Here is a 103,369-nt window from a genome sequence, read left to right as displayed (position 1 = left end):
GGGGGGGGGGGGGGGGGGGGGGGGGGGGCCCGGGGGGGGGGGGGGGGCCCGGGGGGGGGGGGGGGGGGGCGGGGGGGGGGGGGGGGGGGGGGGGCGGGGCCGCCCCCCGGCCCCCCCCGGCTGCTCTGTCGTCAGGCGGCCGGCTCCCCGGCCACCGGCGCCCTGTCCTCCGATGCCTTCGCCGGGGCGAGGAGACCGCCGAGCATCCAGACGAAGAACGGCGCGGCGACGCCCGCCACGGCCGTCCAGACCCGCCAGCCGCCGTCCGCCGGAAGCAGCAGAGCGCCCGCGGCGGCCACCGAAAGGAGCAGGCCGAGCAGGACGGACACCGGAACCGTACGGGGCCAGAGGCCGCCGAGCTCCAGGAGCCGGACCTGCCGGCCGGCGTCGATCGCCACCGGCCCGCGCGGCTGAGCGGCGACCCGCGCGGCCTCGGCGCCCGGGACGCGGCCGGGCAACTGCCAGCCCTCGTCCGCGACGAAGTCCGCGGCGACCTTCTTCCCGGTCGCCGCCGGGTTCCACACCAGCCAGCCCGCACGGCCGACAAGCAGCGGGGTCGCACGCTCGTGCGACGCCGCCAGGCTGAGCGGCACATCGCCCGCCTCGGTGTTCAGGGTCAGGCACTTGTAGCGCGAGGTGCTCTTCCCGTCCTTCTTCGCGTCACTGCCGGAGGGCGGCTCGACGTGCTCGGCCGCGCCGGTGACGGTGGCGCGGAGGGCGACCCAGTCCCCCTGGACGCGCCGGGCCCGGCGCGGCGGGGAGGCGACGCCCAGCATCGCGAGCGCGACGACGGCCCATCCCACCGCGGCGAAGAGGGAGCTGCCGTGCGACAGCGTGCGGCCTTCGAGCTGCGTCTCGATCTCGGCCGATGTGAGGGCGCCGACGGCCCCCAGGCCGGGCTGCGCGGGCGCGAAGGCGACGGGGAAGGTGTCACCCACGCCCCTGGGGCCCCTCCTGGTCTCCGCACGGAACGTCGCTGAGACGTCCTTGCCGTCGCCGGCCGAAGGCAGTCGCACGGTGTAGTCGGCGGTCGCCGCGGAACGGCTGCTGCTTCCGGCGCGCACCACATTGCCGACGGCGGCCACCGGCAATTCCTTGATCACGTAGTCGGCGCCCGCGATCCGGGTGGCGGTGGGGCTGCGGTCCGGATCGGCCGTGCCCAGGCAGACGGACAGCACCAGCGCGGTGGGTACCGCGACCGCGACAGCCGTGATCCTGGCCCAGGTCCAGCGGGAGCTGTGGAGCGCCGCCGGTACCGGCGCACCCGGGCGGCCCGCGGGGTCGCGCGCCGCGTCGAGCGCGCTGGCGTACGCCTGTTCCGGGGATGCCCGCCCCCCGGTGAGGACGTGTCCGATGAGCGCCAGCACGCACGCGGCCACCACCGCCAGCGCTGCCCACACCACACCCGTACGGACGGGGCCGGCGCCCAGGAACAGCCAGCCGCCCGTCAGAACGATGAGTGCGGACGGGCCCGCCACCGTGACGCAACGGCCGAGCCGCACCGCCCCGGCGCTCACCCGAAGGCCCCGAACTTGCTCGTGTCAGGCTTGTCCTTCACTCGCTCCGCACCCTTCTCGTTCCCCTTGGTCGCGTCTTCCTGCGCGTCCTTGATGTCGTTGCCGGCCTCGCCCGCGCCCATGCCGACCGATCCGTTGATGCCGACGTCGATACCCAGTTCGCGGGTGCCATTGAGATTCTGCCCATCGATGGCGTGGTGGGTGGCCGCGCCCCCCGCGGCGCCGCCGAGGCCGCCGAAGACCGCGCCGATGGCGATCTGGGTGCCGTCGTTGTCCTCGCCCTTGATGGCGTTGTTGGTGAGGTCGCCGACGACGCTGGCCCCGGATCCACCGAGGGCGCCGGAGACGGCGCTCTCCGCGATGCCGCCGCCCAGCCGGCCGCCGATGAGGGCTCCCGCCCCCGCTCCGCCGAGGGCGCCGTAGCCCGCGTTGATGGCGTTGTCGCGCCATTCGGGGCCCTTGCCGCTGATCACGCTGGTGCCGACGCCGGAGGCGAAGCCGCCCGCGTACTGCGTCCCCATCTCCACCAGGAAGCGCTGCCACTTGCCGGCCCGGGCGAAGGTCTGGATGGCGCGGAACGCCTTGGCGACCTTGCTGAGGATGGCGCCGAGGCGAGTGGCGGCGCGGGCCGCCTGGGCGGCGAGGCGGGCGGCGTTGGCGGCACCCGCCGCGGCACCGAAGCCGAGGGTCACGAAGGACAGGGCGACGCCGACCCCGACCGAGACGCCGATCTCCAGGTAGATCTGGTGGATCTCGTCGTTGATCGTTTCGATGGAGTCCGCTGCCTCGTCGAGGCCCTTGGCGGCCTTCTCGAAGACCGGGACGGTCTCGTCGACGGCTTTCTTGAGCTCGTCCCAGTGGGCCTTGAAGGCGTCCGCGGACTCACCGCGCCAGTGCTCCCCAAGAGTGTTCTGGACCTGTGTGTCCAGGGTGGAGAACATGGTGTCGAGGTGATCGCCCATGGTGCGCCAGCCACGGGCCGCGTCCCGCAGGACGTCGGGGCGGCCACCGGGGTTGACGATCTCGATGCCCGCTTCGTAGACCTTCTCGGCAACGCTCTCCTCGCTCACTTGCCGTCCCCCTTGAACATGTCGGCCATGGCATCGTCCGCGGACTCGGTGTTCTTGGCGTTCTCCCGCATGCCGCCGCCGATGCCGTCGAGGTGACGGTGGAGGTTGCCGAGCGACTTGGCCATGTGCTCGGCCAACTCGATGTAGGCGGAGGTGATTTCTTCGGATTCGGTGAGAATTCCGAAGCCGTCGTGGATCTGCTCGTCGCCCGTTTTCGAGGTAAATTCCTTCAGATACTGTTCCAAATCGTATGCATGCGTCTCAAAGCTCTTGCCGAGCTTGTTGAGCTGCGTCTCGTCGATGTACATGTCGTCAGCCATGACGCCCCCATTCCGTCGACTCGCCGCTTCGCGGAGTCATTTGGGGCGTCACTTTACCAATTCAAGTCCATCGCTTTACCTGACTCGTCCTCTTTTCACCCGGCCTTCACCGCGCGACGAAATGCCGTCATATCGCTGGTCAAATCGCCGTTCCCGGGGCAGAGTCACCGCATGGCGCGCGACATTCAGAACCGCATCAAGAGGCTGATCATCGACGAGCGGCTGCCGTCCGGCGCCGCGCTGCCCACCGAGCCGGAGCTGATGGAGCTGCTCGGGGTGAGCCGCAACTCCGTGCGGGAGGCGCTCAAGGGGCTGCAGGCGATGGGCATCGTGGAGATCCGGCACGGGTTCGGTACCTACGTCGGGCCGATGACCATGGCGCCGATGAGTGAGGGCCTGGCGTTCCGTACGGTCGCCGGGCATCTGCGTGGTGAGGACAGCCTGCGCCAACTGCTGGAGCTGCGCGAGGCGGTGGAGGCCGGGCTGATCGTCCGCCTCGCGGGTCAGGTGCCGCCGGAGGATCTGGACGAACTGGACGGGCTGGTGGCCCGGATGGAAGGGGAGGCCGCGGCCGGGGCGGTGGCGGCGGAGACCGACCGGGCGTTCCACGCCGCGCTGTACCGGGGGCTGGCCAACCCGCTCCTCAGTGAAGTGCTGGACGCCTTCTGGGAAGCCTTTCACCGGGTGCGTACGGATCTGGCGGACGCGACGGCGGACCCGCGGGCCACCTGGCGCGAGCACGGGGAGATCGTGGCGGCCGTACGCTCCGCGGACGCGGGGCGCGCGGAACGGGCCGTGCGGAAGCACTTCGACAATATTCGCCAAAGGCTGCGTAGTTCCTGAGCCCTTGACCGATGGTGTGTGCGGAAAGGCGGTCGGGTGCTCAGGTCATTCAGCCGGCCACCGGGCTCGCCGGCGTGAATCCCGTCAGGTAGGCGGAGACGACCACGTTCGTGGAGCGGTCGCCGGATGCCGGGTCGACGGTGCCGCCGGTGGCGATCAGCCGGAGTTCCGACCGGCCCCGCTCATGCGCTCCGTAGGCCCTGCGGGCGTCGAGGTGCGCACGGTCGTAGAGCTTGACGTCCTCGACGGTGAACTGGGCGGTGCTGCCGTCCGAGCGCTGCACCTCCACCCGGTTTCCGGGCTTGATGCTGCTCAGGCCGTAGAAGACAGCTCTGTCGGACGGGGTGGCGACCCGTCCGACGAGCAGCGCGGCACCCTTCCCGCCCGGTGGCGGTCCCTCGGCGTACCAGCCCACCACTCCCGGCGCCGTCCGGGGCGGCGGCGTCACCGCGCCGTTCGTGGCACGGCCGCGGGCGACGACGTCGGCCCGTACGCCGAGGGCGCCGATGGTGAGGAGGGTGGGCCGGACGGTGGTCGAGGCGGCCAGCGGGGCGTGGGCGTGCGCGGGCGCCCCCGGCGGACGGCCGACGGCGGCGACATCGCCGGTGGTGGGCAGCTGGGCCGCGACCCCGTCCGTCAGGTCACGGCCCCACACCCAAAGTCCCAGCAGCAACACCGCCCAGGCCACGCCGGTCAGCAGTTGACCATGGCCGGTGCCGAGCGGTTTCGCCCGGCTGCCGTCAGCTCTCATCTGTGCCGCCCTCAGCTCTCATCCGTACCGCCTTGCCGTTCGCGCCGGAGCCGCAACCGCAACCGCAACAACTGCCCCGCGATGACCAGGACCACGCCCCCCGCGAGCACCAGACCGACCGCGAAGGTGCTGCTCAGTTCCCCCGCGGGCGCGGCCTCGCTGTCCGGGGCGGGCCGTCCCGGTGGGGTCTCCCCGGTGGCCGGCCGGGCGCCGCCCCGTCCGGCCGCGCTCGGCGCGATCGGCGCGCTGACCTGCATCGTTCCGGTGAGCTGGGTCGTCCGCCCGTGCGTGCCGGGACACGCGACGGTGACGGGGTGCGCGCCGGGCTGCGCGTCGGAGCTGATCCGGGCGTGGCCGGTCAGGCCGCCGGCGGCCCGGGCGAGCGGAACGGTGCCGGCGAACGCCCCCGACAGGGCGGTGGCCTCGGCGGCAGGACAGCCGGTGACCCGCAGGGTGACGTCCCCACCGGGTACGGCCGAGACGGGGGTGACGGAGACCGTCTCGGTCCCTGCGCCGGGCTTCTCCCCGGCATGGGCGGGCGCCGCCGTCACCGCGCAGGCCGCCACAGCGGCACAGAACGTGAGTTGCGGTGAGCGCATGGTGAACCTCCGATACTTCCGAAGGTCCGCCCGCGCGGGGCCGGCCGCATCCGGTGCGGCCCGCCAGTGCGCCGTTGAGGTGAAGGTCAGGGCCCCGGCGGTCCGCCGGGGCCCGAACGCGGCGTCAGACCAGGTCGACGATGTCCGCGATGGAGTCGACGACGCGGGACGGCCGGAAGGGGTGCCGCTCGACCTCTTCGGGGCGGGTCAGTCCGGTGAGCACCAGGAAGGTCTCCATGCCCGCCTCCAGACCGGCCAGCACATCGGTGTCCATCCGGTCGCCGATCATCGCGGAGGTCTCCGAGTGCGCGCCGATGACGTTGAGTCCGTGGCGCATCATCAGCGGGTTGGGCTTGCCGACGAAGTACGGCTCGACGCCCGTCGCCTTGGTGATCAGGGCGGCGACCGATCCGGTGGCGGGCAGCGCGCCCTGGGCCGAGGGGCCGGTCTCGTCGGGGTTGGTGGCGATGAAACGGGCGCCGTCGTTGATCAGCCGGATGGCCTTGGTGAGCGCCTCGAAGCTGTAGGTGCGGGTCTCGCCGAGCACGACGTAGTCCGGCTCGTGGTCGGTCAGGACGTAGCCGATGTCGTGCAGGGCGGTGGTCAGACCCGCCTCGCCGATGACGTACGCGGTGCCGCCGGGGCGCTGGTCGTCCAGGAACTGGGCGGTGGCCAGCGCGGATGTCCAGATCGACTCCCACGGCACGTCCAGCCCGATCCGCGACAGCCGGGCGTGCAGATCGCGCGGGGTGTAGATGGAGTTGTTGGTCAGTACGAGAAAGGGCCGGCCCGATTCGCGCAGCCGCTTGATGAAGGCGTCCGCCCCGGGGACGGGGATGCCCTCGTGCATCAGGACGCCGTCCATGTCGGTGAGCCATGACTCGATCGGCTTGCGCTCTGCCACTGCCGGACTCCTGCCGTACGTGTTGACCAGGGCCGCCGTCCGTCCCGTATCCGACGCGGGTCGCTCGGGGTGACCCGCTCCTCGTACGTACGGCCGACGCCCCCACCCTAAGTCAGCCGGTCATGGCACTACCCCGCCCCGCGGTGGTCGGCGCCGCGGGGTCAACGCCGCAGGCGGCGGGCCCACGCCAGCAGCACGCCGCCGCTCAGGAGCATGCCGGCGCCCAGCGCACCGAAGCCGAAGACGGGGGCGTGGCCGGTCGTTGCCAATTCCGAGGGTGGGGTGGGTTCGTGCGGTGCGGGAGTGGCGTCAGGGGATGCGGGGGCCCGGGGCGGAACGGGGAGTCCGGGGGACATGGGAGATACCGGGGACACAGGGGATACAGGGGCCATCGGGGGCACAGGGGATACGGGCGGCACGGGGGCACCGGGCGGCACGGGTAGTCCGGGGGCCGCGGAGGCGGAAGGCGCTGTGGGGGTGCCGGGGCTCCGGGGGCGCGAGGTGTCGCGGGGGCGGACGGCGAAGCGGTAGTCGTCGGACTGCCCGACCCATTCACCGTCGCTGCCGCGGCGCTGCATGGTGGTGACCTTGGCGGTGAGGTCGCTCTGCGGGGTTTCCGGGGCGAAGCGCATCCGGACGGGCAGGGTCGTGGTGCCCTTCGCCGGGACGGTCACCCCGCGGCCCGCGGCCCGCTCCGCCGGGCTGCCCCCCGCCCCGTCGTCGGCCCCCTTGCCGAATACGCCGATCTGTTCGTCGCGCTCGGTGGACTCGAACGGGACCGGCCGCCAGCCGCCGCCCGCCGGGTCGCGGAACTCCAGGTGGATCGATCCGGAGCGCAGGCCGCGGTGGGCCGCGACGAGGACGACCACGGGGTGGACGTCCTCGCAGGCGGCGTCGGTGTTGTTGCGCAGCTCCAGCTTCCAGTTCTGCCAGTCGCCACCGGCCGGGTAGGCACGCGGGCCGCCGGCGACCCGTGCGTCGATGGGGAAGCGGGCGCTGTCGGGCCGCCCGCAGGAGACAGAGGGAACCGGGCCGTGTGCGGCGGCTTCCCGGGCGGCGGGCGTCGAGGTGTGGGCGGCGGCCGGCGCCGCGCCGAGCGTGGCCGCCGCGCCGACCAGCAGGGCGGCCGAGAGCCCGGCGGTGAGCACACCGCGGGCGGGCCCGGCACCCCGGATGCCGCGGCGGCCCCCTGAGCGTGCGGGGTACGCGGCGCCTCTGCGGCGAACGGTGGCTACGGTGCGCGTGAGTGCGCCGGACGGATGCATCGCGGTCCTCCGCTGCTCGGTCGGCGGGGCATGGGACTCGGCCGGTACGCAGGCAGCGGGCCCGCGAGCCCGGCCTGGCTGCTGGGCTGGACAACCCTCAGGACCCTGCCACGCACGCCTCGCCCTGCCGGAAGGTCCGGCCCGTGTGCACCCGACCAGCCGCCGATTCCCCCCTTATCAGCTGACTTTCCGCTCATCGTGATTAGCCGCCGTACGGCGGTGCGTTCAGGAGGTCTCGCGGCGGGCCGCGAGGGCGGAACCGGACGCCCCGAACAGCGGCGCGAGCACCAGTTGCGCCGCCCCGTCCGCCACCACCCGGGCGCCGCCCCGGGCCGGCGCCACCTGTACCGGCGGCCCGGTCCTGCCCCGCGTACCGGCCTCGGCGGCGAGCACCCGTGCCACGCCACCGAGGAAGTCCTTCGGGCTCGCCAGTACCGTGCGCCCGCCCAGCAGCACCCGGTCGATGTCCAGCAGTTCCACCAGGTTGGCCGCGCCGACGCCGAGCACCCGGGCCGCCTCCGCCAGGTCACCGCGTGCCACCGCCGCCAGGCAGAGCGCCTCGATGCAGCCGCGCCGGCCGCAGTCGCAGGGCGGCCCGTCCAACTGCACGACCTGGTGCCCGAATTCGCCCGCGCCGGTGCGCGGGCCGCGGTGCAGGGCGCCGTCGAGCACCAGCCCGGCGCCGAGCCCGGTGCCCAGGTGCAGATACGCGAACGAGCCCCGGCGGGTGCTCCGGGCCAGGCCGAGGGCGGCCGCGTTGGTGTCCTTGTCGAGCACCACGGGGAGGCCGAGCCGGTCGGCGAGCGCTTCCCGGAGGGGGAATCCCTCCCAGGCGGGCGCGCCGGTGACCCGGTGCAGCACGCCGCGATTGTGGTCGAGCGGCCCGGGGCAGGCCACGCCGGCTCCCAGCACCGGGGGCCCGCCGGCGGCCGCGCGCAGCGCCGTGACCTCGCGTTCCGCGGTGGCCAGGACCTCCGTGGCGCCGGCCTCGAAGGCGAGTGGGGCGCGGCGGACTGCGACCGCTTCGCCGGCGAGGTCGGCGAGCACCGCGGTGAGCTCGTCGCGGTCCAGGTGCAGCCCGATGGCGTGTCGGGCGCCGGGGACCAGTCGCAGGACGGTGCGGGGCTTGCCGCCCGTCGAGGCGCGGCGGCCGGCCTCGGCGGCGAGCCCGTCGGCGCGCAGCCGGGCGGTGATCTTGCTGACGGCCTGCGGGGTCAGCCCGGTGTGCTCGGCGAGCTCCAGCCTGCTGACCCCGTCCTCGCCGGCCGCCCGCAGCAGGCCGAGCACCAGCGCGGCGTTGTGGCCGCGCAGCGCGGGGAGGTTGGCGCCGGGGTGGCCGGCCGGAAGGTCCAAACGGTTCGGCCCCTCTACCGGAGGGGCGGCGCGGTGAGCTGGATCGTTGCTGGTCACCCACCCATTGTCCGCATCGCTTGCACTTTGGCAACAGCGTTGCTTAAGTGGATGCATGAGCGACTCCACCGGTACCTTCGATCCCCAGGCCCCGCTCCGCGTGGGCCTCATCGGTTACGGCCTGGCAGGCTCGGTCTTCCACGCCCCGATGATCGCCGCCACCGACGGCCTGGTCCTCGACACCGTCTCGACCGCCCACCCCGAGCGGCAGGCGCAGGCCCGCGCCGAACACCCGCAGGTCACCACGGTCGACACCCCGGAGGCCGTCCTCGACCGCGCCGCGGACCTCGACCTGATCGTGCTGGCCACGCCCAACAAGACGCATGTGCCGCTCGCCACCGCCGCGCTGGAGGCCGGCGTGCCGGTGGTCGTCGACAAGCCGCTCGCCGCCACCGCGGCCGAGGCCGAGAAGCTCGCCGCCCTCGCCGACGACCGCGGGCTGCTGCTCTCCGTCTTCCAGAACCGCCGCTGGGACAACGACTTCCGCACCGTCCGCAAGCTGATCGAGGACGGCGCGCTGGGCGACGTACAGCGTTTCGAGTCGCGCTTCGAGCGCTGGCGGCCGCAGCCCAAGGGCGGCTGGCGCGAGTCCGGCGACCCGGCGGAGATCGGCGGGTTGCTCTACGACCTCGGCAGCCACCTCGCCGACCAGGCGCTGACCCTCTTCGGCCCGGTCGTCTCCGTCTACGCCGAGTCCGATGTCCGTCGTCCGGGCGCCGCCGCCGACGACGACACCTTCCTCGCCCTCACCCACGCGAGCGGGGTCCGCTCCCACCTGTGGATGAGCGCCACCACCGCGCAACTCGGGCCGCGCTTCCGGGTGCTGGGCAGCTCGGCCGGCTATGTGAAGTACGGCCTCGACCCGCAGGAAGCCGCCCTGCGCGCGGGCCTGCGGCCAGGCACGGACGACGCGGACGGCGCGGACTGGGGCGTGGAGCCGGAGTCCGACTGGGGCAGGCTCGGCGCCGGCGAGTCACCGCAGACCGGCGGGGGCGACCCGGTGCCCACCCTCGCGGGCGACTACCCCGCCTACTACGCCGCCGTCGAGCGGGCGTTGCGCGAGGGCGGGCAGCCGCCGGTGACGGCCACCGAGGCCGCGGCGGCGCTGCGTGTGCTGGAGGCCGCCAAGCTCTCGGCCGCCGAGGGCCGTACGGTCCGGATCGAGGCCGCGGCGTGAGCGCCGGCGGCGGGGCGGGCGAGGAACTCGCCGAACTGGCCGCCCAGGAGGAGCGGCTGGTCTTCGACGCGTTCGGCAACGACGACGCCTGGCGGCTGGGGTCACTGCTGGTGGAACTGGCGCGCGAGCGCGGCGCCGCGGTGACCGTCGAGATCCGGCGCGGCGCCCAGCAGCTCTTCCACTTCGCGCTGGAGGGCACGTCCGCGGACAACGACGCCTGGCTCGCCCGCAAGTGCGCCGTCGTCGAGCGCTACGCGGAGTCCTCCTTCCGCGTCGGTGCCCGTTTCCGTGCCAAGGGCCGCACCTTCGAGGAGTCCTCGCGGCTGGACCAGGACCGCTACGCCGCGCACGGCGGCGCCTTCCCGATCCGGCTGCGCGGCACGGGCGTCGTCGGAGCGGTCGCGGTGTCCGGACTGCCCCAGGCCGAGGACCACGCCCTCGTGGTCGAGGCCCTGGAGCGCTTTCTGGCCGGCTGACCCGTCGGCACCACGCGTACGGCCGACGGCCCTTCGGGGTCCGTCGGCCGTACCGCCCGGCAGGTCAGGCGTCCTTGAGCTCCTGGCGCTGACGGCCGAGCCCGTCGATCTCCAGCTCCACGACATCGCCGGCCCGGAGGTAGGGCTTCGGCTCCGGCTGCCCCATGGCCACACCGGCCGGGGTGCCGGTGTTGATGACATCGCCCGGGTACAGCGTCATGAACTGGCTGACGTAGCGGACGACTTCGGCGACCGGGAAGATCTGCTCGGCGGTCGTGCCGTCCTGCTTGAGTTCACCGTTGACCCACAGCCGTACGCCGAGAGTCTGCGGGTCGGGCACCTCGTCGGCGGTCACCAGCCACGGGCCCAGCGGGTTGAACGTCTCGCAGTTCTTGCCCTTGTCCCACTGGCCGCCGCGCTCGATCTGGAAGGCGCGCTCGGAGACGTCGTGGGCGACCGTGTAGCCGGCGACGGCCGCCAGGGCCTGCTCGTCGCTGTCCAGGTAGCGGGCCGTGCGGCCGATGACGACGGCCAGCTCCACCTCCCAGTCGGTCTTCACGCTGCCGCGGGGCACCAGCACGGTGTCGTCGGGGCCGACGACCGTGTCCGGGGCCTTCATGAAGATGATCGGCTCCTCGGGGGGCGTGGCCCCCGTCTCCCGGGCGTGGTCGTGGTAGTTCAGCCCGATGCACACGACCTTGCCGATCCGGGCCACCGGCGGGCCCACCCGCAGCCCCGCGGCGTCGAGTGCGGGCAGTTCGCCGGAGGAGGCGGCGGCGCGGATCGACGCCAGCGCCTCGTCGTTGGCGAGCAGGGCTCCGTCGATGTCCTGCGCATGGCCCGACAGGTCCCGCAGGACGCCCGTCTCGTCGAGCAGCGCCGGGCGTTCCGCCCCCACCGTTCCGACTCGCAGCAGCTTCATCGGTACAACTCCCGTGGTCGAAGGGTCGGCCCTGGAAGGGTTCTTCCGGGCCGGCCGATGGGGGCGGCCATCGAGCGATTTGGCTGATCGTCCAAGAACGGGGTCCACTCCGCAAGACCCCGTTCACGGACTGGACCGTTACTGAGCGGTAGTAACGACCTCCTCATCCGGCCCGTTGCCGCGGGCAGGAGCGGGGCGCGAGGCCGCAGGGCCGGTCCCGGCCTGCGCCGTACGCGCCCTCGCCCTGGCCGCACGCTGCCGCGCCGCCCGGGTCTTCGGCGCACGCTGCCGTACGGGGCGCGGCTGCGCCTTCTCCTGGCCCGGCTCCGCCCCGGCGGACGGTGCCGGCTTGCCGGCCGGTGCCGTCCCGGCCTCCGGTTCCGACCTGTTGCGCCCGCGGTCGCGGTGCAGCAGGGCCCGCTCGCAGGCCGTCCAGGTCGTCGTCGTGACCATGTAAAGCCCGGCCGCCAGGGGGACCACCGCCACGGTGATCAGCGTGCCGAAGGACAGCAGCGGCATCATCTTCGCCATCCCGGCCATGCCGGGCACCGCGGCGCCGCCGGCGGCCGGCTGCGGTGCCGCGGCCAGGGAGGCCCGCGCCCGCCGGTAGTTCCAGGTGGCGACCGCCGCGATCAGGGCGAAGAGCGCGAGATAGACCAGGCCGTGCGGGCCGAACACTCCGCCGTCGGCGAGCGCCTGGCTCCAGTGGCCGCCGAGCGGGGCACCCAGCAGAGTGTGGTCGAGCAGCCCCCCGCCGCCGCTGGAGAACAGGTGGTACATGACAAAGAAGACCGGCAGCTGGAGCAGCGTCGGCAGGCACCCGGCCAAGGGCGAGGCGCCGGTCTCGGCGTACAGATCGGCCGTCGCCTCCTTCAGCCGCTCGGGGTGGTCCTTGTGCTTGCGCTGCAGCTCGGCGAGTTGCGGGGCGAGCGCCGTGCGCGCCTTCTCACCGCGGGCCGCGGCGCGGGCCAGCGGATGCAGCGCGGCGCGGACGATGAGGGTGAACAGGACGACGGCGACGGCCGTGGCCGCGGCGCCGAACAGCGGGTCGATCGCTGCGGCGCCACGCGCCAGCGCATCGCCGAGAATGCCGAAAACGGACATGGGTGAGCCCTCCACGGGTCTCGTCGTGCCGGAATGCGGATCCCTGGTCCGGCCAGGGGAATTCGGCGTGACGAGCCGCGCGGGCGCAGCGGGACAGCGGGGTTCGCCGGAGGGCGAGATGCAGCGGTGCCGGGAGCGCCTACGCGGCCGTCGGGAGGGGACGGCCCGGTGCTCGCGGACGCGGCCGGCCGGCCGCGTCCGGATCCCGTTGCGGGAGGAACGCGGTGCGCCGTTCGCGGTCGCGGATGGCGGTGCGGATCCGGCCCGGTGGCACCGGGCGGGCGTAGGCCGCGATGAGGAAGGCGCGGCACACCAGCACGACCGCCGCGGTGGTCGCGGCGGCGGTGAGCGAGGCCGTCAGGCCGCTCTGGGCGAGCAGCAGCCCGGCGAGCAGACCGGCGAGCAGGACGAAGAGCGCGGAGGTGTGGCGGACGCCGGTGGACGCTCTTCGGACGCGGCCCGGGAAGGAAGCGGCGATGCGATGCATCCGGCGTCCTCCTCCCGTCGACGGTCCCGCGCGGACATGCGGTGGCGCGTCCGTCGCGATCATCTCGCACCGGTCCGCGCCCAAGACTTGTCGTCTTCCGCTCAAGAGTAGCCGCACGCCTGGGCAGCGAGCAGACCTGCCGGTAACTTGCCCTCCCTGCCGCCGGGGCGGCGGCGGATCAGGGGGAACACCTAGGAGGTGCTGTGCGCGACATCAGCGTCCCGGCCCTGGCGGCTCCGCTGCGCAGCGGAGGTCTCGCCGATTCCGTCTTCGACACCGCCGAGAGGCACCCGGACCTCGCCCAGCTCGCACGCCGGGACATGGCCGCTCCCGGTACCTGGCAGGAGGTGTCCGCGGCGGACTTCCGCGACGAGGTCATGGCCCTTGCCAGGGGGCTGCTGGCCGAGGGCGTCCGGCCCGGGACCCGGGTCGCGGTGATGTCCAGGACCCGCTACGAGTGGACGCTGTTCAGCTATGCGGTGTGGGCGATCGGCGCGCAGCTCGTACCGGTCTACCCGACCGCCTCGCCCGAGCAGCTGCGCTCCATTCTCTCCGGGGCCCGGGTGGCCGCGATCGTCGTGGAGAACGAGGCGCACGCCATGACCGTGGCGGCGGCCTGCGACGAGGCGTCGGGGCTGCGGCGCATCTGGCAGCTGGACCGGGACTGCGTACGGCGGCTGAGCGAGGAGGGCACCCGGCTGACCGACGCCGACGTCCACCGGCTGCGCCGCACGGTCACCCCGCAGTCGGTGGCCGCGATCGTGCACACCTCGGGCACCACCGGTCACCCCCGCGGCTGCATGATCACGCATGCCAATCTCGCCGCCGAGTGCGACACCATCTGCACCGGCTGGGGCGATCTGCTCGCCCGGCCCGGGGAGCGCCCTTCGCTGCTGGCCTTCCTGCCCCTCGCGCACGTCTACGGCCTGATGGTGCAGGTGGCCTGTCTGCGGGGCGGGGTGCTGCTCGGACACCAGCCGGACCTGTCGGCGGACCAGCTGCTGCCGGCCCTGGCGTCCTTCCGGCCGACCTTCCTCTTCGGGGTGCCGTACCTCTTCGAGAAGATCTGCGACCAGGCCCGCCGGGCGGCCGAAGAGACGGGCAGGCGGCGGCTGTTCGACACCGCGATGGCGGTGGCGGTGCGCCACGCGGAGGCCGTCGCGGACCGGACCCACCGCTCCGGACGCGGCCCCGACCCCTTTCTGCGGGCCCAGCACGCCGTCTACGACCGGCTGGTGTACTCCCGTATCCGGGAGCTGCTCGGCGGCCGGGTGCGCACCGCGATCTGCGGCGGCTCGCCGCTGCGCCGGGAACTGGGGCTGCTCTACGCGGGCGCCGGCATCACCGTCTACGACGGTTACGGCCTGACGGAGACCACCGGCGCCATCACGGCGCAGCCGCCGGGCAGAGTGCGGTTCGGGACGGTGGGGCGGCCGCTGCCGGGCAGCGCGGTGCATCTGGCGCTGGACGGCGAGGTGTGGGTGCGGGGTGCGGTGGTGTTCGCCGGCTATCTCGACGAGCGGGGCTCCCCGGGCAGCGGGCTGTACGACGGCTGGCTGCCGACCGGGGACCTCGGGCACCTCGACGAGGACGGCTACCTCGTCATCACCGGCCGCAAGAAGGACATCATCATCACCAGCAGCGGCAAGAGCGTGGCCCCGCAGGCGCTGGAGCAGCGGCTGCAGGCCCATCCGCTGATCTCGCAAGCTGTGGTGGTCGGCGACAACCGGCCGTACGTCACGGCGCTGGTCACGCTGGACCCGGAGGCGCTGGAGCACTGGCACCGGCTGCGCGACGGGCAGGGGCCCGAGCATCCGGACCTGACCCCGCAGGAGCAGGTGCGGGCCGAGGTGTGGCGGGCGGTGGACCGCGCCAACTCCTCGGTGTCGCGGGCCGAGTCGATCCGCGCGTTCCACATCCTGCCGGGCGAATTCAGCCAGGAGGCCGGGCTGCTGACACCGTCGCTGAAGCTGCGGCGAGCTGCGATCGTGCGCGCCTACACGGCGGAGATCGATGCTCTGTACGCGCAGGAGCGGCGCGAGGTCCGCCCGTCGCGCGGGCACCGTCGCCGGCCGGCGGGCCACGCCACTCGCTGAGCGCACGCGGGCCCCGGCATGTCGGGGCCGCCCGTGCACCGTCCGGGCCCGCTCGCGGCACCGTAGCAGTGCCGCGGCGGGCCCGGCCGTTATTTGTCCAGGGGTGAGGACCCGGGGCCGCCGGCGCTTCGCGGCCCTTAGCGTCCGGTGACATTCCCGTGGGCGGCGTCGGCCGGCCCACCGGGAGGACCCAGTGGGACGAAAACCGGGAGGCCGTGTGCGGTCGTTCGTCATCAACTCCGCAATGTCCGGGCGCACCATCGCCACCGGGCTGGTGGTCTGCGCGCTCGTGGCCACGCTCGCGGCTGTGCTGCTGCCGGTACAGCTGTTCGGGGAGAACGCGTCGGCCGCGAGTGCACCGGCCTACGAGGACGACGGCGGCGGCACCGTGTCCACCCGGTACGGCCCACTGACCGCGATGGACCGCGACTTCGTGCGCAAGGTCCGACTGGCCGGCCTGTGGGAACTGCCGGCCGGCCGGCAGGCCCAGGAGCGCGGCAGGAGCAAGGCGGTGAAGACCGCCGGCAACCATCTCATCGCGGGTCACACCGAGTTGGACCGGCGGTCGATCGAGGCCGGCCGGGCGCTGGGCATCCAGCTCTCCAACCAGCCCAGCGAGCAGCAGCAGGGCTGGCTGGACCAGCTCGACGCCGCGCAGGGCGCCGCCTTCGACCCGCTGTTCGCGCAGCTGCTGCGCAGGGCGCACGGCAAGGTCTTCAGCTTGGTGGCGCTCGTACGGGCGAACAGCGGCAACACGATGGTGCGGAGTCTGGCGTCCCGGACCAACTCCGTCGTCCTGGACCACATCACGGTCCTGGAGAAGACCGGGTACGTCGATTTCGGCAATCTCGCCGCCCCCGCGCCCGGCAGGCGCGGCGGATCGACGACATCTCACATCGGACGAAGCGAAGTGATCTCATGAGGCAGAAACAGCAGGCTCATAAACGCTCGCGGTTGACGAACAGAATGCTGGTCGCCGCGACCGCCCTCCTGCTGGGCGGCGGCGGTCTCGCGGTGGTCGCCACGACCGCGCTGGCCGGCAACTCCGGTCCCGACGCGGCGACTGACCAGCAGCGCACGGCGGCGGCGTCCACCGTGAAATGTCCCGATGTGGGCGACCGGCTGCGGGAGGTGCCGCGCAAGGCCCAGCTGCAGGTCTCCAAGGGGCTCGCCGCATTGGACGCCCAGGTGGCCGACGCCTACCAGCAGATGACCGACGGCGGCGGCAGCGACGTCCTGAGCGACTTGAAGCAGAAGCGGCAGCGGACGCTCGGGACGATGACCGACGCGATCGACCGATCGGCGAAGCGGCCGGAGTACCTGATGCGCCTGAGCGGCTGCACCATGCAGCCCACGGGCGAGGAGGGGGCCGCCGGTCAGGACTCCGCGAAGTCCACTCAGAACGGCCAGTACCCGTACCCGAATCAGGACCTGAACCAGGACCAGCAGCAGGACCAGCAGCAGGACCCGGGCCAGGAGCAGGGCCAGGACGGGGGCCAGAACGACGGCGGGCAGGCCCAGGTGGGCGGGCCCTCCCCGGAGGACTTCGTCGACATCACCTCCGTCCAGCCCAACGCCGGCCGACCGTCGTTCACCGCCCCGCAGGGCGACGGCGCCTCCACGGGCACCTTCGTCACCGAGTGCGGACGCAACGAGGAGGGCCACTTCAACTCCGACAACGTCATCGTCACGCCGGGCGTGAGCAACGGTGCGCACCACGTCCACGACTACGTGGGCAACACCGCGACGGACGCCTTCTCCGACGACCGCAAGCTCGCCGAGGCCGACACCACCTGCAACAACGGCGACCAGTCCACCCACTACTGGCCGGTGCTGCGCAAGCTGGACGGCACATCGGTGCACGAGCCGGGTGCCGGGCACGACGGCAACATCGGCTCGGTGCTCCAACCGGCCTCGGTGACACTGCAGTTCCGCGGCAACCAGCAGGGCGACGTCCAGGCGATGCCGCGCTTCCTGCGGATCATCACCGGTGACGCGAAGGCGTTCACCAACGGTACGGACAACGCCAACGCCTCCTGGAGCTGCGAGGGCTTCGAGGACCGGCAGCTGACGGACAAGTACCCGATCTGCCCGGACGGCGCCGACGTCGTACGGACGTTCGCCTTCCAGAACTGCTGGGACGGCCGCAGCGTCGACAGCGCCAACCACCGTACGCATGTGACGTTCTCGGACGAGAACGGCGCCTGCCCCAACGGGTTCACCGCGATACCGCAGCTGGTGCAGCGGATCACCTACGACGTTCCGCAGGGCAACAGCTTCGCGGTGGACAGCTTCCCCGAGCAGCTGCACAAACCGGTGACCGACCACGGTGACTTCATCAATGTCATGCCGGACGACCTGATGGGCAAGGCGGTCGACTGCATCAACAGCGGCCGCAACTGCACCTGACGGCACACGGCACACCGACGCGGCGGCCCCGAACCGGGATTCGGGGCCGCCGCTCCGTGCTGTACGGGCTGTTCCGGCTGTTCCGGCTGGGCCGGTCGAGCTGAGCCGGACGGGCAGCTGCCGTACGGGGGCCGGCGGAAGGCAGTGCTTCCGCCGGCTCTCTCAGAGTCCGTTGACGCGCGCCTCCCGGGCCATGCCGAGTGGACGGATGGCGGAGGTGACGCCCCTCGCCCGGCGGCCGGCCCGTGCACGGTAGCTGCGCACATGCGCCATCAGGCGGCGGCTGCGCAGCGCCATTTCCAGCTCGAAGCGGGTACGCGGGTCACGCAGCGCCGGGCCGAAGAGCTTCTCGATCTGGCGCAGGCGATAGCGCACCGTCTGCGGGTGCACATGCAGCAGCTTCGCCGCCTCCGGCGCACCACCGCCCTCCAGCCAGGCCAGCAACGTCACTTCGAGGCGCTCGCACTGGCGGGGCGTCAACTCGTCCAGCGGGCCGAGCCAGCGGGAGGTGAGCGCGTCGGCGAGGGACTCGTCCTGGAGGAGGAGAAGCGCCGAGAGGTGGTCGTCGACGAACGCCGGCCGCACCTCCGGGCCGACCCGGCTGGGTGCCAGAGTCAGCAGATAGCGCCCCCAACGCAGCGACGAGGCGGCCTCGGTGGCGGACACGACGTGTCCCACCGCCGCCGCACGGCCCTTGAGTGCCGCCTCCAGCCGGGCCCTGGTCTGGGTGGCCGGGTCGGGGACGAACAGACAGGTGTCGCCGTCGATGGTTCCGATGAGCGCATGGCCCAGTGCGGCGGCGAGTTGGGGCGCCTCGGCGGGGGTACCGAGGACGACGGCCTGGAGGGTGTCGGGGATCGGCCAGCCGGCCGCACGGGCCAGTTCGGCCAGTCCACCCTCGGGGACGTCACGTCGTCCGGCGAGCGCGTCGAAAAGGTCCTGACGGGCCCTTGCGACGGGCATCGGCGTGACCACGGACGATACGGCCGGCCGTTTACTTTCCGATGTTGTTTGATAACCAAGGCATGTCAGCAGGGCCTGTTCAAGGGCCCATTGTGCCTCTTCCACGGGTGTATCCCCGAGAAGTGCGGACAATGCGGGAAATCCGCGTTGCAACTCCGCGACCACCTTCTCTGCGAGGCCCGGAAGTTCCTTTCTTACTATCCGGTTCCACTCGCCTCGGGGACGCGACCCGATGCGGTTCAGGAGATCACACATCGCTACCTCGATCCTGGCGGGGATGCGGCTGGGACAGGGCTTGGATACCGCCCTGGCGCTGAGTCGGCATCATCCGGAGTCTCCCTGCGCGACCGCGACGCCGGTGCAGGAATTTGTCACAGCGCGATAAACCTTACGAAATCTCGAACGTGTTCGTAGATGCTTTTGCACATCCGGATTACGGCCGTGTGTATCCACTTGGTGACAGAATGTTGACTGTTACCGGGGGTCACCCGAACAAATGCCCCGGCGCAAATACCACCGCCGGGAGATTTCATCGAAATTCGGTACCCGCACCCGTGCCCTCCACCCCCGGGAGGATCGATGTCCGCACCCAGATTGCAGAGCCGCCACGCACACCGCGCCCGGCCCTCGCCTCCACCACCCCGCCCTCGGCGACCACCCAACGAACCCGGCACGCCACCGAACCGGCCGGGCGGCGGCAGTGTCACACCAACGGCCTTACTGCGACCGGCACTTCCCGCCGCGCTGCTGCTGTTTCTCGCCGTCACCCTGCACTCCGGCGCGATGAACACCGCTGTGCAGTTCCTGGACTTCGGCGCCGGCGTGCTGGCCCTGGTCTCCCTTTCGGTCACCGTCCTCTGGGGACTTGCCGCCACCGATCGCATGGTCCTGCACTCCGGACACCGGCTGCTCGCCCAGGCGGTGCACCGGGGCACCGGCATGGCCGGACTCGGCTTCCTCGGCCTGCACATCTGGGTCAAGGTCGCCCAGGGCCACACCGGCGCCCTCTCCATCGCGGTGCCCTTCACCGACGGCGCGCGACCGGTCCTCATCGGCCTCGGCACCCTCGCCGCGTACGTCTTCGTGGCCGTCGCGGTGACCGGCGCGGTGCGCGGCGCATTCACCGGCCACACCGCCTCGCGCTGGTGGCGCGCCCTGCACATGAGCGCCTATGCCGCCTGGGCACTGGCCCTGATCCACGGCCTGAAGTCCGGCCGGGAGGCCGCGGGTTGGGCGACCGCCGGTTACGCGATCTGCCTTGTGGGGGTGGCCATACGGCTCGCCCTGCGACTTCGCGGCCCGCGCCGCATTCCGGGAGGGCGCCCGTGACCGCCCCGGCCCCCACCCGCCCGCTGCCGGCCGTCCCCGGAGGCGAGCCCGTACCGACCCTGGCCTCGCTGGGGCCGCCGCGGCTGCTGGCCGGCCTCGACGAGATGCCACGGCTGGACCGGGTGGCTCATCTCGCCCGGCACGGCACCCCGCCCCAGCTCAACCAGCAGGAGCTGGTCGCGCTGGCCGAGGACACCGATCTGCGCGGCCGCGGCGGCGCGGGCTTCCCCTTCGCCCGCAAGCTGAACGCCGTCCTGGACGGCATCCGCCGCTCGGACGGCAAGGCGGCCGTGGTCGTCAACGGCAGCGAGGGAGAACCCAGTTGCCTCAAGGACACCGCGCTGCTGCTGCACGTACCGCACCTGGTGCTCGACGGCGCCCTCCTGGCGGCCGACGCGATCGGCGCGCAGGAGGTCGCGATCGGCGTGACCCGCAAGGACGTGGAGGACTCGGTGCGCCGCGCCATCGGCGAACGCGGGCCGGTACGCCCGGCCCTGCGGGTGACGCTGCTGACCGAACGCTTCGTCACCGGCGAGGGCACCGCGCTGACCAACGGCCTCAACGGCGGCCCCGGCCTGCCCTCCGGCCGCAAGGTCCGCTCCAGCGAACGCGGCCTGAACGGCGTGCCGACGCTGCTCTCCAACACCGAGACATACGCCCAACTCGCCCTGGCCGCACGGCTCGGTGCCCTCGGCTACCGCACCACCGGCCTCCCCGCGGAGCCCGGCACGCTGCTGCTGACCGTCTCGGGCCACCAGGTCGTGGAGGTCCCCTACGGCATCCCCCTCGCCCGGGTCCTCGCGCTCTGCGGATCGGGACCGGGCCAGGGCGTCATGCTCGGCGGCTACCACGGCACCTGGCTGTCCCCCGAGGACGCCCGCACCGCGACCCTGTCCCGTGACGCGCTCTCCGACCACGGCGCCGTTCTCGGGGCCGGGGCGGTGCTCCCGCTGCCCGACGACACCTGCCCCGCGGGCGAGACGGTACGCGTCGCGCGCTGGATGGCCGGCGAGTCCGCGGGCCAGTGCGGGCCGTGCGTGCTGGGCCTGCCGGCCCTCGCCGACGCCCTCGCGCACGCCGTCCGGGGCGGCGGTGACCACGCCCTGGACGTGGTCCGCGCCCGGATGGGCGCGGTACGCGGCCGGGGCGCCTGCAGCCACCCGGACGGCACCGCGCGCTTCGTGGCCTCGGCCCTCGCCGCCTTCCCCGAGGAGTTCGAGCGCCACGCGCGGGGGTTCGGGTGCGGCCGCCCGGTGACCGGGGCCCTGCCGGTCACCGGGCACCAGCCACCGCCACCCGTCAAACCACCGGCGCCGCCACAGGAGCGGCTGCTGGTCGACTGGACGCTCTGCCGGGGCCATGGGCTCTGCGCGGACGTGGTGCCCGGCATCGTGCGGCTCGGACCGGACGGCTACCCCCAGGAGGCCAGCATGCCGATGCCGGCCCGGATGCGGCGCCGCGCCCAGCTCGCGGTACGCCGCTGCCCGGCCCTGGCCCTGCGCATCCAGGGGTCCAACTGACGTAACCGGCCGGGTTTTTGGCCGCCGGGGAAAATCTGCGCGCGGATTGAACGGGGGCACCCCGTACCGCGTAATCCCCGGCAACGACACCCGGCCGGCACCCGGACGCAAGCCCGGCCCGCCACCGAGCACCACCGGCCGGCAACCGGACAGCGGACCGGACCCACCACCGGACAGGCAACCGACACAAGGAGACATCATGAGCACTCGACGTCGTGTGGGACTCGCGGCCGCGGCCGTCGCCGCCCTGGCGCTGACCGCCGGCTGCGGCAGCAGCAACAACCAGGGGGCCACCCCCACCACCGACACCGTGCAGCCCGCGGGCCAGGGCACCAGCGACTACGGCTCCTCCGGCTCGGCGGGCGACGGCGGCGGGTACGGCCAGGCCGGCGGCGACGAGGGCAAGGAGGCGGCGGCCGGACCCAGCGCGGGGAAGCTCGGGCTGCGCCAGGCCGCCGCGCTGGGCCCGCTCGTCACCGACGCCAAGGGCATGACGCTCTATCGCTTCGACAAGGACATCCCCGAACCGCCCAAGTCCAACTGCTCGGGCGCCTGCGCCACCACCTGGCCGCCGGTCCCCGCCGACGGCGCCGAGGCCCCCGCGGGCATCGACAAGAGCGCACTGGGTTCGGTGGCCCGCGCCGACGGCACCAAGCAGCTCACCATCGGCGGCTGGCCCGCCTACCGCTACGCCAAGGACACCAAGGCCGGCGACACCAAGGGCCAGGGCGTCGGCGGCACCTGGAACGCGCTGGCTGCCGACGGCAAGAAGGCGAACGCCCAGAAGCCCGCCGAGGTGTCCGTCTTCCCCCACCCCGACCTCGGCGAGATCCTCGTCGACGGCAAGAGCCGGACCCTCTACCGCTTCAACAAGGACAGCGCCTGGCCGATGAAGTTCGGCTGCAACGACGCCTGCCTGGACACCTGGAAGCCCGCCAAGCCCGCCGACCGCTCCCAGCTCACCGGGATCCCCGAGAAGCTGATCACCACCGTCACCCGCCCGGACGGCATCCGGCAGCTGGCCGTCGACTGCTGGCCGGTCTACTGGTTCACCGGCGACGAGCAGCCCGGCGACATCAACGGCCAGGGCAAGGACGGCCTGTGGTTCGCGGTCTCCAAGGACGGCAAGAAGATCACGTCGACGCCGGAGGGCTGACCGCTCCCTCCCGGGGGAACTCGTCGTCCAGCGCGAGCACCTCCGCGTCCGGCCGCTCATCCGTGGCACGCGGCCCCAGCCAGGTGACCGCGAGCGCCACCACCAGATTCACGGCGAGCGCCACGATTCCCGCGTTGAGCCCCCAGACCGGGTCATGGCCGCCGAACACCAGCACACAGACGAGCGCGAAGCCCACCACGAGGCCGCTCACCGCGGCGTGCAGCGTCAGCCGCCGCCACACCAACCCCAGCAGCAGCATCGGCACGAGCTGCGCCATGCCCTCGTACGAGATCAGCGACAGTCGGACGAGGGTGTTGGGGGCGGTGTAGGTCAGCAGCAGCGCCAGCGCACCGGCGGCGACCACCACCAGTTGCGACCAGAGCTTCTGACGGTGGGCCAGGCGGGGCACCGCGCCCAGCACGCTCCTCCCCCACATCGTGCCGATGACCAGCATGAAGACGGCCATCGGCACGATGGAGGAGAGCGCGGCGGCCACTCCGGTCAATCCCACGGCCCAGGCCGGCAGGGAGTCCACCACCAACTTGAACAGCGCCAGATTGGAGTCCGCGCCCACCAGCCCCGGCACCACGAACAGCGCGGCCAGACCCAGCAGCATCGGCACGAACAGCAGCACGTTGTAGAACGGGAGGTACATGGCGTTACGGCGGAGCGCGTCGGCGTTGCGGGCACCGAGATAGCCCGCCACGGTGGTCGGGAAGATCACCACGGTAAGGGAGTTGACGAGGGTGGTGGTGATGAACCAGCTCTGGCCGAGCCCGCCGGACGCGTGGCCGGGGAACGTCAGCCACTGCGGCTTCTCCGCCACCACGCGGTCCAGGAAGGGCCCGTAGCCGTCGAAGTAGTGCAGCGGTACATAGATCGCGAGGAAGGCGAGGGTGGCGATGACGAGGACGTCCTTGAGCACCGAGACCCACGCGCTGCCGCGCAGCCCGCTGACCACGACGAAGCCGGTGGTGACCGCGAAACTGATGAAGTAGGCCCAGTTGAGGCTGATGGCACCGTAGGAAATGGTCGAGACGACCACGCCCATGCCGGTGATCTGCAGCTGGATGTACGGCAGCAGGCAGACGGTGGCCAGGACGGCGACCGCGGCGCCGAGCCAGGGCCGCCCGTAGCGGTGCGCCACCATGTCGGTGATGCCGACCAGACCGTGCCGGCGGGCGTAGGCCCACAACATCGGACCGACGACGTACCCGATCGCATAGCCGCAGGACATGTAGGCCACGACATAGAGCACCGGGGCGCCGAAGTTGTAGCCCCAGCCGGCCGCGCCGAGGTAACTGAAGCTCGTATAGCTCTCGCCGGCCATCAGCACCCAGATGAAGACGGTGCCCAGGCTGCGGCCGCCCACCGACCACTCCGTCAGCCCGCCGCCGGAGCCCCGGCCACGCACCGCGAGCAGACCCAGCGCCACGGTCAGCACCATGAACACGCCGAAGACGGAGGTGGCGACGGCGGCGTTCACGCGCGACCCCGCTTGAGGTCGGCGCGCCGCGCCAGCCACACCGAGACCGGCGTGAGCACGGTGGCCACCAGCATCCAGCAGAACAGCAGCGGCAGCCCGAGCACGGTCGGCGTCACCCGGTTCACCAGCGGCAGTACCGCCAGGAACAGCACATAGGGCACAAGCAGCCACAGCAGCGCCGGGCGCTTTCGGGAGCCGGGGGATCGCCCGCCGGGGAACTCGTTTCGCACGGGGCGAGAGCCTAGGGGACTCGGGCGGCTTCCTCGTTCGACTGTGTCGACCGCAACACCGCCCAGACCACCAGCCGGTAGGCGGAGCTGTACTCCGGCGTGCAGGTGGTCAGCGTCAGATACGCTCCCGGCGCGCTGAAGCGGTACGCGGGATGCGCGCTGCTGTACGGCACTTCCGCGAGGACCGTGCCGTCCCCGGGAGTGGTCCGCGGCAGGGTCTTGCGGACCACGTAGGTGAAGCGGGCCTCGGCGGTGTCGAGGCGCACGGTGTCCCCGGGCCACAGCCGGTCGAGGTGGCGGAACGGTTCGCCGTGGGTGTTGCGATGTCCGGCCAGCGCCACATTGCCGGTACCGCCCGGCTGTGCGGTCTGCGGATAGTGCCCGACATAGCCCCTGTTGAGGACGGCGGCCTTGCCGACGCCCTGCGCGACGGGCGCGGTGACGCCGATCCGCGGGATGCGCAGCACCGCGTACGCCAGGTCCGGCTGCGGCCTGGACGCGGCACGGGCCGGGCCGTCCCGGCGCGCGCCGTCCGGGGCGGCGCTCGCGCCGTCCGGCTGCCCGGAGCCGCCCTCGCCCGGCGTCGGGGTGGCGGGCTGTCGCGGTGCGGTCGCCCATTGCCGCTCCAGCCGGGCGACCCGGTCCCGCGCGTCCCCCTGCGCCTGACGGTTGGTCCACCACAGCTGATGGACGACGAGCAACAGCAGCACCGCCCCGAGCGTCACGGCCAGCTCCGCGCCGGCCCACAGGGCGCGCGCCACGGGCGGGCGGCGGGTGCGCCGCCCCTGCACGACTACCGGTATCCGCTCCCGCACGCGGGCACCGTAAGCCCTGCGGGCGCAGCTCACCAGAGGCAGCGGCGGCCGGCGTCGGCGGCCGTGCGGGCCGCCCGGTCACCGACGCCGGTGCGGTCAGCCGCCGAACGCCCGGGAGACGGAGTAGATGCACAGGCCGGCCAGCGCGCCGACGACCGTGCCGTTGATGCGGATGAACTGCAGGTCCCGGCCGATGTGCGCCTCGATCTTCTTCGAGGTGTGCGTCGCGTCCCAGCCGGCGACGGTGTCGGTGATCAGGGAGGTGATCTCACCCTGATACGTCGTCACCACATAGACGGCCGCGCCCTCCAGCCAGCCGTCCACCTTGTCCTGCAGCCGTCCGTCGACGGCCAGCCGCTGCCCCAGGGACAGCAGTGCCGCCCGCACCCGCAGCCGCAGTTCGCTGTGCTCGTCCTCGGCGGCGGCCACGATCATGGCCCGCACCGAGCCCCACGCGGAGGCGATCAGGTCCTGCACCTCGCCGCGCCCCAGTACCTCCGACTTCAGCCGCTCCACCTTCTGCCGGGTCTCCGGGTCGGTCTGCAGGTCCTCCGCGAAGTCCGTCAGGAAACGGTCCACCGCGCCGCGCGCCGGATGCTCGGGCATGTCCCGCATCTCCGTGACGAACCGCAGCAGTTCCTTGTAGACCCGGTCGCCGACCCTGCGGTCGACGAACCGCGGCGTCCACCCGGGCGCGCCGCCGGAGACGGCCGTCATGACCGAGTCGCCGTGCTCGACCAGCCAGTCGTGGGCGCGGCCGCACACCAGGTCCACCACCCGCCGGTGGCCGCCCTCCGCGACGACCCTCCCCAGCATCGCGCCGATGCCCGGCGCGATCTCCTGGGCGTCCGCCCGCCGGGTGATCGCCTCGCCGACGACCGCCTGCACATCGGAGTCACGCAGGACGGTCAGGGCGCCACGCAGCGCGGTGGACAGCTCCGCGGTGACCCGGTCGGCGTTCTTGGGGTCGGCGAGCCAGCCGCCGAGCCGGGCGCTGATGCCGACCTTCCGCAGCCGGCTGCGGACGACGTCACTCGAGAGAAAGTTCTCCCCGACGAAATCACCCAGACTCTGACCCAGTTGATCCTTTTTGGTAGGAATGATGGCAGTGTGCGGGATCGGCAGCCCGAGAGGCCGCTTGAACAGTGCGGTCACAGCGAACCAGTCGGCCAGCGCACCGACCATGCCGGCTTCCGCGGCCGCCGCCACGAAGCCGGTCCAGCCGCCCGCCCCGGAGGATCCCGCCCATTTCGCCAGCACGTAGACCAGCGCCACCGCCAGCAGCAGGCCGGTGGCGAACGTCTTCATCCGCCGTACGCCGCGCCGCTTCTCCTCGTCGGCGGCGCTGTAGCCGAACCCGCCGCCCGGCGCGACCCGGCCCGCCGACGGCGCGTCCGGCGCCCCATCCGCATTCGTTCGTTGCATCCGCTCCACCGTTCCCACCGAGCCCCGCCATCCCTGCGGCCGTAGCCTGTGCCGCACGGCCGGCCCGCGGGGCGGTCCGATCCGACCATCCGCCGGCCGCCGGTCCGGCCGTATGTCCAACTGTGACCTACTCCCGGAACGATCCACGAGTTCCCCGCGTCCACGTCATGGGGGACATCGCCAGGGCGCCGGGCTGCCTCCCGAAGGCCCGTGGGATCATGGAGAACCGATCGGACCGCAACGGTGCCGCTGATCATTCGCTGCCCTTGCCCGCCCGGAGCACGCCGCTCCGCCTTCCCCAGGAGACCTCTCCCGCATGAACAAAAGTGTGGGTTACGCCCTGCTCGCCGGCCTGGCGGCAGTGGTCGTACTGATCTCGACCGCGATATTCGTCGGCTTCGGCGGCGATGACGGCGGCCTGGGCAGTTCCCCGCACAAGCCGCGTGACCCCGCGAAGCCGGCGGTCTCCGGGCAGTGGGTCGGCACCTGGTCGGCGGCGGCCGCCGCCGCCGAACCCGGCACCCTGGACGGCTACGCCGGCATGTCGATACGCAACGTCGTGCACACCAGCGTCGGCGGCTCCAGCGCACGCATCCAGCTCTCCAACCTCTACGGCACCCGCCCGCTGCCGGTCAGCCACGCCTCGCTGGCGCTGGCCGCCGCGCCCAGCAACCCGACCGCCGCGGCCGGCACCATGCGCCGGCTGACCTTCGGCGGCCGGCCCGCCGTGAGCATCCCCGCGGGCGGCGCGGTCACCAGCGACCCCGTACGCCTCAACGTGCCGCACGACGCCGATCTCCTGGTCACCACCTACTCCCCCTCCCCCTCCGGCCCCGCCACCTATCACCCGTATGCCCGTCAGACCTCGTATCTGGCACGCGGGGACCGGACCGAGGACGCCACCGGCGCCGCGTACACCGAGCAGAGCCCGTACTGGCGCTATCTGACCGGCGTGGACGTCTGGAGCACCGAGGCGCGCGGCACGGTCGTCGCCATCGGCGACTCGATCACCGACGGCATCACCTCCACCGCCGGCGCCAACCACCGCTGGACCGACTTCCTCGCCACCCGGCTGCGCACCGAGCCCGGCGCGCCCCGCTACGGCGTCCTCAACCAGGGCATCAGCGGCAACCGACTGCTCGTCAACGGCAGCCGCTTCTCGCCCAACAACGGCCCCAGCGTGCTGTCCCGCCTGGAGCGCGACGCACTCTCGCGCACCGACGTGAAGGCGGTCGTCGTCGAGATCGGCCTCAACGACCTGTTCAAGTCCCCGCGCCAGCTCGACCCGCAGAAGATCGTCGCCGGCATGCGGCAGATCGTCCGCGAGGCGCACCTCCAGGGCCTGCGGGTGACCGGCAGCACCCTCACCCCGTTCGGCGGGCACCGGGGTTACTCCACCCTGCTGAATTCCGTCCGCGAGCAGGTCAACCGCATCATCCGCTCCGGCACGGTCTACGACGAGGTGGTGGACTTCGACAAGGTGCTGCGCGACCCGGCGGCACCCGTACGGCTGCGCCCCTCCTACGACTCGGGTGACCATCTCCACCCCAGCGACGAGGGCTACCGGGCGATGGCGAACGCCCTGAACCTCAACCACCTCAAGCGGTCCGCGCCCGCCTCGCTCTGAGCGGGCAGGGTGCGGCCGCCCGCCCGCGTCAGCCCAGTTCCTTGCGCTGCCCGCGCTCGTCCTCCAGGCGGCGTGCGTCGGCCTTGCGCAGCTTGCGCTCGACACCGACGCCGCCCATCAGTGCCAGCCCCCTGAGGATCACCCGGGGTGCGCCGGGCTCACCCGGCACGCCGTCCTCACCGGCGTCGAATCCCCCCATGATGCCCAGCCCGCGGACATCGACCTCGACGCCCGGCGGCACCACGAGCTGCACCCCGCCCATGACGGCGTAGCAGGTGATGACGATCTCCGGTCCTGCGAAGTCCGCCTCCCGCAGATCGATCTCGCCACCGCCCATGCAGCAGACCGCCGTGAAGCGGCGCCCGATCGTCCACCGCCCCTTGCGCTGGAAGCCGCCCAGGACGCCGACGCCGGTCGTGGAACCGTGCGCGCCGCTCACGATCCGCCCGGCCCAGGCCGTCGCTCCGCCTTCCTTGCGCAGCGAAAGGGGACCGGATGCCGCCGGCGCCGCCGCGGCGGCCGGCAGATCCGCGGTGATCGGCTCCAGTTCGCCGTACGTACGCGCCGCGTACGTCGCCTCCAGCCGCTCCTGGAACTCCTCCATCGCCAGCCGGCCCTCGGCGACGGCATCGCGCAGGATCTCCGCCACCCGCTCACGGTCGGTGTCGGAAGCACGCAACTCGGGGCGTCTGTCAGTCATACGAACAGGTTAGGGCGTGTCGGGCGGTCCCGGGCGGATCCACGGCAGCTCACCGCACACCGGGTCGCGCACCGGGCACGGCAGGAGCCGCGGCCGGCCCGCCCTTCGCGTACAGCCGCGCGATGACGTCCTCGATGTCCGGCTCCCGCACCGACAGGTCCACCAGCGGATAGCGCTCGGCGACGGCCGCCACCAGCGGCGCCGCGCTCTGCGCCGCGGGAAACGCCAGCCACTGCCGCGGCCCGTCCACCTTGACCGTACGGGCCCCCGGTACGCCCTCGATCGGCGGCAGCTCCCGCTCCAGGTCCACCACCAGCGTGCGCTCCCCCTCCCCGGCCGCCCGCAGACCGGCGAGCCCCCCGTCGTACACCAGCCGCCCGTGGTCGATGACCATCACCCGCCGGCACAGCTGCTCGATGTCGGTCAGGTCGTGCGTGGTGAGCAGGACCGTGGTGCCCCGCTCGGCGTTGACCTCCCGCAGGAAGGAGCGCACCTTCGCCTTGCTGATCACATCGAGGCCGATCGTCGGCTCGTCCAGATAGAGCACCTCGGGCTCGTGCAGCAGCGCCGCCGCGATGTCGCCGCGCATCCGCTGCCCCAGCGACAGCTGACGTACCGGCACCTCCAGCAGCGGGCCCAGGTCGAGCAGTTCCACACACCGCTCCAACTGACGGCGGTAGGCGGCGGAGGGGATGCGGTACATCCGCCGCACCAGTTCGTAGGAGTCCTTCAGCGGCAGGTCCCACCACAGCGTGGTGCGCTGCCCGAAGACCACCCCGATCCGCCGGGCGAGACGGGTCCGCTCGCGCGCGGGGTCGATGCCGGCCACCCGTAGCCGGCCGCCGCTGGGCACCAGAATGCCCGTCAGCATCTTGATGGTGGTGGACTTACCGGCGCCGTTCGGCCCGATGTAGCCGACCATCTCGCCGCGCGGCACGTGGAAGGAGATGCCGTCCACCGCCCGCACCTCGTGCCGCACGCGCCGCAGCCGGCCCGCCTTGCGCCGCACCGAGAAGACCTTCTCGATGCCGTCCACCTCGATCAGCCGCTCCGCCGCAGTACCGCTCACCACATGCCCTTCCGCCGTCTGTCCCGCACATGCCGCGCCGTCCCGGTCCGCTCCCGGGCCTTCCCGGGCCGCCCCGTTCTGCTCCCCCGCCGGGCGTCAGCTGCCCGTACTGCGGTACGCCCGCAGCCCGTACCGCCACGCCACCCCGACGCCCGCCCACATCACCACGGCCACCACGGGCCCCAGGAAGTCCACCCAGCCCGGCAGCCCCAGCGGATCCGGATGCCCCAGCAGCCGCAGCGCGGGCAGCCAGTTCACGAAGGCCAGCGGAATGACGAAGGTGACCCCGCGCACCAGGTCCTTGGCGAAGACCGTCGGCGGGTACTGCAGCATGGCGTTGCCGCCGTAGGTGAAGGAGTTCTGCACCTCGGCCGCGTCCTGCGCCCAGAACTGGAAGGACGCCCCTGCGGTGAACACCGCCGCGAAGATCGCCGCCCCGCACACCACCATCAGCGGCACCATCAGCACCCGGCCCGCCGTCCACGGCACGTCGAGCCCCGTCAGCGACCAGCCGAGGACCAGCAGCGCCTGGGTGATCCGGCCCAGCCTGCGCAGCGCGAAGCGGTCCGCGGCGACCTGCGCGAAGACCGGTACGGGACGCAGCAGCATGACGTCGAGCGTGCCGTCACGGATGCGGCCGCCGATCCGGTCCATGCTGCCCAGCAGCAGATCGGCCAGGCCCAGCGACGCACTGGAGGTGCCGTAGAGGAAGGCCACTTCGGGGAGGCCGAAGCCACCGAGCGCGTCAATCTGCGAGAACATGAGCATGATCGCGACGAAATCCAGGCCGCTGGCAGCGAAGTTGCCGACCGCCATCATGACGAACGACGCCCGGTAGGCGAGAGTGGAGCGCACCCACATCCGCACGAGCAGCCCGTACGCGCGCAACCCCGGCACCACCGCCGCCCTACCGGTCACCGGCCCGTCCGCCGACGAGGCGTCAGCCACCGTGCACCACCACCTTGCGGGTGGCGGCGCCCTGCACCAGCCGGCCCAGCGCCAGCAGCGCCGCGCCCCAGGCCACCTGGAAGGCCAGCCCGGTGGCCAGCGACCCGCCGGTGCGCGCGCCGAGCAGCACATCGGCCGGCACCTGGAGCACGGCGGCCCACGGCAGCAACTGGGCGACCTCGCCGAAGCCGCCGGGGAAGACCCGCAGCGGCAGGACGAGACCCGAGAAGAACATGCAGGCCAGGCCACTGATCATGGCCAGGCCCGACCCGTCGAGCAGCCAGAAGGACGCCAGCGCCACGAGATAGCGCAACGCGAAGCTGACCACCACCGCCAGCGCCACCGAGATCAAAAAGCAGCACCAGGTCAACACGTCGCCGGGCAGCGCCAGTTCGAAGCACATCGCGCCGACCGCCAGCGGCACCGCCCCGCGGCCGATCAGCTGCAGCGCGGCCCGGCCGAGGTCCCCGGCCAGCCACCACAGCTGCAGATCGGCCGGGCGGTAGAGGTCCACGGCGATGTCGCCGCTGCGGATGCGCTCCTGGAGCTCGTCCAGTCCCCCGCCGGAGAGCAGCGCGACCGCCGCGAGCAGCGCCTGCCCCACCCAGACGAAGGTCAGCGCCTGCGCCTGGTCGTAGCCGCCCAGGTGCGGCCGCTCGTCCCACAGGGCGAGGTAGGCGTAGGCGACGACGAAACCGAAGACGGTGTTGGTGAAGACGCCCGCCGCGGTGGCGATCCGGTAGGTGGCGTACCGCCGGAAGCTGCCGGCCGCCACGGCCACGCACCACATGCCCGCGTCCCCCCGGCCTCGTCGTCGTCACCTGGCAAAACACCGGAGCTTAGCCCCGCCCTCGCGGACCGCACCATCGGTTTGTCACCGGTTCGGGTGAGCCCGGGGCGCCATTCAGCCGGTCACGTCGCGGTCACAGGAGCGCGCCACCCCCCTTGACGCCGACGCATGATGCGACAGTTTCTTATCGGGCGACAGTTCCCTTCCAGGCCCGGGGGATGCATCCCTGACCCGACACCGCTCCGCCGCGGCACAACCATCGGCGGTGGCCGAGGAGTCCATACAGACATGAGCGACGATCCGCAGCACGACGGCCCGGAGAACACCGGCCCCCCGGAGGAGTGGGGCCCGCGTCCCGACGCGCCGACGACGAGCGGGAAGGGAGCCGAGGGAAAGAAGCCCCGTCCCCGGCGCACCGGCTGGCGCCGTGTCATCCCCACCTGGCGCGTGGTGCTGGGCACCGTGCTGCTGTTCCTGCTGCTGCTCGCGGGCGGCATGGTCGCCGGCTATCTGATTGTCGACATCCCGCCCGCCAACAGCGCGGCCAAGGCGCAGAGCAACGTCTACCTCTACTCCGACGGCTCGGAGCTGGCCCGCGACGGCGAGGTCAACCGCGAGAACGTGTCGCTCAGCCAGATCCCCAAATCCGTTCAGGAGGCCGTACTGGCCGCCGAGGACCGCGACTTCTACTCCGAGTCCGCGGTCGACCCCGCCGCGATGGTGCGGGCCGGCTGGAACACCCTCACCGGCAAGGGCAAGCAGTCCGGTTCGACGATCACCCAGCAGTACGTCAAGAACTACTACCTGGGCCAGGAGCAGACCGTCACCCGTAAGGCCAAGGAGTTCTTCATCGCGATCAAACTGGACCGCGAGGTGAGCAAGGCCGACATCCTGGAGGGCTACCTCAACTCCAGCTACTACGGCCGCAACGCCTACGGCATCCAGGCCGCCGCCCAGGCGTACTTCGGCAAGAACTCCGAGAAGCTCACCACGGCCCAGGGCGCCTACCTCGCCACCCTCCTCAACGCTCCCAGCGCCTACGACATCACCGCCCACCCGGAGAACAAGCCCCGGGCGGTGGCACGTTGGGAGTACGTCCTGGACGGCATGGTGACCAAGAAGTGGCTGAGCCAGTCGCAACGGTCGGCGATGAAGTTCCCCGACCCGGGCCCGGCCAAGACGTCCGCCGGCCTCTCCGGCCAGCGCGGCTATCTCGTCGAAGCGGTCCGGGACTACCTCACCGGCAACGAGATCGTCGACGAGGACACCCTGCGGGCCGGCGGCTACCGCATCACCACCACCATCGACAAGGACCGCGAGGACGCCTTCGTCGACGCGGTCGACAGCCGCATGATGGACCAGCTCAGCGACTCGCGGAAGGTCGACTCCTACGTCCGGGCCGGCGGCGCCTCCATCGACCCGGAGACGGGCAGGGTCGTCGCGCTGTACGGCGGCATCGACTTCGCCCAGCAGTACGTCAACAGCGCCACCCGGCGCGACTACCAGGTCGGCTCCACCTTCAAGCCGATCGTCTTCGCCTCCGCCGTCCAGAACAACGCGACCACCCAGGACGGCGCGCGGATCACCCCGAACACCGTCTACGACGGCACCAACAAGCGCATGACGGTGAACAACGGCTCCCCCACCGGCTTCGCGCCGGCCAACGAGGACGACCGCTCCTACGGCCCGATCACCGTCACCGAGGCCACCGACAAGTCCGTCAACGCCGTCTACGCCCAGATGGGCATCGACGTCGGCCCCACCGCGGTCAAGAACACCGCCATCGACCTGGGCATCCCGGCGGACACCCCCAGCCTCGCCTCCTCCCAGGGCGCGGTCTCGCTCGGCACCGCCACCCCCAGCGTCCTGGAGATGACGCAGGTCTACGCCGCCTTCGCGCAGCACGGCAAGCAGCGGCCGTACACGCTGGTCGACAAGGTCTCCAAGAGCGGCGAGGACCTCCCGCTGCCCGAGCGCGCCGAGGGCACGCACCTCGACCGGGAGGCCGCCGACACCACCACCTCGATCCTGCGCAGCGTCGTCGACGGCGGCACCGGCACCGCGGCCCGGGCCGCCGGGCGGCCCGCGGCCGGCAAGACCGGCACCGCGGAGGAGGACAAGGCGGCCTGGTTCGCGGGCTACACGCCCGACCTCGCCACCGTGGTCGCCGTGATGGGGCAGAACCCGGTGAGCGCCGCACAGGAACCGCTGTACGGCGCCGCGGGCCTGCCCCGGATCAACGGCGGCGGCTTCCCCGCCGAGATCTGGGCCGACTACACCGCCGCCGCCCTGAAGGACGAGCCGGTCCGCGACTTCGACCTGCAGCTGGAGGAGGGCGCCGAGGAGCCGGCGCCCGAGCCGACCACGACCGCGCCCGCGCCGCCCACCGACACCGCGTCCCCGACCACGGAACCGACCACGGGCCCCACCGTCATCCCGCCGACGGACTTCCCCACCCCGCCGACCATCGAGCCGCCCACGCCGACCTTCCCGACCGACGAGCCGCCCGAACCCACCGAGGATTTCCCCACGGTGGGGCCGGAGGACGGGGCCCTGGCGCGTCAGCCGAGGTGGGGCGGCTGAGCCGTGGTGGGCGACCGGGGCGCACGTGACTGCCCCGGTCAGTGGCCGGACGTCGCCTTCAGGCCGACGACCGCCACCAGCAGCAGACAGATGAAGAAGATCCGGGCCGCGGTGGCCGGCTCGCCGAGCACCATCATCCCCACCACCGCGGCACCGGCCGCACCGATGCCGACCCACACGCCATAGGCGGTACCGATCGGCAGGGTCCGGGCCGCGTACGACAGCAGCATCATGCTGACGACGATGCCCGCGCCCGTGAACACGCTGGGCCACAGCCGGGTGAAGCCGTCGGTGAACTTCATACCGATCGACCAGCCGACCTCCAGCAGACCGGCGACGAGAAGCAGGATCCATGCCATGACGGCACCTCCGTGAAAGAGCTTCAACAGGGGTGCGTCGTCTTGTCGTGACCCGGTACGGCGCGTCTCGTCGGGTACCACCGAGGCTAGCAAAAAGCAGGAAAACGGGCGGTGACCCCGGTCACCGCCCGCCAGGGCCGCTCCGGCACGCATCACGCGCACCGGCCCCCTACATCCTCAAAACGCCGGCGAAATGGCCGGAAAAGGCGGGCTGGAGCTCGGGCTACAGATACAGCCCCGTCGCGTCCTCCGCGCCCTCCAGCCGCTCCGCGGCCACCGCATGCAGATCGCGCTCCCGCATCAGCACGTACGCCACACCGCGCACCTCGACCTCGGCGCGGTCCTCGGGGTCGTACAGCACCCGGTCGCTCACCTCGACGGTCCGCACGTTCTGCCCGACCGCGACCACCTCGGCCCAGGCCAGACGGCGGCCGACGGCAGCGGTCGCCGGAATGACGATGCCCCCGGAAGAGCGGCGCTCGCCCTCGGGGATGTCCGTCCGAACCAGCACACGGTCGTGCAGCATCCGGATCGGCAACTTGTCGTGGGTGTCCTTGGTGTTTTTCGGGCTCACGGCATGACCGTACCTGCCGCGCACCGCACGCCACGCACCACCGCCCGAAGCCACCGCCCCCGGACGGCCACCCGGCGGCCGGCCGGGCGGGACTTCGCGGACACGGCCTAGCGGCGCCGCTGGAGGCGCAGCGCCAGCAGGCCCACCACGGCCACACCGACCACGGCCACCGGAATGACGCGCTCCAGCCGCGGCGCCCCGTCCTCCGACACCAACTGGCCGCGGGTATCCGAGATCACGCGCTGAACGGTCACATACGCCCGCCCCGCCGTACGGTCCACCGCCGCCGCGGTCTTCGCCTTCGCCTCACCGATGATCGTCCTGGGGTGCAGCCGCACACCGATCTCGTCGAGCGTCACCGCGAGATCCTGCCGCCGGCGGACGATGTCCGCCTCGATCTGCGCAGGGGTCCTGGCTTCCGACACCGCGCTGCCTCCGTCGTCTCGGGCCGATGCGTACGAGACCGGGCACGAGGCCCCGTACGGAACCGGCCACATTCTCCATACCGATTCGTGATGGACAGTCTGTCAGCTCCGCCCCTCCCGCGCCCCGCAGCACCCCCGTTTCGCCCAGCCGCGGCGCCCCCGGCCCCGCCCCGCGGCCCGGCTGCGTAATCTCGGGGCAGACGGATCCACCCAGAAGGAGAGCCATGAGCGAGCGACTGCAGACCGGCGACACCGCACCCGCCTTCACCCTCCCCGACGCGGACGGCAAGCAGGTCTCGCTCGCCGACCACAAGGGCCGCAAGGTCATCGTGTACTTCTACCCGGCCGCCCTCACCCCCGGCTGCACCAAGCAGGCCTGCGACTTCACCGACAACCTCGAATTCCTCGCCGGCCACGGCTACGACGTCATCGGCATCTCCCCCGACAAGCCGGAGAAGCTCGCCAAGTTCCGCGAGAAGGAAGAGCTCAAGGTCACCCTGCTCGGCGACCCCGACAAGGAGATCCTGGAGGCATACGGCGCCTTCGGCGAGAAGAAGCTCTACGGCAAGACCGTCACCGGCGTCATCCGCTCCACCGTCATCCTCGACGAGGAGGGCAAGGTCGAGCGCGCCCTCTACAACGTGAAGGCCACCGGCCACGTCGCCAAGATCATCAAGGACCTGGGGCTGTAACCCGCCCCCGGACCCCCGGCCGAGCAGCCCGGGCGAAGACGGCCCCGAGGCGTCACCCCTGGGACACGCCCCGGCCCACCGGCTCCGAAGGCGCCGCCGCCCGGTCCGGCAACTCCAGCACGGCCTCGGCGCCGCCCTCCGCGGCGGCGCCGAAGTCCAGCCTGGCCCCCAGCACCTCCGCCTGCCCCGCCGCGATCGTCAGCCCCAGACCGTGCCCGGTGCCCCGCTCCGGAGCCGCCGTACGAAACCGCCGCGGCCCCTCCGCGCACAACTCTGCCGGATAACCCGGCCCATGATCGCGCACCACGATCCGCGCGCCCCGCACCACCACCTCGATCGGCGGCCTCCCGTGCTTCGCCGCGTTCGCCAGCAGATTCACCAGCACCCGCTCCACCCGACGCCGGTCGGTCTCCACGATCCGCGGCTCCCCCTCGACCGACACCGACACCTCGGCAACCCCCCGCTGACGGTCCGCCCGCCGCACGATCCCCCGCACCAACGACGGCAGCTCACAGGCATCCACATCCGCCCGCTCCACCCCCGCGTCCAACCGCGACACCTCCAGCAGGTCCTCCACCAGCCGCCGCATCGCCTGCGCCCGGTCCTGCACCATCTCCACCGCACGCGGCTGCGGCAACAGCTCCGCCGCCGCCACCAGACCCGCCACCGGCGTCCGCAGCTCGTGCGCCACATCCGCGGTGAACTCCCGCTCCGCCTGCGCCTGGGCCGCCAACGACGTCGCCATGTGATGCACACTGCGCCCCAACTCGGCCACCTCGTCCCGGCCATGACTGGCCAGCGCGTCCGCGTCCGGCGGAGCCCCCGCCGCGATCCGCCGGGCCGCCGCCGCACTCAGCCGCAACCGCCGGGACAACCGCTGCGCGACGAACCACGACACCACCGCCATCAGCACGACCGTGCCGCACCCCGCGATCAGCAACGCCCGATCCAGCGCCACCCGCGCCGGATCGTCGTCCGGGAACGCCGCCGACAACGACAGCGACCGCGCCGGATCCTGCCCGCCCCCACCGCCGACCCCCGTCGCCGCCCACACCCGCGGATCCTCGCCCCCGCTGAGATACGTCCCCGACCTGCCCCGCGACACCGCGTCCCGCAACGGAACCGGCAGCGTCGCATCGTCCAGCTGCGCCCCCAGCGCCAGCGTGCCGTCCCGCTCAAAGATCTGCAGCGCGGAACTCAGCCGGTCGTCCTGATACGACCGCGCCGAACGCTCCCGCTCGGCATCCGCGATGTGATGCACGGCAAACCCGAGCACCACCACCGCAAGAGCCGTCATACACGAAATGGCCAGTGCGATCCGGCCCCGTATCCCCATCACGCGAGGTTGTACATCTCCGTCGTGTCACCGAGCGGCGTGGAGCCCTCGTACGTCACCTCGAGCCCCGTGAAGGCCCGGCCACCGGGCACGGTCTCGGGAGCAAAGAGCCGGAACGTCGCCGGGAAACCCGCATCGGCCACCGCCCCCGAGGCCCGCTCCACCTGCACCACCCCCGTACCCTCCGCCTCCCGCGAGCCGTACCGCTCCCAGGTGATCGCCGTCGCCACCATCCCCACATCCACACACGTCAACGTGATCACCTGCGGCTTGATCTCCGGCTCCCCCCGCCCGCAGTCCCGCACCCCCGGCAGACTCCCCGAGGGCTTGCCGGGCGACTTCACGTCCTGCACCGCGGACGTCTTGGGCGCCACATCCACCGCCGACGCGCGGTCCGCCCCCTGACTCCACCACACCCCGCCCGCGGCAACCGCCGTCACCAGGGCAAACGTCGCCAGAGCGGTACGCCCACGCACCCAGCGAAACCGTTCACGCTCGGTCATCACGTTCTCCTCCCGGGGACCGCGCCCCGTACCCCCACCCAGCTCACACGAACGCCGACACTCCACCCGAAGGGGCCCGGCGCACAGCGACGCCTCGACGGAAACGAGCGGGTTTCGACACGCCACTCTCCCGCCCCCGCCCCACGGGCTGATTGCCCGAACACTGCGATGACCGCGCGGCTGTGTACCAGTCCTGTAACAGGCCCCGTCACGCCTCTGGCGCGCCGGAAATCCTCCGCCGTACGGCCGAGCGCCGCGTGACCTACATCGCGTTATCCGGCCAGAGTGGTTTGATCCGCGCTCGACTGTGCAGGCGCACCTGTCGTACCCCACCGCGCACCGCGCGCTGACAGACCGAGAGGACCGCCTCGTGCCGACCGGCAGCACCGAAGCAGACCAGGCTTCCGACAACGATCCGGCAGCGCGCAAGCGTCATCGGGTTCTCTTCCGTGCCGTCGCCCGGCGCCGAAACCCCAAGCTGCGGCGCACCGACATCACGATCACCGACGAAAAGGTGGTCAAGCGGGCAGTCAAGGCCGCCGCGCTCGGAAACGCGATGGAATGGTTCGACTTCGGGATCTACAGCTATCTCGCCGTCACCATCGGCAAGGTCTTCTTCCCCGGCGGCAGCGACACCACCAGCCTGCTGTCCTCCTTCGCCACCTTCGCCGTCGCGTTCCTCGTGCGGCCTCTCGGCGGCGTCTACTTCGGCCCGCTCGGCGACCGGATCGGCCGCAAGAAGGTCCTCGCCCTCACCATGATCATGATGGCGCTCGGCACCCTCTGTATCGGCCTCATCCCCTCCTACGCCACCATCGGCTTCTGGGCCCCGGTCCTGCTGATCCTCTTCCGCCTCATCCAGGGCTTCTCCACCGGCGGCGAGTACGGCGGCGCCTCCACCTTCATCGCCGAGTACGCCCCCGACAAGAAGCGCGGCTACTTCGGCAGCTTCCTGGAAATGGGCACCCTGATCGGCTACACCGGCGCCGCCGGCATCGTGCTGCTCCTCAACACCACCCTCGGTGACGACGCCATGCTCCACTGGGGCTGGCGCATCCCGTTCCTGGTCGCGGGCCCGCTCGGCCTGGTCGGTCTCTACCTGCGGATCAAGCTCGACGAGACCCCCGCCTTCCAGAAGCTGGAGGCCTCCCAGACCCACGTCACCAGCGGCTCCGCCGCCGAGGCCGACACCGAGTTCGCGCACCTCTCGGAGAACGCCCCGAAGAAGAAGATCAGCGAGATCTTCATCCAGCAGTGGCCGACGCTCATCCTGTGCATCGCCCTGGTCGGCGCGTACAACATCACCGACTACATGCTGCTGTCCTACATGCCGACGTACCTGACCGACACCCTCAAGTACGAGGAGTCGCACGGCCTGCTCATCCTGCTGGGCACCATGGTCGTCCTGATGTGCGTCATCAGCAGCGTCGGCAGGCTCAGCGACCGCTACGGCCGAAAGCCGCTGCTGATGACCGGCATGCTCGGCTTCTTCGTCATCGCCATCCCCGCCTTCCTCCTGGTCAAGCAGGGCAGCGTGCCGGCGGTCATCGGCGGCATGGCGCTCCTCGGACTCTCCCTGGTCTGCCTCCTGGGCACCATGTCCGCGGCCCTGCCCGCCCTCTTCCCCACCAACGTCCGCTACGGCTCGCTCTCCATCGGCTACAACCTCGCCGTCTCCCTGTTCGGCGGCACCACCCCGCTGGTGATCACCGCCCTCATGGACGTCTCCGACCAGAACGTCATGGTCCCCGCCTACTACACGATGGGCGCCGCCCTCGTCGGCGTCATCGCGGTGGCCTGCATGAAGGAGACCGCCCAGCAGCCCCTGGAGGGCTCCCCGCCCTCGGTGGCCACCAAGGAAGAAGCCGTGGAGATGGTCACGGCCCAGACACCGGAACCGCGCTTCTGACCTGCGACAACACTCGGAAGCGGGCCCTGGGGACATCCCCGGGGCCCCTTCTTTTCCTTCTTCGCGCTACCCGGCGTAACCGACCCCACGTTCGATCGTTATTCAGTTCGAGAAGCTGGAGAGCGCACGGGGAGGGGCTTGGTGCGCGGGAGGGGGAGCTGTGCCGGTCACGTATACCCGCGAGGTGCTGGCGAAGGCCGCACTCGCATCGGTCTCCTACGACGAAGCAGTCCGGTGGTGCGACAGTCAACCAACCCCCGGACGCAGACATCCCCAACCCACGCTCGATGGCCGCCGCACTGCCGAACTGGACTTTGCCGCTTGCCATTTCGCCGCGCGGCACCCCACGGCTGGCCTCTCGCATCACCTCATCCTGGGAGAACTTCCTGAGGACCTACGCCTGGGGGTACCGCATGCCTTCTGAGTTCCCCCGCGAACGCTTGGCCGCGGCAGTCGCCGAGTCCTCACATTGGGCCGATCTGATGCGCAGGCTCAACGTCAAGGCGAGCGGTGGGCGCCGCAGGTCCCTTCAAGCCTCGGTCGCCGAATTCGGCATCGACACACGTCATTTCAAGCAGCGGAGCGCGTAGCGCAAGTACCCAGACGAGGCGATCGCCAAGGCGGCGACATCGTCAACAACATTGCGCGAGGTCGCGCAGAAGCTCGGTGCTCCGCCCGCGACAGGAACCCTCTCTCACATCCGCCGCCGCATCGCGGCAGCAGGGATCGACACCAGCCATTTTCCCGGGCTGAACCGCTCCGGACCGGAGCTCCCCTGCACGCCGGAGGAAGCCAGAGCGGCCGCTGCCTCGGCCACCAGCGTCCGGGAGGTCGCCCGCGCTCTCGGCATCCCGACGACGGCCGATCGCGTACCGCGCTCCGGCGCATGCTCGCAGAGCTCAGGGTGGACATCACTCACTTCACCTACACGCGTCCGCTACTCCCCGAAGATCGACTCCGGGCAGCAATTGCCGACGCAACGAGCTATGCGGACGTCATGCGGGCGCTCGACCTGCCGGTGAATGACTCCTCCCACCGCCGCATCCAGCGCAAGGCAGCTCAACTCCAGCTCGACGTTTCCCATTTCAAGCGGAAGCCGCGACGAACCGCTCAGTTCAGGCGCCCCAAGCCGATCGCAGCGGATGTTTTGTGCGTGCAGCCCGCGGGATCGTCCCGCGTGAACCGCGAGCGGCTACATCGCGCGCTGGGCGAGATCCACGTCCCGTACCGCTGCATCGACTGCGGTAACGCCGGCGAGTGGCGTGGGCGGCCTATCACGCTGCAGATCGACCACATCAACGGCGACTGGCGCGATAACCGTGCCGAGAATCTCCGCTATCTGTGCCCCAATTGCCACTCGCTCACCGACACCTGGGGCCGTGGGGGCGCCGGCCTCTGTAGGTGAGCCGGACGCACCCCACCCCCGCGGCGACCGCCGGACCGATATCATGGCTGGCGGCTAGCGGCGGTGGCGCAATGGCGACGCAGCAGACTTAGGATCTGTGGCCCGTATAGGGCTTGAGGGTTCGAATCCCTTCCGCCGCACCACAACGGCCTGCGAATCGATGCTTCGATGCGCAGGCCGTTCTCGTGCTCCCGGGCCGCTCAGCCCAACAACTCCCGCACCACCGGCGCCAGCGCCCGGAACGCCTGGCCGCGGTGGCTGATGGCGTTCTTCTCGTCCGCGGTGAGTTCCGCGCAGGTGCGGGTCTCGCCGAGGGGCTGGAGGATCGGGTCGTAGCCGAAGCCGCCGTCTCCGGCGGGGGTGTGGCGGAGGGTGCCTTCGAGACGGCCCTCGACGACGCGTTGGGTGCCGTCGGGAAGGGCGAGGGCCGCGGCGCACGCGAAGTGGGCGGCGCGGTGTTCGTCGGCGATGTCGCCGAGCTGGGCGAGGAGCAGGTCGAGGTTGGCGCGGTCGTCGCCGTGCTTGCCCGCCCAGCGGGCGGAGAAGATGCCGGGGGCGCCGCCGAGGACGTCGACACAGAGGCCGGAGTCGTCGGCGACGGCGGGGTGGCCGGTGGCCTTGGCGAGGGCGTGGGCCTTGAGGAGGGCGTTCTCGGCGAAGGTGACGCCGGTTTCCTTGACGTCGGGGACGTCGGGGTAGGCGTCGGCGCCGACGAGTTCGACGTCCAGATCGGCGGCGTTCAGGATGGCCCGGAGTTCGGTGACCTTGCCTGCGTTACGGGTGGCGAGGATCAGGCGACGGGGGGATGCGGGTCGCCCGCCAGTTTGAGGCTGCATGGGCAGTGATTATCCCGGTGTGCAGATCGAGGTCAGGTCACCGGCCGCGTCGACGATGGGGGTGACGTCGGGGGCCTTGTTGTTGTCGAGGGCGGTGCGGGCGTCCTTGACGCCGTCATTCATGGTGCCGATGGCGCGGGTGAGCTCGGGGTCGTCGGCCGTCGCCTTGACCTTGTCGAGGTTGCGGTCGATGTCGTCGAGGGCCTTTTCGGCTTCCTGGGGGTTGTCGACGTTGCGGGTGGCCCGCTGGAGTTTGTCGACGCTGTCGACGACGGCGGTGGCGGTGTTCGCGCAGTCCATGGCCTTCTGGACGGCTCCGCAGCCGGCGAGGAGCGGTATCGCGAGCGTGACGGCGGCGAGGCCGGCGAGTGCGGCGGCGGTACGTCGGTGCGGGCGGGCGTTGCGCGGGACCATGGTGGGGTTCCTCCCCTTGGGGGCGTGCTCGGACAAAGGAAGAAACGCCGTACGGCCCCCCGCGGTTGCCGGGGTGCCCGGTCGGGGGCGTGATCCGACGAGCGGAACCGTGCCAGAGGTGTGCGTCTGCCGCGAAAAGGGTCACGGGGCGAGGGCCGGGGCCGGGGCACTGACGGAGGGCAGCCGATGGGGTTTCGGCGGCCCTCCGCGCGCTGTCGCTTCGCGTGTCCGTCGTGTCGCGCGCTCCGGCCGGAGGGCGCGGGCGAGTCAGAGGGTGCGGGCGAGGGCCTCGCGCTGGACGGTGTCGAGTTCCGCGCATCCGGCGACGGCGAGGTCGAGGAGGGCGTTGAGTTCGTCGCGGGCGAAGGGCTCGGCTTCGGCGGTGCCCTGGACCTCGACGAAGCGGCCGTCGCCGGTGCAGACGACGTTCATGTCGGTGTCGGCGCGGACGTCCTCTTCGTAGCAGAGGTCGAGGAGGGGTACGCCGCCGACGATGCCGACGCTGACGGCGGAGACGGTGCCGGTGAGGGGCTGGCGGCCGTGCTTGATGAGCTTCTTGCCCTGGGCCCAGGCGATGGCGTCGGCGAGGGCGACGTAGGCGCCGGTGATGGCGGCGGTGCGGGTGCCGCCGTCGGCCTGGAGGACGTCGCAGTCCAGGACGATGGTGTTCTCGCCGAGTGCCTTGAAGTCGATGACGGCGCGCAGGGAGCGGCCGATGAGGCGGCTGATCTCGTGGGTGCGGCCGCCGATCTTGCCGCGGACGGATTCGCGGTCGCCGCGGGTGTTGGTGGAGCGGGGGAGCATCGAGTATTCGGCGGTGACCCAGCCTTCGCCGCTGCCCTTGCGCCAGCGCGGGACGCCTTCGGTGACGGAGGCGGTGCAGAAGACCTTGGTGTCGCCGAAGGAGACGAGTACGGAGCCTTCCGCGTGCTTGCTCCAGGCACGTTCGAGGGTTACGGGGCGGAGCTGTTCGGCGGTGCGGCCGTCGATGCGAGACATGGCGTAGACCCTATCGGGAATGGCGAGGGCCCCGTCCGGGGGCCGGGTCGGCGGCCGGACGGGGCCCTCGCCATGGAGCGGGGGTGTCAGCTCACATCATGTCTTCGATGTCGGCGGCGATGGGGTCGGCGTCGGTGCCGATGACGACCTGGATCGCGGTGCCCATCTTGACGACGCCGTGGGCGCCGGCGGCCTTGAGGGCGGCCTCGTCGACGAGGGAGGCGTCGACGACCTCGGTGCGGAGACGGGTGATGCAGCCCTCGACCTCTTCGATGTTGTCGAGGCCGCCGAGCCCGGCGACGATCTTCTCAGCCTTGCTGGCCATGTCCACTCCTGCTTGTCTCGGCCGCCGACGGTCCGTCGAGCGGTTTTCACACCGTAACGCACGTTTAGCCCAACTATCTGAGCGTCCGTCCGCTACGTGACGAAGGATGGCGATCACCCGGAGTGCGCGCCGGGGGACCGGAATCGCATCCACAAGTGGTCTACACCACCAGTATGCGGCACGTGCCAGGTCGGCTGTCGACGGGCCGACACGCGGGAGGGCCGAGATGAGTTCCCAGGCAGCATCGGAGGCGCCACGGAAGAAGTGGGCGTCCACGCTCTTCCAGGGCATGCAGAAGATGGGCCGCAGCCTCCAGCTGCCCATCGCCGTTCTGCCCGCCGCCGGCATTCTCAACCGCCTCGGCCAGCCCGATGTGTTCGGCGCGGAAGGGCTGGGCTGGGACGACGTCGCCAAGGTCTTCGCGGGCGCCGGCGGGGCGCTGCTGGACTCGGGGCTGGGGTTGCCGCTGTTGTTCTGCGTCGGTGTCGCGATCGGTATGGCGAAGAAGTCGGACGGTTCGACGGCGCTGGCCGCGGTGGCCGGATTCCTGGTGTATTTCTCGGTGCTGCACCAGTTCCCGGAGGAGTGCGACGCGGTTCAGAAGTACGTCCAGGCCGGTCCGTGGGGCGGGGTGTGCGTGGACCCGGAGGGGACGGCGGCGGCGGCCGAGTTCCAGAACCCCGGGGTGTTCGGCGGCATCGTGATGGGCTTTCTCTCCGCCTGGTTCTGGATGCGTTTCCACCGCGTGAAGCTGGTGGACTGGCTGGGCTTCTTCAACGGCCGCCGCCTCGTGCCGATCCTCATGTCGTTCGTCGGCCTGGTGTTCGCCGTGGTGTGTCTGTGGGTGTGGCAGCCGGTCGGTGACGCGCTGACGAGCTTCAGCGAGTGGCTGACGGATCTGGACTGGATCGGCTCGGGCCTCTTCGGTGTCGCCAACCGCGCGCTACTGGTGATCGGCCTGCATCAGTTCCTGAACACCTTCGTCTGGTTCCAGTTCGGTTCCTTCACCGAGCCGGACGGCACGGTCGTGCACGGAGACGTCAACCGGTTCCTGGCGGGGGACCCGACGGCGGGGCAGTTCACCTCCGGATTCTTCCCGATCATGATGTTCGCGCTGCCGGCCGCGGCGCTGGCGATCGCGCACTGCGCCAAGCGGCATCGCCGCAAGGAGATCGCGGGCATGATGCTGTCGGTCGGCCTGACGTCCTTCGTGACGGGGGTGACCGAGCCGCTCGAGTACTCGTTCCTCTTCGTCGCGCCGGTGCTGTACGTGCTCCACGCCCTGCTGACGGGTGTGTCGATGGCGGTGACGTGGGCGCTGGGGGTGCACGACAGCTTCAGTTTCTCGGCAGGGCTGATCGACTACGTCATCAACTGGGGGCTGGCGACCAAACCCTGGCTGATCATTCCGATCGGGCTGTGTTTCGCGGTGGTCTATTACGTGCTCTTCCGGTTCGCGATCACGAGATTCGATCTGCAGACTCCGGGGCGCGAGCCGGACGAGGTGGGGGACGCGATGGAGCAGGAGAACGTCAAGTAGGCGCCGCCGCCGGGCCGGGAGGCCCCGCCGTAACGCCCCCGCCCAGGCCCGACCTCCTGGTTTTGCCGACCCCCCGGTCCATGGACCGGGGGGTCGGCCGTCGTGTGGTCCAAACCACTTGGAACAATGGATTCCTTTATGCCGGGGCGACATGCTAAGAATGGTCTAAACCACTGAGTGGTGTAGACCAACAAGCGGGCCGTCCCCCCTTCGAGTGCCCGCCTCACCAGGAGGAATCCGATGAGTTCGGCCACTGCCGCCAAGGCGGCCCCCGCGAAGAAGCGGGGCTCCGGCCTGTACCAGGGCCTGCAGAAGATCGGCCGCAGCCTCCAGCTGCCGATCGCCGTCCTGCCCGCCGCGGGCATCCTCAACCGACTCGGCCAGGACGATGTCTTCGGTGAGAAGGGCCTGGGCTGGATCGACGTCAGCAAGGTCTTCGTCGCCGCCGGCGGCGCGGTCTTCGACAACCTGCCGCTGCTGTTCTGCATAGGCGTCGCCATCGGCTTCGCGAAGAAGTCCGATGGCTCCACGGCGCTCGCCGCCCTGGTCGGATTCCTGGTCTACAGCAACGTGCTCAAGGCATTCCCCGTCGAGGAAGGCCACGTCAAGGACGGCAAGTGGGTCGAACCTGTCGTCAACAACCCCGGTGTCCTCGGCGGCATCATCATGGGGCTGCTCGCCGCGATCCTGTGGCAGCGCTTCCACCGCAAGAAGCTGGTGGACTGGCTGGGCTTCTTCAACGGCCGCCGACTTGTCCCGATCATCATGGCCTTCGTCGGCACCGCCGTCGGCGTGCTCTTCGTGCTGATCTGGGAGCCGATCGGCAACGGCATCTCCAGCTTCGGCGAATGGATGACCGGCCTCGGCGCCGGCGGTGCCGGGCTGTTCGGTCTGATCAACCGTGCTCTGCTGCCCATCGGCATGCACCAGTTCGTCAACACCGTCTCCTGGTTCCAGATCGGTGACTTCACCGACGCCGCGGGCAAGGTCGCGCACGGCGACATCGGCCGCTTCTTCGCGGGCGACCCGTCCGCGGGACAGTTCATGTCGGGCTTCTTCCCGATCATGATGTTCGGCCTGCCGGCCGCCGCCCTCGCCATCGCGCACTGCGCCCGCCCCGAGCGCCGCAAGGCCGTGATGGGCATGATGATCTCGCTCGCGCTGACCTCCTTCGTCTGCGGTATCACCGAGCCGATCGAGTTCTCCTTCATGTTCATCGCCCCGGTGCTGTACGCGATCCACGCCGTGCTGACCGCCATCTCGATGGCCGTCACCTGGGCCTTGGGCGTGCACGACGGCTTCACCTTCTCGGCGGGCTTCATCGATTACGCGCTGAACTGGAACCTGGCCACCAAGCCCTGGATGATCATCCCGATCGGACTGGTCTTCGCGGTCGTCTACTACGTGCTCTTCCGGTTCGCGATCACCAAGTTCAACCTCACCACCCCGGGCCGCGAGCCCGAGGAGGAGGTCGAGGACCTCACGAAGGCGTAGGCCCCCGGGCCGCGCGGGGCCGCCCGCCTCACGCTTCGTCAGCTCTGCGGAAGGGCCCCGGAACCAGCTGGTTCCGGGGCCCTTCGGCATGCACGGCGACGAGCGTGGTACCGCTCAGATCTCGTACGACTCCCCCGCCTTGGCGACCTCGACCGGGCCGTCGTAGACCTTCTGTGCGTCCCGGAGGCTGATCTCCGGGTCGGTCCAGGGGGGAATGTGGGTCAGCACCAGGCGGCCCGCGCCGGCCCGCCGGGCGTGTTCGCCGGCCTCGCGGCCGTTGAGGTGCAGGTCCGGGATGTCTTCCTTGCCGTGTGTGAAGGACGCCTCGCAGAGGAAGAAGTCGGTGCCCGCGGCGAGCCTGTCCAGCGCCTCGCAGGTGCCGGTGTCGCCCGAGTACGTCAGGGACCTGCCGCCGTGCTCGATGCGGAAGCCGTACGCCTCCACCGGGTGGCTGACCAGCTCCGTACGGATCGTGAACGGCCCGATGGTGAAGGTGCCGGGTGTCAGGGTGCGGAAGTCGAAGACCTCGCTCATCGCCGACTCGTGCGGCACATCGGCGTGCGCGGCGGTCAGCCTGCGTTCGGTGCCGGCCGGCCCGTAGACCGGCATCGGCTCGCAACGGCCGCCGTCCGGGCGGTAGTAGCGCACGACGAAGTAGCCGCACAGGTCGATGCAGTGATCGGCGTGCAGATGCGACAGGAGTACGGCGTCCAGGTCATAGAGACCGGTGTGGCGCTGCAGCTCGCCCAGAGCGCCGTTGCCCATGTCGAGGAGCAACCTGAAGCCGTCGGCCTCCAGGAGGTAGCTCGAACAGGCCGATTCCGTGGAGGGGAACGACCCCGAGCATCCGACGACAGTGAGCTTCATGCGGGCGTGAACCTCCGTGGGCGGGGGCGGCGGAATAGGGGTCTCCCCTGCTCGAACGCCGTGGAGAGCTCGGGGAAGGGTCCATGCGGGTTACTCGGCGGTCCTTGCCGGTTCTTGCCGGGTCCTGCGGTCTTTACGGTGCCCACGAGCGTAAGGCGCAAAAGGTTGTGTGGCTCCTCCAGCGGGCCGAGCTGTGGGCGGAATCACCAGTCCGGGTGGGCCGTATCGGGCGCTGTTCCCCTGTGCCGTACGCGCGGTCGGCCGGTGCGGGCGCGGGGGCCGTCGGGGGAGCGCACCGGGCGTGGTGTGCCGGTGGTGGCCGGGCATGGCGGTGGGGGTGACATCGCTGCTGGTCGGGACGCCGGACGCCGCATCGCCGCCGGCTGTCGGCCGCCTCGCCGAACCCGTGACCGGGGCCGTGTCGGGCCGCGCCCGCGCCGCGCGCGCCTCTCTCGCGGCGGGCGCGGCCGCCTCGCGGGAAGCGGCCCATCTGCCCACCCCGGCGTGGCGCTCTCTCCCCCGCCTCCGTCCACCGGAACGAGCGACGGCACGGAGCGAATCTGTCGCCGAAGGGCCCGGCAGCCGGGGCGCCGCGGCCCACCGCCCAGCCCCCACACGCAAGACGCCGGCCGGTCCGATGATGCGGTCCGGCCGGCGGAGCGGCGGGTGGGCCCGGGGGCCCGCTGGTGGTGCGGAGGCGGCAGGCCGGGTAGGGCCTAGGCCCAGAGCTGGCCGTGCAGGGTGGCGATCGCCGCTTCGGTGGACTCGGCGGTGTAGACGCCCGTGGAGAGGTACTTCCAGCCGCCGTCGGCGACCACGAAGACGATGTCCGCGCTCTGCTCCGCGCGTACGGCCTTCCTGCCGACGCCGATCGCGGCGTGCAGCGCCGCGCCGGTGGAGATGCCGGCGAAGATGCCTTCCTCGGAGAGGAGTTCGCGGGTGCGGCGGACCGCGTCCTCGGAGCCGACCGAGAAGCGGGTGGTGAGCACCGACTCGTCGTACAGCTCCGGGATGAAGCCCTCGTCGAGGTTGCGCAGGCCGTAGACGACGTCGTCGTAGCGCGGTTCCGCGGCGACGATCTGCACGTCGGGCCGCTGCTCGCGCAGGTAGCGGCCGACGCCCATGAGCGTGCCCGTCGTGCCGAGGCCGGCCACGAAGTGGGTGACGGAGGGGAGGTCGGCGAGGATCTCGGGGCCGGTGGTGGCGTAGTGCGCACCGGCGTTGTCCGGGTTGCCGTACTGGTAGAGCATCACCCAGTCCGGGTGCTCGGCGGAGAGTTCCTTGGCGACCCGGACGGCGGTGTTGGAGCCACCCGCCGCCGGTGAGGAGATGATCTCCGCGCCCCACATGGCGAGGAGTTCACGCCGCTCGGAGGAGGTGTTCTCCGGCATCACGCACACGATGCGGTAGCCCTTGAGCTTGGCCGCCATGGCGAGGGAGATGCCGGTGTTGCCGCTCGTCGGTTCGAGGATGGTGCAGCCGGGGGTGAGCCGGCCGTCCTTCTCGGCCTGTTCGATCATGTGCAGCGCGGGCCGGTCCTTGACCGAGCCCGTGGGGTTGCGGTCCTCCAGCTTGGCCCAGATGCGGACGTCGTCGGAGGGCGACAGGCGCGGCAGCCGGACCAGGGGGGTGTTGCCGACCGCCGCGAGCGGGGAGTCGTACCGCATCTCAGACCATGCCGCCGGCGACAGCCGGGAGGATCGTGACGTTGTCGCCGTCGGCGAGCTTGGTGGAGATGCCCTCCAGGAAGCGCACGTCCTCGTCGTTGAGGTAGACGTTCACGAAGCGGCGCAGCTGCTCGCCGTCGACGAGGCGCTCGCGGATGCCGTTGTGGCGGCTCTCCAGGTCGGCGAAGAGGTCGGCGAGGGTCTCTCCGTTGCCCTCGACGGCCTTCTGGCCGTCGGTGTAGGTGCGCAGGATGGTCGGGATTCGGACCTCGATGGCCATGGGAGTGCTCCTGTCGGAGTGTGGTGGCGGGTGCTGTGCGTCCCGTGTGCACGGCGATGGGTGCGTCGGGTGACGCGGAAGTGCGGGGTGCGGACCGGCGGGCGCCGCGGCCGGTGTGGGGCAGCTCAGGCTGCGGCGCAGCGCGGACAGATGGCGCTGGAGAGGCGGCACAGGTCGATGTGCAGCCGTGCGGTTCCGCAGCCGAAGGCTCCCAGCAGGGCGGATGCGGAACGACGCGTCGCGAGGGGAGCGCGCAGCAGCATGCCCGTCCTCTTCTCGCTCACGTCGTGGTCAACCATGCGGTCATCGTATCGATTCCCGGTCCGGGTATTGGAACCTCGTCCCAAGATACGGACGATTGGTGTACGCCAGATGGGACGCGGTGGCGGGCGGTCGGCCGGCGGACGCGGCGGGCGACCGGATATACGCAGGTCAACGCCGGATGGCGGGGCCTCGGGCGGGCCGGAAACCGGTCGGCCTGGGGCGTGCGTCACTCGCAACACCACCGGCACCCATCACCCCCACGGCCTCGCCCGGCCCCTCGGACCCGCCAGGCCCGTCAGGCGTATTCCGCCACGACCTCGACCTCTTCCTCCGTGACCGCGCCGTCCACGATGCGGAACGAGCGGAACTGGAAGGGCCCGGCGTCATCGGTGTCGGCGGTGGAGACCAGGACGTAGTGCGCGCCGGGCTCGTTCGCGTACGAGATGTCGGTGCGGGAGGGGTACGCCTCCGTGGCGGTGTGCGAGTGGTAGATGATCACCGGCTCCTCGTCCCGGTCGTCCATCTCCCGGTAGAGCTTGAGCAGGTCGGAGGAGTCGAATTCGTAGAACGTGGGCGAGCGGGCGGCGTTCAGCATGGGGATGAACCGCTCGGGGCGGCCGCTGCCTGCCGGGCCCGCGACCACGCCGCAGGCTTCGTCGGGGTGGTCCTGGCGGGAGTGCTCGACGATCTGGTCGTAGAGGGCCTTGGAGAGGGTCAGCATGCGGAAAGGATATGAGGAGCGCGTGCGGCGCTCCGTCGAAGGGGGCACGCGGGCTGACGGCAACGGGCCCGTACGTACCGAGGAGTGGTACGTACGGGCCCGAATGCTGGACAGCGGGCGGAAGACCCGATCGGCCGTGGTGCGGCCGTCAGCCCTTCTTGGACGCCTTCGGGGTACCGGCCGCCAGGGCCTCCCCCGCTTCCCGCCGCTTGATGCAGAGGTAGCCGACGGTCAGGATGAGCGCCCAGACGGGGGCCGCGTAGAGCGAGATCCGGGCGTCCGGGTCGATGCCCATCATCACGATCACCATGGCGATGAAGGCCAGCGCGAACACCGAGGTGTACGGGCTGCCGGGGGCGCGGAACTCGGACTGGGGCAGTTCGCCGCGGTCGGCCTTGGCGCGGTAGCGCAGCTGCGAGAGCAGGATCACGATCCAGGCCCACATGCCGGAGATGGTGGCGAAGGAGACGACGTAGTTGAACGCCTCGCCCGGCCACTGGTAGTTGATCCAGACGCCGACCAGCATCATCGCGACGGAGACGCCGGTGCCCCAGATGGGCAGGCCGTTCTTGCTGAGCCGGGTGAAGAACTTCGGGCCCTGGCGGTTCAGCGCGAGGTCACGCAGCATCCGGCCGGTGGAGTACATGCCGGAGTTGGCCGAGGAGAGCGCGGCGGTCAGCACGACGAAGTTGACGATGCCGGCGCCGGCGGGCAGTCCGATCTGCTGGAAGGCGGCGACGAAGGGGCTGACGCCCGGCTCGAAGGCCGTCCAGCTGACGACGGACAGGATGATGATGAGCGCGCCGATGTAGAAGAGGCCGATGCGCCACGGCACGGTGTTGATGGCCTTGGGCAGGACCTTCTTGGGGTTGGTCGCCTCGCCCGCGGTGACGCCGACGAGCTCGACGGCGAGGAAGGCGAACATCACGATCTGCAGCGTCATCAGCGTGCCGCCGATGCCCTTGGGGAAGAAGCCGCCGTGGGACCACAGATTGGTGAAGGAGGCGGTGTCACCGGCGTCGGAGAAGCCGAGCATGATCACGCCGAGGCCGATCAGGATCATGCCGATGATCGCGGTGACCTTGACCATCGAGAACCAGAATTCCAGCTCACCGAAGATCTTCACGGAGATCAGGTTGATACCGAAGAGCGCGACGGTGAAGACCAGCGCCGAGAGCCATTGCGGTATGCCCTCGTTCCAGTAGTGCACATACGTGGCCGCAGCGGTCACTTCCGTGATGCCGGTGACGACCCAGAACAGCCAGTACGTCCAGCCGGTCACGAAGCCGATGAACGGGCCGAGGAACTCACGGCCGTACTCGGAGAAGGAGCCGGAGACGGGCCGGTACATGAGCAGTTCGCCCAGGGCCCGCATGATGAAAAAGATGACCAGACCGACGATGGCGTAGGCGAGGATGATGCTCGGCCCGGCCTTGGAGATGGCCTTGCCCGCGCCGAGGAACAGACCCGTACCGATGGCGCCACCGATGGCGATCATCTGGATCTGGCGGCTCCCCAGACCTCGCTGGTAGCCCTCTTCCGAGGCATTCCCAGCAGCCTCACTGCCGTCGTGCTGCTTGTCGACCTGCACAGAGGTCATGAGTGGTGCGCCTTTCTCCATTCCGACCCGGTCTGTCCGGGTCGGGTCCCGACCCCCCGGATGGAGTTCCTGCACGCCGACGGTCGGCCGGCTCAGCGCTCCCGCGGCGACAGGGGTGGCGTCGCTCACGGCAGGTCGTGAACATTTATCACGGTCGTTACGAGATCAACTTCTGGAGAAGTGAGCCGGGTCACAGCGAAATTAGGACAAAAAAATGGAAGCCATCCCACAACACACGGGCGCGTTGATGCGATCGTTATCCGGATTTGAGCGTCCTCTGAGCGAACAGTCCGGGTGGTACGCCCGAATATCAGCCCATCAGTGCTTCGACGAGGGTCTCCTGGAGGCCGCCGAGCCAGAGGTAGGCCATCACCATCGGCTTGCGCGGGTCGGTGTCGGGCAGCCGCAGCAGCTCGCCGCCGTCCTCCTCGTCGGCGACCTCCAGGCGGGTGCCGATGGCCAGCCGCAGGTCATTGAGCGCGCCGAGCCACTGCCGGCACTCGTCAGGCTTCAGGCGCAGCTGCGCACTGCCCTCCTCGCCCGGCGCCAGCGCGTCCAGGGAGCGGACCAGCGCGAGGGCGTCGTCGCGCTTGCGGGAGCGGAGGTCGTTCTCGGTGTAGCGGCGGAATTCGGCCGCCGCGGCGCGCACGTCGTCGTCGGGGACGAGGTCGGGGCCGCCGTAGGCGTCGGGGAAGAGGCGGGCCAGCACCGGGTCGGCGGGCGGCTCGCTGGGGCCGTCGTTGAAGACCGAGGCGAGCAGGTCGTCGCTCTCGCTGTCGGAGGGCTCGTCCCCGGGGCCGACCAGCTCCAGCAGCTGCACGGCGAGGCTGCGCAGGATGGAGATCTCGACCTCGTCGAGGGGGACGGTGGCGCCGCCGCCGGGCAGGGGCTCGAACTGGCCGCTCATCAGCGGTCCTGCTGGAGGGTCGCCCACAGGCCGTAGCCGTGCATGGCCTGCACGTCGCGCTCCATTTCCTCGCGGCTGCCGCTGGAGACGATCGCGCGGCCCTTGTGATGGACGTCGAGCATCAGCTGGTGCGCCTTGTCCTTGGAGTAGCCGAAGTACGACTGGAAGACGTACGACACATAGCTCATGAGGTTGACAGGGTCGTTGTGGACGATCGTGACCCACGGGACGTCGGGCTCGGGCACCTCGGCGGGTGCCTCGCTCGACTCGGGACGCTCGATCTCAACCGGAACACTGAGGGTGCAGCGATGCGGCCGGAGAGTGATCGTGGGTGACGGGTGGGCGCTCACAGGCCCCATGCTGCCACCCGGGGGCGGGTGGCGCACAAACGGCCCTCCCGCGGCCGCGTCGGCGGGGCCGCGCGACACGGGTTCCGCGAGCCCGCCCGGGAACTGACCGTGGAAATCGTCAGAGTGACGAGTATTGGGGGTAGCATCGCCTGTATGCCGCATCTCCCGGGGGTGGTGACATCGGCGGCTGCCGCCGCGCGCCCCCGGAAAACCCCGTCCACTGCCCGGTGCGGCGCGCATGGATCGAATTGCGAGGTATGCCGAAGTGAACGTTGCAGACCTGGGACTGCCGGTGGCCGTGCCGTCGACCGCGCTCTTCACCGACCAGTACGAACTCACCATGCTGCAGGCCGCGTTGCGGTCCGGGACGGCGGACCGGCGCTCGGTCTTCGAGGTGTTCACCCGCCGGCTGCCCGAGGGGCGCCGCTACGGGGTCGTCGCCGGCACCGGCCGGGTACTGGACGCGGTGGAGAACTTCCGCTTCGACGCGACGATCCTGGACTTCCTCGGCGAGCGCGGCATCCTCGACGAGCCGACGCGGCAGTGGCTGGCCGATTACCGCTTCCGCGGCGACATCTGGGGCTACCCGGAGGGCGAGGTCTACTTCCCCGGCTCCCCGATCATGCGCGTGGAGGGCACCTTCGCCGAGGCGGTGGTGCTGGAGACGGTCATCCTGTCGATCCTCAACCACGACTCGGCGGTGGCCGCGGCCGCGTCCCGGATGTCGGTGGCGGCCGGCAACCGCCCGCTGATGGAGATGGGCGCCCGCCGCACCCATGAGCTGGCCGCGGTGGCCGCCGCCCGCTCGGCGTACGTCGGCGGCTTCCACACCACCTCCGACCTGGCGGCCGGCTTCCGCTACAACATCCCCACCGTCGGCACCAGCGCGCACGCCTTCACCCTGCTCCACGACAGCGAGCGGGACGCCTTCACCGCGCAGGTGGAGACCCTCGGCAGCGGCACCACGCTGCTGGTGGACACCTTCGACGTCACCGAGGCGGTGCGCACCGCCGTGGACGTGGCGGGCCCCGGCCTCGGCGCGGTGCGGATCGACTCCGGCGACCTGCTGCTGATCGCCCACCGGGTGCGCCAGCAGCTGGACGAGCTGGGCGCGACGAAGACCAGGATCGTGGTCACCAGCGACCTGGACGAGTACGCCATCGCCTCGCTGGCCGCCGCTCCGGTGGACGCGTACGGCGTCGGCACCCAGCTGGTGACCGGCAGCGGCCACCCGACGTGCTCGATGGTCTACAAGCTGGTCGCCCGCGCCGAGAGCGACTCCGCCGACGCCCCGCTGCGCCCGGTCGCCAAGAAGTCGATGGGCGCGAAAACGTCGGTCGGCGGACGCAAGTGGGCCGCCCGGCGGCTGGACGAGGAGGGCGTCGCGGAGGCCGAGGTCGTCGGCACCGGCCCGGTGCCGGCCGAGCTGGCCGACCGGCAGCTGCTGGTGCCGCTGGTCCGCGCGGGCGAGGTGGTGGGCCGCGAGCCGCTGGACGCCGCCCGCGACCGGCATTGCGCCGCCCGTGCCGGGCTGCCCCTGTCGGCCACCCAGCTCTCCCGGGGCGAAGCGGTGCTGCCCACCGAGTACGTGTGACCGGACGCCCGTCGCCGGGCCGCGATGTCCCTCGGGCGTGACCGGGCGCGGCGCCCGCCCGGCGCCCACCGGGGGCTCCGCGCCCACTCCCGCAATGGGCGCCGAGTGGCTACCCTCGGTCACACACGCCGCGCCCCTCCCCCGAATCCCAGCCGGAAGGCACGCACCATGCACCGGGCATTGATCGTCGTTGATGTGCAGAACGACTTCTGCGAAGGCGGCAGCCTCGCCGTGGCGGGAGGTGCGGATGTCGCGGCGGCCATCACCGATCTGGTGGGCCAGGCGGCCGGCGGCTGCTACCGCCATGTCGTGGCGACCCGGGACCACCACATCGACCCGGGCGATCACTTCTCCGACCACCCGGACTACGAGCGCTCCTGGCCGGTCCACTGCGTGGCGGGCACGGAGGGCAGCGGCTTCCACCCGAATTTCGCGCCCGCCATCGCCTCCGGGGCGATCGACGCGGTCTTCGACAAGGGCGCGTACTCCGCCGCGTACAGCGGTTTCGAGGGCGCGGACGAGAACGGCACGCTGCTCGCCGACTGGCTGCGCGAGCGCCAGGTCACCGAGGTGGACGTGGTCGGTATCGCCACCGACCACTGCGTGCGCGCCTCGGCGCTGGACGCGCTGCGCGCCGGTCTGCGCACACACGTCCTGCTGGAGCTGACGGCGGGCGTAGCGGCGCACACCACCGAGCGGGCGCTGGCGGAGCTGCGGGCGGCGGGCGCCGAGCTGTCCGGCAAGCCGGTGGTCGCGGGCGGCTGACGCCACCTGCAACGGCCCACCGGCCCGCCCGGCGGCCCGGGGCCCGCCGTGCCGCCCGTCAGGCGCCGGCGGGCCGTACGACGGCCATCCCGGGCAGTGTGGGCACCGCGACCACCGTGGGAACCACCGACGCCGCGGACGACGCCGATGGCGCGCAGGCCGAGGGCAGCGCGGACGCCGCGGGCCCCGATACCGGCGTCGCCGGGGGCGCCGCGGGCCTGAGCAGGGCCCGTATCGGGTGCCAGGACTCGGTGTCGTCGTCCGGCGCCGCGCGCCAGACCAGACCGTCCGGGTGGTGCAGGACGGCTGTGACCTCGTCCGGCGTCGGCGGCTTGCTGTTGCCGCGCAGGTAGACCGCCCGCAGACCGAGGTTGCGCAGCCTGGTCAGGGCGCGCGGTCGGTTCACGGCGTGGACCAGGACCCGGACCCGGGAGCCGCCGTCGTACGGCCCCGAGAGCGGTCCCTGGCCCGGTCTGGGCAGTGAGAGGGCGACCACCACGCTTCCGCCAGGAAGCCTGATGAAGCCGCCACCGGTCATCGTCATATCTCCCCCGTGAGACTCTTCGTCAACAAGGAACTGATGAACGCATCTAAACGCGAATCGGCCGCCGCCCGCTAGGGGCGACGGCCGATTCGCTTCTGACCTGCGGTTTTACCTTTTACTTACCGGCGGGGCCCACCAGGAGGGTCACCGTGGAGCCATTCGAGGACTCCTTGGTGATCTTGATCCGGGTGTTGGTGTCAGGAACGAGGACGCCCCCGGTCGGGTTCGCCTTGTCGTAGTAGACGCCGTGGCGGTCGTCGAAGAGGGTGACGCCCTTCTTCGACTTGATCTTGACCAGCTTGCCGTCCTTGTGGAGCTTCAGGGCGTCCGTGCGGTAGCGCGTGAAGGTCGAGTCGTAGGACTGGAAGCGGTTGCGCATCAGCTTGCCGTCCGCCCACTTCTCGGCCTTCGGGTGCGCGTCGACGGGGAGGATCTGCCCGTGACCCGGGTGCTGGCCGACGTTGTTGTCCGCCTGCGAGGTGTCCCACAGCCAGATCAGCACACCGTTCTGGTACGGGAAGTGCTCCACCCAGCCGGGCTTGGCGGTGGTCCAGCCGAAGTTGTACGGACCGGACTTGAGGGTCTTGTCGTACGAGACGTACTGGCGGTTCTCGGCGATGTAGTACTGCGGGTAGTCCTTGGTGAAGGACGCGCCGATCCGCGAGAAGCCCTTGCTGGTCCAGCCGTTGTCGTCACCCTCGGCGTTGTCGCTGAACAGCGGCTTGCCGTCGGCGACCACGCTCAGGGTGTCGGCCGCGAAGCCCTTCTGGGCCACGCCGCCGTCGCTCTGGTAGCGGAAGCGGACGTCGATCTTCTTGCCCGCGTAGGCGTCCAGCGGGAAGACGAGGTCCTGGTAGGCGCTCACGGTGCCGGTCAGCGCGGGCTTGTCGCCGCCGTCGCGCGGGATGGCCTTGCCGCCGGCGGTACCGTCGATCGGCGTCCAGTTGCTGCCGCCGTCGGTGGAGACCTCGGTGTAGAGGTAGTCGTAGTTCTCCTCGATGTCCCACCAGCCCTTGAGCGTCAGCGACGCCTTGGACTTGCCGGTGAGGTCCACCGGGCGGGCGAGGGTGTTCTTCAGGTCGTCGCCCATGCCGCTCCACCACTGCTTGGTGCCTTCGGCGGGCTGGACGATGTCCGTCTTCACCGCCTTGGCGGGCAGTTCGACGACGACGGCCTGCTTGTTCTTGGTGTTGTACTCCGCCACGCCCAGCTTGTGGGCGGACTTCGTCGCCGCCTTCGCCTTGCCGTAGTTGAGCCAGCCCAGCTGCAGCTTGTCCCAGGCGCTCATGTCACCGGGGACGTCGCCGATGGAGTCCTTGCCGCGGCCCAGCCAGGAGCCGGAGGACATCAACGACCAGAAGTCCACCGAGGACTCGCCGGTGCCGGTGGTGTCGTACTCGTCCGGCAGGCCCAGGTCGTGGCCGTACTCGTGGGCGAAGACGCCGAGGCCGCCGTTCTCCGGCTGCATGGTGTAGTCGCCGACCCAGAGGCCGGTGTCGCCGATCTGCGTACCGCCGGACCGGTTCTCACCGGGACCGGTCTTGCCGGCGTCCGTGCCGTACGCGTACCAGCGATGCGCCCAGATGGCGTTGGTCGCCTGCGCGCCACCGCCCGCGGACTCGTCCTCACCGGCGTGCACGATCTGGAAGTGGTCGATGTAGCCGTCGGACTCGTTGAAGTTGCCGTCGGCGTCGAAGTCGTAGCGGTCCCACTGGTCGTACTTGGCGAGATCGGCCTTGATCTGCGCGTCGGTGCGGCCGGCCGCCTTCTGGTCCTTCGCCCACTGGTTGACGCCGTCGCGGATCAGGTCCCAGGCGTTGGCGCAGTTGGTGTCGCCGCAGTAGTTGGAGCCGTAGCGTGCCTCGTTCCAGTCGACCTTGACCCAGTCCGAGACCTCGCCCTCGACGGAGTAGCGGCCGGAGGACTGCTTCTCGTAGTACTTGGCCAGCGACTCCTTCTTCTTGTCCTTCGAGAAGTAGAGGTCCTGGAAGTGCTTACGGTTGTAGTCCTTCTGCCAGGCCGTGCTGTTGTCCTTCGCACGGTCCGGCTCGGCTATCTCGTTGTGCGCGGGACCGGGCTCGCCGCCGTACTTCTTCACCGGCGGCTTGGGGCCGTCGCCGTCCGGGTCGAAGGTCGTGGTGTCGTCGACCTTGCCGCCGAAGTCCACCAGGACCGTGAAGATCTTGTCGGTCTTCTGCCGGGCGAGTTCGACGTACTTGCCCTTGTCCAGCTTGACCACGCGGGACCCGCCGCGGTCGGTCGCCTTGGCGTCACCGGAGATGACCTGCTGGAGCGCTTCCTTGCGCTGGGCCGCCTGCTGGTCGCTGAACGGGCCCTTCAGGTCGTGGTCCACCGTCCGCTCGGGGGCCGGGTCGTGGCGCTTCGCGACGGGTGACGGGGGCGTGTCGGCCGCGGCCGCCCCGGAAGACAAAGCGGCCGCCCCGATCGCGGCTATCGCCGTGGCCAGGGCGGCCGATCTGAATACCCCTCTGTTAGCTCTCACTTGGCGCTTTCCTCCCCTTCGAACGGTCACTGTTCGAGGGCATTCGACCGGAAGTGCGGGTGAAAAGACAGATCTTGACTTGCTCACGTCACCGAAGTACGTTACTCGGTCCGCGAGTTGCGGCTATCGGACACCGCCATACCGCCCATTCCGGGCAGAAGGGCCGTACGTCGCGCCGCCTGACCGTGCCGTACGCCTATGCCGCCCGCGCTGTCAACGGGCATACGACGGGGTCCAGTTCATCCATCCGGTGACTCCGTGCGCCCCTTGTGCATCGGGACCGTGGGTAAGGTCACGCTTACTTGGCGTTCCGCTCGGGAATTAAGGTCCGTAGGCTCGCTTGACGGCGCGCCCATGACCGACACCCCTGCCGACCCCCGAGGGCGGATCCCACCATGCCTCGTCCGACTGTCACCCAGCTCGTCTACGGTTCGGCCACCGTCTTCCTCTCCACTCTCGCGATGCTGCTGCTCTCGCAGACGCAGACCGGGATCGGGGTCGCGGTCATCGCCCTCGCGGGGCTCGGGCTCGGGCTGCTCGTCGCCATGACGGTGCCCATGCCGCGCATGTCGCGGGTGGTCCGCCGCCATGTCGTACGCGCCAAGTCGCCCGCGCGCACCCCGTTGAAGGCCGTGCCGCCGCCGGCCGGCCGGATCCCGGGCCCCCGGGTCTCGCACACCACCGACACCCGGGTCGGCCAGCACTCGCGCTAGGACCCACCGCGGCGCCACGGCCGGGCGGCCGGTCACTTCCCGTACGCGTACGAGGAGTGAGCCGCCGCCCGGCCGACCCCGCGCGACGCACCGCGCGACGGACGCTTCCACAGCCCGGGCCGCCCTCATGCCGCGGACACCACGACGGTCTTGGCCGCCTTGTCGTGCAGACACTGCTGATACGGCTTGTCCCAGGTACACCACAGGACGTTGACCAGCCAGAAGAGGAAGCCGCAGCACGGCACGATCTCCGGCAGCGTGTAGACCGCGGCCCGCACCCAGCCCGCCTGACCGGTCGGCACCGCGCCGTTGGAGAGCATCGCGACCCGGATCTTCATCGCCATCTTGCCGACGGTCTGGCCGCGACTGGACAGCATCAGTCCCTCGTAGATGAAGTACGCCAGCATCGTGACGCCCGATACCGTCGCCTGCTTACCCGTTTCGGCGTTGCTGGTGCTGGTGTAGTCCACCCATCCGACGATGGCGCTCATGATCAGGGTGACCGGTACGCCGATCAGGATCGCGTCAATGATCCGCGCGACGAGCCGGCGGCCCCGGTTGGCCAGCGGCGGCATACCGGCGAGCGGATCGGCCGCGCCGTACTCACCGCCGTAGGGATTGTCGGCGTACGGACCGCCGCCGTACGGGTCTCCCCCATAGGGTGGCGGGACATCGCCGGGTGGCGGTGGAGGCGGCGTGCCGCCGGGCGGCGGGGTGCCGCCCTCGCCTTCGCCCGTGCCGCCGCCGTAGGGAGAGCCGCTGTGGGGAGCGCCGCCGGCCGGCGGCTCCTGCGGCTTCTTCAGGAACGGATCGTCCTCCGGCGGTTCACCGGAGCCGGGCCCGGGCTGGTCGGTACTCATGGCCCGAGTCGACCCCTTGCGGGGCCGGGCCGCATCCGGCCAAGGCCGTTCGGGGGATCAGGGCCACCGGGGCGGGTGCGGTCCTCCTGCGCCCGCCCCGGACGTGACCGCGGCGTCAGTCCGCGGCGACGAACGTCCGCGCGACCTTGTCGTGCCAGCACTGCCGCCAGGGCCGGTCGAACAGGCACCAGGCCGCGTTGACCACGCCGACGACGACGAGGCCGAGCACGCTGTAGACGAACCAGCGCTTGACGGCCGCGCTCAGCATCGGGGTGTCGTGGCTCTCGATGTCCAGCACCCGCACCCCGCACAGCTTCTTGCCGAGGGTGCGGCCCCACTTCAGTGTCGGCAGCGCTTCGTAGAGCCCGCCGCCGATCAGCAGGACGGCCAGCAGCACGCCGAATACCGGGGCGGTGGTGCCGTCGATCAGATAGACCGTCACCTCGCGGCCGGACTGCTTGGCCGCCTCGACCTTGGTGTCGATGTGGTCCGTGACGGTGCCCCACATCGGGACGGCGACCGCGGCGGTGACCGCGCCCACCACCAACGTGTCGATCAGCCGGGCCGCGAACCGGCGGCCGAGAGCGGCCGGGTGGCCCTGCGCGGCCTGTGCGGCGGCGAAGAAGACATCGGCGGACGGCGGCTTCCACGGGATGACGCCGTCGGCACCCGCGCCCTGAGGACCGGCCGCGGCTCCGTCCTGCGGCGGGAACCCGGCCGCAGGACCGGACGCCTGCGGGGCGGGGCCCTGCTGCGACACGGGGGCCTGCTGGGCAGGGGGTTGCCGGACCGGGTGCTGCGGGGCGGGCTGCTGCACCGGGCCCTGCTGCGGCGTGCCGACGGAGGGCAGCGACTGCGGGGCGTCGCCACCGGTGGGCGGCGTCCGGTCCCCGCCGCCGGGAGCGATACGGATCGCCATCGTCTCGTTGGCCCTGGGGTTCTTGTCGCCGCCGGGGCGGACCGCACGGATCGCCGTCGTGCCCTGATCGGCGGCGTTCCCCCGGCCGGAGTCACGGCGCGCGGCCGGGTTGACGGCGCGGATGGCGACCGTGCCGTCGGCCGGTGCCTCCGGGGCCCGCGGGGCGGGAGTGCCGGACGACGGCGTGGCGGGCACCTCGCCGGAGCCGGGCTCGGCGGACGCCTGTTCGGCGCCGGACCCCTGCTGCTCACGCTGGGGCGGCACCGCGCCCCACGAGGCCGCGCCGGACGGCGCCCCGGACTGGCCCTGTTCGGGTGAGCCCCAGGCGATGCGGCGGTCCATCTCGCCGCCGTAACCGGCCTGCCGGGAGGCGTCGGCCTGCCAGGCGGAGGCCGGTTCCGGGCTGGTGCCGTGCAGCCGGGACGGGTCGTCCCAGCTCGTGGCGGCGGCGGGGAGGTCGACCTCGCCGCTCCGGCGTACGGCCGGCGCAGCGCTGCCGCTGTCCTGTGCCTGCTCCTCGTCGAAGAAGACCGGACCGGTCTCCTCCACGGTGGGCGGGACCTGGGCCGGCGTCGGGGCGACCGCGCCGGGGGGTGGTGCGGGCATCGCCTCACCCTCGGCCGGTGCCGGTCTGCTGGTGCCCGGCACCCATGCGGCACCGTTCCAGTACCGGATGTAGCCGGGGATGGACGGGTCCGGGTAGAAGCCTGGCGTGGGGCTGCCGCCGGCGGATCCTGAGGTAGGGGCGCTCATGTCCGAAGTCCCGTATCTGTACTCGGCCTGGTGGGTGTGGGATGCAGTCTGCCGCAACGCGGCGTCCACATCTATCAGACCCCCGGTTGCATCGGTGCCGCTCCCCGGTCACGACCACCTGGAAGAGGGCCGCAAAAAAAGTTGTGCGAAGCCGTGTAAGGATCCCCGGTCCGCCTCCTCTCTGTCTGTGCGGGCCCGTTCCGTGGGCCGGCACAGGGAGAGCAGAGAGGTGGATTTCATGCACACCGTGGTGGAACGAGAGCTGGAGCTGGGCCTGGTCCTGTCTCCGGAGCGCAGCATTCCGGTGCCGGCCCGGCTGACGTACCGGACGGACGACCCCTACGCCGTCCACGTCACCTTTCACATCGGGTCCGACACCCCCGTCGACTGGACGTTCGCCCGGGAGCTGCTCGTCGAGGGCGTGTTCCGGCCGTGCGGCCACGGGGACGTGCGGATCTGGCCGACGAAGCAGGACGGCCGGAGCCTGGTCTGCATGGTGCTGTCCTCCCCGGACGGTGACGCGCTGCTGGAGGCGCCGGCCGCGGCGGTCTCCGCCTGGCTGGAGCGCACGTTGCGGGCCGTGCCTCCGGGGTCCGAGCAGGAACATCTGGGCCTCGACAAAGGGCTGAGCGAACTGCTGGCCATGACACCGCGCGACGAGGTGTGGCTGAGCGAACCGTGGCCGTCGGACGAGTCACCGGAGCCGGGGGCGTAGAGGCGGCGGTGGGCTCCGCCGAGGGTGGCGGGACCGGCCCGGCACGCGGGACGGCAGCCCCGGAAACAGTTGGTGGAATGTTCAACAATGCCGGGGTGTTGTGCCCGGTATGACCAAGAGCCACGACGAGCGCCCGACCGAACGGCACGACGCGGGGCACGACGGGCCGGCCGCCGCGCCCCGGGACCCGGCGCAGGACGCCGGCTACTACGGGCACGGCAGCGCCGCCGACCGCTGGGCCCGCGCCCAGCTGTTCTTCGAGGCCAAGGACTTCGCCGCCGCGGCGCGCATCCTGCAGGGCCTGGTGGACGAGGACCCCGGGCCGGTCGCACCACGGCTGCTGCTGGCCCGCGCCTACTACCACTCGGCGCAACTGCGGCGCGCCGAGAGCGAGTTGCGGGCCGTCCTGGAGCGCGACCCGGTCGAGGAGTACGCCCATCTGATGCTGGGCCGCACCCTGGAGCGCCAGGGGCGCGCCGCCGAGGCCGCCCCGCAGCTGCGGATCGCCGCGGCCCTCGGCGCGGACACCGGCCCGGTTCAGTCGCGGTAGCCCTCCAGCATCCGCAGCCACACCTCACTGATCGTCGGGTAGGCCGGTACCGCGTGCCACAGGCGCTCGATGGGTACCTCCCCCGCCACCGCGATCGTCGCGGAGTGCAGCAGTTCGCCGATGCCGGGGCCCACGAAGGTGACGCCGAGCAGCACCTCGCGGTCGAGGTCGACGACCATCCGGGCGCGGCCCCGGTAACCGTCGGCGTACAGCGACGCGCCGGCCACCGCCGCCAGGTCCTGGTCGACCACGCGGATCCGGTGCCCGGCGCGCTCCGCCTCGGCCGCGGTCAGGCCCACCGAGGCCACTTCGGGGTCGGTGAAGACGACCTGCGGTACGGCGGAGGTGTCCGCGGTGGCGGCGTGCGCGCCCCAGCGGTCGGTCTCCAGGATCGGCACCCGGCGGGCGCGGGCGGAGATGGCGGCACCGGCGATCCTGGCCTGGTACTTGCCCTGATGCGTGAGCAGGGCGCGGTGGTTGACGTCGCCGACGCCGTAGAGCCAGCCGCCCGACACCCCCGTCACCCGGCAGCTGTCGTCCACCTCCAGCCAGGAGCCGGGCTCCAGTCCGACCGTCTCCAGGCCGAGGTCCTCGGTGCGCGGCGCCCGTCCGGTGGCGATCAGCAGTTCGTCGGCGATGATCTCGTCGCCGGAGTCCAGGACCACGGTCACCACGCCGCCGGGCGCCTCCCGGCGCACCTCGCCGACCTCCACCCCGATGCGCAGGAACACGCCCGCCTCGGCGAGGGATTCGGCGACCAGGTGTCCGGCGAACGGCTCCATCCGGGGCAGCAGTCCGTCGCCGCGGACCAGCAGCGTCACGGAGGCGCCCAGGGCCCGCCAGGCGGTGGCCATCTCCACGCCGACGACGCCGCCGCCCACGATCACCAGACGGCCCGGTACGGACCTGGCGCTGGTGGCCTCGCGGCTCGTCCAGGGCTTGGCGGCGGCCAGTCCCGGGATGCCCGGCAGGACCGCTCGGCTGCCGGTGCAGACCGCGACCGCGTGCCGTGCGGTGAGCACCGGGCCGCCTTCGACGACCACCCGGCGCGGCCCGTCCAGCCGGCCCTTGCCCCGCACCAGGTCGATACCGGCCGAGTCCAGCCACCGCACCTGGCCGTCGTCCTTCCAGTGGGAGGCGAAGGCGTCCCGGCGTGCGAGGACGGCGGCGGCGTCCAGGGGGCCGGCCACCGCCTCCGGGAGGCCGGGCATCCGGCTCGCCTCGGAACGGGCGGTGACCGGGCGCAGCAGGGCCTTGCTGGGCATACAGGCCCAGTAGGAGCACTCGCCGCCGACCAGTTCGCTCTCGACGAGCACCGCGCTCAGCCCGGCGGCGTGCGCGCGGTCGGCGACGTTCTCCCCGGTGGGCCCGGCCCCCAGCACGACGACGTCGTAGGGGTCTTCGGTCGCTGCGGTCGCTGCCATCGGCTCATCGCTCCCTGAGTGGCCATGGGGCGGCCCGGAAGGGCCTCTGCGGGTCCTTGGGCCATCCTCCGCCCCGGGGGCCGTCAGCGCATCCGGCGTTCCACCGCTTCCTTGGCCTCCAGGAGGCTGGAGCCGGTCAGTTCGCGGTGCAGCTTGACCGCGTGCACCGTCTTCCCCTGGACGAGCAGCTCGTCCAGCTCGGCCATGCGGGGGTCCTCCGGCTCCTCGGCGCCGACGTGCGCCAGCAGCAGGTCGACCTTCCGCTCCAGGCGCTGCATCCGGCGGTCGAGCAGCTTGGCGCGGCGGTCGCCGCCCGAGGCCACGAGGGCGATGACGAGCACGAGGAAGCAGCCCCAGGGCAATATCGATTCCATGCGCGAGAGCTTACGAGGCGGCGGCCCGCGCCATGAAGACAACGGTGGCGGCGGGGCCGCGCACGCTGCCGCGGACGGCCGGCGCGCCGTCCGTGAGGATCTCGCACTCGGCGTGCGCGTCGGCTCCTTCGAGGGTGAGGGTGAGCATCGGCATGGCGCCCACCCCTCGGGCGTCCACCACCGCGAACCAGGGCAGCTCCGGTCGGGTGACCTGCTGCTCCTCCCCGGCGCCCGGGGCCTGCACGGCGTAGGTGATGTCGTCGACGCCCTGCCCGGTCACCCGGAAGGTGACCGTGCCCTCGACCAGCCCGCGGGGATCATTGATCGTCATGGGCTCAGTCAATCGCCCCGGGGGCGGCCGCGCACATCCGGGGTAGCGGGCGGGCCGGCCGGGCCGGTCCGGTCCCGGCGGGAGCTCAGAACAGTTTGCCGGGGTTCAGCAGGCCGAGCGGGTCGAAGACATCCTTGATGCCGCGCTGCAACTCCAGGCCCACCGGCCCCAGTTCCCGCGCCAGCCACTCCTTCTTCAGCACGCCGACGCCGTGCTCCCCGGTGATCGTGCCGCCCAGTTCCAGTCCGAGCGCCATGATGTCGTCGAAGGACTCGCGGGCCCTGCGGGACTCCTCGGGGTCGGCGGCGTCGAAGCACACGGTGGGGTGGGTGTTGCCGTCGCCGGCGTGCGCGACGACGCCGATGGTGAGGTCGTGCTTCTCCGCGATGGCGGCGGTGCCGTCGAGCATCTCCGCGAGCCGGGAGCGCGGTACGCACACATCGTCGATCATCGTCGCGGACTTCACCCGCTCCAGCGCAGTCAGCGTCAGCCGGCGGGCCTGCAACAGCATGTCGGACTCGGCGGCGGTCTCGGCGGGGACGACCTCGGTGGCGCCGGCCGCGGCGCACAGCTCACCGACGGCGGCGAGGTCGGCGGCCGGGTCGGGGGTGTCGAAGGCGGCGAGCAGCAGCGCCTCGGTGCTGTCGGGCAGCCCCATCTGCGCCATGTCGTTGACGGCGCGGACGCTCGTACGGTCCATGAGTTCCAGCAGCGAGGGGGCGTGGCCACGGGACATGATCTGGCAGACGGCCTCGCAGGCGGCCGCCGTGGAGGGGAACTCGGCGGCCAGCGCGAGCTGTTGGGGCGGCTCGGGCTTGAGGGCGAGGACGGCGCCGACGACGATGCCCAGGCTGCCTTCGGAGCCGACGAACAGGCGGGTGAGGTCGTAGCCCGCGACGCCCTTGGCGGTGCGCCGCCCCGTCGTCAGCAGCCGTCCGTCGGCGAGCACGATGTCCAGGCCGAGGACGTACTCGGCGGTGACGCCGTACTTGACGCAGCACAGGCCGCCGGAGGCGGTGCCGATGTTGCCGCCGATCGAGCACTGCTCCCAACTGGAGGGGTCCGGCGGGTAGTACAGCCCGTGCTCGTTGACCGCGCGCGAGAGGACGGCGTTGACGACGCCGGGTTCGACGACCGCGATCCGGTCGACGGGGTTGATCTCGATGATCCGGTCCATCTTGACCAGCGACAGCACGATGCAGCCGTCCGAGGCGTTGGCGGCGCCCGACAGCCCCGTACGCGCGCCCTGGGGCACCACGGGGACGCGCAGCGCGGTGGCGGTGCGCATGACGTGCTGGACCTGCTCGACGGTGCGTGGCAGCACCACGACGGCGGGCGTGCCGGCCTCGCAGAAGCTCGCCATGTCGTTGGCGTAGGCGCCGGTGATGTCGGGGTCGGTGAGCACCGCGTCCCCGGGGAGTCCCGCGCGCAGCTGTGCGATGAGGTCCATACCGCCCAGCCTCGCATCCGTGGGACCTACACGGAAGATCGCGGAGCCGCGGATCGGGGGCCGGACGGCAGGCCGCGGGCCCGCCGGGTCAGGTCCGGCGGGCCCGCGGCCTGCGGGGGTGGCTCCGGGCCGGCCGGGGAAGGACTGGTGCGCCGGCCGGGGCCACCGGGTCAGAGGTTGCCGCGGCGGTCCTGCTCCCGCTCGATCGCCTCGAAGAGGGCCTTGAAGTTGCCCTTGCCGAAGCCCATCGAGCCGTGCCGCTCGATCATCTCGAAGAAGACCGTCGGCCGGTCCTGGACGGGCTTGGTGAAGATCTGCAGCAGGTAGCCGTCCTCGTCGCGGTCGACGAGGATCTTCAGCTCGCGCAGGGTCTCGACGGGCACCCGGGTCTCGCCGGCCCACTCACCGAGGGTGTCGTAGTAGGAGTCGGGGGTGTCCAGGAACTCCACGCCGGACGCCCGCATCGCGCGGACCGTGGCGACGATGTCGTTGGTGGCGAGCGCGATGTGCTGGACGCCCGCGCCGCCGTAGAACTCCAGGTACTCGTCGATCTGCGACTTCTTCTTCGCGATCGCGGGCTCGTTGATCGGGAACTTCACCTTGAGGGTGCCGTCCGCGACGACCTTCGACATCAGGGCGGAGTACTCGGTGGCGATGTCGTCGCCGACGAACTCCTTCATGTTGGTGAAGCCCATGACGTTGTTGTAGAAGGCCACCCAGTCGTTCATCTTGCCGAGCTCGACGTTGCCGACGCAGTGGTCGATGGCCTGGAAGCGGCGCGGGCCGGTGTCGGCGAGCGGCGCGGCGGCGACGAAGCCGGGCAGGTAGGGGCCGTCGTAGCCGGAGCGCTCGACGAGCGTGTGCCGGGTCTTGCCGTAGGTGGCGATGGCGGCCCGTACGACGGTGCCGTGCTCGTCCTTGACCTCGTAGGGCTCGTCGATGCCGGTGGCGCCGTGGGCGACGGCGTAGGCGTAGGCGGCGCGGGCGTCGGGGACCTCGATGGCGAGGTCGATGACGCCGTCGCCGTGGGCGGCGACGTGCTCGGCGAGGAAGTGCCCCCAGTCGGTGGTGGGCTTGATGACGGAGGTGAACACGAACCGGGCGCCGCCGGATTCGAGCACGTAACTGGCGGTCTCGCGGCTGCCGTTCTCCGGTCCGGAGTAGGCGACGCGCTTCATGCCGAAGGCGGTGGAGTAGTAGTGCGCGGCCTGCTTGGCGTTGCCGACGGCGAAGACGACCGCGTCCATCCCCTTGACCGGGAAGGGGTCCGCCTGCCGAGCCGTGCCGGGGGTGGGCTGGGTGTGCATCGTGGTGTCTGCCATGGCCGCAGAGTCCCCCCGATCCACAAGGTGCGCAATAGTTTGTGTATTTGCTGGGCACTATGTATAGCGAGTAGGCGGCCTTGCCGGGCTATCTGTACAGGATGCCCAGGGGAAACGGAGGAACGGGCGATGGCGATCGATCATTTGGACGGCGCGCTGCTCGAGCTGCTCGCCCGGGAGCCGCGGATCGGCGTCCTGGAGGCGTCCCGGCGTCTCGGGGTCGCCCGGGGGACGGTTCAGGCGCGGCTCGACCGGCTTCAGTCGAATGGCGTGATCAGGGGCTTCGGGCCGGATGTGGACCCGGCGGCGCTGGGCTACCCGGTGACCGCTTTCGCCACTCTGGAGATCAAACAGGGGCAAGGTCGAGACGTACGCGCTCACTTGTCGACCGTTCCCGAGGTGCTGGAGCTGCATACAACGACCGGACATGGGGACATGCTCTGCAGGCTTGTCGCCAGATCGAACGCGGATCTGCAACGGGTGATCGACCGTGTCGTGGGTTTTGATGGCATTGTGCGGGCTTCCACGGCAATCGTCATGGAAAACGCAGTTCCGTTGCGGATCATCCCGCTGGTGAAACAAGCATCGGGAGACTGACCGAGGAGAGCACCGAGTGAGCTTCTGGGAGTACGTCGGCACCCGGCACGCCCAGCTGCTGACGGACACGTATCAGCACGCCAGCGCGGTGTTCCAGTGCATGGTGATCGCCACCGTGCTGGGCGTCGCCCTCGGTGTCCTGACGTACCGCAGCGAATGGGCGGGAGCCCTCGCCACCACGTCCACCGCCACGATCCTGACGATCCCGTCACTGGCCATGATCGGCCTGCTGATCCCGATCGTCGGCCTCGGGGTGGCCCCCACCGTCATCGCCCTGACGCTGTACGGCCTGCTGCCGGTCGTGCGCAACGCCATCGTCGGGCTGCGCGGGGTGGACCCGTCGCTGGTCGACGCGGCCACCGGCATCGGCATGTCGCGCGCCGCCCGGCTCCTGCGGGTCGAGCTGCCGCTGGCCTGGCCGCCGATCCTCACCGGCATCCGGGTCGCCACCCAGATGCTGATGGGCATCGCCGCGATCGCCGCGTTCGCCTCGGGCCCCGGGCTCGGCAACGAGATCTTCCGCGGCATCGCCTCGCTGGGCAGCGCCAACTCCCTCAACCAGGTGCTCTCCGGAACGCTCGGCATCGCCATCCTCGCCCTGCTCTTCGACGCCGCCTACGTCCTGATCGGACGCCTTACCATCCCCAGGGGGATTCGTGCCTGAGACGTCCGAGCCGCCCGCCACCTCCGGTGCCAGGATCGAGCTGGAGAACCTGACGAAGGTCTACCCGGGCCACCGGGTCCCCGCGGTGGACAGCGTCAGCATGGAGATCAAGGCCGGCGAGCTGGTGGTCTTCGTGGGCCCCTCGGGCTGCGGCAAGTCCACCACCCTGAAGATGATCAACCGGTTGATCGAGCCGACCTCCGGACGCATCCGGATCGGCGGCGAGGACGTGACCGACATCGACCCGGTCAAGCTGCGCCGCACGATCGGCTACGCCATCCAGTCCTCCGGCCTCTTCCCCCATATGACGGTCGCTCAGAACATCGCGCTGGTACCGAAGATGGCGGGCTGGTCCGCCGCCAAGGTGAAGGACCGGGTCACCGAGATGCTGGATCTGGTCGGCCTGGATCCGGGCGAGTTCCACGACCGCTACCCCCGCCAGCTCTCCGGCGGTCAGCAGCAGCGCGTCGGTGTCGCCCGCGCGCTCGCCGCCGACCCGCCCGTCCTGCTGATGGACGAACCGTTCGGCGCCGTCGACCCGATCACCCGCGACCACCTCCAGGACGAGCTGATCCGGCTCCAGCACGAACTCCACAAGACCATCTGCTTCGTCACCCATGACTTCGACGAGGCGATCAAGCTCGGCGACCGCATCGCGGTGCTCCGCGAGCGCTCGCACATCGCCCAGTTCGACACCCCCGAGGCGATCCTCACCAACCCGTCGGACGACTTCGTCTCCGGCTTCGTCGGCGCCGGGGCCGCCCTCAAGCGCCTGAACCTCACCCGTGTCCGCGACGTGGGCGTCGTCGACTTCCCCACCGCCCAGATGGACGACCCCCTGCAGTCCATCTTCGACCTGCTGCGCGACGGCTCCTTCAACGAGTTGCTGCTGCTGGACCGCAACCGCCGCCCGTACAAGTGGCTGCGCCGCGGCGACCTCGCCCGCGCGAAAGGGTCCCTGGCCCGCGCCGGCACCCTGGTGCACGACACCGTCACCCGGGACGCGACGCTGCGCGACGCCCTGGAGGCGGTGCTCACCGACAACACCGGCCGGGTCGCGGTCACCGGCCGGCGCGGCGAGTACATCGGCGTGGTCGACATGGAGACGCTGATGAACAACGTCCACGAGCTGCTGGAGGCCGACCGCCTCGACGCCTCCGAGCACCGGCACGAACTCCAGGAGCAGCGGTCCCGTCAGACCCACCGCGAGCAGGAGGGCACGGGCGCCGACGGCGGTGCGGCAGGCTCCGAGGGAGTCACGGCATGACCCCTCGCGACGACGGCAGCCCCCGCCGGGGCGAACGGCCCCCGGGGCGGGGCGGAGCGCCCGGACTCGCCTACCGCGAAGAGCACCAGGTCGAGGAGCGCGAGGAGCGGGAGATCGCGACCGGTGAGGCACCCACCCCCTCCGCACGGCCCGGAGGCCGCCGGATCAGCTGGCAGAAGTGGACGTTCATGCCGGTCTTCCTGGCTGCCGCGCTGCTCGCCACCTGGCTGTGGTTCAGCGACGCCCGGCTGGACTCCATCGCCCACCAGGCGGTGGACAACGGCAAGGTGTGGCTCGCGCTGCGCCAGCACGTCCAACTCACCGCGATCTCCACCTTCTTCGTCCTGATCATCGCGATCCCGCTGGGTATCGCCCTGACCCGCGCCAAGCTGCGCCGGGCCACTCCGCTCGCGATGGCCTTCGCCAACCTCGGGCAGGCCGTGCCCGCGCTCGGTCTGCTGATCCTGCTGGTGATCTGGATCGGGATCGGCGCGCGGTCGGCCATCGTCGGCATGGTCATCTACGCCGTGCTGCCGGTGCTGGCCAACACCATCGCCGGCCTGCGCGGCATCGACCCCACACTGACCGAGGCCGCCCGCGGTATCGGCATGTCCCCGATGGGTGTCCTGACCAAGGTCGAACTGCCGCTTGCCGTACCGCTGATCCTGGCCGGCGTCCGCACCGCGCTGGTGCTGAACGTCGGCACCGCGACGCTGGCCACCTTCGGTGGCGGCGGCGGTCTCGGCGACCTGATCTCGGCGGGCATCGTCACCCAGCGGATGCCCGTGCTGGTGCTCGGTTCGGTACTGACGGTGGCGCTCGCCCTGCTGGTCGAATGGCTGGCATCGCTCGCCGAACTGCTGCTGCGGCCACGCGGCCTGGAGGCGACGACGTGAGCATCCACCCCCGCCCGGCCGGGCGCCGCCGGCGCGCCCCGCGCCGGGCCGCCCGGTCCGCCGCAGCGACGCTGACCGCTCTCGCCCTCGGCGGCTGCGGACTGGTCAGCGGCAGCGCGATGAGCGACGACGTGAGCCCCGGCAGCGAGGCGGGGTATGGGGGAAGGCCGCTGTCGGGCGCGCAGCTGACGGTGACCTCGAAGGAGTTCACCGAGCAGATCGTGCTGGGCCAGATCATGGGTCTGGTCTTCGAGGCCGCGGGTGCCTCGGTCATCGACAAGACCAGCATCCAGGGATCGATCGGTGCCCGGGAAGCGGTCAAGTCCGGCACGGCGGACGCCACCTACGAGTACACCGGCACCGGCTGGATCACCTACCTCGGCCACGCCAAGCCGATCGTCGATCCACAGGCTCAGTGGAAAGCGGTACGGGACGAGGACCTCAAGAACGGCATCGTCTGGCTGCCGAAGTCCAAGCTCAACAACACCTACGCGCTGGCGCTGAACGCCGCCAACCAGAAGAAGCTGGGGGTGCGCGATCTGTCGGACGTGGCGCGGCGCTCGAAGAAGGACCCCGCCTCGGTGACGCTCTGCGTGGAGAACGAGTTCGCCGCGCGCAACGACGGCCTGCCGGGCATGGCGCGGGCGTACGGGATGAAGGTGCCGTCCTCCAACGTCCGCAAGATGACCGGCGGCGTGATCTACACCGAGACCGCCAAGGGCGGCAGCTGTGCCCTCGGGGAGGTCTTCACCACCGACGGCCGGATCAAGGCGATGGGCCTGCACGTCCTGGCCGACGACAAGCACTTCTTCCCCAACTACAACGCGGCCCCTGCGGTCAACGCCAAGACGCTGAAGAAGTACCCGGCCATCCCCGAGGTGCTGGCACCGATCACCAAGGCGCTCGACAACACCGTCGCCCAGCAGCTCAACCGCAAGGTCGACGTGGACGGCGAGGACCCGCACAAGGTCGCGCTGGACTGGCTGGTCCAGAAGGGGTTCATCAAGGAGGGCTGAGGGCGCGGGGACGAACCGTCCACCGCGGGGTGGTCGGGTGGGCGTTCGGGGCCGCCGCTGTGCACGGCACTCAGCAGCTGGGGACCTTGCCCCCGGTCCGCAGGGCCTTGAGCGCGTCCACCACGCCGTCGAGGGTCGTGGCGGGGATCAGCCGCATGCCCGGGGGAAGCTCCGCGCGGGCGTCCGCACACTCCTGCCGGGGGACCAGGAAGACGGTGGCGCCGTCGCGGTGCGCGGCCTGGGTCTTCAGCGGGACGCCCCCCACCGCACCCACCTTGCCGCCCGCGGTGATGGTGCCGGTGCCGGCGATCTTCCGGCCGCCGGTCAGGTCGTGGCCGGCGCCGTCGCCCGCCAGCCGGTCGACGATGCCGAGGGCGAACATCAGCCCCGCGCTGGGCCCGCCGACGTCCGCGAGGTTCAGCCGCACCCGCACGCCGTCGGCGCTCCGGTGCAGGTGGCGCAGCGCGGCGCTGGTGGCGGAGTTCTGCGACTCGTCCATCTGGTCCGCGTTGTGCCGGGCGATCTCCTCGGTGCTGTCACCGACCGGGTAGACCGCCTCACGCGGCATCACGGCCTCGTTCGTGCGGAACCAGCCCTTGAGGACGTCCGCCAGGTGGACGGAGGCCGCGGGCCCGGTCGCGGCGATGGTGGTCATCCGCAGCTGTCCGCTGGTCCGGCGGGTCTCGGCGCCGCTGATGGTGATCACCGGCTTGCCCTTGTCCGCGCCGAGGACGTTGACCGTCACGCCGGGGTAGGCGAGGGAGAACGGCAGCGGCACGAGAGCCGCGGTGACGAGGAGGGCGAGGACGAGGGCGGTGCAGATCGCCAGGGCGCGGGTGCGTGCAGACACCCGGCCACCTTAGTTGAACCCTGCCCCACCGGAGCTGTCCCGGCCCTCCGGCCCCACGCGCGGCGCCGGTGTCAGCGCAGCGCCTCGGCCACCTCCCGGGCCGCGTCGACCACCCGCGGTCCGATCCGCTCGGAGACGGTGTCGGTGAGCATCACCACGCCCACGCTGCCCTCGATGCCGCTCACCCCGAGCAGCGGGGCCGCCGCACCGCTGGCGCCGGCCTCCAACTCCCCGTGGGTGAGGGCGAGTCCGGCGTCCTGGGTTCTGCCCTGCCGGGCCTTGAGGATCGCCCGTCCGGCGGCCCCCCGGTCCAGCGGGTGACGGAAACCGGCCCGGTAGGCGACGTGGTAGTCGGTCCAGGTCGGCTCCACGACGGCGACGGCCAGCGCTTCGGTGCCGTCGACGAGCGTGAGGTGTGCCGTCGCCCCGACGTCCTCGGCGAGCGAGCGCAGCGCGGGCAGTGCGGCCTCCCGGACGAGCGGGTGAACCTGGCGGCCCAGGCGCAGCACGCCAAGACCCACCCGGGCGCGGCCACCTAGGTCGCGACGCACCAGAGCGTGCTGCTCCAGGGTCGCGAGGAGACGGTAGACCACGGTGCGGTTGACCCCGAGCTTGTTGGACAGCTCGGTGACGGTCAGTCCGTGATCGGTGTCGGCGAGCAATTTGAGGACTCGCAGTCCTCGGTCGAGCGTCTGGGAGGTCTCCGCGGTCACGACGCCCCCTCCTCATGTGAGTGGCGGCGCTCGGACGCGACGCGCTGCCAGTCCCGGAGCAGCGCGCGCAAGAGGCCGCCGGCCGCTTGGCACCGGCTGCGCTCCGCGGCGGCGCTGCCACGGGGCGTGTGCGTGACCGGGACAGTAGCGAGCTGGTCCGGTCAGCGGAAGAGTCCGTCCAGAATCCGGTCTCCCGTGCCTGCTATATCCCGTTTCGTCCGTACGGAGTGCCCTACTCGGGCTTCAGCGAGGGCCACAGCGTTACGCGGGCGTTACCGCCGAGAACACCTCCACGCGGGCCGGCACCGGCAGTTGCGGCATCTCGTGACGCGCCGAGGGCGGCGCACCGTCCACCGGTGCGCCGCCCTCGGCGATCAGAGCCGTCCCGGGGCCGTGGCGGCCCCTCGGATCACCGCATCCGGGTGGCCCACTCCTTGACCTTGCCGATCCGCTCGCGCAGCTGCCCCGCGGTGGCCTCCGCGCTCGGCGGGCCGCCGCAGACCCGCCGCAGCTCGGTGTGGATCACGCCGTGCGGCTTGCCGCTCTGGTGGACATAGGCGCCCACCAGCGCGTTCAGCTGCTTGCGCAGCTCCAGCAGCTCCTTGTGCGTGACCACCGGGCGGCGCTCGGCAGGCAGCTCCAGCAGGTCGGCCTCGGAGTCCGGCTTCTTCTTGCTGTGCGCGATCTGCCGGGCCTGCCGCTTCTGGAGCAGCATCTGCACCTGGTCCGGCTCCAGCAGCCCGGGGATGCCGAGGTAGTCCTGCTCCTCCTCGCTGCCCGCGTGCGCCTGCATGCCGAACTCGGCGCCGTCATAGAGGACCCGGTCGAAGACGGCTTCGGACTCCAGCGCCTCGAACGAGAACTGTTCCTGCTCGCCGGTGTCCTCGTCCTGCTCCTTGTTGGCCTCGTCCATCTCGGCCTCGGACTCGGCGTACGGGTCCTCCTCGCCGTCCTTCTTCGGCTTGTCGAGGACGTGGTCGCGCTCGACCTCCATCTCGTTCGCGAACTCCAGCAGCATCGGCACGGTCGGCACGAAGACGGAGGCCGTCTCGCCGCGCTTGCGGGACCGCACGAAGCGGCCCACCGCCTGGGCGAAGAACAGCGGCGTGGAGATGGTCGTCGCGTAGACGCCGACCGCCAGCCGCGGCACGTCGACGCCTTCGGACACCATCCGGACCGCGACCATCCAGCGGTCGCCGGAATGCGCGAAGTCGTCGATGCGCTGAGAGGCGCCCGAGTCGTCGGAGAGCACCAGGGTGGCGCTGTTGCCGGTGATCTCCCGGATCAGCTTGGCGTACGCGCGTGCCTGCTCCTGGTCGGCCGCGATCACCAGGGCCCCGGCGTCCGGGATGCCCTTGCGGACCTCGGTCAGCCGCTGGTCGGCGGCGCGCAGCACATTGGGCATCCAGTCGCCGCGCGGGTCCAGCGCGGTGCGCCACGCCTGCGAGACGGCGTCCTTGGTCATCGGCTCGCCGAGGCGGGCGGCGATCTCGTCGCCCGCCTTCGTCCGCCAGCGCATGTTGCCGCTGTAGGAGAGGAAGATGACCGGCCGCACGACGCCGTCGGCGAGGGCGTTGCCGTAGCCGTAGGTGTAGTCGGCGGAGGAGCGCCGGATCCCGTCGTTCCCCTCCTCGTACGTCACGAACGGAATCGGGTTGGTGTCCGACCGGAACGGGGTGCCGGTGAGCGCCAGACGCCGGGTGGCCGGCTCGAACGCCTCCAGGCACGCCTCGCCCCAGGACTTGGAGTCACCGGCGTGGTGGATCTCGTCGAGGATGACCAGGGTCTTGCGCTGTTCGATCCGGTTGCGGTGCAGCATCGGCCGCACGCCGACGCCCGCGTAGGTGATCGCGACGCCGTGGTACTCGCGGCCCAGCGGGCCCGCGCTGTACTCCGGATCGAGCTTGATACCTATCCGGGCCGCGGCCTCCGCCCACTGCTTCTTCAGATGCTCGGTGGGCGCGACGACCGTCACCTGCTGCACGACGTGGTGGTGCAGCAGCCACGAGGCGAGGGTGAGCGCGAAGGTGGTCTTGCCGGCACCGGGCGTGGCGACGGCGAGGAAGTCCTTCGGCTGCGTCTGGATGTACCGGTCCATGGCCGCCTGCTGCCAGGCCCGCAGCTTGTTCGCGGTACCCCAGGGGGCCCGGCCCGGGAAGGCCGGGGACAGGTGATGGTTCGTGGTGGCGCTGGTGGTGGTAGTCACGGTCTCCGTCGGCTGGCTCGGCGATCGGCAACCGCGTCAGCCTACCCGTGCCCGCGCCGCGGCCACGGGCCGCGGCACCGGCTCACCCCGGGGTGGGACCCAGGTCACATCCGGAACGGCAGGAGGCGGGCGGTTCGGGTGGATTGGGCGCGCGCCGCGGGGCGGCGGCTTCCTCCGATCTCTCCCGTTCCGGTCACGCCTGTTCCGGTCACGCCCGTTTCGAACGCTCCCGTTCCGGACACTCCCGTTCCGGCCGCAGCCGGCTCGCCACCACCGCGCCCAGCACGGCCACAAGGGCCATCGCGGCGAAGACGGCGGTGAAGGCCGCGGGGTGGCTCGGTGGCCCCGCCGCGGCGACCGCATGGCCGCTCGCGGCGATCGAGCCGCCGCCGAACGCCACGAACAGCACGCCGCTGACCGCGACGCAGGTGACGTTGCCCAGCGCGTCGGACATCTGCAGGGACGCGGAGTTGCTGCCCGCCTCCCCCGGGCGCGACAGCTTCAGCAACAGCACGCCCCCGCTGGAGATGTTCAGCCCCATCCCGAAGCCGCCGAGCGTCCAGGCCGCCGCGACGATCCCCACCGGGACCCCGTCGGCCAGCGCCAGCGGCACCATGAGGACGGCCACCGCCAGGAACGCCATGCCCAGGCCCATCAGCCGCTCCCGGTACGGCTCCAGCCGCGGCAGGCTCTGCACGTACGAGCCGAGCGCCCAGGTCAGCCCACCGCCGGTGAGCGAGAGGCCGGCCAGTGTGGCCGACAGTCCGCGCTGGGTGACCAGCATCAGCGGGATGAAGCTCTCCGCCGCGACCAGCGCACCGGCGGCCAGCCCGCGCATCAGCACCACGGACGGCAGCCCGCGCGCCGCCCGGAACGTCCCCGGCGGCAGCAGCCGCACGATGGCCGGGACCAGCAGGGCCGCCCCGACGGCCGCCGGCAGCAGGGCGAGCCAGGTCGGATGCCGGCCGGCGTACTGCAACAGCCCCGCACCCGCGGCGACGGCCAGCGCGAGCAGGCAGCGGCGGCTGCCCAGGACCTGTCGCGCGCCGCTGCCCGGGCCCGGCTCCGTACGCGGCAGCGTCCGCAGCGCCGGCCACATCACCGCGAGAGGCAGCAGGATCAGCACCGGGATGGACAGGAAGACCCAGCGCCAGCCGAGCTGTTCGGCGACGGTGCCGGCGACCAGCGGCCCGACGATGACCGGCACCACCCAGGCGGCCGAGAAGGACGCCATGATCGCCGGACGCAGCCGCTCGGGATAGGCCTGGCCGACGACGACGTACAGCGCGACGACCACCAGCCCCCCACCGAGGCCCTGCACCGCGCGGCCGGCGACGAAGACCCCCATGCTCTGGGCGGCGCCGGCGATCACCAGCCCGGCGCCGAACGCGGCGATACCGCTGAACAGCGGCGCGAGCGGACCGCGCCGGTCGCTCCACTCCCCGCAGAGCGCCATCGCGAACAGACTCGCGGTGAAGAACGCGGAGAACGCGAAGGCGTACAGCCCGATGCCGTCCAAGGCGCGCGCCGCGACCGGCATCGCGGTGTTCACCGCGCTCGCCTCGAAGGCGACCAGCGAGATGACGGAGATGATGCCGAGGGTCAGCGCGCGGTAGGCCCGGCCGAGCACTCCCCCGCCGCCGTCCGTCGGGGCCGCCGCCCCGTCGGGAGCCCCGCCGGTGCCGCCGTCCCGCTCCGGGGACGGCGCGGGTGCGGCGTCGGTGTCGGCGGCGACGGTGGGGTCGGCGGCGACGACGGTGGTGTCCGTGTCGCTCGGATGGTCAGCGGTCATCGAGCCAGCGTAAGGGTCATGCCTGGCCGGCACCCCTGTCGGGAGACCGGTATCCGCCCCGCCTCCGGTCCTCCGTCTCCGGTCTTACCTCGCCCGCTTCGGGCAGGCTGTCCGTATGCCGCACTTTCGTACCTATGACGATGCCGAGCTCCACTACCGCGCGCTCGGCCCGGCCGACTCCCCGCTGGCGCCACTGCTGTGCCTCGCCGGCGGCCCCGGCCGGGACGCCGCCTACCTCGGCGATCTCGGCGGCCTGTCCGACCGGCGCCCGCTGATCATTCCCGACAGCCGCGGCACCGGCGCCTCCCCCACCGCCGCCGACCCGTCCCGCTACGCCTTCCCGCGGATCGCCGAGGACATCGAGGCGCTGCGCGCGCACCTGGGCCTGGAGCGGTTCGCGCTGCTCGCGCACAGCGCGGGCGCCGCCGTCGCGCAGGCGTACGCGGCGGCGCATCCGCAGCGGCTGACCCGGCTGGTGCTGGTCTGCCCCGGCTCCCGGCTGCAAGGTGAGCTCCCCGACGACGCCCGGGAGATCTTCGCCGCACGCCGGGACGAGGAGTGGTGGCCGGAGGCCGCCGCCGCGGTGCGACAGCTGGCCGAGGCCACCGATCTGGACGACGTGCGCCGGCTGCTGTTCGCCGCCGCGCCGCTCGGCTACGGGCGGTGGGAGGAACCGCAGCGGGCCCACGCGGCCGCGCAGGGCGAGCAGTTGGGGCCGGTGCCGCGGGCCGGGTTCTGGCAGGGCGTCGACGAGCACGCGATGCGCGCGGTGCTGGAGGGGCTGCGCCAGGTGGAGTGCCCGGTGCTGGTGGTGACCGGGGACCGGGACGGCCTGGCCGGGATGCGGGCGGGCGAGCTGGTCGCCGAGTCCTTCCCCCACGCGCAGGTGCGGCCGCTGCACGCGGTGGGCCACTACCCGTGGGTGGACGAGCCCGCGCTGTTCGGTCAGGTGGTCGAGGAGTTTCTGCACACGTCCTGAGCCGCCCGGGAGGCGGCGGACCGGGGCAGCCTTCGGGCTCTGTGAACAGCGCATGCCAAGACCCTCGAAGCCATGGACTCCTCGGCCTCGCCGCCTTACCGTCGTCCGCTCTTGCCGACGGACGAAGGAACTCCCATGCGCCACAGGCTATTCGGGCCCCGCGACAAGGACACCGAGCCCCCTCGCGGACGGACCCGCCCGCTCACCGCCCGCGCCATCGCCACCCTCGCGATCGCCACCCTCGCGGCCCTCGCCCTGCCCGCCGGGGCAACCCGTGCGGCGCCGATCCCCCCTGCCCCGGGGCACCGGCTCGTCCCGCGGTACGAAGGCGCCCCGGCCACCGCCGCCCCGCTCCCCGCCGGCCAGGCCCCGTCCCAGCACCCCTACCTGGCACCCAACGGGCGGGCCGGCATGCACGGGGACGGCGCCAGCAGCGACACCCATCCCTTCCCCGGCCCGCTCGGCGCGCAACCGGCCGTCCGCAGCGAGAAGATGGCCGCGCTGGGCGGCGAGTGCGCGACCGTCACCTTCGACGCGGGCGGCCGGATCCTGACGGTCTGCGGCACCTTCCGAGGCTTCCGGCTCAAGCTGCTGGACCCCGAGAGCCTGGCCACCCTCGCCGAATACAAGCTGCCGCAGCGCCCGTCCACCATCGAGGCGATCACCCGGCTCGACTTCTCCAAGATCTTCAAGGACACGTCGGGGGGCGCGTACTTCTACCTGGACCACAAGGACCGTGTCGTCCTCGCCGACTCCCGCGGACACGTGCTGCGCCTGGGCCACTCCCGGACGGCCGACGGCACCTGGCGCTTCACCCTCGACGACGACTGGGACCTGACCCCGTACGTCCCCCACGACTGCGTGCGCTGGCCCGACCTCTTCCCCCGCGGTGAGTGCGACCCGGTGACCGCGGTGCAACCCGACTGGCAGGGCAACATCTGGTGGGTCACCCGGCACGGCAGGCTCGGCACCGTCACGCCGGGCACCGGCGCGGTGCGCACGGCACGGCTGCCGGGCGAGGAGATCCAGAACAGCTTCTCGGCGGCCGAGGACGGCGTCCACATCGTCTCCGACCACGCCCTCTACCGTCTGCGCGCGGACGCCGACGGCACCCCGCGCGTGCGGTGGCGGCAGACCTACGACCGCGGCACCGGCCCCAAACCCGGCTCCGTCAACCAGGGATCCGGCACCACACCGACCCTCCTCGGCCGCGCCGGGCACGCTTACGTCGCCATCACCGACAACGCCGACGACCGGATGAACGTCCTGGTCTACCGCCGCGGCGGGCCCGCCGCCGACCGGCTGGTCTGCAAGGTCCCGGTGTTCGGCGCCGGCGCCTCGACCACCGACAACTCCCTGATCGGCTACGGAAACAGCCTCGTCGTCGAGAACAACTACGGCTACGAGAACGTCACCTCGCTGCTCGGCGGGAAGTCGGTGCCCGGCGGCATCACACGCCTCGACATCCGGCCGGACGGCAGCGGCTGCGACACGGTCTGGGAGAGCGCGGAACGCTCCCCCTCCACCGTCGCCAAGCTCTCCACGGCCAACGGCCTCCTGTACTTCTACACAAAGGAGCCCCACCGCCTGGGCATCGACGCCTGGTACCTCACCGCCGTCGACTTCCGCAGCGGCCACACCCGTTTCAAGCGCCTCACCGGCACCGGGCCGGCCTACGACAACAACTGGGCCCCGATCACTCTCGGCCCGGACGGCACGGCATACGTCGGCGTCTTCAACGGCCTCGTCGCCGTCCACGACACCGCCCCGCAAGGCTGACCGGCCCCCTCCTCCGCAAGGGCCGTCCACACGCGACGGCCCTTGCGTGAACGCCGTATTGCAGCCTCATGGCAGCGCGCCCGAAAGCTTGCCCCACCCCCCACGCCGCGGCCTACAGTCAAGTCAGCGCCTCATCCCGGCCGTGTGCCCGAGTGGTTCAGGGGCTCGCCTGCAAAGCGAGTTACGTGGGTTCGAATCCCGCCACGGCCTCCACAGGCTCCGACCAGGAGCGACAGATGGGCCGGTCTCCCCGAAGGGAGACCGGCCCATCGCTCGTGAAGGGACCGACGAGCCAGGGCTTCACGGCGCTGCCCGCCATTGGATTGCCGAGCGCACGTTCGGCCGGTCCGCAACCGTCGTCCGGCCCGCGACGATGAACGGTTCACCGCTACCTCAGAGGCCATGATCAAGGTAGCGAGGACCCGGCTGACGCTCGCCCGTCCAGCGGGGCAGCCATCGCGCTGGAGCCACGATGCCGACCGGGAAACCGCCCCCTTCACGAGCATCGAGTGCCTCATCGCAGCGGGATCAACAGGCCACATCCCCGCACTCGCCCTACCTGCCGTTGCTCGCGGTTTCATCATCCGCGGACCGATGAGCGGGCTGTCACGTGCCGACGCCTCGCTCGCAGGTGCAACGGACGCCGCACGGTCCGGATCGCCACCCCCGTGACGGCCCGGGCAGCGGCTAGTCGTCCGAGGCGCCTTGTCGGCCCCCGCTTCTGCCCCTGCTCGCCGTCTGGCTCACCACTTCGCACACCACCAACGTCACCGCGGACACCACGCGCACCCAGCGTGGGCCGCCCCGCGCCGCCCACGCGACGCAGACAAACGCGCCGATGGCGAGGACCAGGACGCCCGACAAAACGAGCACGGCCATGCTCATCCCCCTCTTTCTGTTGCGATCAGCGCAAGCCGCCGGGGGCGCCGCGTCGGCGGCGCCCCCGGGCCGGCTACTGCTGCTTGACCTGTGCGACCGCCGCCTGCGGGCGGATCGGGAGGCGGCCGATGGGGCGGCCGGTGGCGGCGCGGACCGCGGATGCCACGGCGGCGGGCGCGGTGACCACGGGGACCGCGCTGGCGGGCTTGGCGCCGAAGGGGGCGACCACATCGCGCTCCTCGACGAGCTTGACGATCCGGATGTCCGGGGCGTCGAGCGCGGTGGGGAGGGCGTAGCCGGTGAGATCGGGGTGGCGGACCTGGCCGCGGGTGGTCCGCAGGTTCTCCATCAGGGCGGCGCCGAGCCCCTGGGTGACGCCGGCCTCGATACGGGCCCGCAGCTGGCGCGGGTTGAGTACCCGGCCCACGTCCTGGGCGACGGTCATCTCCACGACCCGGATGGTGCCCAGCTCGATGTCGACGTCCGCCACGCAACGGATGGCGCAGAAGGCGAGGCCGACGTAGGCGTCGCCCTGGCCGTTCTCGTCCAGCGGCTCGGTGGGGTGCGGCCGGCACTGGGCGGTGGCCCACAGTTCCTTGCCGTCCAGCGCCTCCGCGACGGTCGTGCTGAGCACCCCGTCGTAGGAGGTGATCTTTCCGTCGGTGATCTGCAGCAGCTCGGTGGACATCCCGAACTTGTGCGCCAGCGGCTGCAGCAGCTGCGTACGGACCATCTTCGCGGCGCGTTCGACGGCGCCGCCGGAGACCCAGGTGTGCCGGCCGTGGCAGGCGGGGCCGGCCGGCGGCTGATCGGTGTCGACGGCCGCGACATGCACCTCGTCGAGGCCGAGCGTCTCCTGCACGATCTGCCGTGCCAGGGTGGAGAAGCCGGAGCCGGTCTCCACGGCGGCGCAGATGACCGTGGCCACCGAACCGCTGACCTTGACCGTGGCGGTGGACACCTCGTCGGCGCCCTCCGCGCCGAGCATGTGCACCATGCCCAGGCCGTAGCCGACACCGCGGCGCACCGCGCCCGGCTCGCCCGCGCCCTCGGGGCCGCCCGGCAGCAGCCACTCCGCTTCCGGGGTGTCCTTGGGCAGTTCGGGGAGCGGTGCCTCCTTCACGGCACGCAGCAGCTCGGCGACCGGCGCCGGGCAGGTGACCGTCTGGCCGGTGGGCAGCAGATCGCCGGTGGCCATGACGTTGCGCAGCCGGATCTCGTCCGGCTCCATGCCCAGTTGGGCGGCCAGCTTGTCCATCTGGCCCTCGTACGCGGCGCAGACCTGTAGGGCACCCTCGCCGCGCATGTGCCCGGACGGCGGGTTGTTGGTGCGCACCGCCCAGCCCTCGATGACGGCGTGCGGGACGACGTACGGGCCGCAGGAGAAAGAGACGGCGGCGGCCAGCGCCTCGGCGGAGGTGTCGGCGTAGGCGCCGGCGTCCATGAGGATCTGCGCCTCGACCTTGACCAGCTTGCCCTCGGCGTCCGCGTGGTGGCGGTAGCGCAGCAGGGTGGGGTGGCGGTGGGCGTGCGCGAGGAAGGACTCCTCGCGGGTGGCGGCGAGCTTTACGGGGCAGCCCGTGCGCAGCGCCAGGAGGCCCAGGGAGAGCTGGATGCCGGGGTCCTCGCGGTCGGCGGTGGCGCCGGGGACGCCGGTCACCACGACCTTGACGCGCTCGGGGTCGAGGCCGAAGGAGGCGGCGGCCAGATCGCGGTCGGTGTGCGGGTCGGTGGAGGCGGTGTAGATCTCCACGCCGCCGTCGGGGCGCGGCACCGCGAGCCCGGCCTCGGCCCCGATCGGGGCGGGGTCCTGGCGGCCGATGCGGTAGAGGCCCTCGACCATGACCGCGCCGATCGCCTCGGGGTCGCCGAAGCGCAGCGGGATGTGCCGGATGAGGTTGCCGTCCGGGTGCAACGGCTCGGCCTCGAAGGCGAGTTGCGGGTCGGTGACGGCGTCGAGGATTTCGTACTCGACGGCGATGGCGGCGGCGGCCAGCCGGGCGGTGTCGGGGTGTTCCGCGGCCACCGCGGCGATCGGCTCGCCGTGGTGGCGGACCTCGTCCTTGGCGAAGACCGGGCGGTCGGCGGTGCCACGGCCGTGGCCGGCGTCGCCGGGGACGTCCTCGTGGGTGACGACGACGCGCACGCCCGGCATCTCGGCGGCGTGCTTGGTGTCGATGGACAGGATGCGCGCGCGGGGGTGCGGGGAGCGCAGGACCGCGGCCCACAGCAGCCCCTCGGCCCACAGGTCGGCGGCGTAGGGGAAGGTGCCCTCGGTCTTTGCCGGCGCGTCGGCGGACGGCAGGGAGACGCCCAGGCCGTGCGGCGGCTCGACGGGCACCGGGACGTCGGCCGCGGGCGTCTCGGTGACGGCGCCGTCGGTCGTACCGCTCATGCGGGGCCTCCCGTCTGCGGATCGGCGCCCGGTCCCTCGTGGTGCGCTCCGTGCGTGAGCGGGTCGTGGGGGTGGTGGCCGGAATCCTGGTCGTGCGGAGCGGGGCCGGTGGGGTCGGCGGGGCCCGCCTGGTGGGGGATGAGGACGGTGTCCGCCGGCCCGGAGGCCGCGGCGTCGGCGGCCTCCGCGCGGGCCTTGACGACGTCGTCGACGGCGTCCAGCACACCGCGGTAGCCGGAGCAGCGGCAGAGGTTGCCGCACAGTGCCTTGCGGGTCTCCAGCTCGGTGGGGGCGTGGTTGCCCTCCAGGAGGTCGTGCACGGTCATCGCCATGCCCGGTACGCAGAAGCCGCACTGCACGGCTCCGGAGGCGGCCAGGGCGCGCTGCACGTCGGAGGCGGCGCCGTCCTGGGCCAGTCCCTCGACGGTGCGGACCTCGCTGCCCGCCGCGGTGGCCGCGGGCACCAGGCAGGAGGCGACGAGCCGCCCGTCCACCTGGACGGAGCAGGCTCCGCACTCGCCCTGGGAGCAGCCGTCCTTGGCCCCGGCGAGGCCGAGGCGCTCGCGCAGGACGTAGAGCAGCGATTCGCCGATCCAGGCGTCGGTGACCGGCCGGTCGGTGCCGTTGACGCGCAGGACGTAGGAGGCGGCCGGGTGTTCGTCGTAGGCGTCGAAGACCGGCTCGGCGGCCTCGGCGTACGGGCCGGCCGGCGCGTCGGGCGCGGCGTCCTGGCCGTCCGGGGCGGGGGCGTCCGCGGTGCCCTCGGGGGCGGGGTCACCGGTGCCGGCTGCCGGGGCCGGCTCTTCCGGTGCGGGGGCGGGCGTCTCGGCCTCCGGGCGGGCCGCCGGCTCCTGCTGCGCGCCGGTCTCGGCGGCGTGCGCCTGGGCGTCCGCCACGGGGGCCTCGGCGTGCGCCACCGTCTCGCCGTCGGTGGCCGGGGAGCCGTCGTACGTCTCCTGGGCGCCGTAGGCGGTGCCCGCGCCGTTGCTGTCGCCTGCTGCGAGGGCGAACGCGCCGGACTCGTCGGGCTGTTCGCCGGGGGCCGCCGGGACCGTCCACCGGTCCGCGCCGTGGCCGGTGCCCGGGGCGGCGGATCCGGCGTCGGCGCCGGGTGCCTGCTCGGCGCCGTGGGCGTGCGGGTCGTGCGGGTGCGGCTCGTGGGCGTGCGGCTCGTGGGCGTGCCCTTGGTCGTGCGACGTGCCGTCGTGCGGCGTCCCGTGCTGCGGGGTCTCCGTGGCGGGCGGCCACTGGGCCAACGCGTCGGCCGGCAGCGACCAGTGCCCGGTCGCGCCGCCGGCCCCGTTCGCCGAACCGCCCGCGCCGGCTCCGTACGGGTCGCCGCCCCGGAGGTCACCACTCGTCCCGTTCTCGTGGCCGGACTGTCCGCCGTGCCGCGCGTACGGGTCGTCCACGGGGCCGCCGAACGGATCGTTCGCGGTGCCGCCGTGTGTGGTGTCCCGGGCGTCGCCGTGGTCCTCCGCGGCGCCGTAGCCGTCGCCGGCCGTGCCGCTCGTGGCGGTCAGTCCGGTGGCGAAGTTCCAGTGCCCGGTACGGCCGGTCCCGTTGGTGTCGGCGGCGCCTTCGCCGGCGCCGTACCCACCCGGGTAGCCGCCGTCCTGGTATCCGCCGGCGCCCGGTCCTGCGACGCCGGGGTGGCCCGGATGACCCGAGTAACCCCCGTGCCCGGGAAGCCCGCCGTGTCCCGTCAGGCTCTCGTCACCGACCAGGTACTCGCCGGACTCCTCCTGGCCGTCGTCCGCGGCCGGTACCGACCATGGTCCGCCCGCGGCCTCGGCGCCGCCGGCCACCGGCCACTCCACCCGGTCGCCCCACGGCTGCGCGGCCTCGGGAGCGCCCTGATAGCCCGCGGGGTCCGCGGCGGGGCCCTGGTGGGTGTCGTGGGCCTGCTGTGGGGCGTAGCCGGCGGAGGGGTCGGCGTAACCGGCCGAGGAGTCCGCGAACGGCATCGTCCACTGCCCGGTCGCCGAGGGGTCGGTGCCCGCGCCCGGGATGGGCGGCGTGGAGGCGTACCGGGTGAAGGAGGCGGGCGGGGTGTAGCCGTGGCCGGGCGCGGCGAGCGGATCGGCGCCGGGCGTGCCGTAGCCGGACGTACCGGCCCCGTAGGCCCCGGTGGTGAAGCCCTCCGGGAGCTGCACGAAGGCCGTCGCCTCCGACTCGTACTCGCCGCCCTGCGGCAGCGGCTGCCAGCCCTGATCGGGGTACGGCTGCTGCGGGTTGCGGTGGTCTGCGTCGCTCATGCCGAGCCCTCGCTTCGCTCGGCCTCGCAGTCGCGAGGCGCGCACCTCCAGATGGTTCCCTCACTGCGCTCGCTCATGAGAGCGCCCTCCCCAGTGCACGGCGGGCCAGGGCTGCCACCGTACGGCGCAGGTGCAGGGCCGCCGGCGGCAGGGCCACCGGTTCCGAGCCGTCCTGCGGTGGTGCCGGGTCGGGGATGCAGGCGGCGGCAACGTAGTCACCGAAGGCCGTCAGCGCCTCCGGCACCAGGCCGCGTTCGCCGTCCCAGTCGATGATCGAGGCGACCCACTGCTCGGCCTCCAGCGGGCGCAGCGGCATGGCGGCGACCGCGCCCACGGCGCAGCGCACGCCGCGCCGCGCCGGGTCCATGACCAGCGCCACCGAGGCGGTGGCGCGGCCGGGGCCGGTGCGGCCGGTGGCCTTGAGGAAGGTCTGCGGGGCGTGCAGGAGCGGTACCCGCACGAAGCCGACGAGTTCGCCCGGCCCGAGCATCTCCCGGCCGGCCAGGAGGTGGCTGACCGGGATCTCGCGGCGGGCGCCCTCGGGCCCGGCGATGATCACCGTGGCTTCCAGGGCCGCGAGCACGGGGAGGGTGTCACCCGTAGGGGCGGAGGTGACGATGTTGCCGCCGAGCGTGCCGGCGTTGCGGATCTGTGGCGGGCCGGCCGCGCGGGCGGCGGCGGCCAGGCCCGGGATCAGCGCGGCGAAGTCGGGGCGCCCCATGCGGGCGAGGTTGAGGCCGGCGCCGAGCAGGGCGTGGCCGTCCTGGTACTGCCAGCCGCGGATCTCGCTGATCCGGCCGAGGCCCACCAGGGCCGCGGGTCTGAGGAGTCCGGCGTTGACGGCCGCCATGAGGTCGGTGCCGCCCGCGACGGGCACGGCGGCAGGCATGGCCGTGAGCGCCGCCACCGCCTCGTCGAGCGAGGCCGGCAACGTCACCGTGTGCGACGCGTGCGGTGCGTGCGTGGTCAAGCCAGCTGCCCCTTCCCCGGTTTCCCGGCTGTTCCGCTCCGCCGTACGGTACGTGCTCACAGCCCGGACGTGGCAACTCTGGCACATCTTCCCGGACCCACGACGCGAGGGTCCACGAAGCGACGTTCCGTCCCCGAACGGGCCGCTGGTCCACTTTCGTCCGCTGCGATCGATGTGCGGCGATTGCCGTGGATTGCCGTGCCTTGCGTCGTGGCGGGGCGAACGGGGTGCCTCCGAGGGGTGCTCCTCGCCCGTGTGGCGGTGCGGGGGACCACCGTCCCAGGGTCCGGCCCGACGGGCGCCCTCCTTGCACCATGGCTCACACGTTTGGGGGCGCCCCGTCGATCGGGCGTCCGAGCACACCGGGTCGTTTCTGCCAGGGGTGGGGGCCGCCGGGCGGGCGGTAGTCGACGCCGAGGGCGTCCAACCGGGCGTAATGGGTGGTCATCCGCCGGACGAAGTCGTGGTGGTCGCGCGCGGCCGGCGGCGGCAGCTGCGACCAGGCGACCTCCGCGAGGGCGGTGAGCCGCGGAAAGACCTGATAGTCGACGCGTTGCTGACTGTCCATGACCTCGGTCCAGACGTTGGCCTGGGTGCCCAGGACGCGGGCGGCGTGCTCCCCGGTCAGCTCCGGTGGCACCGGCTCGAAGGCATAGACGTCCTCCAGGGTCCGTACGTAGCCGATCGGCACCGGCTCCTCGGGGGACGCGTGCTGGCGGTGGTCCAGATACACCTGCTGCTCCGGGCACATGACGACGTCGTGGCCCGCGCGGGCGGCGGCGATGCCGCCGGCGTATCCGCGCCAGGAGGAGACGGCGGCGCCGGGGGCGAGGCCGCACTCCGTGGTGTCGCCGCCGGGCGCCGGGCTGCCGCCCTCCAGAATCTCGTCCCAGCCGATCAGGCGCCGGCCGCGGTCGGCGAGCCAGCGGTCGAAGTGCCGGATGAACCAGCTCTGCAACGCGTCCTCGTCGGCCAGCCCCAGCTCGGCGATCCTCGCCCGGGCGGTGGGCGAGGCCCGCCACTGGTCCTTGGGGCACTCGTCGCCGCCGATGTGCACGAACGGCGAGGGGAAGAGCGCCAGGACCTCCTCCAGGACGTGCTCGTAGAAGCGGAGGGTGTGGTCGGTGGGGGCGAGGACGTTCGGGTTGACGCCCCAGGTGTCCCAGACCTTGAGCGCGGTGGTGTCGAGGACGTCGGTGTTGCCGAGTTCGGGATACGCGGCGATCGCGGCCTGCGAGTGGCCGGGGATGTCGATCTCGGGGACGACGGTGATGTGCCGCGCTGCGGCGTGGGCGACGATCTCGCGGAGGTCGTCCTGGGTGTAGAAGCCGCCGTGCGGGCGCTCGTCCCAGAGCGGTGAGGCCCGGTGGCCGAGCTTGGTGCGCTCCCGCCACCCGCCGATCTCGGTCAGCGCGGGGTAGCGCGGGATCTCGATGCGCCAGCCCTGGTCGTCGGTCAGGTGCAGGTGCAGGACGTTGAGTTTGTGCGCGGCGAGCAGGTCGAGGTAGCGCAGCACCCCGTCCTTGGGCATGAAGTGCCGGGCGACGTCGAGCATCATGCCGCGCCAGGCGAAGCGGGGGGCGTCCTCGATCCGCAGCGCGGGCAGCGGCCACTTCCGCTGCCCGCCGTCGACGGGCGCGCGCCGGAAGGCGGCGGGGCCCAGCAGCTGGCGGAGTGTCTGGGCACCCCAGAACAGCCCGGTCCCGGTGCCGGCCTCGATGAGGACGCCCGGGCCTTCGGTGACGAGCCGGTAGCCCTCCGGCCCGAGCTGCGCCCCGGTCTCGGGCGACAGGCGCAGCACGACGCGGTTCTCCGCGGCCGCGTACGGCGGCAGCGGCAGGCCGGTGGCCGCGCCGATCGTGGCGCGCAGCCACTGCGCGACGTCCTCCGTCCCGGGCGACGCCTCGATCTCGGTGTCCGCGTCCAGGACGCAGCCTCCGCCGTTCGCCGGCCGGATGGTGCGGGGCAGCGGGATCAGGTCGGTCAGCACATCGGTCACGACATCAGTCCTTCACCGCGCCGCCGAGGCCCGAAACCAGCCGGCGCTGTACGAGTACGAAGAAGATCAGCACGGGGAGGGTCATCACGGTCGAGGCGGCCATGATCCCGCCCCAGTCGTTCTCATCCGGTTTGAAGAAGACCAGCAGCGCCATGGGGAGGGTGGAGTTCTCGGTGGCGCTGATGATGAAGGACTTCGCGAACAGGAAGTCGTTCCAGGTGGAGATGAAGGAGAAGACGCTGGTCGCGACGAGGCCGGGGAGGACGAGCGGGAAGAGGATCTGCCACAGGAAGCGGGTGCGGCTCGCGCCGTCCAGGCAGGCGGCCTCCTCCAGGGCCTCCGGGACTGCCCGGACGAAGCCGCGCAGCATCCAGATCGCGAAGGGGAGGGAGAAGGCGAGGTGCGGCAGGATCAGTGAGCCGAGGGTGTTCAGGCCGATGCCGGGGACGACGTGGCCGGCGTCCCGCAGCAGGAAGAACAGCGGGATGGTGAGCGCTTCGACGGGCACCATCTGTGCGATCAGGAACATGATCAGCAGGGTCGTGCGGAACCGGAAGCGGAACCGGGTGACGGCGGTGGCGGCGAGGAACGCGATCAGCGCCGACGCGACGACCACGACACCGGCGACGAACAGGCTGTTGAGGAAGTAGCGGCCGAAATCCTGCTGTTGGAAGACCCGCCGGAAGGCGTCCAGGGACGGTTGCAGGGTCCAGGGCCGCGGCGCCGTGGACTGCACCTCGCCGGCCGGCTTGAAGGCGGAGAGCACCATCCAGTAGAGGGGGAAGGCGACGGCCGCGGCGATGAGCAGCGCGCCGCCCTCCGCGGCCAACCGCCAGGGCCGGCGCGGCCGGCGGCCGGCCAGGGTTCGCGGACGGCTCACAGTTCCTCCCCCTGGCGGCGTATCAGCCGCAGATAGCCGAGCGTGACGGCGAGCAGAATCAGCAGCATCACGACGCCGATGGCCGAGCCGAGGCTGTACTGCGAGGACGCGAACGCCTTCTGGTAGGCGTAGACGTTCAGCACGAGGTTCGCTCTCGCGATGCCGCCGCCGTTGGTCATGACGTAGATCTGGGTGAAGACCTTGAAGTCCCAGATCACCGACTGGATGGTGACGACGACGAGAATCGGCCGCAGCATCGGGGCGAGCACGCTGCGCCAGATCCGCCACTGCGAGGCGCCGTCGAGCGCCGCGGCTTCCAGCACTTCCCCCGGTACGGCGCGGATGGCGGCGTAGACGGTCACCATCACGAACGGGAAGGAGCACCAGATGACTTCGAGCAGGACCAGGGCGAAGGCGCTGTAGCGGTCGTAGGTCCAGGAGTAGTCCTCGAAGCCGGTCAGGCCCAGCGCCACCAGGACCTTGTTCACCGGCCCGAAGTCGGGGTCGAAGAGGAACACGAAGACGGTGGAGCCGGTGATGGCGGGGGTCGCCCAGGCGCCGAGCCCGGCGAGCATCAGCGCGAGCCGGGGCAGCGCGCGGATGCGGGTGAGCAGCACGGCGAGCGCGCAGCCCAGCGTGACGGTGGAGAGCACGCAGGCCGCGGCGAACAGCACGGTCGCCAGCAGCACCCGCCAGAACTCGCCGTCGCCGAACAGCTCCGCGTAGTTCCCCAGGCCCTGGAAGGTGGTCGGCTCGCCGCCGGTGACCTGGGCCTGGGTGTATTCGAGGAAGGAGATCAGGCCGAGTTGGTAGACGGGGTACACCAGCAGGCCGCCGAGGACGACCAGGGCGGGGGCGAGATACAGCCAGGGTGTCCAGCCGTCGCGACGGCTGCCCGTGCGTGCGGTGCTCACTTCCGGAAGGCCTCGTCCATCTTGCGGGCGGCCGCGTCGGCGGCGGCGTCCACGTCCTTCCGGCCGCTGACGATCTCCTGGAACATCGTCGGCAGCACCAGCGAGGAGTCGATCTCGCCCCAGCCGGGCGCGGCGGGGACGAACTTGGCGCCGGCGTCGAGGGTCTTGACGAAGGGGGCGACGTAGGGCTTGCGCCGCGCGGCCTCGGCGCGCACGTCGCGGTACGTCGGCAGGAAGCCCATCGCGTCGAACAGCCGCCGCTGGGTCTTCTTGCCCGCCAGTTCCTTCATCAGGCCGACGGCGAGGGTGCGGTGGCCGCTGCTGTTGAGGACGCCGATGTTGTTGCCGCCCGCGAACGCCGGGGCGATGCGGCCCTTGGTGAGGCCCGGCAGCGGCACCACGGCGTACTTGCCCTTGACCTTGCTGTCCTCGACGGCCTGGTGGTTGAAGTCGCCGCCGATGGCCATGGCGGCCTTGCCCGAGGCGAAGGCGGTGACGGTGTCGTTGCCGCCCATGTCGGCGCACTTGGCGGCCGGGCAGTTGTCGTCGCCGAACAGCCCGGTGTAGGCGGCGATGCCCTTCTTGGCCGCGGCGCTGTCGAGGGCGGCGGTGTAGGTGCCGCCCTTGTCGGTGGCGAGTTCACCGCCGGCCGCCCAGAGGAATGGCAGCGCGCCGTAGGTGTACGCGCCGCCCACCGCGAGGCCGTAGAGCTCCGGACGCTCCTTGCGGATCTTCTTGGCGGCGGCGACGACCTCGGCCTGCGTGGTGGGGACGCCGATGCCGAGGTCCTTGAACACATCGGTGCGGTAGTACAGCGCGCGGACGCCGACGAACAGCGGCGCCCCGTAGACCTTCCCGTCCACGGTCACCGACTGCTTGGCCGTGGCGTCGGTGTCCTCGGCCTCCGGCCAGGCGCCGAACTCCCGGGTGATGTCGGCCAGTCCGCCGTCCTTGACGTACCCGGCGGTGTCGGTGTTGCCGTACTCGATCACATCGGGCGCGCTGTCGGGGTCGTTGAAGGCGGCCTTGATCCGCTGCGCGCGGGTGTCGACGGGTATGTAGTCGACATCGACCTCGACGCCCTCGTGGCCGGCCGTGAACGCCGACACCGCCTGCCGCACCGCCCGCTCCTTGGGGGCGTTGTTGACCTCCTGGAAGAGCCAGACCCGCAGCGTGCCGGTCTTCGCGTCCCCCTTGGCGCCGGTGTCGGCGGTGGACGGCGCGCAGGCGGTGGCGGTCAGGGAGGCGAGGACAACGGACGCGGTGGCGGCGGCGATGCGGGCAGGGAGCTGCATGGAAGGACCCTCCGAGGCATGGTTGCAACATGCGCAACGAGCGTTTCGCGCTGAGCAATTGCCGGAAGATTAAGCGCGGCGGCAGGGCCTCACAAGGGCTCCTCAGTGGTCTCAACCACTCCGTGACCATCGGCTCCGCGCGGAGGGTGGCGGGCGGCCGGACGACACCCCATCAGGGGTACGTATTCGGGCGGAAATCGCCCGATGGGGCGACGGCGGAGCCACGCACGGACGCGACGGGGGCACGGACGGGAACACGGACCGCGGCGGGAACGACGAAGGGCCCGGGTCCATGAGGACCCGGGCCCGTGCCCGCGGGGGGGGAGGTGGCCCGCGCAGCCATCAGCTGCGTCGAGCCGTTGGTGCACTCGTGCTCGGCGGCCGGCTACGGCTACTTCTTGCCGCCGTCCTTACCGCCCTTGTCCTTGTCGCCACCGGCGCCCATGGACTCGAAGATCTCCTTGCACATGGGACAGACCGGGTACTTCTTGGGGTCGCGCCCCGGGACCCAGACCTTGCCGCACAGTGCGACGACGGGAGTGCCGTCGAGCGCACTCGCCATGATCTTGTCCTTCTGGACGTAGTGGGCGAAGCGCTCGTGGTCGCCGTCGCCGTGCGACACCTGCGGCGTCGGCTCTACGAGGGTCCCCGTACCTGCCCCGCGCTCGGGCTCAACAGTGCTCATAACTGCCAAGGGTACTCACGCGCGCCGAAACCGGGGAGCCTCGGCCCGCCGCTGTCCACGGGCCCGCTCCCCGGCCGCCGACGCACCGCACCCGACCGCCGTCCGCGGCCCGCCCCTCGCCCGCCGCCGTCAGGACGCGACGGGCATGGCGCCCCGGTCGCCGGCGGTCAGCCCCAGCTCGGCGGCGAAGGCCAGCGCGGCCTGCGGGCGGACCTCGTACCAGGAGTCCCGGTCGGCGACCGTGTCCAGGAGCGCGGCGATCTCCGCGGCACCGACCGAGCAGGTCTCGGCGGCGGCGAGGAAGGCCCGGACGGCCCTGACGGCCTCGATGGGCTCGACGTCCGCCTCCGTCCACGCCACGAGATCGTCGACGACCCGCTCGATCGCGGCATCGCCGGTGCCGGCCCAGCTCACGGCCATCTCCAGGCCGTCGTCGATCATCGTCGCGGGGTAGGGCGCACGGCCCCAGGCGCCGTCCTGCCACCAGTAGACGAAGCCGAAGAGATTGCCCTCGGCCTCGTGGCGCAGCTGCTTCCAGGGCAGCCAGTCGGGCCCGCAGGCCAGGAAATCGATCTGCCGGCCCCTGCTGTGGGTGTAGCTGCCGTCGGAGTCCTGGCCACACAGCAGCGCACGGCCGTCCTCGAACAGCCGCAGGCGCCACCAGTAGCTGCCGCCGCCGTTCCAGCACTGGAGCCCGGCCGGGCCCCAGGTGAACTCGTCCCGGTCGTCCATGGCGGCCGATACGACGGCCAGCGTCGCGGCCCGCGCCCACAGCAGACGCGGATGGTCCAGATCCTCGGGCACACCCGGCCTGTGCATGAGGCTCCCCGTTTCGTCCCGCGCGGGCCCGCCGTCGCGTCCGCGCACCTCCCCTGACTCTCGAACCCTAGCGACGGGGACTGACAATTCCCCATGATGAAGCCGTAACAAGCTGCCCGCGGGGAGGGTCAGTTCAGCGAGGGGTCGTCCGGGTACGTGGCGACCATGGCGAGCTCGTTGCGCTGTCGCCGCAGTACCGCCCGCCACAGCCCTTCCGGGGCGGGCGAGGAGACGTCGCCCGGCTCGGACTCGACGACGTACCACGCGCCCTCGACCAGCTCCTCCTCCAGCTGGCCGGGACCCCAGCCCGCGTACCCGGCGAAGATCCGCAGGCTGCCGAGCACCGCGGCGAGCAGTTCGGGAGGCGCCTCCAGATCGACCAGCCCGATCGCGCCGTGCACCCGCCGCCAGCCCAGCGGCTCGTCGCCGGGCGGCACGCTCTCCGCCGCGTCCGCGCTCGGAGTGGCGCCGGCCACCTCCGCGTCGGCCCCGCCGGGCAGCGCGCCGCTCTCCACGGGCGGCACGCCGCCCTCCTTGGGCAGCCCGCCGGGGACCACCGCCACCCCGAGCGCGGAGTCCAGCGAGACCGGTCCACCCTGGAAGACGACGCCCGGCTCGCCGGCCAGCGCGGCCCAGGGCGCGAGGATGTCCCCGACGCCGACCGGCGTCGGGCGGTTGAGGACCACGCCGAGGGAGCCTTCCTCGTCGTGATCGAGGAGGAGCACCACCGCGCGGTCGAAGTTCGGGTCGGCGAGCGCGGGCGTGGCGACGAGCAGCCGGCCTGTGAGCGAGGACACCTCGGTCATGGCCACATGATCCCGCACATCGGGCCGGAGCGGGGAGTCAACGGGCGGACCCGTGCGAGTGCAGGGCAGGGCGTACGGCGGCAGTACCGGCGCACGTGACACACCCGGGCTGCACATTCAAGACAATTAATGCATTTTCAGCCAAATGGCGATTACGGATCAAAGCCTGATCGTAGCGGAGCGTGTTGTGACAAAGCCATTACATGCCTGAAGCACGCACACCTCTACGGAGACGCCCTCCGGCGCCCTTACCATTTCTCATTGGCCCTGCCCGTCTCCAGGAACGCGAGATCCATGACCGTCTCTACTGACGACGTACTGCTTGTCCACGGCGGCACCCCGCTCGACGGCGAGATCCGGGTTCGCGGTGCGAAGAACCTTGTGCCCAAGGCCATGGTCGCCGCCCTCCTGGGCAGCGGTCCCAGCCGGCTGCGCAACGTGCCCGACATCCGCGACGTCCGCGTCGTACGCGGGCTGCTGCAGCTGCACGGCGTCACGGTGCGCCCGGGCGACGATCCGGGCGAGCTGATCCTCGACCCGTCGCACGTGGAGAGCGCGAACGTCGCCGACATCGACGCGCACGCCGGCTCCTCACGGATCCCGATCCTCTTCTGCGGCCCCCTGCTGCACCGGCTGGGCCACGCCTTCATCCCGGGCCTGGGCGGCTGCGACATCGGCGGCCGGCCGGTCGACTTCCACTTCGACGTGCTCCGCCAGTTCGGCGCGACGATCGAGAAGCGCGCCGACGGTCAGTACCTGGAGGCCCCGCAGCGGCTGCGCGGCACCAAGATCCGGCTGCCGTACCCGTCGGTCGGCTCGACCGAGCAGGTGCTGCTGACGGCCGTCCTGGCGGAGGGCGTCACCGAGCTGTCGAACGCCGCCGTGGAGCCGGAGATCGAGGACCTCATCTGCGTACTGCAGAAGATGGGCGCGATCATCTCCATGGACACCGACCGGACCATCCGGATCACCGGTGTCGACAAGCTCGACGGCTACAACCACCGCGCCCTCCCGGACCGCCTGGAGGCCGCCTCCTGGGCGTCCGCCGCGCTGGCCACCGAGGGCAACATCTACGTCCGCGGCGCCCAGCAGCGGTCGATGATGACCTTCCTGAACACCTTCCGCAGGGTCGGCGGCGCCTTCGAGATCGACGACGAGGGCATCCGCTTCTGGCATCCGGGCGGCTCGCTCAACGCCATCGCCCTGGAGACCGACGTCCACCCCGGCTTCCAGACCGACTGGCAGCAGCCGCTGGTCGTCGCGCTGACCCAGGCCTCGGGCCTGTCCATCGTGCACGAGACGGTGTACGAGTCCCGGCTCGGCTTCACCTCCGCGCTGAACCAGATGGGCGCGCACATCCAGCTCTACCGCGAGTGCCTGGGCGGCTCCGCCTGCCGCTTCGGCCAGCGCAACTTCCTGCACTCCGCGGTCGTCTCAGGGCCCACCAAGCTCCAGGGCTCCGACCTGGTCATCCCCGACCTGCGCGGCGGCTTCTCGTACCTGATCGCGGCGCTGGCCGCGCAGGGCACCTCCCGGGTGCACGGCATCGACCTGATCAACCGCGGCTACGAGAACTTCATGGAGAAGCTCGTCAGCCTCGGTGCGCACGTCGAGCTGCCGAACGGCGCGCTGAGCGACTGACCTGCCGCGCCCGCCGCACGACACGCCGAAGGGCGGCCACCCGGTCCGGGTGGCCGCCCTTCGTGCTTCGTCAGCCGGCCCGCTCGGCCACCAGCACCGGGTTGTCGTGCGGGGTGAGCGTGCAGGGCGTGCCCGCCGTCAGGTCACCGGCCTCCCAGCTGGGCAGGTCGGCCTTGATCCGGAGCCCGGCCGCGGTGGTCAGGTGCAGGCGGGTGGTGGCGCCGAGGAAGGTCGCCACCCGTACGGTCGCGGGCGCCCCCTGCGCGCCCGCGACCGTACCGGCGGCGACGGCGAGGCCCTCGGGCCGCACCAGCACGTCGACCTCGCCGCCCTCGGCGCACGCGTCCGGCACGGTCCCGTGGACCGGCAGGCGGCGGCCGAACAGCTCGACCGTCGCGCCCGCGCGCAGCGTGCCCGGCAGCCGGTTCATGGTCCCGACGAACTCCGCGACGAACGGCGTGGCCGGCCGCTCGTACAACTCCGCGGGGGCGGCGCACTGTTCGAGCCGTCCGTTGTTCATCACCGCGACGCGGTCCGCCATGGACAGCGCCTCCTCCTGGTCGTGGGTGACGAAGACGGTGGTGATGCCGAGTTCGAGCTGGATGCGGCGGATCTCCTCACGGAGGGTGAGTCGCACCTTGGCGTCGAGCGCGGACAGCGGCTCGTCGAGCAGCAGGACCCGCGGGCGGGCGGCCAGCGCGCGGGCGAGCGCCACGCGCTGCTGCTGGCCGCCGGAGAGCTGGTGCGGGTAGTGGCCCTCGCGGCCGGGCAGGCCGACCAGTTCCAGCAACTCGGCCGCCCGCGCGTCCCGTTCCGCGGCGGGGGCCTTTCGGACCCGCAGGCCGTAGCCGACGTTCTGGGCGGCGGTCATGTTCGGGAAGAGACTGTAGGACTGGAAGACCATGCCGATGTCGCGGCGGTGCGCGGCGATCCGGGTGACGTCCTTGCCGTCCATGGTCAGCGCGCCGCTGTCGGCGGTCTCGAAGCCCGCGATGATGCGCAGCGCGGTGGTCTTGCCGCAACCGGAGGGGCCGAGCAGGGCGACCAGCTCGCCGGGGGCGATGTCCAGGTCCAGGCCGTCCAGCGCGGTGGTGGCGCCGAACCGGCGGCGCAGTCCCTTGAGCTGGACGGGTACGCCCGCCGCCGGGGCGCTCGCCGGGGTCACACTCTCTACGGACACACTCATGACGTCTTCCTTTGCTTGCGCGTGCGGCCGCGCCGGCCGCCCGCCAAGGTGGTGAGCAGGAGCAGCAGGCCCCACGTGATGAAGAGGCTCAACATCGCGGCGGCGCCGGCGAGTTCCGCGTCCGCGTCGCCGACCTCGACCATCCAGACGGCGAACGGCCGGTAGCCGAGCACGGAGGCGACGGTGTACTCGCCCAGGACCATCGCCAGGCCCAGTACGGCGCCGCCGACGACGGCGGACCGCAGGTTGGGCACGACGACCCGGGCGAGGGTGGTGAGCCGGCCGGCGCCCAGGCTGCGGGATGCCTCCACCAGCGTCTTGAGGTCGATGGCGCGCAGTCCCGCGTCCAGCGACCGGTAGAGGAACGGCAGCGACATGACGGTGTAGAGCAGGACCAGGACCAGCGGGAAGTTCTCGTCCTGGAGGACCATCAGGGTCTGGTAGAAGGGCGTCCTCGCCAGGTCGGGCGCCCAGGACAGGACCGTGTTGACGCCGGCGACCAGCGCGATCGGCGGGACGACCAACGGCGTCATGCACAGGATCTCGACGACCGGGCGCAGTCGCGGCAGCCGCAGATGGATCACCACCATGGTGGGGACGACCAGCAGCAGGCCCAACGCCACGGTGGCGAGCCCCAGTTCGAGAGAGAGCAGCAGGCTGCCCAGCATGTCGCCGGAGACCAGGTGGTCGGTGTAGACGCCGAGCGAGAAGCCCTTGGTGGGGTCGTCGACGGTGAACCAGAGGGAGGCGGCGACCGGGACGGCGAAGTAGAGCAGGGCGAGGAGAAGGACGGCGAGGCGTCCGTAGGGGCGGCGGCCGCGGCGGGCCGGGGCGCGCTCGCCCGGTGCCGTCTCCTCGGGCGGTGCCACGGGCGCCTGCGCGGCGGTCGTCATCCCAGCCATCGGGCGCTCCTGCGCTGCAGCGGTATCTGTACGGCCATCACCAGCAGCGCGATGACGACCATGTTCAGGCTCATGGCGAGGGCGAGGTTCTCCTGGCCGACCAGCACGTTGCCGGCCAGGGCGTTGGAGATCTGCACGGTGATCAGGGGCACCGAACTGCCGACCATGACGGCGGCGGTGGCGTGCGAGGCGAAGGCGGTGCCGAAGAGCAGGACCGCCCCGCCGAGCAGCGAGGGGGTGAGCACCGGGATGCCGATGTGCCGCCAGAACTGGCCGCGGGTGGCGCCGCAGGACGCGGCGGCCTCCTGCCACTGGGTGCGCAGTCCGTCGAGGGCGGGCAGCACCGTCACCACCATCAGGGGAATCATGAAGTAGAGGTAGGCCAGCACCAGTCCGGCGGTGGTGTAGAGGCTGAAGCCGGTGGCGTCCAGCGACATGAGCCGGGTGAGGGTGCCGGTGGTGCCGAGCGTCGCGACGAAGGCGAAGGCGAGCGGGGCGCCGCTGAAGTTGGCGAGCACTCCGGAGGCGGCCACCACGGCCCGGCGTAGGACGGGCCGCCGCGAGGAGATCACGGCCTGCGCGATGAGCGTGCCGAGGACGGTGGCCAGCAGCGCGCACAGCAAGGAGAGCTGGACGCTGCCGCCGAGGCCGGTGGCGTAGATGCCCTTGAGCGACTGGCGGACGTTGTCGAGGGTGGCGTGGCTCGCGCCGGTGGCCGGGTCGGTGGCGGTGAACGCGCCGTGGACCATGGCGCCGGCCGGCAGCCCGAAGCAGAGGGCGAGGAAGGCGAAGAAGGGGACGACGGCGGGCCAGGCGTGCCCGCCTGCCCGGGGTGGTCGGCGGGCGGCCGGGGCGGGCGCCGCCTCGCCGCCGGCGCTCGGGGTGGGGGTTCGGTCACTCATACGCGGAGGTTTCTCCAGAGGGCGGGAAGCAGGGGCGAGGGGCGGATCACGGGTCAGCCGACGGCCTTGCCCCAGCCCTCGTTGATGGCCACCTTCGCGGCGTCCTCCTGTTCCCCGGTGGGGAATTCGGGGGTGCCGTGGACCTTGGGGAGGCGGGCGGCGGCCGGTGCGTCGGCGGTGCCGTCCTTCGTCATCTCGTCGAGGAGGGCGGGCCGGGAGTAACCCTTGAGCCAGATGTTCTGGCCGGTGGGGCTGTAGAGGAATTCGAGCCAGAGCCGGGCGGCCGCGGGGTGCGGCGCGTACGCGTTGACGCCCTGGTTGTAGTACTGCGCGTAGGCGCCGTCCGAGGGCACCGTGACTTTCCAGTCGACGCCCTTGGCCTTGAGTTCCTTGCTGTAGCCGAGGTTGAGGTAGTCCCAGTCGATGGAGATCGGGGTCTCGCCCTTGCGGATGGTGGCGGGCGAGGACTGGACGGGCACGAAGTTGCCGCGCTTCTTGAGCTTCTTGAAGAAGTCCAGGCCGGGCCCGACGTCGTCGAAGGAGCCGCCGTTGGCGAGTGCGGCGGCGAAGACCGCGGAGAAGGCCGAGGAGGACTCCGCGGGGTTGCCGTTGAGCGCGACCTTGTTCCGGTAGCGGGGCTCCAGCAGTTCGGCGAAGGTGCGCGGGCACTTCTCGACGGCCTTGGCGTCGCAGCCGATCGAGATGTAGCCGCCGTAGTTGTTGAGGTACGAGCCGTCGGCCTGCTTCTGCGTGCGGGGAATGTCCTGCCAGCCACGCACCTTGTACGGCGCGAGCAGCCGCTTGCCGCGGGCGTTGCGCATGAAGGCGGTGCCCAGGTCCAGGGCGTCGACGGCCCGGTCCTGGCCGCGGCGCTTGTCGGCGGCGCCCAGGGCGAGCTGGCTGGTGCCGCCGGGGTTCTCGTTGTGGACCTCGATGCCGTACTTCTTTTCGAAGGTCTTGATCATCTCGCCGTAGTTCGCCCAGTCGGGGGCCAGCGCGTAGACGTTGAGCCTGCCCTCCTTCTTCGCGGCCTTGACCAGCGCGTCCATCCCGCCGAGAGCTGCCGCCGAACGGGCGTTCGCGGCCTTGCCGGTGACGGCCGCCGGGGCATAGCCGCAGCCGGCGGCGGTGGCGGCGGCCAGGGCGACCGCCACCGCGGTCACGGTCCGGCGCCTCGTCGAGGTCGGTTTCTTCGGCCGGGGGTCCGGGGGTCGCCCTCCGGGATGACACAGCACGATGGGTACTCCTGGGTCTTCGGCCGCCAACCTGTATGGACAAGCCGCTAGTCAGTAAGCCTCGGCAAGCTAACAGCAAGGCAACCCCCAAACAAAGCCCTGGGGGCAATAAAACCGCAGGTCATAAGCGTTATGAAAGAATAGGTTTAGAGTCCCGCCAGACGGTAAGACGCATACTCCACCCCTGTCGGGATGCGCGCTACTGTGCGCAGGTGGGATGATCGCCCGCAGGCCCCGGAAAACGCCCGGAAGGCCTTCAGCACCAGGCCGCGAGGAGCCCTGTTGACCCGACGCCACCAGCAGATCGCCGAGACCCTGCGGCGTGCCATCACCGACGGCGCCCACCCCGTGGGCAGCACCCTGCCGTCGGAGAGCGAACTGGCCGCCGCGCACGGCGTCTCACGGGGCACGGTCCGCCAGGCCCTCGCCGCTCTGCTCGCCGAGGGCCTGATCGGCTCCCGCCAGGGCGCCCGGCACATCGTGCTCAGCACGGCGCCCAGCCAGAGCTTCACCGAACTGCGCAGCTTCGCCCAGTGGGCGCGGGCCGGCGGCCACTCCCCCGGCGGCCAGGTCCTGGAAACCGCCCGGGGCGCCGCGGACGGCGAGGAGGCGGCGCTGCTGCAACTCCCGCCGGGCGCGGAGGTGCTGCGGGTGCTGCGCCTGCGCACCCTGGACGGCGAACCGGTACTGCTGGAGCGCACCGTGTACGCGGCCTGGATCGCGGACGCGGTGGAAACCCTGCCGCCCGACTGCGAGTCCGTCACGCAGGCGCTCCTGGAATCCTGCGGCCTGGTCTTCGCGCACGGCGAGCACCACATCGACGCCCTCGCGGCCGGCACCGTGGACGCCCGGGAATTGCGGGTGCGACGGGGCAGCCCGCTGCTGCGCGTACGCCGCACCACGACCACCGCGGAAGGCCGCCCGGTGGAGACCTCGGACGACCGCTACCGCCCCGGCGCGGTGGTCTTCACCGTGCGCAACTCCACCCAGGCCAACCCTCTGGCGCGCACCCCGGCCGATTGACCGGCCGCACCCCGCCTCAGCCCCAGCCCCTCGGGCCCTCACGGCCCCTTCCAGCGAACAGCGAGCCCGCATGCCCCCTCTGCCCGCCGCCACGCTCCCCGCAGCCCTGCTGTGCGACATGGACGGCACTCTCGTCGACACCGAGCACCAGTGGCTGGCGACGGTGGCCGCCTTCCTGCGGGAGCAGGGCGTCCCCGCCGGCGAGGAGGTGCTGACCGCGTTCGCCGGGTCCCCGGTGGACGCGGCCGCCGAGCGCCTGGTGCGCGAGCACGGCGTCGGTATCGGCGTCGCCCGTACGACCGCCCTGCTCGACCGGGAATTCACCGCCCGGGTGGCCGCCGGGGTCACCGTGCAGCCCGGCGCCCTGCGGCTGCTGGACCGGGCCCGCGCGCTGGGCGTGCCGGCCGCTCTGGTCACCGCGTCCGAGCGGCACGTCGCCGATCTGGTGCTGCGCACGCTCGGCGCGGACCGCTTCGCGCTGTCCGTGACCTCCGGCGAGGCGCCGCGCGGCAAGCCGCACCCGGACCCCTATCTGGCCGCCGCGAAGGGCCTGGGCGTCGACCCCGCGGACTGCCTCGCCGTGGAGGACACCCCGACCGGTGCGGCCGCCGCGCTGGCCGCGGGCTGCCGGCTGCTGGCCGTTCCGACCGTGCCGGGCATCACACCCGGCCCCCGTACAGCGGTCGTCGCCTCCCTGGAGGACGTCGACCTGGCCGACTTCCCGTTCACCCGGGCCGCCTGACCCCACCGCGGACCGGCCCCTCCCCCGGGCATGCGAAAGGGCGGCCATCCCTGGAAGGGATGGCCGCCCTTTCGTGCCGTGCTGAGGGGTCTTACTTACCCTTGGCGGCTTCCTTGAGCTTGGAGCCCGCGGAGACCTTCACGCTGTAGCCGGCCGGGATCTGGATCGGGTCGCCGGTCTGCGGGTTGCGCGCGGTGCGAGCGGCACGGTGGGTGCGCTCGAAGGTCAGGAAGCCGGGGATGGTGACCTTCTCGTCGCCCTTGGCGACGACCTCGCCGGTCACCTCGGCGAGGGCGGCCAGAACGGCGTCGGCGTCCTTGCGGGTCACCTCGGCGCGATCGGCCAGAGCGGCCACCAGCTCACTGCGGTTCATGTTTGTACTCCCGTGTTCTTCTTGCCAATGAGGCGTGAGATCGAAGCCGATGCTGCCAGGGCCCTTGGACAGTCCCCGGACCCGGGTCTGCTGACAGACCCTCGCGCCCGAATACGCATCCTGCCCCCACCTGCGGCGGTAAAGCCAATCCGGCACCCTGGAGGGTCACACGAAAAGCGCCACTGCCTCGTAGTGGTGACGTTTCGCACCGTGCCGCTCCGGGCCGGCCCCGCAGGGGTGTGGCCGTTTACTGCCAGCCACCCTATGGGGGCCTTGTGGACGGCATGTCATACGACGCGCCGTACTCAGAGCGCCGTGGCAGCAGTCACAGTCTCGCCTGCCGCCTTGGCCGCCTCCCGGACCGCACCGGCCACCGCGCCCGCAACCTTGTCGTTGAAGACGCTGGGGATGATGTAGTTCGGGTTGACCTC

98 protein-coding genes, 2 tRNA genes and 1 riboswitch are annotated in these 103,369 nt (G+C 71.8%); of the genes, 34 read left to right on the top strand and 66 right to left on the bottom strand.

Annotation, left to right across the window (positions count from 1 at the left end; all coding sequences use genetic code 11):
• Positions 1-131: 131 nt before the first annotated feature.
• From ACH4FH_RS34165 to ACH4FH_RS34155, 3 genes are read right to left on the bottom strand one after another with little or no spacing between them, the layout of a single operon-like run.
• A complete protein-coding gene (locus tag ACH4FH_RS34165; protein ID WP_398559834.1) occupies positions 132-1,517 on the bottom strand; it encodes a hypothetical protein in 1,386 nt (461 codons plus the stop codon).
• On the bottom strand, positions 1,514-2,587 hold the full coding sequence (locus ACH4FH_RS34160) for a WXG100 family type VII secretion target (RefSeq protein ID WP_398559833.1): 1,074 nt from the start codon (positions 2,585-2,587) through the stop codon (positions 1,514-1,516). The genes ACH4FH_RS34165 and ACH4FH_RS34160 overlap by 4 nt, the downstream gene beginning before the upstream one ends.
• Positions 2,584-2,907, bottom strand: coding sequence for a hypothetical protein (locus ACH4FH_RS34155; RefSeq protein WP_398559832.1), 324 nt, complete (start codon positions 2,905-2,907; stop codon positions 2,584-2,586). Before ACH4FH_RS34155 ends, ACH4FH_RS34160 begins: the two co-directional genes overlap by 4 nt.
• Positions 2,908-3,078: 171 nt before the next feature.
• Between ACH4FH_RS34155 and ACH4FH_RS34150 the strand changes: the two genes are divergently transcribed.
• On the top strand, positions 3,079-3,750 hold the full coding sequence (locus ACH4FH_RS34150; RefSeq protein ID WP_398559831.1) for a FadR/GntR family transcriptional regulator: 672 nt from the start codon (positions 3,079-3,081) through the stop codon (positions 3,748-3,750).
• 49 nt (positions 3,751-3,799) lie between these two features.
• On the opposite strand, the gene ACH4FH_RS34145 is transcribed toward ACH4FH_RS34150, so the two are convergent.
• The 5 genes from ACH4FH_RS34145 to ACH4FH_RS34125 form a co-directional block, all read right to left on the bottom strand.
• Positions 3,800-4,501: a sortase domain-bontaining protein gene (locus ACH4FH_RS34145; RefSeq protein WP_398559830.1), complete on the bottom strand. Its 702-nt coding sequence runs from the start codon at positions 4,499-4,501 to the stop codon at positions 3,800-3,802.
• Positions 4,502-4,512: 11 nt separating this feature from the next.
• Positions 4,513-5,100, bottom strand: coding sequence for a hypothetical protein (locus tag ACH4FH_RS34140; protein WP_398559829.1), 588 nt, complete (start codon positions 5,098-5,100; stop codon positions 4,513-4,515).
• 124 nt (positions 5,101-5,224) lie between these two features.
• Complete coding sequence (locus ACH4FH_RS34135) at positions 5,225-6,004, bottom strand: HAD-IIA family hydrolase (RefSeq protein ID WP_398559828.1); 780 nt, start codon at positions 6,002-6,004, stop codon at positions 5,225-5,227.
• A 161-nt stretch (positions 6,005-6,165) separates the two neighbouring features.
• Positions 6,166-7,269: a hypothetical protein gene (locus ACH4FH_RS34130; RefSeq protein ID WP_398559827.1), complete on the bottom strand. Its 1,104-nt coding sequence runs from the start codon at positions 7,267-7,269 to the stop codon at positions 6,166-6,168.
• A 225-nt stretch (positions 7,270-7,494) separates the two neighbouring features.
• Positions 7,495-8,679, bottom strand: coding sequence for an ROK family protein (locus ACH4FH_RS34125; RefSeq protein WP_398559826.1), 1,185 nt, complete (start codon positions 8,677-8,679; stop codon positions 7,495-7,497).
• 55 nt (positions 8,680-8,734) lie between these two features.
• Here ACH4FH_RS34125 and ACH4FH_RS34120 point away from each other — a divergent pair, with 55 nt between their 5' ends.
• On the top strand, positions 8,735-9,856 hold the full coding sequence (locus ACH4FH_RS34120) for a Gfo/Idh/MocA family oxidoreductase (RefSeq protein WP_398559825.1): 1,122 nt from the start codon (positions 8,735-8,737) through the stop codon (positions 9,854-9,856).
• On the top strand, positions 9,853-10,332 hold the full coding sequence (locus ACH4FH_RS34115) for a heme-degrading domain-containing protein (protein ID WP_398559824.1): 480 nt from the start codon (positions 9,853-9,855) through the stop codon (positions 10,330-10,332). Before ACH4FH_RS34120 ends, ACH4FH_RS34115 begins: the two co-directional genes overlap by 4 nt.
• 64 nt (positions 10,333-10,396) lie before the next feature.
• Here the strand turns inward: ACH4FH_RS34115 and ACH4FH_RS34110 are convergent, their stop codons facing one another.
• From ACH4FH_RS34110 to ACH4FH_RS34100, 3 genes are all read right to left on the bottom strand, one after another.
• Positions 10,397-11,254, bottom strand: coding sequence for a fumarylacetoacetate hydrolase family protein (locus ACH4FH_RS34110; protein ID WP_398559823.1), 858 nt, complete (start codon positions 11,252-11,254; stop codon positions 10,397-10,399).
• A 138-nt stretch (positions 11,255-11,392) separates the two neighbouring features.
• The gene (locus tag ACH4FH_RS34105; RefSeq protein ID WP_398559822.1) at positions 11,393-12,358 is read right to left on the bottom strand and encodes a YidC/Oxa1 family membrane protein insertase; all 966 of its coding nucleotides are present in this window, start codon (positions 12,356-12,358) and stop codon (positions 11,393-11,395) included.
• Between the two features lie 139 nt (positions 12,359-12,497).
• On the bottom strand, positions 12,498-12,845 hold the full coding sequence (locus ACH4FH_RS34100) for a DUF6412 domain-containing protein (protein WP_398559821.1): 348 nt from the start codon (positions 12,843-12,845) through the stop codon (positions 12,498-12,500).
• A gap of 203 nt (positions 12,846-13,048) precedes the next feature.
• On the opposite strand from ACH4FH_RS34100, the gene ACH4FH_RS34095 reads away from it, so the two are divergent.
• From ACH4FH_RS34095 to ACH4FH_RS34085, 3 genes are all read left to right on the top strand, one after another.
• Complete coding sequence (locus tag ACH4FH_RS34095) at positions 13,049-14,941, top strand: AMP-dependent synthetase/ligase (protein ID WP_398559820.1); 1,893 nt, start codon at positions 13,049-13,051, stop codon at positions 14,939-14,941.
• 244 nt (positions 14,942-15,185) lie between these two features.
• Positions 15,186-15,863: a DUF4142 domain-containing protein gene (locus tag ACH4FH_RS34090; protein WP_398559819.1), complete on the top strand. Its 678-nt coding sequence runs from the start codon at positions 15,186-15,188 to the stop codon at positions 15,861-15,863.
• A gap of 44 nt (positions 15,864-15,907) precedes the next feature.
• Positions 15,908-17,350 (top strand): DUF1996 domain-containing protein, encoded by a 1,443-nt coding sequence (locus ACH4FH_RS34085; protein ID WP_398559837.1) that lies wholly within the window; start codon positions 15,908-15,910, stop codon positions 17,348-17,350.
• 162 nt (positions 17,351-17,512) lie between these two features.
• Here the strand turns inward: ACH4FH_RS34085 and ACH4FH_RS34080 are convergent, their stop codons facing one another.
• On the bottom strand, positions 17,513-18,313 hold the full coding sequence (locus ACH4FH_RS34080; RefSeq protein WP_398559818.1) for a PucR family transcriptional regulator: 801 nt from the start codon (positions 18,311-18,313) through the stop codon (positions 17,513-17,515).
• Positions 18,314-19,096: 783 nt separating this feature from the next.
• On the opposite strand from ACH4FH_RS34080, the gene ACH4FH_RS34075 reads away from it, so the two are divergent.
• The 3 genes from ACH4FH_RS34075 to ACH4FH_RS34065 all read left to right on the top strand — a co-directional run bounded on the left by ACH4FH_RS34075 (position 19,097) and on the right by ACH4FH_RS34065 (position 22,318).
• Positions 19,097-19,642: a hypothetical protein gene (locus tag ACH4FH_RS34075; RefSeq protein WP_398559817.1), complete on the top strand. Its 546-nt coding sequence runs from the start codon at positions 19,097-19,099 to the stop codon at positions 19,640-19,642.
• The gene (locus ACH4FH_RS34070; protein WP_398559816.1) at positions 19,639-21,162 is read left to right on the top strand and encodes an NADH-ubiquinone oxidoreductase-F iron-sulfur binding region domain-containing protein; all 1,524 of its coding nucleotides are present in this window, start codon (positions 19,639-19,641) and stop codon (positions 21,160-21,162) included. Before ACH4FH_RS34075 ends, ACH4FH_RS34070 begins: the two co-directional genes overlap by 4 nt.
• A gap of 199 nt (positions 21,163-21,361) precedes the next feature.
• A complete protein-coding gene (locus ACH4FH_RS34065) occupies positions 21,362-22,318 on the top strand; it encodes an SCO0930 family lipoprotein (RefSeq protein ID WP_398559815.1) in 957 nt (318 codons plus the stop codon).
• On the opposite strand, the gene ACH4FH_RS34060 is transcribed toward ACH4FH_RS34065, so the two are convergent.
• From ACH4FH_RS34060 to ACH4FH_RS34045, 4 genes are all read right to left on the bottom strand, one after another.
• Positions 22,296-23,804 carry a sodium:solute symporter gene (locus ACH4FH_RS34060; RefSeq protein ID WP_398559814.1) on the bottom strand — a complete coding sequence of 503 codons (1,509 nt, stop codon included), beginning with the start codon at positions 23,802-23,804 and terminating at the stop codon, positions 22,296-22,298. The two genes, ACH4FH_RS34065 and ACH4FH_RS34060, sit on opposite strands and share 23 nt — an antisense overlap.
• Positions 23,801-24,034: a DUF3311 domain-containing protein gene (locus ACH4FH_RS34055; RefSeq protein ID WP_398559813.1), complete on the bottom strand. Its 234-nt coding sequence runs from the start codon at positions 24,032-24,034 to the stop codon at positions 23,801-23,803. The genes ACH4FH_RS34060 and ACH4FH_RS34055 overlap by 4 nt, the downstream gene beginning before the upstream one ends.
• A gap of 11 nt (positions 24,035-24,045) precedes the next feature.
• Entirely contained in the window at positions 24,046-24,849 is an 804-nt protein-coding gene (locus ACH4FH_RS34050; RefSeq protein WP_398559812.1) for a class E sortase, read from the bottom strand.
• Between the two features lie 96 nt (positions 24,850-24,945).
• Positions 24,946-26,274, bottom strand: a complete 1,329-nt coding sequence (locus ACH4FH_RS34045) for a DUF445 domain-containing protein (protein ID WP_398559811.1) — start codon at positions 26,272-26,274, stop codon at positions 24,946-24,948.
• Positions 26,275-26,590: 316 nt separating this feature from the next.
• Here ACH4FH_RS34045 and ACH4FH_RS34040 point away from each other — a divergent pair, with 316 nt between their 5' ends.
• The gene (locus ACH4FH_RS34040) at positions 26,591-27,901 is read left to right on the top strand and encodes an SGNH/GDSL hydrolase family protein (protein ID WP_398559810.1); all 1,311 of its coding nucleotides are present in this window, start codon (positions 26,591-26,593) and stop codon (positions 27,899-27,901) included.
• A 28-nt stretch (positions 27,902-27,929) separates the two neighbouring features.
• On the opposite strand, the gene ACH4FH_RS34035 is transcribed toward ACH4FH_RS34040, so the two are convergent.
• The 4 genes from ACH4FH_RS34035 to ACH4FH_RS34020 all read right to left on the bottom strand — a co-directional run bounded on the left by ACH4FH_RS34035 (position 27,930) and on the right by ACH4FH_RS34020 (position 31,408).
• Positions 27,930-28,601 carry a DUF1707 domain-containing protein gene (locus ACH4FH_RS34035; protein WP_398559809.1) on the bottom strand — a complete coding sequence of 224 codons (672 nt, stop codon included), beginning with the start codon at positions 28,599-28,601 and terminating at the stop codon, positions 27,930-27,932.
• 49 nt (positions 28,602-28,650) lie between these two features.
• Positions 28,651-29,673, bottom strand: coding sequence for an ATP-binding cassette domain-containing protein (locus ACH4FH_RS34030; RefSeq protein WP_398559808.1), 1,023 nt, complete (start codon positions 29,671-29,673; stop codon positions 28,651-28,653).
• Positions 29,674-29,766: 93 nt separating this feature from the next.
• Positions 29,767-30,531, bottom strand: coding sequence for an ABC transporter permease (locus ACH4FH_RS34025; protein ID WP_398559836.1), 765 nt, complete (start codon positions 30,529-30,531; stop codon positions 29,767-29,769).
• Between the two features lie 79 nt (positions 30,532-30,610).
• A complete protein-coding gene (locus ACH4FH_RS34020) occupies positions 30,611-31,408 on the bottom strand; it encodes an ABC transporter permease (RefSeq protein WP_398559807.1) in 798 nt (265 codons plus the stop codon).
• A gap of 288 nt (positions 31,409-31,696) precedes the next feature.
• Between ACH4FH_RS34020 and ACH4FH_RS34015 the strand changes: the two genes are divergently transcribed.
• Positions 31,697-33,991, top strand: coding sequence for a transglycosylase domain-containing protein (locus ACH4FH_RS34015; RefSeq protein WP_398559806.1), 2,295 nt, complete (start codon positions 31,697-31,699; stop codon positions 33,989-33,991).
• Between the two features lie 38 nt (positions 33,992-34,029).
• Here ACH4FH_RS34015 and ACH4FH_RS34010 read toward each other — a convergent pair whose 3' ends face one another.
• The 3 genes from ACH4FH_RS34010 to ACH4FH_RS34000 form a co-directional block, all read right to left on the bottom strand.
• Entirely contained in the window at positions 34,030-34,350 is a 321-nt protein-coding gene (locus ACH4FH_RS34010; RefSeq protein WP_398559805.1) for a DMT family transporter, read from the bottom strand.
• A 31-nt stretch (positions 34,351-34,381) separates the two neighbouring features.
• Positions 34,382-34,441, bottom strand: a riboswitch (guanidine-III (ykkC-III) riboswitch).
• Positions 34,442-34,573: 132 nt separating this feature from the next.
• Complete coding sequence (locus ACH4FH_RS34005; RefSeq protein WP_398559835.1) at positions 34,574-34,876, bottom strand: GroES family chaperonin; 303 nt, start codon at positions 34,874-34,876, stop codon at positions 34,574-34,576.
• 155 nt (positions 34,877-35,031) lie between these two features.
• Positions 35,032-35,349, bottom strand: a complete 318-nt coding sequence (locus ACH4FH_RS34000; protein WP_398559804.1) for a DUF3618 domain-containing protein — start codon at positions 35,347-35,349, stop codon at positions 35,032-35,034.
• Between the two features lie 224 nt (positions 35,350-35,573).
• Between ACH4FH_RS34000 and bcp the strand changes: the two genes are divergently transcribed.
• Positions 35,574-36,041, top strand: a complete 468-nt coding sequence (gene bcp, locus ACH4FH_RS33995; protein WP_393895352.1) for a thioredoxin-dependent thiol peroxidase — start codon at positions 35,574-35,576, stop codon at positions 36,039-36,041.
• A 52-nt stretch (positions 36,042-36,093) separates the two neighbouring features.
• On the opposite strand, the gene ACH4FH_RS33990 is transcribed toward bcp, so the two are convergent.
• Both ACH4FH_RS33990 and ACH4FH_RS33985 read right to left on the bottom strand, forming a co-directional pair.
• Complete coding sequence (locus ACH4FH_RS33990; protein ID WP_398559803.1) at positions 36,094-37,338, bottom strand: sensor histidine kinase; 1,245 nt, start codon at positions 37,336-37,338, stop codon at positions 36,094-36,096.
• Positions 37,339-37,376: 38 nt separating this feature from the next.
• Positions 37,377-37,880, bottom strand: a complete 504-nt coding sequence (locus tag ACH4FH_RS33985; protein ID WP_398559802.1) for a hypothetical protein — start codon at positions 37,878-37,880, stop codon at positions 37,377-37,379.
• 370 nt (positions 37,881-38,250) lie between these two features.
• Here ACH4FH_RS33985 and proP point away from each other — a divergent pair, with 370 nt between their 5' ends.
• The 4 genes from proP to ACH4FH_RS33965 all read left to right on the top strand — a co-directional run bounded on the left by proP (position 38,251) and on the right by ACH4FH_RS33965 (position 41,337).
• Positions 38,251-39,789, top strand: coding sequence for a glycine betaine/L-proline transporter ProP (proP, locus tag ACH4FH_RS33980; protein WP_398559801.1), 1,539 nt, complete (start codon positions 38,251-38,253; stop codon positions 39,787-39,789).
• A gap of 287 nt (positions 39,790-40,076) precedes the next feature.
• On the top strand, positions 40,077-40,379 hold the full coding sequence (locus ACH4FH_RS33975; RefSeq protein ID WP_398559800.1) for a hypothetical protein: 303 nt from the start codon (positions 40,077-40,079) through the stop codon (positions 40,377-40,379).
• 296 nt (positions 40,380-40,675) lie between these two features.
• Positions 40,676-41,194: an HNH endonuclease signature motif containing protein gene (locus tag ACH4FH_RS33970; RefSeq protein WP_398559799.1), complete on the top strand. Its 519-nt coding sequence runs from the start codon at positions 40,676-40,678 to the stop codon at positions 41,192-41,194.
• A gap of 57 nt (positions 41,195-41,251) precedes the next feature.
• Positions 41,252-41,337, top strand: a tRNA-Leu gene (locus ACH4FH_RS33965).
• Positions 41,338-41,394: 57 nt separating this feature from the next.
• On the opposite strand, the gene rdgB is transcribed toward ACH4FH_RS33965, so the two are convergent.
• From rdgB to ACH4FH_RS33945, 4 genes are all read right to left on the bottom strand, one after another.
• Positions 41,395-42,030 carry an RdgB/HAM1 family non-canonical purine NTP pyrophosphatase gene (gene rdgB / locus ACH4FH_RS33960; protein WP_398559798.1) on the bottom strand — a complete coding sequence of 212 codons (636 nt, stop codon included), beginning with the start codon at positions 42,028-42,030 and terminating at the stop codon, positions 41,395-41,397.
• A gap of 9 nt (positions 42,031-42,039) precedes the next feature.
• A complete protein-coding gene (locus ACH4FH_RS33955) occupies positions 42,040-42,444 on the bottom strand; it encodes a hypothetical protein (protein ID WP_398559797.1) in 405 nt (134 codons plus the stop codon).
• 267 nt (positions 42,445-42,711) lie between these two features.
• Entirely contained in the window at positions 42,712-43,443 is a 732-nt protein-coding gene (gene rph / locus ACH4FH_RS33950; RefSeq protein WP_398559796.1) for a ribonuclease PH, read from the bottom strand.
• Positions 43,444-43,534: 91 nt separating this feature from the next.
• Positions 43,535-44,059 (bottom strand): glucose PTS transporter subunit EIIB, encoded by a 525-nt coding sequence (locus tag ACH4FH_RS33945; RefSeq protein ID WP_398559795.1) that lies wholly within the window; start codon positions 44,057-44,059, stop codon positions 43,535-43,537.
• On the opposite strand from ACH4FH_RS33945, the gene ACH4FH_RS33940 reads away from it, so the two are divergent.
• Both ACH4FH_RS33940 and ACH4FH_RS33935 read left to right on the top strand, forming a co-directional pair.
• On the top strand, positions 43,995-45,308 hold the full coding sequence (locus tag ACH4FH_RS33940) for a PTS transporter subunit EIIC (RefSeq protein WP_398559794.1): 1,314 nt from the start codon (positions 43,995-43,997) through the stop codon (positions 45,306-45,308). The two genes, ACH4FH_RS33945 and ACH4FH_RS33940, sit on opposite strands and share 65 nt — an antisense overlap.
• A gap of 240 nt (positions 45,309-45,548) precedes the next feature.
• A complete protein-coding gene (locus tag ACH4FH_RS33935) occupies positions 45,549-46,802 on the top strand; it encodes a PTS transporter subunit EIIC (RefSeq protein WP_398559793.1) in 1,254 nt (417 codons plus the stop codon).
• A gap of 114 nt (positions 46,803-46,916) precedes the next feature.
• Here the strand turns inward: ACH4FH_RS33935 and ACH4FH_RS33930 are convergent, their stop codons facing one another.
• The 8 genes from ACH4FH_RS33930 to clpS all read right to left on the bottom strand — a co-directional run bounded on the left by ACH4FH_RS33930 (position 46,917) and on the right by clpS (position 53,458).
• Complete coding sequence (locus tag ACH4FH_RS33930; RefSeq protein ID WP_398559792.1) at positions 46,917-47,669, bottom strand: MBL fold metallo-hydrolase; 753 nt, start codon at positions 47,667-47,669, stop codon at positions 46,917-46,919.
• Positions 47,670-48,385: 716 nt separating this feature from the next.
• Positions 48,386-49,336 carry a PLP-dependent cysteine synthase family protein gene (locus tag ACH4FH_RS33925; RefSeq protein ID WP_398559791.1) on the bottom strand — a complete coding sequence of 317 codons (951 nt, stop codon included), beginning with the start codon at positions 49,334-49,336 and terminating at the stop codon, positions 48,386-48,388.
• A gap of 1 nt (position 49,337) precedes the next feature.
• Positions 49,338-49,616, bottom strand: a complete 279-nt coding sequence (locus ACH4FH_RS33920; protein ID WP_398559790.1) for a MoaD/ThiS family protein — start codon at positions 49,614-49,616, stop codon at positions 49,338-49,340.
• Positions 49,617-49,741: 125 nt separating this feature from the next.
• Positions 49,742-49,915, bottom strand: coding sequence for a putative leader peptide (locus ACH4FH_RS33915; protein ID WP_393895338.1), 174 nt, complete (start codon positions 49,913-49,915; stop codon positions 49,742-49,744).
• Positions 49,916-50,175: 260 nt separating this feature from the next.
• A complete protein-coding gene (locus ACH4FH_RS33910) occupies positions 50,176-50,601 on the bottom strand; it encodes a Mov34/MPN/PAD-1 family protein (protein WP_398559789.1) in 426 nt (141 codons plus the stop codon).
• 148 nt (positions 50,602-50,749) lie between these two features.
• Positions 50,750-52,201, bottom strand: coding sequence for an amino acid permease (locus ACH4FH_RS33905; protein ID WP_398559788.1), 1,452 nt, complete (start codon positions 52,199-52,201; stop codon positions 50,750-50,752).
• Between the two features lie 310 nt (positions 52,202-52,511).
• The gene (locus tag ACH4FH_RS33900) at positions 52,512-53,108 is read right to left on the bottom strand and encodes a DUF2017 domain-containing protein (RefSeq protein WP_398559787.1); all 597 of its coding nucleotides are present in this window, start codon (positions 53,106-53,108) and stop codon (positions 52,512-52,514) included.
• Positions 53,108-53,458 carry an ATP-dependent Clp protease adapter ClpS gene (gene clpS / locus ACH4FH_RS33895; RefSeq protein ID WP_393895334.1) on the bottom strand — a complete coding sequence of 117 codons (351 nt, stop codon included), beginning with the start codon at positions 53,456-53,458 and terminating at the stop codon, positions 53,108-53,110. The genes ACH4FH_RS33900 and clpS overlap by 1 nt, the downstream gene beginning before the upstream one ends.
• A gap of 265 nt (positions 53,459-53,723) precedes the next feature.
• Between clpS and ACH4FH_RS33890 the strand changes: the two genes are divergently transcribed.
• Both ACH4FH_RS33890 and ACH4FH_RS33885 read left to right on the top strand, forming a co-directional pair.
• Positions 53,724-55,052: a nicotinate phosphoribosyltransferase gene (locus ACH4FH_RS33890; protein ID WP_398559786.1), complete on the top strand. Its 1,329-nt coding sequence runs from the start codon at positions 53,724-53,726 to the stop codon at positions 55,050-55,052.
• 168 nt (positions 55,053-55,220) lie between these two features.
• On the top strand, positions 55,221-55,817 hold the full coding sequence (locus ACH4FH_RS33885; protein WP_398559785.1) for an isochorismatase family protein: 597 nt from the start codon (positions 55,221-55,223) through the stop codon (positions 55,815-55,817).
• A gap of 58 nt (positions 55,818-55,875) precedes the next feature.
• On the opposite strand, the gene ACH4FH_RS33880 is transcribed toward ACH4FH_RS33885, so the two are convergent.
• Together ACH4FH_RS33880 and ACH4FH_RS33875 are read right to left on the bottom strand one after the other, a co-directional pair.
• Positions 55,876-56,361 (bottom strand): hypothetical protein, encoded by a 486-nt coding sequence (locus ACH4FH_RS33880; RefSeq protein ID WP_398559784.1) that lies wholly within the window; start codon positions 56,359-56,361, stop codon positions 55,876-55,878.
• A gap of 115 nt (positions 56,362-56,476) precedes the next feature.
• On the bottom strand, positions 56,477-58,864 hold the full coding sequence (locus tag ACH4FH_RS33875; RefSeq protein WP_398559783.1) for an immune inhibitor A domain-containing protein: 2,388 nt from the start codon (positions 58,862-58,864) through the stop codon (positions 56,477-56,479).
• 395 nt (positions 58,865-59,259) lie between these two features.
• Between ACH4FH_RS33875 and ACH4FH_RS33870 the strand changes: the two genes are divergently transcribed.
• Positions 59,260-59,577: a hypothetical protein gene (locus ACH4FH_RS33870; RefSeq protein WP_398559782.1), complete on the top strand. Its 318-nt coding sequence runs from the start codon at positions 59,260-59,262 to the stop codon at positions 59,575-59,577.
• 125 nt (positions 59,578-59,702) lie between these two features.
• Here ACH4FH_RS33870 and ACH4FH_RS33865 read toward each other — a convergent pair whose 3' ends face one another.
• Together ACH4FH_RS33865 and ACH4FH_RS33860 are read right to left on the bottom strand one after the other, a co-directional pair.
• Entirely contained in the window at positions 59,703-60,437 is a 735-nt protein-coding gene (locus ACH4FH_RS33865; protein WP_398559781.1) for an RDD family protein, read from the bottom strand.
• Between the two features lie 115 nt (positions 60,438-60,552).
• A complete protein-coding gene (locus tag ACH4FH_RS33860; RefSeq protein WP_398559780.1) occupies positions 60,553-62,109 on the bottom strand; it encodes an RDD family protein in 1,557 nt (518 codons plus the stop codon).
• 238 nt (positions 62,110-62,347) lie between these two features.
• Between ACH4FH_RS33860 and ACH4FH_RS33855 the strand changes: the two genes are divergently transcribed.
• Both ACH4FH_RS33855 and ACH4FH_RS33850 read left to right on the top strand, forming a co-directional pair.
• Positions 62,348-62,824, top strand: coding sequence for an SsgA family sporulation/cell division regulator (locus tag ACH4FH_RS33855; RefSeq protein WP_398559779.1), 477 nt, complete (start codon positions 62,348-62,350; stop codon positions 62,822-62,824).
• A gap of 109 nt (positions 62,825-62,933) precedes the next feature.
• The gene (locus ACH4FH_RS33850) at positions 62,934-63,374 is read left to right on the top strand and encodes a tetratricopeptide repeat protein (protein ID WP_398559778.1); all 441 of its coding nucleotides are present in this window, start codon (positions 62,934-62,936) and stop codon (positions 63,372-63,374) included.
• Here the strand turns inward: ACH4FH_RS33850 and ACH4FH_RS33845 are convergent.
• The 5 genes from ACH4FH_RS33845 to hppD all read right to left on the bottom strand — a co-directional run bounded on the left by ACH4FH_RS33845 (position 63,362) and on the right by hppD (position 68,275).
• Complete coding sequence (locus ACH4FH_RS33845; RefSeq protein WP_398559777.1) at positions 63,362-64,798, bottom strand: dihydrolipoyl dehydrogenase family protein; 1,437 nt, start codon at positions 64,796-64,798, stop codon at positions 63,362-63,364. The genes ACH4FH_RS33850 and ACH4FH_RS33845 overlap by 13 nt on opposite strands.
• Positions 64,799-64,881: 83 nt before the next feature.
• Positions 64,882-65,172, bottom strand: coding sequence for a hypothetical protein (locus ACH4FH_RS33840; protein WP_398559776.1), 291 nt, complete (start codon positions 65,170-65,172; stop codon positions 64,882-64,884).
• Between the two features lie 10 nt (positions 65,173-65,182).
• Positions 65,183-65,503 (bottom strand): hypothetical protein, encoded by a 321-nt coding sequence (locus tag ACH4FH_RS33835; protein ID WP_398559775.1) that lies wholly within the window; start codon positions 65,501-65,503, stop codon positions 65,183-65,185.
• Between the two features lie 85 nt (positions 65,504-65,588).
• Positions 65,589-66,953 carry an FAD-binding oxidoreductase gene (locus ACH4FH_RS33830; protein WP_398559774.1) on the bottom strand — a complete coding sequence of 455 codons (1,365 nt, stop codon included), beginning with the start codon at positions 66,951-66,953 and terminating at the stop codon, positions 65,589-65,591.
• 170 nt (positions 66,954-67,123) lie between these two features.
• Positions 67,124-68,275, bottom strand: a complete 1,152-nt coding sequence (gene hppD, locus ACH4FH_RS33825; RefSeq protein ID WP_398559773.1) for a 4-hydroxyphenylpyruvate dioxygenase — start codon at positions 68,273-68,275, stop codon at positions 67,124-67,126.
• A gap of 129 nt (positions 68,276-68,404) precedes the next feature.
• On the opposite strand from hppD, the gene ACH4FH_RS33820 reads away from it, so the two are divergent.
• From ACH4FH_RS33820 to ACH4FH_RS33800, 5 genes are read left to right on the top strand one after another with little or no spacing between them, the layout of a single operon-like run.
• Positions 68,405-68,872 (top strand): Lrp/AsnC family transcriptional regulator, encoded by a 468-nt coding sequence (locus tag ACH4FH_RS33820; RefSeq protein ID WP_393895320.1) that lies wholly within the window; start codon positions 68,405-68,407, stop codon positions 68,870-68,872.
• Between the two features lie 16 nt (positions 68,873-68,888).
• A complete protein-coding gene (locus tag ACH4FH_RS33815) occupies positions 68,889-69,536 on the top strand; it encodes an ABC transporter permease (protein ID WP_398559772.1) in 648 nt (215 codons plus the stop codon).
• Positions 69,529-70,803 carry a betaine/proline/choline family ABC transporter ATP-binding protein gene (locus ACH4FH_RS33810; protein WP_398559771.1) on the top strand — a complete coding sequence of 425 codons (1,275 nt, stop codon included), beginning with the start codon at positions 69,529-69,531 and terminating at the stop codon, positions 70,801-70,803. The genes ACH4FH_RS33815 and ACH4FH_RS33810 overlap by 8 nt, the downstream gene beginning before the upstream one ends.
• On the top strand, positions 70,800-71,699 hold the full coding sequence (locus tag ACH4FH_RS33805) for an ABC transporter permease (protein ID WP_398559770.1): 900 nt from the start codon (positions 70,800-70,802) through the stop codon (positions 71,697-71,699). The genes ACH4FH_RS33810 and ACH4FH_RS33805 overlap by 4 nt, the downstream gene beginning before the upstream one ends.
• Positions 71,696-72,715 carry a glycine betaine ABC transporter substrate-binding protein gene (locus ACH4FH_RS33800; RefSeq protein WP_398559769.1) on the top strand — a complete coding sequence of 340 codons (1,020 nt, stop codon included), beginning with the start codon at positions 71,696-71,698 and terminating at the stop codon, positions 72,713-72,715. Before ACH4FH_RS33805 ends, ACH4FH_RS33800 begins: the two co-directional genes overlap by 4 nt.
• A 70-nt stretch (positions 72,716-72,785) precedes the next feature.
• Here the strand turns inward: ACH4FH_RS33800 and ACH4FH_RS33795 are convergent, their stop codons facing one another.
• From ACH4FH_RS33795 to ACH4FH_RS33780, 4 genes are all read right to left on the bottom strand, one after another.
• Positions 72,786-73,565: a S16 family serine protease gene (locus ACH4FH_RS33795; protein WP_398559768.1), complete on the bottom strand. Its 780-nt coding sequence runs from the start codon at positions 73,563-73,565 to the stop codon at positions 72,786-72,788.
• A gap of 71 nt (positions 73,566-73,636) precedes the next feature.
• A complete protein-coding gene (locus ACH4FH_RS33790) occupies positions 73,637-74,278 on the bottom strand; it encodes an IclR family transcriptional regulator (protein ID WP_398559767.1) in 642 nt (213 codons plus the stop codon).
• 409 nt (positions 74,279-74,687) lie between these two features.
• Positions 74,688-76,484 (bottom strand): DEAD/DEAH box helicase, encoded by a 1,797-nt coding sequence (locus ACH4FH_RS33785; RefSeq protein WP_398559766.1) that lies wholly within the window; start codon positions 76,482-76,484, stop codon positions 74,688-74,690.
• A 208-nt stretch (positions 76,485-76,692) separates the two neighbouring features.
• Positions 76,693-78,276 carry an MFS transporter gene (locus tag ACH4FH_RS33780; protein ID WP_398559765.1) on the bottom strand — a complete coding sequence of 528 codons (1,584 nt, stop codon included), beginning with the start codon at positions 78,274-78,276 and terminating at the stop codon, positions 76,693-76,695.
• Positions 78,277-78,391: 115 nt separating this feature from the next.
• Here ACH4FH_RS33780 and ACH4FH_RS33775 point away from each other — a divergent pair, with 115 nt between their 5' ends.
• The 3 genes from ACH4FH_RS33775 (at position 78,392) to ACH4FH_RS33765 (ending at position 81,247) form a co-directional block, all read left to right on the top strand.
• The gene (locus tag ACH4FH_RS33775) at positions 78,392-79,255 is read left to right on the top strand and encodes an alpha/beta fold hydrolase (protein WP_398559764.1); all 864 of its coding nucleotides are present in this window, start codon (positions 78,392-78,394) and stop codon (positions 79,253-79,255) included.
• 135 nt (positions 79,256-79,390) lie between these two features.
• Positions 79,391-81,034 (top strand): hypothetical protein, encoded by a 1,644-nt coding sequence (locus ACH4FH_RS33770; RefSeq protein WP_398559763.1) that lies wholly within the window; start codon positions 79,391-79,393, stop codon positions 81,032-81,034.
• 138 nt (positions 81,035-81,172) lie between these two features.
• Positions 81,173-81,247 (top strand) — tRNA-Cys (locus tag ACH4FH_RS33765).
• 474 nt (positions 81,248-81,721) lie between these two features.
• Here ACH4FH_RS33765 and ACH4FH_RS33760 read toward each other — a convergent pair.
• The 11 genes from ACH4FH_RS33760 to ACH4FH_RS33710 form a co-directional block, all read right to left on the bottom strand.
• Positions 81,722-81,913, bottom strand: a complete 192-nt coding sequence (locus ACH4FH_RS33760; RefSeq protein WP_398559762.1) for a hypothetical protein — start codon at positions 81,911-81,913, stop codon at positions 81,722-81,724.
• Positions 81,914-81,986: 73 nt separating this feature from the next.
• On the bottom strand, positions 81,987-84,308 hold the full coding sequence (locus ACH4FH_RS33755; RefSeq protein WP_398559761.1) for a xanthine dehydrogenase family protein molybdopterin-binding subunit: 2,322 nt from the start codon (positions 84,306-84,308) through the stop codon (positions 81,987-81,989).
• Positions 84,305-86,566, bottom strand: coding sequence for a 2Fe-2S iron-sulfur cluster-binding protein (locus tag ACH4FH_RS33750; protein ID WP_398559760.1), 2,262 nt, complete (start codon positions 86,564-86,566; stop codon positions 84,305-84,307). The genes ACH4FH_RS33755 and ACH4FH_RS33750 overlap by 4 nt, the downstream gene beginning before the upstream one ends.
• A 73-nt stretch (positions 86,567-86,639) precedes the next feature.
• Positions 86,640-87,536 carry an FAD binding domain-containing protein gene (locus tag ACH4FH_RS33745; RefSeq protein WP_393895306.1) on the bottom strand — a complete coding sequence of 299 codons (897 nt, stop codon included), beginning with the start codon at positions 87,534-87,536 and terminating at the stop codon, positions 86,640-86,642.
• Positions 87,537-87,855: 319 nt separating this feature from the next.
• Positions 87,856-89,535 (bottom strand): beta-N-acetylhexosaminidase, encoded by a 1,680-nt coding sequence (locus ACH4FH_RS33740; RefSeq protein ID WP_398559759.1) that lies wholly within the window; start codon positions 89,533-89,535, stop codon positions 87,856-87,858.
• Between the two features lie 4 nt (positions 89,536-89,539).
• Positions 89,540-90,415 carry a carbohydrate ABC transporter permease gene (locus ACH4FH_RS33735; RefSeq protein WP_398559758.1) on the bottom strand — a complete coding sequence of 292 codons (876 nt, stop codon included), beginning with the start codon at positions 90,413-90,415 and terminating at the stop codon, positions 89,540-89,542.
• Positions 90,412-91,329: a carbohydrate ABC transporter permease gene (locus ACH4FH_RS33730; protein ID WP_398559757.1), complete on the bottom strand. Its 918-nt coding sequence runs from the start codon at positions 91,327-91,329 to the stop codon at positions 90,412-90,414. Before ACH4FH_RS33730 ends, ACH4FH_RS33735 begins: the two co-directional genes overlap by 4 nt.
• Positions 91,326-92,624 carry an extracellular solute-binding protein gene (locus tag ACH4FH_RS33725; RefSeq protein ID WP_398559756.1) on the bottom strand — a complete coding sequence of 433 codons (1,299 nt, stop codon included), beginning with the start codon at positions 92,622-92,624 and terminating at the stop codon, positions 91,326-91,328. Before ACH4FH_RS33725 ends, ACH4FH_RS33730 begins: the two co-directional genes overlap by 4 nt.
• A 391-nt stretch (positions 92,625-93,015) precedes the next feature.
• Positions 93,016-93,309: a DUF3039 domain-containing protein gene (locus tag ACH4FH_RS33720; protein ID WP_078568732.1), complete on the bottom strand. Its 294-nt coding sequence runs from the start codon at positions 93,307-93,309 to the stop codon at positions 93,016-93,018.
• A 129-nt stretch (positions 93,310-93,438) separates the two neighbouring features.
• Entirely contained in the window at positions 93,439-94,128 is a 690-nt protein-coding gene (locus ACH4FH_RS33715) for a hypothetical protein (RefSeq protein WP_398559755.1), read from the bottom strand.
• A gap of 128 nt (positions 94,129-94,256) precedes the next feature.
• Positions 94,257-94,934: a YqgE/AlgH family protein gene (locus ACH4FH_RS33710; protein WP_398559754.1), complete on the bottom strand. Its 678-nt coding sequence runs from the start codon at positions 94,932-94,934 to the stop codon at positions 94,257-94,259.
• Positions 94,935-95,228: 294 nt separating this feature from the next.
• Between ACH4FH_RS33710 and murA the strand changes: the two genes are divergently transcribed.
• The gene (murA, locus tag ACH4FH_RS33705; RefSeq protein ID WP_398559753.1) at positions 95,229-96,575 is read left to right on the top strand and encodes a UDP-N-acetylglucosamine 1-carboxyvinyltransferase; all 1,347 of its coding nucleotides are present in this window, start codon (positions 95,229-95,231) and stop codon (positions 96,573-96,575) included.
• A gap of 70 nt (positions 96,576-96,645) precedes the next feature.
• Here the strand turns inward: murA and ACH4FH_RS33700 are convergent, their stop codons facing one another.
• Genes ACH4FH_RS33700 through ACH4FH_RS33685 form a run of 4 tightly spaced genes read right to left on the bottom strand, consistent with a single transcriptional unit; the run spans position 96,646 to position 100,728 of the window.
• The gene (locus ACH4FH_RS33700; protein ID WP_398559752.1) at positions 96,646-97,761 is read right to left on the bottom strand and encodes an ABC transporter ATP-binding protein; all 1,116 of its coding nucleotides are present in this window, start codon (positions 97,759-97,761) and stop codon (positions 96,646-96,648) included.
• Entirely contained in the window at positions 97,758-98,663 is a 906-nt protein-coding gene (locus tag ACH4FH_RS33695) for an ABC transporter permease (protein WP_398559751.1), read from the bottom strand. The genes ACH4FH_RS33700 and ACH4FH_RS33695 overlap by 4 nt, the downstream gene beginning before the upstream one ends.
• Positions 98,651-99,565, bottom strand: coding sequence for an ABC transporter permease (locus tag ACH4FH_RS33690; RefSeq protein ID WP_398559750.1), 915 nt, complete (start codon positions 99,563-99,565; stop codon positions 98,651-98,653). The genes ACH4FH_RS33695 and ACH4FH_RS33690 overlap by 13 nt, the downstream gene beginning before the upstream one ends.
• 53 nt (positions 99,566-99,618) lie before the next feature.
• On the bottom strand, positions 99,619-100,728 hold the full coding sequence (locus ACH4FH_RS33685) for an extracellular solute-binding protein (protein WP_398559749.1): 1,110 nt from the start codon (positions 100,726-100,728) through the stop codon (positions 99,619-99,621).
• A 354-nt stretch (positions 100,729-101,082) separates the two neighbouring features.
• Here ACH4FH_RS33685 and ACH4FH_RS33680 point away from each other — a divergent pair, with 354 nt between their 5' ends.
• Positions 101,083-101,823, top strand: coding sequence for a GntR family transcriptional regulator (locus ACH4FH_RS33680; protein ID WP_398559748.1), 741 nt, complete (start codon positions 101,083-101,085; stop codon positions 101,821-101,823).
• 70 nt (positions 101,824-101,893) lie between these two features.
• Positions 101,894-102,565 (top strand): HAD family hydrolase, encoded by a 672-nt coding sequence (locus ACH4FH_RS33675; RefSeq protein ID WP_398559747.1) that lies wholly within the window; start codon positions 101,894-101,896, stop codon positions 102,563-102,565.
• 91 nt (positions 102,566-102,656) lie between these two features.
• Here ACH4FH_RS33675 and ACH4FH_RS33670 read toward each other — a convergent pair whose 3' ends face one another.
• On the bottom strand, positions 102,657-102,938 hold the full coding sequence (locus ACH4FH_RS33670) for an HU family DNA-binding protein (protein ID WP_006605312.1): 282 nt from the start codon (positions 102,936-102,938) through the stop codon (positions 102,657-102,659).
• Between the last annotated feature and the right edge of the window lie 431 nt (positions 102,939-103,369).

Source organism: Streptomyces sp. NPDC017993 (genome assembly GCF_044328065.1).
Lineage (GTDB): Bacteria > Actinomycetota > Actinomycetes > Streptomycetales > Streptomycetaceae > Streptomyces.
The sequence above is the reverse complement of the archived record's forward strand: the minus strand, read 5'-3'. Positions and strand labels throughout refer to the sequence as shown.

Coding starts and splice junctions, on each gene's coding strand:
- ACH4FH_RS34155 (WP_398559832.1), bottom strand. CDS start 2,907: ATGGCTGACGACATGTACATCGACGAGACGCAGCTCAACAAGCTCGGC.
- ACH4FH_RS34150 (WP_398559831.1), top strand. CDS start 3,079: ATGGCGCGCGACATTCAGAACCGCATCAAGAGGCTGATCATCGACGAG.
- ACH4FH_RS34145 (WP_398559830.1), bottom strand. CDS start 4,501: ATGAGAGCTGACGGCAGCCGGGCGAAACCGCTCGGCACCGGCCATGGT.
- ACH4FH_RS34140 (WP_398559829.1), bottom strand. CDS start 5,100: ATGCGCTCACCGCAACTCACGTTCTGTGCCGCTGTGGCGGCCTGCGCG.
- ACH4FH_RS34130 (WP_398559827.1), bottom strand. CDS start 7,269: ATGCATCCGTCCGGCGCACTCACGCGCACCGTAGCCACCGTTCGCCGC.
- ACH4FH_RS34120 (WP_398559825.1), top strand. CDS start 8,735: ATGAGCGACTCCACCGGTACCTTCGATCCCCAGGCCCCGCTCCGCGTG.
- ACH4FH_RS34110 (WP_398559823.1), bottom strand. CDS start 11,254: ATGAAGCTGCTGCGAGTCGGAACGGTGGGGGCGGAACGCCCGGCGCTG.
- ACH4FH_RS34105 (WP_398559822.1), bottom strand. CDS start 12,358: ATGTCCGTTTTCGGCATTCTCGGCGATGCGCTGGCGCGTGGCGCCGCA.
- ACH4FH_RS34100 (WP_398559821.1), bottom strand. CDS start 12,845: ATGCATCGCATCGCCGCTTCCTTCCCGGGCCGCGTCCGAAGAGCGTCC.
- ACH4FH_RS34090 (WP_398559819.1), top strand. CDS start 15,186: ATGTCCGGGCGCACCATCGCCACCGGGCTGGTGGTCTGCGCGCTCGTG.
- ACH4FH_RS34085 (WP_398559837.1), top strand. CDS start 15,908: ATGCTGGTCGCCGCGACCGCCCTCCTGCTGGGCGGCGGCGGTCTCGCG.
- ACH4FH_RS34080 (WP_398559818.1), bottom strand. CDS start 18,313: ATGCCCGTCGCAAGGGCCCGTCAGGACCTTTTCGACGCGCTCGCCGGA.
- ACH4FH_RS34075 (WP_398559817.1), top strand. CDS start 19,097: ATGAACACCGCTGTGCAGTTCCTGGACTTCGGCGCCGGCGTGCTGGCC.
- ACH4FH_RS34065 (WP_398559815.1), top strand. CDS start 21,362: ATGAGCACTCGACGTCGTGTGGGACTCGCGGCCGCGGCCGTCGCCGCC.
- ACH4FH_RS34045 (WP_398559811.1), bottom strand. CDS start 26,274: ATGCAACGAACGAATGCGGATGGGGCGCCGGACGCGCCGTCGGCGGGC.
- ACH4FH_RS34040 (WP_398559810.1), top strand. CDS start 26,591: ATGAACAAAAGTGTGGGTTACGCCCTGCTCGCCGGCCTGGCGGCAGTG.
- ACH4FH_RS34035 (WP_398559809.1), bottom strand. CDS start 28,601: ATGACTGACAGACGCCCCGAGTTGCGTGCTTCCGACACCGACCGTGAG.
- ACH4FH_RS34025 (WP_398559836.1), bottom strand. CDS start 30,531: ATGTGGGTGCGCTCCACTCTCGCCTACCGGGCGTCGTTCGTCATGATG.
- ACH4FH_RS34020 (WP_398559807.1), bottom strand. CDS start 31,408: ATGTGGTGCGTGGCCGTGGCGGCCGGCAGCTTCCGGCGGTACGCCACC.
- ACH4FH_RS34015 (WP_398559806.1), top strand. CDS start 31,697: ATGAGCGACGATCCGCAGCACGACGGCCCGGAGAACACCGGCCCCCCG.
- ACH4FH_RS34010 (WP_398559805.1), bottom strand. CDS start 34,350: ATGGCATGGATCCTGCTTCTCGTCGCCGGTCTGCTGGAGGTCGGCTGG.
- ACH4FH_RS34005 (WP_398559835.1), bottom strand. CDS start 34,876: ATGCTGCACGACCGTGTGCTGGTTCGGACGGACATCCCCGAGGGCGAG.
- bcp (WP_393895352.1), top strand. CDS start 35,574: ATGAGCGAGCGACTGCAGACCGGCGACACCGCACCCGCCTTCACCCTC.
- ACH4FH_RS33990 (WP_398559803.1), bottom strand. CDS start 37,338: ATGACGGCTCTTGCGGTGGTGGTGCTCGGGTTTGCCGTGCATCACATC.
- ACH4FH_RS33985 (WP_398559802.1), bottom strand. CDS start 37,880: ATGACCGAGCGTGAACGGTTTCGCTGGGTGCGTGGGCGTACCGCTCTG.
- ACH4FH_RS33975 (WP_398559800.1), top strand. CDS start 40,077: ATGGCCGCCGCACTGCCGAACTGGACTTTGCCGCTTGCCATTTCGCCG.
- ACH4FH_RS33970 (WP_398559799.1), top strand. CDS start 40,676: ATGCTCGCAGAGCTCAGGGTGGACATCACTCACTTCACCTACACGCGT.
- rdgB (WP_398559798.1), bottom strand. CDS start 42,030: ATGCAGCCTCAAACTGGCGGGCGACCCGCATCCCCCCGTCGCCTGATC.
- ACH4FH_RS33955 (WP_398559797.1), bottom strand. CDS start 42,444: ATGGTCCCGCGCAACGCCCGCCCGCACCGACGTACCGCCGCCGCACTC.
- rph (WP_398559796.1), bottom strand. CDS start 43,443: ATGTCTCGCATCGACGGCCGCACCGCCGAACAGCTCCGCCCCGTAACC.
- ACH4FH_RS33940 (WP_398559794.1), top strand. CDS start 43,995: ATGAGTTCCCAGGCAGCATCGGAGGCGCCACGGAAGAAGTGGGCGTCC.
- ACH4FH_RS33945 (WP_398559795.1), bottom strand. CDS start 44,059: ATGCCCTGGAAGAGCGTGGACGCCCACTTCTTCCGTGGCGCCTCCGAT.
- ACH4FH_RS33935 (WP_398559793.1), top strand. CDS start 45,549: ATGAGTTCGGCCACTGCCGCCAAGGCGGCCCCCGCGAAGAAGCGGGGC.
- ACH4FH_RS33930 (WP_398559792.1), bottom strand. CDS start 47,669: ATGAAGCTCACTGTCGTCGGATGCTCGGGGTCGTTCCCCTCCACGGAA.
- ACH4FH_RS33925 (WP_398559791.1), bottom strand. CDS start 49,336: ATGCGGTACGACTCCCCGCTCGCGGCGGTCGGCAACACCCCCCTGGTC.
- ACH4FH_RS33920 (WP_398559790.1), bottom strand. CDS start 49,616: ATGGCCATCGAGGTCCGAATCCCGACCATCCTGCGCACCTACACCGAC.
- ACH4FH_RS33915 (WP_393895338.1), bottom strand. CDS start 49,915: ATGGTTGACCACGACGTGAGCGAGAAGAGGACGGGCATGCTGCTGCGC.
- ACH4FH_RS33910 (WP_398559789.1), bottom strand. CDS start 50,601: ATGCTGACCCTCTCCAAGGCCCTCTACGACCAGATCGTCGAGCACTCC.
- ACH4FH_RS33905 (WP_398559788.1), bottom strand. CDS start 52,201: ATGACCTCTGTGCAGGTCGACAAGCAGCACGACGGCAGTGAGGCTGCT.
- ACH4FH_RS33900 (WP_398559787.1), bottom strand. CDS start 53,108: ATGAGCGGCCAGTTCGAGCCCCTGCCCGGCGGCGGCGCCACCGTCCCC.
- ACH4FH_RS33885 (WP_398559785.1), top strand. CDS start 55,221: ATGCACCGGGCATTGATCGTCGTTGATGTGCAGAACGACTTCTGCGAA.
- ACH4FH_RS33880 (WP_398559784.1), bottom strand. CDS start 56,361: ATGACGATGACCGGTGGCGGCTTCATCAGGCTTCCTGGCGGAAGCGTG.
- ACH4FH_RS33870 (WP_398559782.1), top strand. CDS start 59,260: ATGCCTCGTCCGACTGTCACCCAGCTCGTCTACGGTTCGGCCACCGTC.
- ACH4FH_RS33865 (WP_398559781.1), bottom strand. CDS start 60,437: ATGAGTACCGACCAGCCCGGGCCCGGCTCCGGTGAACCGCCGGAGGAC.
- ACH4FH_RS33860 (WP_398559780.1), bottom strand. CDS start 62,109: ATGAGCGCCCCTACCTCAGGATCCGCCGGCGGCAGCCCCACGCCAGGC.
- ACH4FH_RS33855 (WP_398559779.1), top strand. CDS start 62,348: ATGCACACCGTGGTGGAACGAGAGCTGGAGCTGGGCCTGGTCCTGTCT.
- ACH4FH_RS33850 (WP_398559778.1), top strand. CDS start 62,934: ATGACCAAGAGCCACGACGAGCGCCCGACCGAACGGCACGACGCGGGG.
- ACH4FH_RS33845 (WP_398559777.1), bottom strand. CDS start 64,798: ATGGCAGCGACCGCAGCGACCGAAGACCCCTACGACGTCGTCGTGCTG.
- ACH4FH_RS33840 (WP_398559776.1), bottom strand. CDS start 65,172: ATGGAATCGATATTGCCCTGGGGCTGCTTCCTCGTGCTCGTCATCGCC.
- ACH4FH_RS33835 (WP_398559775.1), bottom strand. CDS start 65,503: ATGACGATCAATGATCCCCGCGGGCTGGTCGAGGGCACGGTCACCTTC.
- ACH4FH_RS33830 (WP_398559774.1), bottom strand. CDS start 66,953: ATGGACCTCATCGCACAGCTGCGCGCGGGACTCCCCGGGGACGCGGTG.
- hppD (WP_398559773.1), bottom strand. CDS start 68,275: ATGGCAGACACCACGATGCACACCCAGCCCACCCCCGGCACGGCTCGG.
- ACH4FH_RS33820 (WP_393895320.1), top strand. CDS start 68,405: ATGGCGATCGATCATTTGGACGGCGCGCTGCTCGAGCTGCTCGCCCGG.
- ACH4FH_RS33805 (WP_398559770.1), top strand. CDS start 70,800: ATGACCCCTCGCGACGACGGCAGCCCCCGCCGGGGCGAACGGCCCCCG.
- ACH4FH_RS33780 (WP_398559765.1), bottom strand. CDS start 78,276: ATGACCGCTGACCATCCGAGCGACACGGACACCACCGTCGTCGCCGCC.
- ACH4FH_RS33775 (WP_398559764.1), top strand. CDS start 78,392: ATGCCGCACTTTCGTACCTATGACGATGCCGAGCTCCACTACCGCGCG.
- ACH4FH_RS33770 (WP_398559763.1), top strand. CDS start 79,391: ATGCGCCACAGGCTATTCGGGCCCCGCGACAAGGACACCGAGCCCCCT.
- ACH4FH_RS33760 (WP_398559762.1), bottom strand. CDS start 81,913: ATGGCCGTGCTCGTTTTGTCGGGCGTCCTGGTCCTCGCCATCGGCGCG.
- ACH4FH_RS33755 (WP_398559761.1), bottom strand. CDS start 84,308: ATGAGCGGTACGACCGACGGCGCCGTCACCGAGACGCCCGCGGCCGAC.
- ACH4FH_RS33750 (WP_398559760.1), bottom strand. CDS start 86,566: ATGAGCGACGCAGACCACCGCAACCCGCAGCAGCCGTACCCCGATCAG.
- ACH4FH_RS33725 (WP_398559756.1), bottom strand. CDS start 92,624: ATGCAGCTCCCTGCCCGCATCGCCGCCGCCACCGCGTCCGTTGTCCTC.
- ACH4FH_RS33720 (WP_078568732.1), bottom strand. CDS start 93,309: ATGAGCACTGTTGAGCCCGAGCGCGGGGCAGGTACGGGGACCCTCGTA.
- ACH4FH_RS33715 (WP_398559755.1), bottom strand. CDS start 94,128: ATGCACAGGCCGGGTGTGCCCGAGGATCTGGACCATCCGCGTCTGCTG.
- ACH4FH_RS33710 (WP_398559754.1), bottom strand. CDS start 94,934: ATGACCGAGGTGTCCTCGCTCACAGGCCGGCTGCTCGTCGCCACGCCC.
- murA (WP_398559753.1), top strand. CDS start 95,229: ATGACCGTCTCTACTGACGACGTACTGCTTGTCCACGGCGGCACCCCG.
- ACH4FH_RS33700 (WP_398559752.1), bottom strand. CDS start 97,761: ATGAGTGTGTCCGTAGAGAGTGTGACCCCGGCGAGCGCCCCGGCGGCG.
- ACH4FH_RS33695 (WP_398559751.1), bottom strand. CDS start 98,663: ATGGCTGGGATGACGACCGCCGCGCAGGCGCCCGTGGCACCGCCCGAG.
- ACH4FH_RS33690 (WP_398559750.1), bottom strand. CDS start 99,565: ATGAGTGACCGAACCCCCACCCCGAGCGCCGGCGGCGAGGCGGCGCCC.
- ACH4FH_RS33675 (WP_398559747.1), top strand. CDS start 101,894: ATGCCCCCTCTGCCCGCCGCCACGCTCCCCGCAGCCCTGCTGTGCGAC.
- ACH4FH_RS33670 (WP_006605312.1), bottom strand. CDS start 102,938: ATGAACCGCAGTGAGCTGGTGGCCGCTCTGGCCGATCGCGCCGAGGTG.